Origin of the sequence: Mesorhizobium sp. (genome assembly GCF_965229135.1) — a bacterium.
Lineage (GTDB): Bacteria > Pseudomonadota > Alphaproteobacteria > Rhizobiales > Rhizobiaceae > Mesorhizobium.
Genome location: NZ_OZ245860.1, coordinates 3,746,044 through 3,856,582, shown reverse-complemented (window position 1 = coordinate 3,856,582; position 110,539 = coordinate 3,746,044). Strand labels below are relative to the sequence as shown.

General features: G+C 63.9%; 116 protein-coding genes and 1 tRNA gene (2 of these 117 running past the window's edge). 57 read left to right on the top strand and 60 right to left on the bottom strand.

What is annotated here, in order from left to right; all coding sequences use genetic code 11:
* From sucC to ACO07C_RS18275, 5 genes are all read right to left on the bottom strand, one after another.
* Positions 1-574 carry the 5' portion of an ADP-forming succinate--CoA ligase subunit beta gene (gene sucC / locus ACO07C_RS18295; RefSeq protein ID WP_421915558.1) on the bottom strand. Its footprint begins 620 nt before the window's first position, so the window shows 574 of its 1,194 coding nt (coding positions 1-574); the start codon lies at positions 572-574; the stop codon falls past the left edge of the window.
* A 15-nt stretch (positions 575-589) separates the two neighbouring features.
* Entirely contained in the window at positions 590-1,558 is a 969-nt protein-coding gene (gene mdh, locus ACO07C_RS18290; RefSeq protein WP_421915557.1) for a malate dehydrogenase, read from the bottom strand.
* Positions 1,559-1,970: 412 nt separating this feature from the next.
* Entirely contained in the window at positions 1,971-3,185 is a 1,215-nt protein-coding gene (zapE, locus tag ACO07C_RS18285) for a cell division protein ZapE (RefSeq protein ID WP_421915556.1), read from the bottom strand.
* An 84-nt stretch (positions 3,186-3,269) separates the two neighbouring features.
* Positions 3,270-3,812 (bottom strand): protease inhibitor Inh/omp19 family protein, encoded by a 543-nt coding sequence (locus ACO07C_RS18280; RefSeq protein WP_421915555.1) that lies wholly within the window; start codon positions 3,810-3,812, stop codon positions 3,270-3,272.
* 126 nt (positions 3,813-3,938) lie between these two features.
* On the bottom strand, positions 3,939-4,409 hold the full coding sequence (locus ACO07C_RS18275; protein WP_421915554.1) for a VOC family protein: 471 nt from the start codon (positions 4,407-4,409) through the stop codon (positions 3,939-3,941).
* A 131-nt stretch (positions 4,410-4,540) separates the two neighbouring features.
* On the opposite strand from ACO07C_RS18275, the gene ACO07C_RS18270 reads away from it, so the two are divergent.
* The 9 genes from ACO07C_RS18270 to ACO07C_RS18230 all read left to right on the top strand — a co-directional run bounded on the left by ACO07C_RS18270 (position 4,541) and on the right by ACO07C_RS18230 (position 12,721).
* Complete coding sequence (locus ACO07C_RS18270) at positions 4,541-5,560, top strand: MBL fold metallo-hydrolase (RefSeq protein ID WP_421915553.1); 1,020 nt, start codon at positions 4,541-4,543, stop codon at positions 5,558-5,560.
* Positions 5,561-5,626: 66 nt separating this feature from the next.
* Complete coding sequence (locus ACO07C_RS18265) at positions 5,627-6,193, top strand: hypothetical protein (RefSeq protein ID WP_421915551.1); 567 nt, start codon at positions 5,627-5,629, stop codon at positions 6,191-6,193.
* A gap of 145 nt (positions 6,194-6,338) precedes the next feature.
* Positions 6,339-6,500, top strand: coding sequence for a DUF1328 family protein (locus ACO07C_RS18260; RefSeq protein ID WP_027059387.1), 162 nt, complete (start codon positions 6,339-6,341; stop codon positions 6,498-6,500).
* A 72-nt stretch (positions 6,501-6,572) separates the two neighbouring features.
* On the top strand, positions 6,573-7,457 hold the full coding sequence (gene dapF / locus ACO07C_RS18255) for a diaminopimelate epimerase (RefSeq protein WP_421915549.1): 885 nt from the start codon (positions 6,573-6,575) through the stop codon (positions 7,455-7,457).
* Complete coding sequence (gene mtaB, locus ACO07C_RS18250) at positions 7,457-8,785, top strand: tRNA (N(6)-L-threonylcarbamoyladenosine(37)-C(2))-methylthiotransferase MtaB (protein WP_421915548.1); 1,329 nt, start codon at positions 7,457-7,459, stop codon at positions 8,783-8,785. The genes dapF and mtaB overlap by 1 nt, the downstream gene beginning before the upstream one ends.
* Before the next feature lie 439 nt (positions 8,786-9,224).
* Positions 9,225-10,751, top strand: coding sequence for a signal recognition particle-docking protein FtsY (gene ftsY, locus ACO07C_RS18245; RefSeq protein WP_421917561.1), 1,527 nt, complete (start codon positions 9,225-9,227; stop codon positions 10,749-10,751).
* 64 nt (positions 10,752-10,815) lie between these two features.
* Entirely contained in the window at positions 10,816-11,487 is a 672-nt protein-coding gene (locus ACO07C_RS18240) for a septation protein A (RefSeq protein WP_421915547.1), read from the top strand.
* Between the two features lie 25 nt (positions 11,488-11,512).
* A complete protein-coding gene (locus ACO07C_RS18235) occupies positions 11,513-12,133 on the top strand; it encodes a pyridoxamine 5'-phosphate oxidase family protein (RefSeq protein WP_421915546.1) in 621 nt (206 codons plus the stop codon).
* Positions 12,134-12,172: 39 nt separating this feature from the next.
* Positions 12,173-12,721, top strand: coding sequence for an NADPH-dependent FMN reductase (locus ACO07C_RS18230; protein WP_421915545.1), 549 nt, complete (start codon positions 12,173-12,175; stop codon positions 12,719-12,721).
* 185 nt (positions 12,722-12,906) lie between these two features.
* Here ACO07C_RS18230 and ACO07C_RS18225 read toward each other — a convergent pair whose 3' ends face one another.
* Together ACO07C_RS18225 and ACO07C_RS18220 are read right to left on the bottom strand one after the other, a co-directional pair.
* Positions 12,907-13,113: a tautomerase family protein gene (locus ACO07C_RS18225; RefSeq protein WP_421915544.1), complete on the bottom strand. Its 207-nt coding sequence runs from the start codon at positions 13,111-13,113 to the stop codon at positions 12,907-12,909.
* Between the two features lie 159 nt (positions 13,114-13,272).
* Positions 13,273-14,193 carry an SMP-30/gluconolactonase/LRE family protein gene (locus tag ACO07C_RS18220; RefSeq protein ID WP_421915543.1) on the bottom strand — a complete coding sequence of 307 codons (921 nt, stop codon included), beginning with the start codon at positions 14,191-14,193 and terminating at the stop codon, positions 13,273-13,275.
* A gap of 277 nt (positions 14,194-14,470) precedes the next feature.
* Between ACO07C_RS18220 and ACO07C_RS18215 the strand changes: the two genes are divergently transcribed.
* On the top strand, positions 14,471-14,638 hold the full coding sequence (locus tag ACO07C_RS18215) for a hypothetical protein (protein ID WP_137930382.1): 168 nt from the start codon (positions 14,471-14,473) through the stop codon (positions 14,636-14,638).
* A gap of 261 nt (positions 14,639-14,899) precedes the next feature.
* Here the strand turns inward: ACO07C_RS18215 and ACO07C_RS18210 are convergent, their stop codons facing one another.
* From ACO07C_RS18210 to ccmA, 4 genes are all read right to left on the bottom strand, one after another.
* Positions 14,900-15,478 (bottom strand): DsbE family thiol:disulfide interchange protein, encoded by a 579-nt coding sequence (locus ACO07C_RS18210; protein WP_421915542.1) that lies wholly within the window; start codon positions 15,476-15,478, stop codon positions 14,900-14,902.
* A complete protein-coding gene (ccmD, locus tag ACO07C_RS18205; RefSeq protein ID WP_421915541.1) occupies positions 15,475-15,648 on the bottom strand; it encodes a heme exporter protein CcmD in 174 nt (57 codons plus the stop codon). The genes ACO07C_RS18210 and ccmD overlap by 4 nt, the downstream gene beginning before the upstream one ends.
* 130 nt (positions 15,649-15,778) lie before the next feature.
* The gene (gene ccmB / locus ACO07C_RS18200; protein WP_421915540.1) at positions 15,779-16,444 is read right to left on the bottom strand and encodes a heme exporter protein CcmB; all 666 of its coding nucleotides are present in this window, start codon (positions 16,442-16,444) and stop codon (positions 15,779-15,781) included.
* Positions 16,444-17,106: a heme ABC exporter ATP-binding protein CcmA gene (gene ccmA, locus ACO07C_RS18195; RefSeq protein ID WP_421915539.1), complete on the bottom strand. Its 663-nt coding sequence runs from the start codon at positions 17,104-17,106 to the stop codon at positions 16,444-16,446. The genes ccmB and ccmA overlap by 1 nt, the downstream gene beginning before the upstream one ends.
* 283 nt (positions 17,107-17,389) lie before the next feature.
* On the opposite strand from ccmA, the gene acnA reads away from it, so the two are divergent.
* The 3 genes from acnA to ACO07C_RS18180 all read left to right on the top strand — a co-directional run bounded on the left by acnA (position 17,390) and on the right by ACO07C_RS18180 (position 22,330).
* A complete protein-coding gene (acnA, locus tag ACO07C_RS18190) occupies positions 17,390-20,080 on the top strand; it encodes an aconitate hydratase AcnA (RefSeq protein ID WP_421915538.1) in 2,691 nt (896 codons plus the stop codon).
* 525 nt (positions 20,081-20,605) lie between these two features.
* Positions 20,606-21,424: a DUF1223 domain-containing protein gene (locus ACO07C_RS18185; protein ID WP_421915537.1), complete on the top strand. Its 819-nt coding sequence runs from the start codon at positions 20,606-20,608 to the stop codon at positions 21,422-21,424.
* A 519-nt stretch (positions 21,425-21,943) separates the two neighbouring features.
* Positions 21,944-22,330 carry a DUF2794 domain-containing protein gene (locus tag ACO07C_RS18180; protein ID WP_421915536.1) on the top strand — a complete coding sequence of 129 codons (387 nt, stop codon included), beginning with the start codon at positions 21,944-21,946 and terminating at the stop codon, positions 22,328-22,330.
* A gap of 61 nt (positions 22,331-22,391) precedes the next feature.
* Here ACO07C_RS18180 and ACO07C_RS18175 read toward each other — a convergent pair whose 3' ends face one another.
* From ACO07C_RS18175 to ACO07C_RS18160, 4 genes are all read right to left on the bottom strand, one after another.
* The gene (locus ACO07C_RS18175; RefSeq protein ID WP_421915534.1) at positions 22,392-22,961 is read right to left on the bottom strand and encodes a GNAT family N-acetyltransferase; all 570 of its coding nucleotides are present in this window, start codon (positions 22,959-22,961) and stop codon (positions 22,392-22,394) included.
* A 118-nt stretch (positions 22,962-23,079) separates the two neighbouring features.
* Entirely contained in the window at positions 23,080-23,859 is a 780-nt protein-coding gene (locus ACO07C_RS18170; protein ID WP_421915533.1) for a Bax inhibitor-1/YccA family protein, read from the bottom strand.
* 229 nt (positions 23,860-24,088) lie between these two features.
* Positions 24,089-26,638: an ABC transporter permease gene (locus ACO07C_RS18165; protein ID WP_421915532.1), complete on the bottom strand. Its 2,550-nt coding sequence runs from the start codon at positions 26,636-26,638 to the stop codon at positions 24,089-24,091.
* Complete coding sequence (locus ACO07C_RS18160) at positions 26,638-27,333, bottom strand: ABC transporter ATP-binding protein (RefSeq protein ID WP_421915531.1); 696 nt, start codon at positions 27,331-27,333, stop codon at positions 26,638-26,640. The genes ACO07C_RS18165 and ACO07C_RS18160 overlap by 1 nt, the downstream gene beginning before the upstream one ends.
* A 98-nt stretch (positions 27,334-27,431) precedes the next feature.
* Here ACO07C_RS18160 and ACO07C_RS18155 point away from each other — a divergent pair, with 98 nt between their 5' ends.
* Together ACO07C_RS18155 and thpR are read left to right on the top strand one after the other, a co-directional pair.
* The gene (locus ACO07C_RS18155; RefSeq protein ID WP_421915530.1) at positions 27,432-28,076 is read left to right on the top strand and encodes an arylesterase; all 645 of its coding nucleotides are present in this window, start codon (positions 27,432-27,434) and stop codon (positions 28,074-28,076) included.
* Between the two features lie 138 nt (positions 28,077-28,214).
* A complete protein-coding gene (gene thpR, locus ACO07C_RS18150) occupies positions 28,215-28,811 on the top strand; it encodes an RNA 2',3'-cyclic phosphodiesterase (RefSeq protein ID WP_421915529.1) in 597 nt (198 codons plus the stop codon).
* On the opposite strand, the gene ACO07C_RS18145 is transcribed toward thpR, so the two are convergent.
* Complete coding sequence (locus ACO07C_RS18145; RefSeq protein WP_421915528.1) at positions 28,715-29,233, bottom strand: low molecular weight protein-tyrosine-phosphatase; 519 nt, start codon at positions 29,231-29,233, stop codon at positions 28,715-28,717. The two genes, thpR and ACO07C_RS18145, sit on opposite strands and share 97 nt — an antisense overlap.
* Before the next feature lie 54 nt (positions 29,234-29,287).
* Between ACO07C_RS18145 and ACO07C_RS18140 the strand changes: the two genes are divergently transcribed.
* From ACO07C_RS18140 to ACO07C_RS18130, 3 genes are all read left to right on the top strand, one after another.
* The gene (locus tag ACO07C_RS18140) at positions 29,288-29,584 is read left to right on the top strand and encodes a 4a-hydroxytetrahydrobiopterin dehydratase (protein WP_421915527.1); all 297 of its coding nucleotides are present in this window, start codon (positions 29,288-29,290) and stop codon (positions 29,582-29,584) included.
* 140 nt (positions 29,585-29,724) lie between these two features.
* The gene (locus tag ACO07C_RS18135) at positions 29,725-30,087 is read left to right on the top strand and encodes a YkvA family protein (protein ID WP_421915526.1); all 363 of its coding nucleotides are present in this window, start codon (positions 29,725-29,727) and stop codon (positions 30,085-30,087) included.
* A gap of 264 nt (positions 30,088-30,351) precedes the next feature.
* On the top strand, positions 30,352-30,855 hold the full coding sequence (locus tag ACO07C_RS18130; protein ID WP_421915525.1) for an invasion associated locus B family protein: 504 nt from the start codon (positions 30,352-30,354) through the stop codon (positions 30,853-30,855).
* Between the two features lie 98 nt (positions 30,856-30,953).
* Here ACO07C_RS18130 and ACO07C_RS18125 read toward each other — a convergent pair whose 3' ends face one another.
* From ACO07C_RS18125 to ACO07C_RS18115, 3 genes are all read right to left on the bottom strand, one after another.
* The gene (locus tag ACO07C_RS18125) at positions 30,954-32,306 is read right to left on the bottom strand and encodes a chloride channel protein (RefSeq protein ID WP_421915524.1); all 1,353 of its coding nucleotides are present in this window, start codon (positions 32,304-32,306) and stop codon (positions 30,954-30,956) included.
* 122 nt (positions 32,307-32,428) lie between these two features.
* On the bottom strand, positions 32,429-33,145 hold the full coding sequence (locus ACO07C_RS18120; RefSeq protein WP_421915523.1) for an anti-sigma factor: 717 nt from the start codon (positions 33,143-33,145) through the stop codon (positions 32,429-32,431).
* Positions 33,142-33,693, bottom strand: a complete 552-nt coding sequence (locus ACO07C_RS18115; RefSeq protein WP_421915522.1) for a sigma-70 family RNA polymerase sigma factor — start codon at positions 33,691-33,693, stop codon at positions 33,142-33,144. The genes ACO07C_RS18120 and ACO07C_RS18115 overlap by 4 nt, the downstream gene beginning before the upstream one ends.
* Positions 33,694-33,939: 246 nt before the next feature.
* Here ACO07C_RS18115 and ACO07C_RS18110 point away from each other — a divergent pair, with 246 nt between their 5' ends.
* The 5 genes from ACO07C_RS18110 to ACO07C_RS18090 all read left to right on the top strand — a co-directional run bounded on the left by ACO07C_RS18110 (position 33,940) and on the right by ACO07C_RS18090 (position 37,798).
* Positions 33,940-34,725: a DUF4394 domain-containing protein gene (locus ACO07C_RS18110; RefSeq protein ID WP_421915521.1), complete on the top strand. Its 786-nt coding sequence runs from the start codon at positions 33,940-33,942 to the stop codon at positions 34,723-34,725.
* 200 nt (positions 34,726-34,925) lie between these two features.
* Positions 34,926-36,161 (top strand): 23S rRNA (adenine(2503)-C(2))-methyltransferase RlmN, encoded by a 1,236-nt coding sequence (gene rlmN / locus ACO07C_RS18105; protein ID WP_421915520.1) that lies wholly within the window; start codon positions 34,926-34,928, stop codon positions 36,159-36,161.
* Complete coding sequence (locus ACO07C_RS18100; RefSeq protein ID WP_421915519.1) at positions 36,158-36,601, top strand: hypothetical protein; 444 nt, start codon at positions 36,158-36,160, stop codon at positions 36,599-36,601. The genes rlmN and ACO07C_RS18100 overlap by 4 nt, the downstream gene beginning before the upstream one ends.
* Positions 36,598-37,083 (top strand): hypothetical protein, encoded by a 486-nt coding sequence (locus ACO07C_RS18095; RefSeq protein WP_421915518.1) that lies wholly within the window; start codon positions 36,598-36,600, stop codon positions 37,081-37,083. Before ACO07C_RS18100 ends, ACO07C_RS18095 begins: the two co-directional genes overlap by 4 nt.
* A 31-nt stretch (positions 37,084-37,114) precedes the next feature.
* The gene (locus tag ACO07C_RS18090; RefSeq protein WP_421915517.1) at positions 37,115-37,798 is read left to right on the top strand and encodes a GNAT family N-acetyltransferase; all 684 of its coding nucleotides are present in this window, start codon (positions 37,115-37,117) and stop codon (positions 37,796-37,798) included.
* A gap of 15 nt (positions 37,799-37,813) precedes the next feature.
* Here ACO07C_RS18090 and ACO07C_RS18085 read toward each other — a convergent pair whose 3' ends face one another.
* From ACO07C_RS18085 to ACO07C_RS18075, 3 genes are all read right to left on the bottom strand, one after another.
* Positions 37,814-38,485: an outer membrane protein gene (locus tag ACO07C_RS18085; RefSeq protein ID WP_421915516.1), complete on the bottom strand. Its 672-nt coding sequence runs from the start codon at positions 38,483-38,485 to the stop codon at positions 37,814-37,816.
* A 97-nt stretch (positions 38,486-38,582) separates the two neighbouring features.
* Positions 38,583-39,224: a LysE family translocator gene (locus tag ACO07C_RS18080; RefSeq protein WP_421915515.1), complete on the bottom strand. Its 642-nt coding sequence runs from the start codon at positions 39,222-39,224 to the stop codon at positions 38,583-38,585.
* Positions 39,225-39,324: 100 nt separating this feature from the next.
* Positions 39,325-41,433, bottom strand: coding sequence for a putative bifunctional diguanylate cyclase/phosphodiesterase (locus tag ACO07C_RS18075; protein WP_421915514.1), 2,109 nt, complete (start codon positions 41,431-41,433; stop codon positions 39,325-39,327).
* Between the two features lie 307 nt (positions 41,434-41,740).
* On the opposite strand from ACO07C_RS18075, the gene ACO07C_RS18070 reads away from it, so the two are divergent.
* Complete coding sequence (locus tag ACO07C_RS18070; RefSeq protein ID WP_421915513.1) at positions 41,741-42,964, top strand: argininosuccinate synthase; 1,224 nt, start codon at positions 41,741-41,743, stop codon at positions 42,962-42,964.
* A 162-nt stretch (positions 42,965-43,126) separates the two neighbouring features.
* Positions 43,127-43,564: a hypothetical protein gene (locus ACO07C_RS18065; RefSeq protein WP_421915512.1), complete on the top strand. Its 438-nt coding sequence runs from the start codon at positions 43,127-43,129 to the stop codon at positions 43,562-43,564.
* Positions 43,565-43,668: 104 nt separating this feature from the next.
* On the opposite strand, the gene ACO07C_RS18060 is transcribed toward ACO07C_RS18065, so the two are convergent.
* Positions 43,669-44,466, bottom strand: coding sequence for a lytic murein transglycosylase (locus tag ACO07C_RS18060; RefSeq protein WP_421915511.1), 798 nt, complete (start codon positions 44,464-44,466; stop codon positions 43,669-43,671).
* 271 nt (positions 44,467-44,737) lie between these two features.
* Here ACO07C_RS18060 and ACO07C_RS18055 point away from each other — a divergent pair, with 271 nt between their 5' ends.
* From ACO07C_RS18055 to rpsP, 5 genes are all read left to right on the top strand, one after another.
* Positions 44,738-45,790 carry a zinc-binding metallopeptidase family protein gene (locus tag ACO07C_RS18055; RefSeq protein WP_421915510.1) on the top strand — a complete coding sequence of 351 codons (1,053 nt, stop codon included), beginning with the start codon at positions 44,738-44,740 and terminating at the stop codon, positions 45,788-45,790.
* 89 nt (positions 45,791-45,879) lie between these two features.
* Positions 45,880-46,848 carry a CPBP family intramembrane glutamic endopeptidase gene (locus tag ACO07C_RS18050; protein ID WP_421915509.1) on the top strand — a complete coding sequence of 323 codons (969 nt, stop codon included), beginning with the start codon at positions 45,880-45,882 and terminating at the stop codon, positions 46,846-46,848.
* A 279-nt stretch (positions 46,849-47,127) separates the two neighbouring features.
* Positions 47,128-48,720: a signal recognition particle protein gene (gene ffh, locus ACO07C_RS18045; protein WP_421915508.1), complete on the top strand. Its 1,593-nt coding sequence runs from the start codon at positions 47,128-47,130 to the stop codon at positions 48,718-48,720.
* A 7-nt stretch (positions 48,721-48,727) separates the two neighbouring features.
* Complete coding sequence (locus tag ACO07C_RS18040; protein WP_421915507.1) at positions 48,728-49,054, top strand: chorismate mutase; 327 nt, start codon at positions 48,728-48,730, stop codon at positions 49,052-49,054.
* A gap of 82 nt (positions 49,055-49,136) precedes the next feature.
* Positions 49,137-49,529 carry a 30S ribosomal protein S16 gene (gene rpsP / locus ACO07C_RS18035; RefSeq protein WP_421915506.1) on the top strand — a complete coding sequence of 131 codons (393 nt, stop codon included), beginning with the start codon at positions 49,137-49,139 and terminating at the stop codon, positions 49,527-49,529.
* Between the two features lie 68 nt (positions 49,530-49,597).
* Here the strand turns inward: rpsP and ACO07C_RS18030 are convergent, their stop codons facing one another.
* From ACO07C_RS18030 to ACO07C_RS18015, 4 genes are all read right to left on the bottom strand, one after another.
* A complete protein-coding gene (locus ACO07C_RS18030) occupies positions 49,598-49,861 on the bottom strand; it encodes a YMGG-like glycine zipper-containing protein (protein WP_421915505.1) in 264 nt (87 codons plus the stop codon).
* A gap of 202 nt (positions 49,862-50,063) precedes the next feature.
* Positions 50,064-50,591 carry an SRPBCC family protein gene (locus tag ACO07C_RS18025; protein WP_421915504.1) on the bottom strand — a complete coding sequence of 176 codons (528 nt, stop codon included), beginning with the start codon at positions 50,589-50,591 and terminating at the stop codon, positions 50,064-50,066.
* A 17-nt stretch (positions 50,592-50,608) separates the two neighbouring features.
* Positions 50,609-51,019: a DoxX family protein gene (locus ACO07C_RS18020; RefSeq protein ID WP_421915503.1), complete on the bottom strand. Its 411-nt coding sequence runs from the start codon at positions 51,017-51,019 to the stop codon at positions 50,609-50,611.
* A gap of 135 nt (positions 51,020-51,154) precedes the next feature.
* Positions 51,155-52,060: a bestrophin family protein gene (locus tag ACO07C_RS18015; RefSeq protein WP_421915502.1), complete on the bottom strand. Its 906-nt coding sequence runs from the start codon at positions 52,058-52,060 to the stop codon at positions 51,155-51,157.
* Between the two features lie 206 nt (positions 52,061-52,266).
* On the opposite strand from ACO07C_RS18015, the gene ACO07C_RS18010 reads away from it, so the two are divergent.
* A complete protein-coding gene (locus ACO07C_RS18010; RefSeq protein ID WP_421915501.1) occupies positions 52,267-52,674 on the top strand; it encodes an ACT domain-containing protein in 408 nt (135 codons plus the stop codon).
* Positions 52,675-52,681: 7 nt separating this feature from the next.
* Here ACO07C_RS18010 and ACO07C_RS18005 read toward each other — a convergent pair whose 3' ends face one another.
* Together ACO07C_RS18005 and ACO07C_RS18000 are read right to left on the bottom strand one after the other, a co-directional pair.
* Entirely contained in the window at positions 52,682-53,134 is a 453-nt protein-coding gene (locus ACO07C_RS18005) for a GNAT family N-acetyltransferase (protein WP_421915500.1), read from the bottom strand.
* A gap of 180 nt (positions 53,135-53,314) precedes the next feature.
* Positions 53,315-54,349, bottom strand: coding sequence for an aspartate-semialdehyde dehydrogenase (locus ACO07C_RS18000; RefSeq protein ID WP_421915499.1), 1,035 nt, complete (start codon positions 54,347-54,349; stop codon positions 53,315-53,317).
* 454 nt (positions 54,350-54,803) lie between these two features.
* Here ACO07C_RS18000 and ACO07C_RS17995 point away from each other — a divergent pair, with 454 nt between their 5' ends.
* Complete coding sequence (locus ACO07C_RS17995) at positions 54,804-56,675, top strand: DEAD/DEAH box helicase (protein ID WP_421915498.1); 1,872 nt, start codon at positions 54,804-54,806, stop codon at positions 56,673-56,675.
* Positions 56,676-56,706: 31 nt separating this feature from the next.
* Here the strand turns inward: ACO07C_RS17995 and ACO07C_RS17990 are convergent, their stop codons facing one another.
* Complete coding sequence (locus ACO07C_RS17990) at positions 56,707-58,068, bottom strand: glycosyltransferase (protein ID WP_421915497.1); 1,362 nt, start codon at positions 58,066-58,068, stop codon at positions 56,707-56,709.
* Between the two features lie 230 nt (positions 58,069-58,298).
* On the opposite strand from ACO07C_RS17990, the gene ACO07C_RS17985 reads away from it, so the two are divergent.
* Positions 58,299-58,727: a polyketide cyclase gene (locus tag ACO07C_RS17985; RefSeq protein ID WP_421915496.1), complete on the top strand. Its 429-nt coding sequence runs from the start codon at positions 58,299-58,301 to the stop codon at positions 58,725-58,727.
* Entirely contained in the window at positions 58,720-59,175 is a 456-nt protein-coding gene (locus tag ACO07C_RS17980) for a MarR family winged helix-turn-helix transcriptional regulator (protein WP_421915495.1), read from the top strand. Before ACO07C_RS17985 ends, ACO07C_RS17980 begins: the two co-directional genes overlap by 8 nt.
* A 10-nt stretch (positions 59,176-59,185) precedes the next feature.
* Here ACO07C_RS17980 and ACO07C_RS17975 read toward each other — a convergent pair whose 3' ends face one another.
* The 7 genes from ACO07C_RS17975 to leuD form a co-directional block, all read right to left on the bottom strand.
* Positions 59,186-59,542: a hypothetical protein gene (locus ACO07C_RS17975; RefSeq protein ID WP_421915494.1), complete on the bottom strand. Its 357-nt coding sequence runs from the start codon at positions 59,540-59,542 to the stop codon at positions 59,186-59,188.
* Positions 59,543-59,549: 7 nt separating this feature from the next.
* A complete protein-coding gene (leuB, locus tag ACO07C_RS17970; RefSeq protein ID WP_421915493.1) occupies positions 59,550-60,653 on the bottom strand; it encodes a 3-isopropylmalate dehydrogenase in 1,104 nt (367 codons plus the stop codon).
* 146 nt (positions 60,654-60,799) lie between these two features.
* Entirely contained in the window at positions 60,800-61,150 is a 351-nt protein-coding gene (locus tag ACO07C_RS17965) for a VOC family protein (protein ID WP_421915492.1), read from the bottom strand.
* A 10-nt stretch (positions 61,151-61,160) separates the two neighbouring features.
* Positions 61,161-61,544 carry a RidA family protein gene (locus ACO07C_RS17960; RefSeq protein ID WP_421915491.1) on the bottom strand — a complete coding sequence of 128 codons (384 nt, stop codon included), beginning with the start codon at positions 61,542-61,544 and terminating at the stop codon, positions 61,161-61,163.
* A 33-nt stretch (positions 61,545-61,577) separates the two neighbouring features.
* Positions 61,578-62,069 carry an ester cyclase gene (locus ACO07C_RS17955; RefSeq protein WP_421915490.1) on the bottom strand — a complete coding sequence of 164 codons (492 nt, stop codon included), beginning with the start codon at positions 62,067-62,069 and terminating at the stop codon, positions 61,578-61,580.
* A gap of 37 nt (positions 62,070-62,106) precedes the next feature.
* On the bottom strand, positions 62,107-63,006 hold the full coding sequence (locus tag ACO07C_RS17950; protein ID WP_421915489.1) for a hypothetical protein: 900 nt from the start codon (positions 63,004-63,006) through the stop codon (positions 62,107-62,109).
* A 68-nt stretch (positions 63,007-63,074) separates the two neighbouring features.
* On the bottom strand, positions 63,075-63,680 hold the full coding sequence (gene leuD / locus ACO07C_RS17945; protein ID WP_421915488.1) for a 3-isopropylmalate dehydratase small subunit: 606 nt from the start codon (positions 63,678-63,680) through the stop codon (positions 63,075-63,077).
* Positions 63,681-63,846: 166 nt separating this feature from the next.
* Here leuD and ACO07C_RS17940 point away from each other — a divergent pair, with 166 nt between their 5' ends.
* The 5 genes from ACO07C_RS17940 to ACO07C_RS17920 all read left to right on the top strand — a co-directional run bounded on the left by ACO07C_RS17940 (position 63,847) and on the right by ACO07C_RS17920 (position 66,456).
* Positions 63,847-64,272, top strand: a complete 426-nt coding sequence (locus ACO07C_RS17940; RefSeq protein ID WP_421915487.1) for a GNAT family N-acetyltransferase — start codon at positions 63,847-63,849, stop codon at positions 64,270-64,272.
* Positions 64,273-64,359: 87 nt separating this feature from the next.
* On the top strand, positions 64,360-64,674 hold the full coding sequence (locus ACO07C_RS17935; protein WP_421915486.1) for an ArsR/SmtB family transcription factor: 315 nt from the start codon (positions 64,360-64,362) through the stop codon (positions 64,672-64,674).
* Positions 64,671-65,117 (top strand): SRPBCC family protein, encoded by a 447-nt coding sequence (locus tag ACO07C_RS17930; RefSeq protein WP_421915485.1) that lies wholly within the window; start codon positions 64,671-64,673, stop codon positions 65,115-65,117. The genes ACO07C_RS17935 and ACO07C_RS17930 overlap by 4 nt, the downstream gene beginning before the upstream one ends.
* A gap of 41 nt (positions 65,118-65,158) precedes the next feature.
* A complete protein-coding gene (locus ACO07C_RS17925; protein WP_421915484.1) occupies positions 65,159-65,650 on the top strand; it encodes an SRPBCC family protein in 492 nt (163 codons plus the stop codon).
* Positions 65,651-65,724: 74 nt separating this feature from the next.
* Positions 65,725-66,456, top strand: a complete 732-nt coding sequence (locus tag ACO07C_RS17920; RefSeq protein WP_421915483.1) for a DUF72 domain-containing protein — start codon at positions 65,725-65,727, stop codon at positions 66,454-66,456.
* On the opposite strand, the gene ACO07C_RS17915 is transcribed toward ACO07C_RS17920, so the two are convergent.
* From ACO07C_RS17915 to ACO07C_RS17900, 4 genes are read right to left on the bottom strand one after another with little or no spacing between them, the layout of a single operon-like run.
* Positions 66,453-67,619, bottom strand: a complete 1,167-nt coding sequence (locus ACO07C_RS17915) for an NAD(P)/FAD-dependent oxidoreductase (protein WP_421915482.1) — start codon at positions 67,617-67,619, stop codon at positions 66,453-66,455. The genes ACO07C_RS17920 and ACO07C_RS17915 overlap by 4 nt on opposite strands.
* 37 nt (positions 67,620-67,656) lie before the next feature.
* A complete protein-coding gene (locus ACO07C_RS17910; protein WP_421915481.1) occupies positions 67,657-69,231 on the bottom strand; it encodes an ATP-binding protein in 1,575 nt (524 codons plus the stop codon).
* On the bottom strand, positions 69,222-69,914 hold the full coding sequence (locus ACO07C_RS17905) for a response regulator transcription factor (RefSeq protein ID WP_421915480.1): 693 nt from the start codon (positions 69,912-69,914) through the stop codon (positions 69,222-69,224). Before ACO07C_RS17905 ends, ACO07C_RS17910 begins: the two co-directional genes overlap by 10 nt.
* Positions 69,915-69,917: 3 nt before the next feature.
* Positions 69,918-71,465, bottom strand: a complete 1,548-nt coding sequence (locus ACO07C_RS17900) for a DUF4173 domain-containing protein (protein ID WP_421915479.1) — start codon at positions 71,463-71,465, stop codon at positions 69,918-69,920.
* 390 nt (positions 71,466-71,855) lie between these two features.
* Here ACO07C_RS17900 and ACO07C_RS17895 point away from each other — a divergent pair, with 390 nt between their 5' ends.
* Positions 71,856-72,752, top strand: coding sequence for an HpcH/HpaI aldolase/citrate lyase family protein (locus ACO07C_RS17895; RefSeq protein ID WP_421915478.1), 897 nt, complete (start codon positions 71,856-71,858; stop codon positions 72,750-72,752).
* A gap of 44 nt (positions 72,753-72,796) precedes the next feature.
* Entirely contained in the window at positions 72,797-73,003 is a 207-nt protein-coding gene (locus ACO07C_RS17890; protein WP_143972770.1) for a DUF1737 domain-containing protein, read from the top strand.
* 91 nt (positions 73,004-73,094) lie between these two features.
* On the opposite strand, the gene ACO07C_RS17885 is transcribed toward ACO07C_RS17890, so the two are convergent.
* Positions 73,095-73,517, bottom strand: a complete 423-nt coding sequence (locus tag ACO07C_RS17885; protein WP_421915477.1) for a metallopeptidase family protein — start codon at positions 73,515-73,517, stop codon at positions 73,095-73,097.
* A gap of 181 nt (positions 73,518-73,698) precedes the next feature.
* Here ACO07C_RS17885 and ACO07C_RS17880 point away from each other — a divergent pair, with 181 nt between their 5' ends.
* Genes ACO07C_RS17880 through ACO07C_RS17870 form a run of 3 tightly spaced genes read left to right on the top strand, consistent with a single transcriptional unit; the run spans position 73,699 to position 79,479 of the window.
* Entirely contained in the window at positions 73,699-74,745 is a 1,047-nt protein-coding gene (locus ACO07C_RS17880; protein WP_421917560.1) for an ImuA family protein, read from the top strand.
* On the top strand, positions 74,687-76,159 hold the full coding sequence (locus ACO07C_RS17875; protein WP_421915476.1) for a DUF6504 family protein: 1,473 nt from the start codon (positions 74,687-74,689) through the stop codon (positions 76,157-76,159). The genes ACO07C_RS17880 and ACO07C_RS17875 overlap by 59 nt, the downstream gene beginning before the upstream one ends.
* Positions 76,156-79,479 (top strand): error-prone DNA polymerase, encoded by a 3,324-nt coding sequence (locus ACO07C_RS17870; protein ID WP_421915475.1) that lies wholly within the window; start codon positions 76,156-76,158, stop codon positions 79,477-79,479. The genes ACO07C_RS17875 and ACO07C_RS17870 overlap by 4 nt, the downstream gene beginning before the upstream one ends.
* Positions 79,480-79,533: 54 nt before the next feature.
* Here the strand turns inward: ACO07C_RS17870 and ACO07C_RS17865 are convergent, their stop codons facing one another.
* The 4 genes from ACO07C_RS17865 to ACO07C_RS17850 form a co-directional block, all read right to left on the bottom strand.
* Complete coding sequence (locus tag ACO07C_RS17865) at positions 79,534-79,776, bottom strand: Trm112 family protein (protein WP_421915474.1); 243 nt, start codon at positions 79,774-79,776, stop codon at positions 79,534-79,536.
* Between the two features lie 61 nt (positions 79,777-79,837).
* On the bottom strand, positions 79,838-80,509 hold the full coding sequence (locus tag ACO07C_RS17860) for an LON peptidase substrate-binding domain-containing protein (protein ID WP_421915473.1): 672 nt from the start codon (positions 80,507-80,509) through the stop codon (positions 79,838-79,840).
* 193 nt (positions 80,510-80,702) lie between these two features.
* On the bottom strand, positions 80,703-81,698 hold the full coding sequence (gene trxA, locus ACO07C_RS17855) for a thioredoxin (RefSeq protein WP_421915472.1): 996 nt from the start codon (positions 81,696-81,698) through the stop codon (positions 80,703-80,705).
* Between the two features lie 119 nt (positions 81,699-81,817).
* Complete coding sequence (locus ACO07C_RS17850) at positions 81,818-82,315, bottom strand: prolyl-tRNA synthetase associated domain-containing protein (RefSeq protein ID WP_421915471.1); 498 nt, start codon at positions 82,313-82,315, stop codon at positions 81,818-81,820.
* A gap of 256 nt (positions 82,316-82,571) precedes the next feature.
* Between ACO07C_RS17850 and ACO07C_RS17845 the strand changes: the two genes are divergently transcribed.
* Positions 82,572-82,646: transfer RNA gene (locus ACO07C_RS17845), tRNA-Gly, on the top strand.
* A 79-nt stretch (positions 82,647-82,725) separates the two neighbouring features.
* Here ACO07C_RS17845 and ACO07C_RS17840 read toward each other — a convergent pair.
* A complete protein-coding gene (locus ACO07C_RS17840) occupies positions 82,726-84,087 on the bottom strand; it encodes a PLP-dependent aminotransferase family protein (RefSeq protein WP_421915470.1) in 1,362 nt (453 codons plus the stop codon).
* A 96-nt stretch (positions 84,088-84,183) separates the two neighbouring features.
* Here ACO07C_RS17840 and ACO07C_RS17835 point away from each other — a divergent pair, with 96 nt between their 5' ends.
* Genes ACO07C_RS17835 through ACO07C_RS17815 form a run of 5 tightly spaced genes read left to right on the top strand, consistent with a single transcriptional unit; the run spans position 84,184 to position 88,403 of the window.
* Positions 84,184-84,885 carry an aspartate/glutamate racemase family protein gene (locus ACO07C_RS17835; protein WP_421915469.1) on the top strand — a complete coding sequence of 234 codons (702 nt, stop codon included), beginning with the start codon at positions 84,184-84,186 and terminating at the stop codon, positions 84,883-84,885.
* 25 nt (positions 84,886-84,910) lie between these two features.
* A complete protein-coding gene (ehuB, locus tag ACO07C_RS17830) occupies positions 84,911-85,789 on the top strand; it encodes an ectoine/hydroxyectoine ABC transporter substrate-binding protein EhuB (RefSeq protein WP_421915468.1) in 879 nt (292 codons plus the stop codon).
* 38 nt (positions 85,790-85,827) lie between these two features.
* On the top strand, positions 85,828-86,472 hold the full coding sequence (gene ehuC / locus ACO07C_RS17825; protein ID WP_421915467.1) for an ectoine/hydroxyectoine ABC transporter permease subunit EhuC: 645 nt from the start codon (positions 85,828-85,830) through the stop codon (positions 86,470-86,472).
* Positions 86,462-87,115, top strand: a complete 654-nt coding sequence (ehuD, locus tag ACO07C_RS17820; RefSeq protein WP_421915466.1) for an ectoine/hydroxyectoine ABC transporter permease subunit EhuD — start codon at positions 86,462-86,464, stop codon at positions 87,113-87,115. Before ehuC ends, ehuD begins: the two co-directional genes overlap by 11 nt.
* A 43-nt stretch (positions 87,116-87,158) precedes the next feature.
* Positions 87,159-88,403, top strand: a complete 1,245-nt coding sequence (locus ACO07C_RS17815; protein ID WP_421915465.1) for a M24 family metallopeptidase — start codon at positions 87,159-87,161, stop codon at positions 88,401-88,403.
* A gap of 123 nt (positions 88,404-88,526) precedes the next feature.
* Here the strand turns inward: ACO07C_RS17815 and holA are convergent, their stop codons facing one another.
* The gene (gene holA, locus ACO07C_RS17810; RefSeq protein ID WP_421915464.1) at positions 88,527-89,570 is read right to left on the bottom strand and encodes a DNA polymerase III subunit delta; all 1,044 of its coding nucleotides are present in this window, start codon (positions 89,568-89,570) and stop codon (positions 88,527-88,529) included.
* Positions 89,571-89,823: 253 nt separating this feature from the next.
* On the opposite strand from holA, the gene ACO07C_RS17805 reads away from it, so the two are divergent.
* The 4 genes from ACO07C_RS17805 to lpdA all read left to right on the top strand — a co-directional run bounded on the left by ACO07C_RS17805 (position 89,824) and on the right by lpdA (position 95,063).
* Positions 89,824-91,056 (top strand): 3-methyl-2-oxobutanoate dehydrogenase (2-methylpropanoyl-transferring) subunit alpha, encoded by a 1,233-nt coding sequence (locus ACO07C_RS17805; protein WP_421915463.1) that lies wholly within the window; start codon positions 89,824-89,826, stop codon positions 91,054-91,056.
* A 3-nt stretch (positions 91,057-91,059) separates the two neighbouring features.
* The gene (locus ACO07C_RS17800) at positions 91,060-92,073 is read left to right on the top strand and encodes an alpha-ketoacid dehydrogenase subunit beta (RefSeq protein ID WP_421915462.1); all 1,014 of its coding nucleotides are present in this window, start codon (positions 91,060-91,062) and stop codon (positions 92,071-92,073) included.
* A gap of 17 nt (positions 92,074-92,090) precedes the next feature.
* Positions 92,091-93,407: a dihydrolipoamide acetyltransferase family protein gene (locus ACO07C_RS17795; RefSeq protein WP_421915461.1), complete on the top strand. Its 1,317-nt coding sequence runs from the start codon at positions 92,091-92,093 to the stop codon at positions 93,405-93,407.
* A gap of 246 nt (positions 93,408-93,653) precedes the next feature.
* Positions 93,654-95,063 carry a dihydrolipoyl dehydrogenase gene (lpdA, locus tag ACO07C_RS17790; RefSeq protein WP_421915460.1) on the top strand — a complete coding sequence of 470 codons (1,410 nt, stop codon included), beginning with the start codon at positions 93,654-93,656 and terminating at the stop codon, positions 95,061-95,063.
* A 172-nt stretch (positions 95,064-95,235) separates the two neighbouring features.
* Here lpdA and ACO07C_RS17785 read toward each other — a convergent pair whose 3' ends face one another.
* Positions 95,236-96,339, bottom strand: coding sequence for a saccharopine dehydrogenase C-terminal domain-containing protein (locus ACO07C_RS17785; protein WP_421915459.1), 1,104 nt, complete (start codon positions 96,337-96,339; stop codon positions 95,236-95,238).
* 181 nt (positions 96,340-96,520) lie between these two features.
* Here ACO07C_RS17785 and ACO07C_RS17780 point away from each other — a divergent pair, with 181 nt between their 5' ends.
* The 3 genes from ACO07C_RS17780 to ACO07C_RS17770 all read left to right on the top strand — a co-directional run bounded on the left by ACO07C_RS17780 (position 96,521) and on the right by ACO07C_RS17770 (position 100,105).
* Positions 96,521-96,949, top strand: a complete 429-nt coding sequence (locus ACO07C_RS17780) for an Lrp/AsnC family transcriptional regulator (RefSeq protein WP_421915458.1) — start codon at positions 96,521-96,523, stop codon at positions 96,947-96,949.
* 448 nt (positions 96,950-97,397) lie between these two features.
* On the top strand, positions 97,398-98,936 hold the full coding sequence (locus ACO07C_RS17775) for an ArnT family glycosyltransferase (protein ID WP_421915457.1): 1,539 nt from the start codon (positions 97,398-97,400) through the stop codon (positions 98,934-98,936).
* Positions 98,933-100,105 (top strand): glycosyltransferase, encoded by a 1,173-nt coding sequence (locus tag ACO07C_RS17770; protein ID WP_421915456.1) that lies wholly within the window; start codon positions 98,933-98,935, stop codon positions 100,103-100,105. Before ACO07C_RS17775 ends, ACO07C_RS17770 begins: the two co-directional genes overlap by 4 nt.
* Before the next feature lie 52 nt (positions 100,106-100,157).
* On the opposite strand, the gene ACO07C_RS17765 is transcribed toward ACO07C_RS17770, so the two are convergent.
* From ACO07C_RS17765 to ACO07C_RS17715, 11 genes are all read right to left on the bottom strand, one after another.
* Entirely contained in the window at positions 100,158-101,519 is a 1,362-nt protein-coding gene (locus ACO07C_RS17765; protein WP_421915455.1) for an ATP-binding protein, read from the bottom strand.
* On the bottom strand, positions 101,506-102,183 hold the full coding sequence (locus tag ACO07C_RS17760) for a winged helix-turn-helix domain-containing protein (protein WP_421915454.1): 678 nt from the start codon (positions 102,181-102,183) through the stop codon (positions 101,506-101,508). Before ACO07C_RS17760 ends, ACO07C_RS17765 begins: the two co-directional genes overlap by 14 nt.
* Before the next feature lie 133 nt (positions 102,184-102,316).
* Complete coding sequence (locus ACO07C_RS17755) at positions 102,317-103,099, bottom strand: hypothetical protein (protein ID WP_421915452.1); 783 nt, start codon at positions 103,097-103,099, stop codon at positions 102,317-102,319.
* A 186-nt stretch (positions 103,100-103,285) separates the two neighbouring features.
* Positions 103,286-103,504 (bottom strand): hypothetical protein, encoded by a 219-nt coding sequence (locus ACO07C_RS17750; protein ID WP_421915451.1) that lies wholly within the window; start codon positions 103,502-103,504, stop codon positions 103,286-103,288.
* A complete protein-coding gene (locus tag ACO07C_RS17745; RefSeq protein WP_421915450.1) occupies positions 103,501-104,256 on the bottom strand; it encodes a COG4280 domain-containing protein in 756 nt (251 codons plus the stop codon). The genes ACO07C_RS17750 and ACO07C_RS17745 overlap by 4 nt, the downstream gene beginning before the upstream one ends.
* 166 nt (positions 104,257-104,422) lie before the next feature.
* Positions 104,423-105,727 (bottom strand): NAD(P)/FAD-dependent oxidoreductase, encoded by a 1,305-nt coding sequence (locus tag ACO07C_RS17740; RefSeq protein ID WP_421915449.1) that lies wholly within the window; start codon positions 105,725-105,727, stop codon positions 104,423-104,425.
* 79 nt (positions 105,728-105,806) lie between these two features.
* Positions 105,807-106,859, bottom strand: coding sequence for an ABC transporter substrate-binding protein (locus tag ACO07C_RS17735; protein WP_421915448.1), 1,053 nt, complete (start codon positions 106,857-106,859; stop codon positions 105,807-105,809).
* Positions 106,852-107,958: an ABC transporter ATP-binding protein gene (locus tag ACO07C_RS17730; protein WP_421915447.1), complete on the bottom strand. Its 1,107-nt coding sequence runs from the start codon at positions 107,956-107,958 to the stop codon at positions 106,852-106,854. The genes ACO07C_RS17735 and ACO07C_RS17730 overlap by 8 nt, the downstream gene beginning before the upstream one ends.
* On the bottom strand, positions 107,955-108,755 hold the full coding sequence (locus ACO07C_RS17725; RefSeq protein ID WP_421915446.1) for an ABC transporter permease: 801 nt from the start codon (positions 108,753-108,755) through the stop codon (positions 107,955-107,957). Before ACO07C_RS17725 ends, ACO07C_RS17730 begins: the two co-directional genes overlap by 4 nt.
* A complete protein-coding gene (locus tag ACO07C_RS17720; protein WP_421917559.1) occupies positions 108,752-109,585 on the bottom strand; it encodes an ABC transporter permease in 834 nt (277 codons plus the stop codon). Before ACO07C_RS17720 ends, ACO07C_RS17725 begins: the two co-directional genes overlap by 4 nt.
* 44 nt (positions 109,586-109,629) lie before the next feature.
* Positions 109,630-110,539, bottom strand: partial view of an acyl-CoA dehydrogenase family protein gene (locus tag ACO07C_RS17715; protein WP_421915445.1) — the 3' portion only. The gene runs 260 nt beyond the window's last position; the window shows 910 of its 1,170 coding nt (coding positions 261-1,170); its start codon lies beyond the right edge, outside the window; it ends in the stop codon at positions 109,630-109,632.

Below are 110,539 nucleotides of genomic sequence, written 5' to 3'. Positions count from 1 at the left end.
GGAACAGCGCATCGCCATCCTTGGCCGCGTCGCCGTCGAGCTTCAGAGCGCCGTTGAGCGCCTTCACATCGGCTGATGTCACGCCCTTTTCCGGATCGATGGCGACGGTGATGATCTTTTCCGGCGTGTCATGCGCGACAGCCTCGATGTCCATGCCGCCTTCGGTGGAGACGACGAAGGCGACGCGGCCGACCGTGCGGTCGACCAGGATCGACAGATAGAGTTCGCGCTCGATGTCGGCGCCGTCCTCGATATAGAGGCGGTTGACCTGCTTGCCGGCTGGGCCGGTCTGCTTGGTGACGAGTGTGTGGCCAAGCATCTCGTTGGCGTTGGCGACGACTTCGGCCACGGACTTGGCCAGCCGAACGCCACCCTTGGCGTCCGGGCCGAGTTCAGTGAACTTGCCCTTGCCGCGGCCGCCGGCATGGATCTGGCTCTTCACCACATAGAGCGGGCCGGGCAGCGCCTTGGCGGCGGCTTCCGCCTCGCTCGCCTTGAACACCGGCACGCCTTCGGCCACCGGCGCCCCAAAGCTCTTCAGCAGCGCCTTGCCTTGATACTCATGGATGTTCATGGCTGGTGTCTCCGGTTACTTCGAGGCGAGGTGCGGTGCGATCTTGATGCAGGCCTCGGTCAGGCCCTGCACCGTCGCCACCGAACTGTCGAACATCTTCTGCTCGCTCTTGTTGAGGTCGATCTCGATGATGCGCTCGACGCCACCGGCGCCGATCACCACGGGAACGCCGACATAGGTGCCCTTGACGCCATACTGGCCGGAGAGATGCGCGGCGCAGGGCAGCACGCGCTTTTTGTCCTTGAGATAGGCTTCGGCCATCTGGATCGCGGAAGCCGCCGGCGCGTAGTAGGCCGAACCGGTCTTGAGCAGGCCGACGATCTCCGCGCCGCCGTCACGGGTGCGCTGCACGATCTGGTCGAGCTTTTCCTTCGAGGTCCAGCCCATCTTGACGAGGTCGGGCAGCGGAATGCCGGATACCGTCGAATAACGGATCATCGGCACCATGGAATCGCCGTGGCCGCCGAGCACGAAAGCGGTGACATCCTCGACCGAGACCTTGAATTCCTCGGCCAGGAAATAGCGGAAGCGCGCGCTGTCGAGCACGCCGGCCATGCCGACGACATGCGTCTTGGGCAGGCCGGAAAACTTCTGCAGCGCCCAGACCATGGCGTCGAGCGGATTGGTGATGCAGATGACGAAGGCCTTCGGCGCGTATTTCTTGAGGCCGGCGCCAACCTGCTCCATGACCTTGAGGTTGATGCCCAGCAGGTCGTCGCGGCTCATGCCAGGCTTGCGCGGCACGCCGGCGGTGACGATGCACACGTCCGCGCCCTCGATGCCGGCGTAATCGTTGACGCCGGTCAACCTGGAGTCGAAGCCATCGACCGGCGACGACTGCGCGATGTCCAGGCCCTTGCCCTGCGGAATGCCCTCGGCGATATCGAACAGCACCACGTCGCCGAGGTCCTTGAGGCCGATCATGTGGGCGAGCGTGCCGCCGATCATGCCAGAGCCGATGAGCGCTATCTTGTTGCGTGCCATGTCAGGATGTTTTCCCTTTGTCAGTTTGTCGTGACGGCGCCAACACGGCGTCGAGGAAGAGGCCGGAATGCGGCGGGGAACCGCGAATTTTCGCCGCACCCAATAGCTCCGGTGCATGAAAAATTCAAACGATTATTTCGGAGTGAGCATTTTCAATCGGTTAGATGGTTTGGGATTTACGTAAACGTCAAATTTTGTAAGCCGGCTTGTCACAGATTACACAACTAGGGCGACAATCAGAAGGCTTGAAGAGGCGATGACGCCCTTGTGATGCCGGTGGCGAACCATGTTCGCCCTGTCGCGCCAAGTCAGCTTTTCCGGCCAGTCCGAGGGAATTCCAGCGCGGTCCGCACCGCGTCCGCGGCGGCAAGGCCGACCAGCGCGCCGATCGCGCGGTCCCGCCTGCCGTCGATCACTGCGCGGCCTGGCCGGCGCGCGGCGCGTCGGATGTTTTCGCCACCTCGCTCTTCCGCCGCTCCGCCCAGTCCTCCAGCCAGTCGCGGCTCTGCATCTCGATCAGGCGCGACGCCGTGCGTTCGAACTCGAACACCTCGACGCCGCGCTTGGCGACATAAAGCTCTTGCGGCGGTGCCTCGGCGCTGACCACCAGCCGGACATGGTGATCGTAAAGCGTGTCGATCAACAGGATGAAGCGCTTGGCCTCGTTGCGCCTGCCTTCGCCCAGCACCGGAACGTGATCGATGAAGACGGTCGAGAAGCGCCCGGCAATCGCCAGGAAATCGCGTACGCCGAGCGGCTTTTCGCAAAGATCGGCGAAAGAAAACCGCGCCGCGTCTCCGGCGGCGGCCGGTACCGTCACTTGCCGGCCCTTGAGCGCCAGCGACGTCGCGGCCGTCGGCGCGCCGCGCGTCATCGTCCGCCAGGTCTCGTCGAGCATCCGGTCGGCCGCCGCATCGGCCGGCGTGACATAGACCGGTGTATGCGCAAGCTTTTCCAGCCGGTAATCCTTGTCGGTGTCGAGCGACAGCACCTGCGCGTGCCGTTCCAATATGGCGATGAAAGGCAGGAACAGCTGGCGGTTCAGGCCGTCGCGATAGAGATCGTCCGGCGCCACGTTTGAGGTGGCGACCAGCACCACGCCACTGGCGAACAACGCCGAGAACAGCCGCGACAGGATCATCGCGTCGGCAATGTCGGTGACCGAGAATTCGTCGAAGCACAGCACCCAGGCCTGCTCGGCAAGCGCCTTGGCGACGGGCGGGATCGGATCGTCCTCCTTGACCGTGCCATCCTTGCGCGCCTGCCGGTGCTTTTGGATGCGGTCCTGCACGTCGGCCATGAAGTCGTTGAAATGAACGCGGCGCTTGCGGCGTACCGGCACCAGTTCGAAGAACATGTCCATCAGCATGGTCTTGCCACGGCCGACGCCGCCATGGATGTAGAGCCCCTTGACGGCCTCATGCGTCTCGCGCTTGCGCGCGAAGAGCCAGCCCAGCGCGCTCGATTTGTGCGCCAGCCGCTTTGCCGAGATCTCGTCGGTCAGCCGGTCGAGCGCCGCGGCGATCCGCTCCTGGGCCGGATCGCGTTCGATGGCGCCGGTTTGCACCAGATGGTCGTAGCGCTGCCTGACGGTCGCATGGGTCTGGAGGCCGTCACGCAGATGCATCGGTCACGTCGTTTTTCTTGATGCAAGTCGTTGACCCAAAACCGGGGTGCCCTTTGGGTCGACATGCATCGGGAGAAATCAGGCTTACCTTGTAAGCGAGATCGGCTGGCCGTTGGAAGTCTGGCCATCGAATTTCGAGCCGCCCGAGGAATAGAGCCGCGCCAGCGTGCCGCCAGTGTCGTCATACAGCGTCAGCTGCTTGCCGGACACGTTCCACGACTTGATGCCGTCGATCGGCGCCGGGCAGTGCAACGGCCCGGCGCGGAAGCCGGCGCCGAACTTGGTCTGCGGCGTCGCGATCTTGCAGCTCTGGCCGGAAACGCTGGCATTCCAGACGCCGGCGACGCTTGCCGCGGTCAGATCGGCCGCCCCGGTGGGAGCCGAACCATCCGGCGGCAATGACGCCACCTGGGTGTTGCCTTGCGGTGCCGTCGGGAATTGCGACGGATCGGTCGTGCCCGGTGCCGCTGGCGGCGGCAGCTGGTTGGCGGTCACCTTGCCGGCGGGCGCCGCTTGCAGCGGCGCGGGCTGCTGGTCATCCATCGACGAGAACCGCGAGGTTGAGCAGCCGCTCGCGACAAGAGCGGCCAGTGATACGGCCACCAGACCGGTTTTCGAAAAGTTCATTCCAAACCTCCGTCGGATCGGCGGGGCTGCCGTCCGCGCAATGTCACCCCCACCAAGATGGAGAAGGTGGCGAAATTTCAACCCGATATGGTTAAAATACGGTTTGCGGTAACATCTGTTGCAAATTTATCCCAGTTGACGCAACGAGCTTCCCGCCTGGGCCAACGCCGCGCTCGGCACGAACACATAGCCATCCGGCCCGACAATATAGCACTCCCGCAGGCCGTGCGGCTTGTCGATCGCCCCCGCGAGCACGACATGGCCGTGATCCCGCGCCCTGGTCTCGACCGCATCGGGGTCGGCGCCATGGAGGCGCAGCTCCAGACCTGCTCCCCGCGTCTCGACCCCGGCGATGACGCCGGTCATCGGATTGTCGAGATAGCTGTGATCGGCATGCAGCATGAACAACGACCCCAGCAATTCGAGCGCGGCGAAATCCTCGTCGGCATAGATGATTCGCGCGCCGAGGACGTCGCGGCAGAAGGCTTCCATCGCAGGCATGTCAGTGACCAGTAGATTGACGCCGATGCCGCGCGGCAGCGAACGGCCGAAATCATCGGCCTCCATCCACGGTGCCTTCGTCCGCTTCATCGCCATGGTTCCATCCTCCCGATTGCGTGTACCCTAGTCGAGGCCATCGCCCTGCCCTTGGCATTCCGCCGCCAAATGCTTGCGCCAGCCGCCGCAGAGCCTATGTCTGGGAAACGAAACCAGCCGGAGCCGAAGAATTGGCCGCGAGAAAGAGAGCCGCTAACCGTTACTACAGCGGCCCTCCGAGCGACCATTTCGACGGCACGCTGTTCTTCAATCCCGACGGCAAACCGCCCGGCCGCTTCCTCGACCTGCTGAAATGGCAACTCAACGGCGAACGCTCGAAATGGCCGCCAGCCAGCCCGAGCCCGTTTCCGAGGGCAAAGCCGGTCCCGCGCATCGATGGTAGGGCGCTCCAGGTAACGATGGTCGGCCATTCGACACTGCTGATCCAGACGGCGGGCCTCAACATCCTCACCGACCCGGTCTGGTCCGAGCGCGCATCGCCGTTTTCCTTTGCCGGTCCCAAACGGTTCAACCCACCGGGTATCGCCTTCGAGAGCCTGCCGCCGATCGATCTCGTTCTGGTCAGCCACAATCATTACGATCATCTCGATCTCGCAACGCTGAAACGGCTGAAAGCAATGCACGACCCGCTTGTGGTGACCCCGCTCGGCAACGACACCATCATCGGGAGCGCCGTGCCCGGCATGCGGCTTTCCACGCATGACTGGGGCGGGAAAGTCGGCGTTGGACATGGCGTCGTCATTCATCTCGAGCCGGCCCACCACTGGTCGGCCCGGGGCGGGCGCGACAGGCGCATGGCCCTATGGGCGAGTTTCGTTCTGGAGACCCACGCTGGAAACATCTATTTCGCCGGCGACACCGGCTTTCATGACGGCATCAACTACCGGCTGATGGCGCAAAAGCACGGCGGCTTCCGCTTCGCCATCCTGCCGATCGGCGCCTACGAGCCGCGCTGGTTCATGGAGCCGCAACACCAGAACCCGCAGGAGGCCGTGCAAGGCATGAAACTGTGCAACGCGGCCTACGCCGCGGGCTGCCACTGGGGCACGTTCCAGCTCACCGACGAGCCCATCGACGAGCCGCCCGAGAAACTGAACCTGGCGCTCGACGACAACGGCATCCCGCGAGAACGCTTTCGCGCCTTGCGTCCGGGCGAAGTCTGGACCATCCCGGAGATCGAGCGGCGCTGAGCATTCGGCCGTTTACGCCGCCACGATTTTCGCCGATGGTCCGCGAAGCAGCAAAGGGGAATGCGGATGAAGTCGATCCTGGCGGTTCTGGTGGCGCTTTTGATCTCGGCACCGGCAGCCATGGCCGGCGACATCAGCGACCGCGCCACGGAGGCCGAAAAGCTGCTGCGATCCGGCGATGCCGCCGGTGCGCTGGAGAAATTCCGCGGCGCCGAGGACGCCCTGTGGCAGGCCATGCCGCTCGCCGTTCTCAACGTCAAGCAAGTCGATTCGGCCACCGGCTTCGGCATCTACAGCGAACGCGCCAATCATGTTTACAAGCCGGGCGAGAAGATCTTCCTGTACATGGAGCCGGCTGGGTATGGCTACGGCTCGGACGGGCTCGGCAACAGCCAGATCGCGCTTTCCGTCGACCTCACCTTGCTCTCGGACTCAGGCGAGAAGCTCGGCACTTTCGAGAAGATCGGCAGCGTCAAGGTCGCCTCCCGTTCGCACAACCGCGAACTGTTCTTCAAGCTTGACCTCTCCCTCGACGGCCTGCCGCCCGGCAAATACCGGTGCGACTTCGTCATGCATGACGACAATTCCAGCAAGACGGCACCCTTCATCACCGATATCGAGATCGCCGGCTAGAGGACTTCCTGGGGAACGGGTCCCCTCGTCGATGTTGAAGAAGCAGCCCGCCGAGACGCGGGGATTGGTCATCGCTGCCAGACGGAACCCAGGCGCCACATCAGCGTTTCAGTGCGGTTCCAGATATCTCTTGCGAGGCATTTCCATGATCAAGTGGATCATCATTCTTCTCATTGTCGCCGCCGCCGCCAGCCTGCTCGGCATGCCGGCGCTTGCCGGAGCCGCAGCCACCGGCGCGCGTGTCCTGATCGGCATCGTCCTGGTCATCTTCCTGCTCGTGGTGCTCGGCATCTTCGCGGTGACGTGAAAACGCTGCACACTGGTAATTCGCGCCCGTTTCCGCCATATAGCGCCAAACGGACACGGAATTTTCGGAGCGATGGCAAGCACTGCCCCTTTCGCCAAGATGAACGGTATCGGCAACGAGATCATCGTTGCCGATATGCGCGGTCGTGCCGATCGCGTGACGCCCGAGGCCGCCATTGCGCTCAATGCCGATCCCGCGACCAGGTTCGACCAGATCATGGCCATCCATGATGCCAGGGCACATGGCACCGACTTCTTCATCAACATCCTTAATTCCGATGGCTCGCGCGCGCAGGCGTGCGGCAATGGCATGCGTTGCGTGGTCCAGGCGCTCGCCGCCGACACCGGCCGCAAGACATTCACCTTCGAGACCGTGGCCGGCATACTCAACGCCCGGGAGCATGCCGACGGGCTGATATCCGTCGACATGGGAACGCCGCGCTTTGGCTGGCAGGACATCCCGCTGGCCGAGGAATTTCGCGACACCCGCATGATCGAGCTTCAGATCGGGCCGATCGACGCGCCCGTGCTGCATTCGCCATCGGTCGTCTCGATGGGCAATCCGCATGCCATCTTCTGGGTCGATCGCGATGTCTGGTCCTACGAACTCGACCGTTTCGGACCGCTGCTCGAGAACCATCCGATTTTCCCGGAGCGCGCCAACATCACCATCGCGCAGGTGACGTCGCCGGAGACCATGATCATCCGCACCTGGGAGCGCGGCGCCGGCCTGACGAAGGCTTGTGGTTCCGCCGCTTGCGCATCGGTCGTCGCCGCCGCCCGCACCAGGCGGACCGGACGCAGCGTCACCTTGAGGACGCCCGGCGGCGGTTCGCTGCATGTCGAGTGGCGCGAAGACGACCACGTCATCCTGACCGGCGCGGCCGAGTGGGAGTTTTCAGGCAGCTTCGATCCGTCGACCGGAGTTTGGGCCCGCGACACCGAAAGCGCCGCTTGATGTCCGCTCTCCCCAAGAGCCCCGTTTCCGAGGCCCCCCCTTCAAAGGGTATCGACGTGGTGACGTTTGGCTGCCGGCTGAACACCTATGAATCCGAGGTGATGCGTCGCGAGGCCGAAAGTGCGGGCCTTGGCGCGCTGGCCGGCGGCGCAGTGATCTTCAACACCTGTGCCGTCACCGGCGAGGCCGTGCGCCAGGCCAAGCAGGCGATCCGCAAGGCGCGTCGAGACAATCCGCAAGCCCGCATCATTGTCACCGGCTGCGCGGCGCAGACCGCGCCGCAGGATTTCACGGCCATGGACGAGGTTGACCTCGTCCTCGGCAATGAGGAAAAGCTGAAGGCCAATTCCTATCGCGCGCTGCCGGATTTCGGCGTCAACGACACCGAGAAGGCGCGCGTCAACGACATCTTTTCCGTGCGCGAGACGGCCGGCCACATGGTCGACGCGATCGAAGGCCGGGCGCGCGCCTTCGTCCAGGTGCAGAATGGCTGCGACCACCGCTGCACCTTCTGCATAATTCCCTATGGGCGCGGCAATTCCCGCTCGGTGCCAATGGGCGCCGTGGTCGAGCAGGTGAAACGGCTTGCCGGCAACGGCTATGCCGAAATCGTGCTGACCGGCGTCGACATGACCAGTTTCGGCGCCGACCTGCCGGGCGCGCCGAAACTCGGCAAGCTCGTGAAGACAATCCTCAAGCAGGTGCCCGATGTAAAGCGCTTGCGCCTGTCCTCCATCGATTCGATCGAGGCCGATGACGATCTGCTCGACGCCATCGCCACCGAGCCCCGGCTGATGCCGCATCTGCATCTGTCGCTGCAGTCGGGCGACGACATGATCCTCAAGCGCATGAAGCGCCGGCATTTGCGCGACCAGTCGATCCGCTTCTGCGAGGATGTGCGCAAATTGCGTCCCGGCATCGTCTTCGGCGCCGACATCATCGCCGGCTTCCCGACCGAGACCGACGCCATGTTCGAGAACTCGGAGAAAATCGTCGAGGAGTGTGGGCTGACCCATCTCCATGTCTTCCCGTTCAGCCCGCGCGAGGGCACGCCCGCCGCGCGCATGCCGCAGGTCCGCCGCGAGGTGGTCAAGCAACGCGCCGCCCGGCTGCGCGCGGCCGGTGAGGCCGCCTATCGCCGGCATCTCGCCGCGCTTGCCGGAACCCGCCAGTCGATCCTGATCGAGCGTGACGGCCTTGGCCGCACCGAGGGATTCACGCTTGCGGCGCTCGGCATAGGTGCGCCGGGCGAGATATTCGAAGCGGATATTACTGGCCACGATGGCGCCCGACTGATCGCAGCGCCGCTTGCCGCGCGCGCCGCCTGAGAACGCAAAAAGCATGGCTGGTTTTTTCAAGAAGATATTTTCGTTCGGCAAGAAAGAGGTTGTCGAGGAGCGGATCGACGAGACCGCGCCACTGCCGCCGATCAAATGGGAAGCGCTGGATGCCTTGAAGCCGGCGGCTGAACAGGTCGTTCCGGAATTCTTGAAGCGCGACGAGCCGCTGCCCGAGGCGGACGTTTCGACGACAGCTCCGACCGAGCCACCAACGGCACCGGAACCGGCGCCTATCGAGGAACCAGCACCTGAGCCCACTCCAATCGCCCCACCGGAGCCGGAACCTTTGGTTCCGTCCGAGCCGGAGGTCCAGCCCGAGCCTGCCCCGATCGAGGAACCGCGGCCGGTCGAGCCCGCGCCAAAGCCGCTGATTCCAGAAATACCCGTCGAACAGCCCAAGCCCCAGGAAAAGCCCGAGCGGCCGGTCGTGCCGGAGCGCATTCCCGAGCCTGCGCCACGCGAAATTCCTGCACCCCAACAGCCGGAAATCATACCGGACGAACCGGACTCCCAGCCGGCGGCTACGCCAATCGAAGTGCCGGCGCCGGTCGAGGCACCATCCGCAACCCCGACTGCAAAGCTTCCCTCGGACGTCGGTGCCGCCCCTCATCCGCATGCCGGAACCTTCTCCCCGTATAGGGACGGGGAGAAGGGCGCTGATCGTAACGCCGGCGCCCCTCTTTCTGACGTAGAAGAAAAAGTCTCGACGCTGACGCCCCCCTCTCCCCGTCCTTCACGGGGAGAGGGTAAGGGTGAGGGGCAGCGCGGGTTTGCGCAAGATTTGGCATCCCCCGTTGAAACTGCGCCAGCGATTGCGGCGCCCGAGGCGCCGCCAGCGGAAATCGCGCCTCCCATTCGCCAACCAGCGCCGGTTGAAGCACAGCCCATCATTGCCGAGATGGCACCGGAGCCGCAGCCGGTTACACCACCGGCCCCGCAACCTTTGCCCGAGTCGAAACCCGCCCCCGGCAAGGTGACAGTCACCAAGAAAGTCGAGCAGAAGGCCGAACCGCTGAAGGCGCCGGAGCCGGCGCCAAGACGCTCCTGGTTCCAGCGCATGCGGGACGGGCTTGCCCGCTCGTCGCGCGAGCTCACCGGAAACATCGCCGGCGTCTTCACCAAGCGCAAGCTGGACGAGGAGACGCTGCAAGACCTCGAAGATGTGCTGATCCGCGCCGATCTCGGCATGGAAACCGCGCTTCGCATTACCGATGCGCTGGCCTCCAGCCGCTACGGCAAGGACGTCTCCGACACCGACGTGCGCACCGTCATGGCCGCCGAGGTGGAAAAGGTGCTGACACATGTCGCCCGGCCGCTGGAGCTCGACCTCAACCACAAGCCGCATGTCATCCTCGTCGTCGGCGTCAACGGTACGGGCAAGACCACGACCATCGGCAAGCTGGCGGCGAAACTCACGGATGGCGGCCTGTCTGTGATGCTGGCGGCGGGCGATACGTTCCGTGCCGCCGCGATCGAACAGTTGAAGATCTGGGGCGAGCGGACGAAGTCGCCGGTCGTCTCGTCCAAGCTTGGCGCCGACGCCGCCGGTCTCGCCTATGATGCTTTCGAGAAGGCCAGGCAGGCCGGCTCCGACGTGCTGATCATCGATACCGCCGGCCGGCTGCAAAACAAGGTCGAGCTGATGGCCGAGCTCGAGAAGATCGTCCGCGTGCTGGGCAAGCTCGATCCGGAAGCGCCGCACACCGTGCTGCAGACGGTCGACGCCACCACGGGCCAGAACGCGCTCAACCAGGTCGAGATCTTCCGCAACATTGCCGGCGTCAACGGCCTGGTGATGACCAAGCTGGACGGCACGGCGCGCGGCGGTATCCTGGTGGCGATCGCGGCAAGGCACAAATTGCCGGTTTATTTCATCGGCGTCGGCGAACAGGTCGACGACCTCGAACCTTTCTCGGCAAGCGAATTCGCCCGGGCGATCGCTGGAGTGGCCTAACAACAAGCATATCCCGAAAAGTTGCAGGCTTTTTGGATCGGATCATGCGCAAGGAAGAACTTTCATGAACCCGCCCATCCTCGAACGCGACCCTTCCGACCCGCGGAAGCAAAAGAAGGAAGGCCTCAACCCGGTGCTCAAGCTCGTGCTGGAGCTCGGCCCGCTGATGGTCTTCTTCTTCGCCAATGCGCGCGGCGAATGGCTGCTGCAGAAGTTTCCCGCTCTCGCCGAACTCGGCGGCCCGATCTTCGTCGCCACCGGACTGTTCATGGCCGCCACCGCGATCGCGCTGATCGCCTCCTGGCTGCTGACCCACACGCTGCCGATCATGCCGATGGTGTCGGGCGTGGTTGTCCTGATCTTCGGCGCGCTGACGCTTTATCTGCAGGACGATATCTTCATCAAGATGAAGCCGACGATCGTCAACACGCTGTTTGGCGGCGTGTTGCTTGGCGGCCTGTTCTTCGGCAAATCGCTGCTTGGCTATGTCTTCGATTCGGCCTTCAGCCTCGATGCTGAAGGTTGGAAGAAACTGACGTTCCGCTGGGGGCTGTTTTTTCTATTCCTGGCTATTGTCAACGAAGTGGTGTGGCGCAATTTTTCCACCGATGCCTGGGTTACCTTCAAGGTCTGGGGGATCATGCCGATCACGCTTCTGTTCACCTTCAGCCAGATGCCGCTGATCCTGCGTCATTCGCTGGACGACAAGAACGGGGAGAAGGCCGGCAAGCAATAGAGCCGGCAGGCAAGAGGAGAGGGCCATGGAATTCGTCGCCACGCGCGAGGATCTGAGGACGATCTACAAGACGCCCCGGCCAACCGATGGCTCGATCCGCAAGGAACTGAAGGCGCTCGACGGCCATTGCCGCTCCTTCATCGGCAAGAGCCCGTTCGTGCTGATCGGTTCATCCGACGGCGCCGGCAATGCCGACGTGACGCCAAGGGGCGATCGGCCCGGTTTCGCCGCCATTCTCGACGACCGGACCATCGCCATTCCCGACCGGCCCGGCAACAACCGGCTGGATACGCTCGAGAACATCATCGCCAACCCTTCGGTCGGACTGCTCTTCCTTATTCCCGGCATGAACGAGACGCTGCGCGTCAATGGCGATGCCCGCATCACCATCGATTCAGCCTTGCGCGAAAGGCTTGCCGTCGACGGCAGGGAGCCGCAAAGCGTGATCGTGGTCACGGTCAAGGCCACCTACATGCATTGCGCCAAGGCCTTCATGCGCTCCGACCTTTGGAAGCCGGAAAGCTGGTACGACCGCGCGACGCTGCCCACGCTGGGTCAGATCCTGCGCGACCAGCTGGCGCTGTCGGATTCCGCCGAGGTCACCGATCGGTGGCTCGACGACGAATACAAGCAGACCATGTGGTAGGTTTTTGCCGACGCGATTCGTCAGAACTGGCTCCATATCTTGCTGAACATCCTCGCCATCTCCGGCAGCCTGCGGGCGGCCTCCACCAATTCGGCCCTGGTCGCGGCCCTGGCACGCAACGCGCCACCCGGCTGCCGCGTCACCATCTATGGCGGGCTCGGCCGCCTGCCGATCTTCAATCCCGACGACGAGGGCGAGCGGACACCGCGCGAAGCGTCCGAGCTGATCGACGCCGTCACAAGCGCCGATGGCGTCATCGTCTCATGCCCGGAATATGCGCATGGCGTGCCAGGTGGACTGAAGAACGCGCTCGACTGGCTGGTGTCGCGAGACGCCGCCATCGACAAGCCGGCCATGCTGGCGCACGCCTCGCCACGCTCGCTGTTTGCCCGCGCGGCGCTGGCCGAGGTCATGCGGACCATGTCGTTCGCGCTCCATGAAGGCGCGGCGCTGGAGATTGGGCTGTTGGGGAAGAAGCCGGTCGAGATGGAATTGATCCTGGTGGAGGAAGCGAACCAGCGCGCGATGCGGGAAGCCGTGCAGGGCTTCGTGGGCTTTATACGCGCAAACGCAGCTTCGACATCCTAGGGCGGAGCAAGGAGCGAAGCGACGCGGCGCAGACCCTAGGATCCATGCCGTGACGCTAAAACGTTGCAACGGTTACAGATTCTGCTCCACTGTGCTTGACGTTCGAGGTCGCGGCATGGATCCTCGGGTCAAACCCGAGGATGACGAAGGAAAGGGGGCGGCCGCACTGGAACGTCGCAGCCGCCCTACCGCTTCCGCAGCGTCTCCACATCGGTCTTGCCGACGAACCAGTCGCGCGCGTTGACCTCCTCGAAGACCACCCAGACGTCGTCATTGCCAAGTCCGGTGGCGTCCATGATGGCCGCCGTGACTTTCCTGGCGATGTCAGCCTTCTTGCCTGCGGGATCGGCGGCGATCACTTCCTTGACGATGCGGATATTGACGAAAGGCATGACTCTCTCCCTTTGAATTTTGCCGGCTGCCACCTGGATGCTGCTTCGAAATTCGTCCTGTCACGCGGCTAGGCGGGACAGGGAACCGTGGCGCGGCGGGCGCCACGGGCATGCGTATAAACGCCATCAAAAGCCGCCACAGAAGAGTGCCCAGCGGCCTCAATAGGTCTTGGCCCCGTTCACCATCAGGCGGACGCTGTAGAGCGACGTCGTGCCGGCGATATACAGGCAATTCATCTTGCTGCCGCCGAACACGCAATTGGCGGTGACCTCCGGCACCTTGACCTTGCCGATCAGCGTTCCGTCCGGATCGTAGCAATGGATGCCGTCGGCGGCACTTGTCCAGATGCGCCCCTGGTCATCCAGCCGGAAACCGTCGAACAGGCCGGCGGTGCAGTCAGCGAACACCTTGCCGCCCGAAACCTTCTTGCCGTGCTTGCCGACATTGAACACCCGCATATGCGCCGGATTGTCGGCGCCATGCGTGCGGCCGGTATCGACGACATAGAGCAGGCTCTCGTCCAGCGAGAAGGCGAGCCCGTTCGGCCTGACCATGTCGGTGATGACGGCTTCGATCTCACCCGTGCCGGGATCGATCCGGTAGACATGGCAAGCGCCGATTTCGCTCTCGGCCTTGTCCCCCTCATAATCGCTGTCGATGCCATAGCTTGGATCGGTGAACCAGATGGACCCGTCGGACTTCACCACGGCGTCGTTGGGCGAGTTCAGCCGTTTGCCCTTCCATTTGTCGGCGATGGTGGTGATGGACCCGTCATGCTCGGTGCGGCTGACGCGTCGGCCCGAATGCTCGCATGTGACCAACCGGCCCTGCCGGTCGACGGTGTTGCCGTTGGAATTGCCGGACGGCTGGCGGAACACGCTGACACTGCCGTCGGTCTCGTCATAGCGAAGCATGCGGTTGTTGGGAATGTCGGACCAGACCACATAACGGCCCGCCGCGAACCAAGCCGGACCTTCCGCCCACCGGCATCCGGTGAAGAGTTTTTCCACCTGCGCGGTTCCGTTGAACAGCCGCGCGAAGCGCGGGTCGAGAACTTCATAATAGTCTGCGGCCGCCATGCTTTTCCTCCCCGGCATCACGTGACGTCAGATCAAGCCAGCCAGCGATGGATATGGCAAGACAGGTATCCGCAATTTGTAAGACAAAACGGAAGGGAAGGGCGCGGCGGTGCGGCTGGCGCCGGTGATTAGGGCGCCGTTAACCCGCTATGCGCCCAGCGCAATGGTGCATTGCAACATCTTCTTTTTGCAACGCACCATTCCTATGTCATGCTGCGTATCGATCAAGGGAGGAACAACGGCCGCGAAAATGCGGTGCAATAAAGGGAACACACCCATGATCTTCAACGACCTGATGAACCGCGCTCGCACCAGCATCGCCAAGCGCAAGCACTACAACCGCCTCGTCGCCGAAATCGACAGCTTCTCCAGCCGCGATCTTGCCGACATGCGCGCCGACCGCAGCGAGATGCTGTACCAGATCCACAAGCAGATCTACGGCTGAGTATTCGGTCTACCTGTTACGTTCGTCATCCTTGGGCGTAGCTCCGCGAAGCGGAGCGAAGACCCAAGGATCCATGCCGTGATTTGCGAGCGCGGCGGCGGTGCAGAACTTGTTTTGCGACGATCCGTGATTTCGCGCTAACAACCGCGCGTTTCGGACTCCGGCATTTCTTGGCAAATGTCACGGCATGGATCCTAGGGTCTGCGCCGCGTCGCTTCGCTCCTTGCTTCGCCCTAGGATGACGAAGGCGAGAGGGTACTATCAGTTCGGCGCTGCAAGAGCCTTGTCGATCTGCGGCAACAGCAGCGTCTGCGCCGTCTCCGGCGTCAGCGGGCCGACATGCTTGTAGGCGATCTTGCCGTCCTTGCCGATGACGAAGGTTTCCGGCACGCCGTAGACGCCCCAGTCGATCGCCGTACGGCCGGCTTCGTCGACGCCGACGGCCTGGAACGGATTGCCGAGGTCGCCGAGGAAGCGGCGGGCGTTTTCCGGCCGGTCCTTGTAATTCAGCGCCGCCATGACGAAGCGCTTGTCCCGCGACAACGCCAGAAGCACGGGATGTTCTTCCCGGCATGGCGCGCACCAGGACGCGAAGACGTTGACCAGCGTCACCCGCCCCGCGAACTTGCTGGAATCGAGCCCCGGCAGATTGCTGCCTTCGAGCGGCGGCAGGTTTGTCCGTGGCGCCGGCAGGCCGATCAGCGCAGACGGCACTTCCGAAATGTCGCGGCCGGACAGCAACTGCGACAGAAACAGCCCGGCCAATCCAAGGAAAACCAGCAGCGGCAACAGCACGATCAGGCGTCGCCCACGCGCCGGCGTTTCCGTTTCCATGCTCATGATTTGACCGCCCCGGCCTTGTCGGAACGCCGCCGGATGCCGGCTGCTTCGAGTTCGGCGAGTTCGCGCTTGCGCGCCCGCTGGTCGATGAGGATCCAGCCGATCAGCCCAGCCAGGACCACGGCCGTGATGCCGTAGGCGGCGGTGACGTAAAGGGCGTGCGCGCTCATGCGGTCCGCTCCGCCAGGACTTTCAGCCCGATCATGCCGTTTCGTTCGATCATGCCTTCCCTTAGCCTCGCATTTTCGGCTTCGCAATCAGGCGCTGCGCCGCATGCCATGTCGTGGCCAGCAGGCGGCCTCAATCGCTTCCATGCCGCAGTGCCAGTGCGGCCGACACCGGCCCCAGCACGGCAAGAAACAGTGTCAGCGCGGCGAGAATGAGGAAGGGCTGCAGGAATGGATCGGGGTTGGCCGTCGCCCCGTAGCTCGCCGAGACCCCGAAGATCAGCACCGGAATGGTCAGCGGCAGCACCAGCACCGAGATCAGCAGCCCGCCGCGCGGCAACGCGACCGCGACCGCGGCGCCGGCAGCCCCGATAAAGGTAATGGCCGGCGTGCCGACCAGCAGCGTCAGCGCCGTCGCGCCTATTGCCACCGGCTCCATGTTCATGAACAGGCCTAGCAAGGGAGCCGCGGCCACCAGCGGCAACACGCTGCCCGCCCAGTGCGAAAGGCATTTCACCAGCACCGTCAGGGCCAGCATGTGCCGGTCATTGCCAAGAACCAGAAGATCGAGCGAACCGTCCTCGCGGTCGGCCTGGAACAGGCGGTCGAGGCCGAGCAGGCAAGAAAGCAGCGCCCCGATCCACAGGATCGCCGGGCCGATGCGGGCGAGCAGCTTCAGGTCGGGCCCGACACCGAACGGAATGGTGGCGATGACGGCAAGGAAGAAGATGACGCCCGTCAGCGCGCCGCCGCCGGCACGGATGTTGAGGCGGATGTCGCGTACGAAGAGCGACCACATTATAATTGGGTCCTGTGTTGAGGAAGGCGCTCTGCCGCGCCCCCCTCTGTCCTGCCGGACATCTCCCCCATCTTCAATTCCTGTGCCCTATCCAATCCCAGCGGCAGATGCGTCGCCGCGACGACGATCCCGCCCTCGCCGCGGTGCCTCGTCATCAGCCCCGCGAACCGCTCCTCCGAGGCCTTGTCCAGCCCGGCGGTCGGCTCATCGAGCAGCCACACCGGCCGGCGGCTGACCAAGAGTTTCGCGATGGCCGCTCGGCGCCGCTGCCCGGTCGAGAGATAACCGAACGGCAGATGGCCGATGCCGCCGATTCCAACCGTTTCGAGCGCCTCTTCGACGCCCAGAAAGCCCTCGCCCGAAAAATCGCGCCAGAACCGCAGGTTCTCCGCCACGCTCAATGCCGTCTTCATCGCGTTCTGATGACCGAGATAATGGCAGGCTGATGCGACCGAGGGGAATTCCTCACCGCCGCCTTCGAAGAATGCGCGACCTTCCGCCGCTGGCAGCAGCCCGGCGATGATTCGCAGCAGCGTCGACTTTCCCGAACCATTCGGCCCGGTGACGATAAGCGCCTGGCCGCGCTCCAGCGCAAACCCAATGCCGGAAAATACGGTCTCGCCGCCGCGCTCGCCGCCCAGATTTTCGGCGATCAGCCGCATCCCTGCCCGTCCCCAAAACGAAGCGGCACGGTCGCTGCCGCATCGCACAAATTTGCTTTCCAACTGTCTAGAACTATTCCAGGAAATTCTCTATATGCGGGTCATCCGTGCCAGCGGTCGGCGCGGGAACAGAATTAGCGCCGAACCAGCGCACGCGCCGCCTTGAACGGCTCGGGTTGCTTGGGAACGGACAGCGGAAATGGCCGTACCCGCACCTTTGCGCGTGATTGCATGCCATCGGCGTCCGTTCCCTTTCAGGCTGAACAGACAGGACGGATCGCACGTGTCAAAATCCCTCGACAGTTTCAATTGCCGCCGCACGCTCACCGCTGGTGGCACCGAGTATGGCTATTTCGACCTCATCGAGGCCGAGAAGAACGGCCTCACCGGCATCTCGCAGCTGCCCTATTCGATGAAGGTGCTGCTGGAAAACCTTCTGCGCAACGAGGACGGCCGTTCCGTCACCAAGGAATCGATCCAGGCGGTTGCCGGCTGGCTGACCGACAAGGGCACCGCCGGCGTCGAGATCGCCTACCGCCCGGCCCGCGTCCTGATGCAGGATTTCACTGGTGTCCCCGCCGTGGTTGATCTGGCCGCCATGCGCGACGCCATGGCTTCGCTCGGCGGCGACCCCCAGAAGATCAACCCGCTCGTCCCCGTCGACCTGGTCATCGACCATTCTGTCATCGTCGACGAGTTCGGCACGCCGATGGCCTTTGCCCGCAATGTCGAGCTCGAATACGAGCGCAACGAGGAACGCTACAAGTTCCTGAAATGGGGCCAGCAGGCGTTCCGCAACTTCCGCGTCGTGCCGCCCGGCACCGGCATCTGCCACCAAGTCAACCTCGAATATCTCGGCCAGGTCGTCTGGACCAACACCGAGGACGGCGAAACCACCGCCTATCCGGACACCTGCGTCGGCACCGATTCGCACACCACCATGATCAACGGCCTTGGCGTTCTGGGCTGGGGCGTCGGCGGCATCGAGGCCGAGGCCGCCATGCTCGGTCAGCCCGTGTCCATGCTGCTGCCCGAAGTCATCGGCTTCCGCCTGACGGGCAAGCTGAAGGAAGGCGTCACCGCCACAGACCTCGTGCTCACCGTCACGCAGATGCTGCGCAAGAAGGGCGTCGTCGGCAAATTCGTCGAGTTCTTTGGCCCTGGCCTGTCCAACATGACGCTGGCCGACCGCGCCACCATCGGCAACATGGCGCCCGAATATGGCGCCACCTGCGGCTTCTTCCCGGTCGACTCGGAAACCATCCGCTACCTGACCATGTCCGGTCGCGAGGAAAGCCGCATCGCACTGGTCGAGGCCTATTCCAAGGCTCAAGGCATGTGGCGCGAGGCAGGCTCCGCCGACCCGGTCTTCACCGATCTGCTCGAACTCGAGCTGGGCAGCGTCGTGCCGTCGATGGCAGGTCCCAAGCGTCCCGAGGGCCGCGTCGCGCTCGAAGGTATTCCGGCCGGCTTCGCCAAGGCGATGGAAACCGAATACAAGAAGGCGGCGGAAATCTCGAAGCGCTACGCCGTCGAAGGCACCGACCACGATCTCGGCCATGGCGACGTCGTCATCGCCGCCATCACCTCCTGCACAAACACGTCAAACCCCAGCGTGCTGATCGGCGCCGGCCTGCTTGCCCGCAACGCCAACCGCCTCGGCCTGAAGCAGAAGCCTTGGGTGAAAACCTCGCTGGCCCCCGGCAGCCAGGTCGTCGCCGAGTATCTTGAGAAATCCGGCCTGCAGAAGGAGCTCGACCAGATCGGCTTCAACCTGGTTGGCTTCGGTTGCACCACCTGCATCGGCAATTCCGGTCCGCTGCCGGCGCCGATCTCCAAGACCATCAACGACAAAGGCTTGATTGCTGCCGCGGTCTTGTCCGGCAACCGCAACTTCGAAGGCCGCGTTTCGCCCGACGTGCAGGCGAACTATCTGGCATCACCGCCGCTGGTCGTCGCGCATGCGCTGGCTGGAACCGTGACCAAGGACCTCACCACCGAGCCGCTCGGCGAGGACAAGAACGGCAACCCGGTGTACCTCAAGGATATCTGGCCGAGCTCGGCAGAGATCCAGGAGTTCATCGAGAAGAACGTCACCCGCGAGCTGTTCGCCCGCAAGTACGCCGACGTCTTCAAGGGCGACGAGCATTGGCAGAAGGTCCAGGCGCCGGAAGGCCAGACCTATGCCTGGGACGACAATTCGACCTATGTGCAGAACCCGCCCTATTTCGCCGGCATGACCACCGGTTTCGGCAAGATCGGCGACATCAAGGGTGCTCGCGTGCTCGGCCTGTTCGGTGACAAGATCACCACCGACCACATCTCGCCGGCGGGCTCGATCAAGGCGGCCTCGCCGGCAGGCAAGTACCTCACCGAACACGGCGTCGGCGTTGCCGACTTCAACCAGTACGGCACGCGGCGCGGCAATCACGAGGTGATGATGCGCGGTACCTTCGCCAACATCCGCATCCGCAACCACATGCTGGGCGAGAATGGCCGCGAGGGCGGCTACACCATCCACTACCCGTCGAAGGAAGAGGAATCGATCTACGACGCGGCCATGGAGTACAAGAAGGAAGGTGTGCCGCTGGTGATCTTCGCGGGCGTCGAATACGGCAACGGCTCGTCGCGCGACTGGGCGGCCAAGGGCACGAATCTTCTCGGTGTCCGCGCGGTCATCGCCCAATCCTTCGAGCGCATCCATCGCTCGAACCTGGTCGGCATGGGCGTGATCCCCTTCGTCTTCGAGGAAGGCACCTCGTGGGCCTCGCTGAACCTCAAGGGAGATGAACTGGTCGAGATCGACGGGCTGAGCACCATCAAGCCGCGCCAGACGATGACCGCCAGGATCACCTATGGCGACGGCACGGTGAAGAACGTGCCGATCATCTGCCGCATCGATACGCTGGATGAGCTCGACTACTTCAAGAACGGCGGCATCCTGCAATACGTGCTGCGCGACCTGGCCGCGTAAAGGCAGCAAGACGGCAACCAACAACAAGCCGCCGGAGCCAAAACTCTGGCGGTTTTTTTATGCCGGTCACGGGATGGTAAGTGCTGGCAGCGGACAGGCCGGCGTGCGGCCCGCATGAGCCAGACATCCGCCCGGATGTTGCTGCGATCACGCCTTGCTGAAGATCGTCGAATTGTGGAATCGTCGCCGCCGGCACCGGCGAGGATGTCGAGGCATGGGCTTCCACTCCGCGCCTCCACTGACAATAAAAGTCAGCTTCACCAATGCATTAACTGGCCGCGACCGCAATTGCGGCCGGGGCGGCCTCGCGCTAGAGACCGACTGCAACCAGAAGATATTTGCCGCATGCCGATCGCGGTCCGAATTGATTTTGAACCGGGAATGCACATCTCTCTCATTGTTTTTCGTGGACTAGCCGTGGCACAAAAATTTCACCGCAACGTGACTTCCCGTTGACTGTTGCTTCTGCCACATATTTCGCCAATCAGAACAAGGCCGGCGCCACCGGCGGGAATCGGAACGGTCATGGCATTTCGAAGACTATTGCGGCTAGCGGCCTTTGCGCTGGCGGTCTCGGTGTTTGCCGGATCGGCGTTTGCCGGCCAGGGTGACCGGCCCGGCAGAGCGCAGGGTGACAGACAGCAGGCCAGCACCCTTCCGCTCGACAAGCCACAGGCCGACAAGCCCTTGGGTGTGGTTGAGTTGTTCACCAGCCAGGGCTGCAGCTCCTGTCCGCCGGCCGACGAATTCTTCGCCGAGCTGGCCGCCAAGGAAGACATTGTCGCACTCGCCTACCACGTCGAGTACTGGGACTATCTTGGCTGGCAGGACACGTTGAGCCGCAAGGAAAATACCGAGCGGCAGTATGACTACATGCGCGCCTTCGGCAGCCGCTCCGTCTACACGCCCCAGGCCGTCATCAACGGCCGCGTCCATGTCAACGGTTCCAGCCGCAGCGAGGTCAACGGATCGCTCAACCGCCTGGAGAAGGCCGGCGAGGGCATGCGGGTCAGCGTCAAGGTCACCCGCACGAGCGATCGTGTGATGATCGACACCGGCGATGCGGGGGCGGGCCCCAGCGACGCCCATGTGATTATCGTCTATTTCGACCCTCCGCAGACGATCAAGATCGGCAAGGGCGAGAATGTCGGCCGCAAGATGACGTACTGGAATTCGGTCACAAGCATCCAGACCGCCGGAATGTGGCATGGCAAGGCGCAGCGCTACGAACTGCCAATGACCGAGATCTTAAAGAAGGGCGGCTGCGCGGTGCTGCTGCAATCTGTCGGCAAGGACGGCCTGCCTGGCCCCATACTGGGCGCGGCTTTTATCCATAAGCCATAGGTCCAACACACGCGGACATCCCGCAAATGGCGGCAGGTCATCGGCGGCCCGGACACGCTGGGCGACAATGCTTGGTGTGGACCGGTCCAAGTCCAGGCCAGGAAAAGCACCGCCCTCGACTTCAACGGAACGGAAGCAGACATGAAAAGACCGACGTCAGCTTGCTTCTGACGCCGGTCATTTAAGTTTTGGGATCGTCGCTCTCGATTTTTCCAAGGGAGAAACCGAGGTTGGTTCGATCCGACGCAGACCCGTGGGCGGGGGGCTTGGGGTTTACGAGCCGGTGCCGGACCGAACCGTCTCAGGCAACGCCGGTAAATTCGTCGGACATTGGGGCATGAGCGCGGATAAAAAAAGGCAGAAATGTGGCGAAGCATCACCAATTCCAACAGGGCGCGTTACAAAAGTGACTGGACGCTCCGGAAACCGCGCCCCACCGCCTCGCCTCGTCGGGTCTTGCAATTGCAGCGCGAAGGGGCCAACTTTGGTTGGCAAAGATTCATTTTGAGGGATCGAGGCATGACTGATGACAGCGGCGGGACGGGGGATGGGGACGCATCCGCAATACTGATCCCGCTCTACGAGGCACGACGAGAGCGCCTCGACCAGCCGGTACGGTTCGACCGGCGCGAACTCGATCAGATCCTGAGGCTGTACGGGCGCATGGTGGCCGCCAATGAGTGGCGCGACTACGCTATCGACCACCTGACCGACCGCGCCGTCTTTTCCGTGTTCCGCCGCGCCAGCGAAGTGCCGCTGTTCCAGATCGTCAAGGACCCGAAACTCGCCCGCAAGCAGGGCGCATTCGCCGTGATTGCCGCTGGCGGCCGCATCCTCAAGCGAGGGCAGGAGCTTGGCCGCGTACTTGGTGTCTTCGACGGCAAGCTGAAGCTGGTGCAGGCCTGAAGCACGATCCCGAGAAATTGGCGCCGGTTTTCGATCCGCAACTGCGCGGAAAATCCGCCCCTTACTGTTTCTGGCGGAATTTGCGCTCCGGCAGCGAGTCCGGATCCGGCGCGGCCAGCGTTCCGCCGTTCATTGCCAGTTGCATGAACACCGTGTCCAGCCAGCGCCCATGCTTGTAGCCGGAGCCCTCCAGCCGCCCCGAATGGCGAAAGCCGAGCTTTTCATGCAGGCGCACCGAAGCGCTGTCCGGGTGGCCGTCACCGATCACCGCGACGATCTGGCGAAACCCAGCCGCCCGCACCGCCTCGATCAGATGCCGCATCAGCGCCAGACCGACTCCCTGGCCCTTGGCCCCTGGTGAGACATAGACCGAATCCTCGACGATGAAGCGGTAGGCCGGACGCGGCCGGAAAGGCCCGGCATAGGCATAGCCCAGCACGGCGTCGCCATTTTCCGCCACCAGATAGGGAAAGCCGCCAGCCATCAAGCCATCGAACCGCGCGCCCATTTCGGATCTGGTGGGCGGCTCGAGTTCGTAGCTCGCCGTGCCGTGGATCACGGCATCAGCATAGATCTCGGTTATGGCACCGAGGTCGGCGGATGTCGCCGGCCGTATCGAAACACTGCTCATTCTTTATGCAAGCCTTTCGTATGCCTGCAATAACATCAAAAGCCGGCCCAAAAGAAAAGGGCGGCCGTTGGGCCGCCCTTTCCGAACTCACTGGTCCAGTCAGACCATGGTCTTCGCCTTAGCGGCGATCGCCCATGAACTGCAGCAGGAACATGAACAGGTTGATGAAGTCGAGATAGAGCCTCAATGCGCCCATGATGGCCTTCCGGCCGGCGACATCCGTGGCGTCACCCTCGTAGTACATCTCCTTGATGTTCTGCGTGTCGTAGGCGGTCAAGCCCGCGAACACCAGCACGCCGATCGCCGAGATGGCGAAGGTCAGCGCCGACGACTGCAGGAAGATATTGATCAGCGAGGCGATGATGATGCCGAACACGCCCATGATCAGGAACGAGCCCATGGCCGACAGGTCGCGCTTGGTCGTGTAGCCGAACAAGGACAGCGCGCCGAAGGCCGCGGCGGTGGCGAAGAATGTCTGCGAGATGCTGGCCGTGGTGTAGACCAGGAAGATCGACGACAGCGACAGGCCGACCAGCCCCGCATAGACCCAGAACGTCGTCTGCGCCGCCGAAACACTCATCGACTGGACGCGGAACGACAGGAAAAGCACGGCGGCCAGGGGCGCCAGCATCACCACCCAGCGCAGCGGCGACCCGAAGATCGCATAGCCGAAGGAGGTCAGCATCTCACCGCTTGGCAGCGTCGCCACGGCGGCGGCCGGATTGGTGGTCGTGGCCAGCATGATCGTGCCGACCGCGGCAAGACCGGTGATGAGGAGCCCGAGCCCCATCAGATTGTAGACCTTGATCATGTAGGCGCGCAGGCCCTGATCGATGCCTGCATCGACGCCGACGCCGGGCACGGCGCGCGTCTGATAGTTGCGAATGGGTTCAGCCATTGTAGTCCTCATATTGCTTCTGCCCCGTCGGGTGTCAGGTCCTTTCGGACCCCGGCTCCGCTGGCAGGGCTCCAGCATGCCTGTGGCGAAATATGATGGTTCTTGGTGTCAAGAACAAGTCCGTAACGGGAGTGTAATGCTTCGTGAGCCGCCCGCAATGCGGATTTTCGGCCTGTATAGGCTGATTATGACTCAAATTTAATCAAGCCGACGCCGCTTGCGGTGAAGATCAGAGGTTGCGCAGCACCGGGGCGGCCTTGTGGCCAAGCACCCGCCAGGTTCCGGCGAGGCCCATGCCGACCGTGATCACCAGCGAAAAGGCGATGGTCGCCACGGCCACGTCAGGCATGAAATGCGATGGCAGCGTCATGATCCTGGCAACGACGAACCAGGCGGCCACGCCGCCCGCCGCGAGTGCGAAGATCGCGGTGGCGAGCCCGATCAGCATGTATTCCAGCGAGAAAGCCGATATCAGCGTCCTGCGGGTCGCGCCCAGCGTCTTCAGCACCACCGCGTCATGCACTCGCGCCCGGTTGCCGGCGGCGAGCGCGCCAGCCAGCACCAGCACCGAAGCGATCAGCGCCACGCCTGCCGCGGCCCGGATCGCGGTGCCGAGCTGGCCGACCAGCCGGTTGACGACATCGAGCGCGTCCTTGACCCGCACCGTTGTTACCGCGGGGAAGGCGCGCGTGACGGCATTGAGAAGACGCGCGTCATCCGCCGTCGAGGCATTTTTATCGGTCAGCGCCGCCATCCAGCCATGGGGCGCCCCGGCGAATGTGTTGGGCGAGAAAACCATGACGAAATTGATGCCCATCGTCTCCCATTGGACCTGGCGGAAATTGGCGATCCTGGCCGTGACGTTGCGCCCGAGCACATTGACGGTGATGGTATCGCCCAGCTTCAACCCGATCTGCTTGCCTTCCTCGGCCGAGAAAGACACCAGCGGTTCGCCGGTATAATTGGCCGGCCACCACGTGCCCTCGGTCAGCGTGGTGTTCTCGGGTAGTTTTTCGTCATAGGTCAGGCCGCGATCGCCTTTCAGCACCCAGGCGCCTTCGGTGGGAACCTTCACCTTGTCGACATCGACGCCGTTGAGCGCCATCATCCGGCCGCGCAGCATCGGCACCTTGACCAAGGCACCGTTTGGCGCCTCCTTGCCGATCAGCGTCGAGAATGCGTCGACATCACTGCTCTGGATGTCGACGAAGAAGAAGTTCGGCGCCTTTTCCGGCAAGCTGCCGGAGATCTGCTGCCGTAGATTGCCGTCGATCAAGGCCAGCGTCACCAGCAGGGTCAGCCCAAGTCCCAGCGAAAGCACCACCGAGGGCGTCAAGGCGCCCGGACGATGGATATTACCAATGGCGAGCCGGAGCGCGACCGAGCGCACGCGAGGGCTTTTTCTTGCCGCCCACTGCACGAGTGAGCCGACAAGGCGCAGCACCAGGAAGGCAAAGATCGTGGCACCGACAAAGATCGAGGCAATGCGGCGGTCGCCGGAAAACAGAATGGCCAGCGCCGCCAGCAGCAGAGCGATGCCGACGGTTGCCGCAATATAGACAGGGCGCGGAAGGCCACGGCCCTCAAGCCCCATTTCACGAAACAGCGCGGTGGCCGGCACGTCGCGGGCGCGGCCGAGCGGGAGAAGCGCGAAGGCGAGCGTCACCAGCAGCCCGAACAGCGCCGCCATGCCTAGCGCACCGGGATAGAATCCGCCTTCGGCCGGCACCGGAATGACCGATTGCAGGGCGGCACTCGCCGCGAACGGCATCAGTGCGCCGAGCACCAGGCCGAGCACGATGCCAAGTGCCGCGATCATCAGGATCTGCACCAGATAGACGGTGAAGACGAAGCCGCCCGACGCGCCCAGGCTCTTGAACGTGGCGATGACGCCGCGCTTGCCGTCGAGATAGGCGCGCACCGCATTGGCCACGCCGACGCCGCCGACCACCAGCGCCGTCAGCCCGACCAGCGTCAGGAACTGCGAGAAGCGCTCGATGTTGGCGGACAAAGCGGGCGCGGCGTTGCCGCGCGTGCGGATCGACCATCCGGCTTCCGGAAAATCCCTGGCCGCCTGATCCTGAATGGCCTTGAGCCGCTGCTCGTCGGCGCCGGCGGGCAGCCGGATCTTGTAGGCATTTTCAACCAGGCTGCCCGGTTGGATCAGGCCGGTGGCGGCGAGGCCCTCCGTCGAGATCATCAGCCGTGGCGCGAAGCCGAAACCTTCCGACACCGCGTCCGGTTCAGTGACCAGTCTGGCCCGTAATTCGAAAACAGCGCTGCCAAGCTTCAGCCGATCGCCCAGCTTGACCTTCAGCCGTTCGAACAACACATCGGGCGCAGCCGCGCCGAAAGCGCCCGATTTTTCGCCGAACAGCTCCTGCTTCGACAGCGCCGGTTCGGTCTCCAGCGCACCGTAGAGCGGGTAGGCATCGTCAACCGCCTTGGCTTCGACCAGTGCCTGGTCGGAACCGTCCTCGAGCCGCGCCATCGAACGCATGCTGGCGCTGTGCGACACCGAGCCCAATCCATCAAGGAAGGCTCGCTCGGCCCCTGTCGCGTCGCGCTGGTTGATCTGGAAGGCCAGATCGCCGCCGAGCAAGGTCTGGCCCTGGTTGGCGACGCCGGCGGTGATCGCCCGCGCCACCGAATTGACGCCGCCGATCGCCGCGACGCCGAGCGCGATGCAGGCGAGGAAGATCAGGAAGCCGGACAGGCCGCCGCGCATTTCGCGAAGGGAGAACCGGATGGCGAGCTTCAGCGTCCGCGAAAACGGCATCACGCCGTCACCTTGGAGACGGCGGGCGCCTCGATCCGGCCGGAGCGCATCGAAACCTGGCGGGTGCAGCGCGCGGCGAGCGCCGGATCATGGGTGACCAGCACCAGCGTCATGCCACGCTCGGCCGCCTTGGCGAACAGCAGGTCGGCCACCTGTCGTCCCGTCGCCTGGTCGAGATTGCCGGTCGGCTCGTCGGCGATCAGGATGCGTGGCGACGGCGCCAGCGCCCGGGCGATCGCCACGCGCTGCTGCTCGCCGCCCGACAATTCGCCGGGATAGTGGGTGACGCGGTCGCTCAGGCCCACCGCCGCCAGTTCCCGCGCGGCAACACCGAACGGATCGGAATGACCAGCCAGTTCCAGTGGCACCGCGACATTTTCGAGCGCCGTCATGTTCGGAATGAGGTGGAACGACTGGAAGACGATGCCGATGTTTCGGCCACGAAACGATGCGATCTGGTCTTCGGTCTTGCCATTCAACAGTTCGCCGGCGATTCGTATCGTTCCCGAATCGACCCTTTCGAGACCGGCCAGAACCATCAGCAAGGTTGATTTGCCCGAACCTGATGGGCCGACGATGCCGGTCGCCTCGCCATCCAAGACATTGAGGCTGACACCCTTCAGCACATGGACGGAAGACGCGCCCTCGCCGAGCGTCAGCGATACGTCTTTCAGCGCGATGACGGCTTCTGTCAAAATCAAATCGTCCTATATGGGAGGGAGAAGGTCAAAGTCCGCCTGCGCCGAAAAAGACCTTCACCGAAGGAATTCCTTGGTCATATGGGGCCTGCCGCATGTCTTTCAAACACACAGTTGCCGCGGCCTTCATCCTTTTCCTCGGCATTTGCGGCGCCATTTCGTCGGCGCGCGCCGAGCCGTTCAGGATCGTCGGCTTCGGTGACAGCCTTATGGCGGGCTTTGGCCTCGGGCCGGACCAGGGCTTTACAGACAAGCTCGCCGCCGCCTTGCGCGCCAAGGGCCATGACGTGACGGTCGCCAATGCCGGTGTCTCCGGCGACACGACCAGCGGCGGCCTGGCGCGGCTCGACTGGTCCGTGCCCGACGGCACGCAACTGGTGATCCTGGAACTCGGCGCCAACGACATGCTGCGCGGCGTTTCCCCCGACATCACCCGCAAGAACCTGGACGACATGCTGGCCAGGCTGAAGCAGCGCAAGATCCCTGTGCTGCTGGCGGGCATGCGCGCCGCACCCAATCTCGGCCCAGACTACCAGGGCGCTTTCGACACAATCTTTCCGGACCTCGCCGCGAAATACGGCACGGCTCTCTACCCGTTCTTTCTCGATGGCGTCGCGGCCCAGCCTGCGCTCCAGCTCGAGGACGGCATGCACCCGAACGCACAAGGCGTCGACCAGATGGTCGAGCGTATTCTACCCACCGTTGAAAAGGCCATCGCCAGCGCTCAGGGCAAGTCCTGAAGCGCGGCGGCAGGCGACCATGGCAGCTTCCGCATGGGAAACTTTTTTGCGCGACCTGTGACCAACAAACATCTTGCTCCGCTTGAGTATCGATGATTCGCTAGGGGTACAGTTCGATTCGAGGAAGGGAGGCTTTTCATGCCGCGTCTTTTCACCGCCCTCGAAATTCCGCGTGACGCCGCTCTTTCGCTGTCCTTGCTGCGGGGCGGCCTGCCCGGAGCCCGCTGGATCGACGTTGAAAACTATCACATGACGCTGCGCTTCATCGGCGATATCGAAGGCCATGTCGCCGACGAGATCGCCAACGCGCTCGACCGTGTCCACCGCCCGTCCTTCTCTCTGAACCTGTCCGGCGTCGGCGCCTTCGGCCAGAAGAAGCCGCATGCGGTGTGGGCCGGCGTCTCCGCCTCGCACGATCTTGCAGCGCTTCAAGGCGAGATCGACCGCATCTGCCAGCGGCTAGGCATTCCCGCCGATCCGCGCAAGTTCATGCCGCATGTGACGCTCGCGCGGCTGCGCAATTCGAGCCCGCTCGACGTTGCCCAATATCTGTCGGCACGCGGCAACTTCTCGACGCTGCCGTTCCGTGTTGGTCGCTTCGTGCTGATGTCGTCGCGCGATTCGGTCGGCGGCGGCCCTTACATCGTCGAAGAGGCCTGGCCGCTGTCGGGCGTCGACAGCCGCGCTTCGAGCCGCGTCGCCAACGCTTCCGACGCCGTGCGGATCATGCGGTAGACGGAAGAAAACGCTTCCGGCCCGTCATAATAGGGGTCCGGCACATCGCGCGGCCGGCCTTCCGCCAGTTCCAGGAAAAGCTGGACGCGGTCGCGCATGGCCGCGGGCGCCAGCGCCTTGAGATCAGTGACATTCGACCGATCCATGCCGAGGACGAGGTCGGAACCGGAAAAGTCGTCCAGCGTCACCTTGCGCGCCTTCTGCCCGGAGATATCGACGCCGTGCAGCGCGGCAATCGCTATCGAGCGCCGGTCCGGCGCCTCGCCGGCATGCCAGCCGCCGGTTCCCGCCGAATCGATCAGCACGTTATGATCCAGGCCGCGCTCCGCCAGGACGGCGCGAAACACGCCCTCCGCCAAGGGTGAACGGCAGATATTTCCGAGACAGACAAAAAGAATAGACCCTATGGGCTTCGCGCTCATCGATCCAACGCTATCTATGTGACGACTTCATTCGAAATAGCATGGGAAACGAACATGGCGAGAGAGAAACTGGGCAAGGGCGCGATTGCCGAGGCCTTGGCCGGCCTTGAGGGCTGGACGCTGGCCACGGACGGCGGCTCCATCAAGCGCACCTTCACCTTCAAGAACTTCTCCGAGGCCTTCGCCTTCATGACCCGTGTCGCGTTGGCGGCGGAAAAGATGGACCATCACCCGGAATGGTTCAACGTCTACAAGACGGTCGACGTCACGCTGAACACACACGATGCCGGAGGCCTCACCGCGCTCGACTTCGAACTGGCAAGGAAGATGAACCGTTTTGTCGACGGTTGACTGCGATCCAGGGCCCGCCCGCGGTGGGCGGCGAATCGCAAATCTGCACAGGCATCTTGTAGCGGACTTGTGCTTTCACCACATTTTCCCCGGCAACCCATGCGGGAAACGAAACGCACGGGCACCGCAAGGAGAAACTGATGGCGCAAGAATCCGGTTTTGATTTCTTCGGCTTCCGCGACAAGCTGGGCGATGAGAACGAAGTGCGCGAGAAATTCTGGCGCACCGCCAAGAAGGCCGCGCGGCACATCCCGTTCATGGAGGATCTGGTCGCCGCCTATTACTGCGCCATGGACAAGAACACGCCGCTGCGCGCCAAGGGCATATTGGTCGCCGCGCTCGGCTATTTCGTGTTGCCGTTTGATCTCATCCCCGACTTCGTCTTCGGCATCGGCTTTACCGACGACATCGCCGTGCTGACCGCCGCGATCACCGCCGTCAGCGCCCACATCACGCCCGCTCACCGGCTCGCCGCCAAGCAGGCGATTGCCGACAACAGCTGACCGCGCGGCATCGTTGATCCTCTCACCCAGCGGCAACGGGGACAGTCAAACTCTTGCCGCTTTCGTGGCCTCCAACTCGAAACAGGGACATCGTGTTGGCCGCTTTCTCAGGCGGCGGCATGGAGACGGCGGCGGTTTACTGGGGTGAGGGTCCTTTTCTTGAGGAAAATTCACCGTTTGGTAACCCAGATTAAATCAAAATGAAGCGACGGGCAGGACGCCAAGCCGGCCTGCCTCCGCACCATTTGGAATACGGGAAAAACGATGCGCGGATTGATAGCTATAGTTTCAAGCGTGGTCCTGGTGGCCGTGACAGCGCCGGCGCTGGCGCAGTCGGCGACCAAGATCGGCCAGCACAATGCCTGGGGCACCTACAGCTACCAGGCGGCCGGCGGCAAGGTCTGCTACGTCCTGACGGTGCCGACCGACAAACAGCCGCCGACGCTCGATCATGGCGACATGTTCTTCTTCGTCAGCCAGCGTCCGGGGCAGCAGGTGTCCTACGAGCCGCAGTTCATCGCCGGCTACACCTTCCAGGAAGGCTCGAAAGCCACCGTCACCATCGACAAGAAGTCCTTCTCGATGTTCACGCGCGGCAAGTCGGCCTGGGTCGAGAACGCCGCCGAGGAACCGGTGCTGATCGCCGCGATGAAGACCGGCACCGACATGAAGGTGACGGCGAAGTCCGGCCGTGGCAATCCCACCTCCTATGTCTTCTCGCTGAAGGGCATTTCGGCGGCGCTGTCGTCGATCGCCAAGTGCAAGTAGGCGAGTGCAAGTAGGCGAAAGCCGGATTTCCGGTAAATGAATTGAAGGAGAGGCCGGGTCGCCAAGCCCGGCCTTTCTTGCGTTTCAGCGCCGGCGGATCACGCCTGGCCCGTTTCCGGGGCCGTCTCCGCCCGCCGCCGCCGGATGGCGTCGGCGATGAAGACGCGCGACAGGGCGTGGTAGAGCGGCTCGTGTGAGATCAACCGCGCCGTGCCGTAGCCAAGCATCGAGGCGCACATCAGCGCGATGACATTGTCATGGTTGCCGGTCATCTCCAGAATGATGACGAAGGCCGTCATGGGCGCCTGCACCACCCCCGCGAAATAGCCGGCCATGCCCAGCAGCGCCGCGATGCCGGTGCTGGTACCGAGGACCAGTCCGAGCGAGCTTCCGATGCCCGCGCCCACCGCCAGCGACGGCGCGAAGATGCCGCCGGGTATGCCGGAGATCATCGACAGCAAGCCCGCCAGCAGTTTCTCCGCGAAGAAGAACCAGGGCAGCGGCGTGCCCTCGACGGCGCTGCGGGCCTGCGCATAGCCGGTGCCGAATGTGAGGCCGCCGGAGGCAACCCCGATGGCCGCCACCAGCAATCCGCAGACGGCGGCAACGATCAGCGCGCGCTGTAGTGGCTGATGCGTGTGCCAGCGCCGGACCCGTCGTGTCACCTTCAGCGCCAGCAAGGAGAACAGCGCGCCGAAGCCGCCGCCGATGACGCCGCAGGCGATCACCAGCGGCCAGGCAGCGAACGAGATTGTCTCCTTCGAGACGCCGAAATAGGTGTAGTTGCCGACGAGCCCCAGCGAGGCGAGGCCGGCCAGGATCACCGCCGTCAGCACCAGGCCGTTGGTCCGCGCCTCATAGGTGCGGCCCATTTCCTCGATGGCGAAGACGATGCCGGCCAGCGGCGTGTTGAAGGCCGCCGCGATGCCGGCGGCCGAGCCGGCCAGAATCAGCCCGCGCGCCTGCGCCATTCCGCCCCAGCGCGCCACCTGCAGCATCAGCGACGCGCCGACCTGTACGGTCGGGCCCTCGCGGCCGATCGAAGCGCCGCAGAACAGGCCGACAATGGTCAGCACGATCTTGCCGACAATCAGCTTGAGCGAGAGGATATGGCTTCGGTCCTCGTCGTCGCGCAAATGCCGGGCGGCGATCGCCTGCGGAATGCCGCTGCCTTGCGAGCCCGGAAAGAACGCAAAGGCCAGCCAGGCGCACACGACAAAGCCGAGCGGCGTGATGGCGAGCGGCAGGAAGCTCCGCCAGCCGCCCTGATCGCCAATCACGACGTGAAACAGACTTTGCGCCTTGTCGGCCAGCACCGCGAACAGCACGCTGATAAGGCCGATCGCAATCGCACCCGCCCAGAATACCAGCCGCGGCTGCCAGACACGCCTCGAGACCCACATCGCGCGCGAACGCCGCAGCATGGGAAATTTTCGCGATGTTCCGGCCATGTCCGTCCTCGTGCGGGGAAGGACCCAGCCCTAGCACAGGGTCGACCGACGCGAAACCGGCCGCATCTTCTTGGCGGCACGGCCAAAAAGAGGCCATGAGCTCTCGGCCGCCATCCCGATTGCTAACGCGGCACTTTGGCGAACCCCTTGACCAGGATCGGGCCCGTCGGACGGCCCGTCGGCGATCCGCCCGGCTGTTCCAGCGTGATTTCGTAGAGCTGTTCCTCATGCGGCGCCGGCAGACCGTGGCCATCCAGCGTTGCGGTCCGCCAGCCATCGAGCAGACCGAGCGATGTCGGCCCGATCTCCTTGCTGGGCAGCGTCCATACTTGCATAGACCGATCGGCTGGCACCGAGAAATCCGACAGCGGCGTGACTCGGGCCGATGCATTGCCGAAATCCTCGACGAGCACGCGCGGCGCGCCTTTGTCGTCCACCAGAACGGCTATCACCTGGGGTTTCGGCGCGTCGAGAACCCTGTAGGCCAAACCCGTCGCCAGCAGGAGTGATGACGCTATCGCCGCATACGCTGCCCTTCTCCAGCCGGCCACGCGGTTGTCGTTGCCTGCCCTGGGAGACGGTCGACCGGCTTCATAGGCGGGGTCGGCGGGCCTTGCGTCAATGGCCGTATCGATCCGCGACCACAGGCCGGGCGACACCGGCCGGACGGGTCCGACCAGATCGAGTTCGAGAAAGCGATCGCGGCTCTGCGCGACGGCCGTGCGCAACGCGCTGTCTATCTCCATCTCGGCTTCGACCGCCGCGCTGTAGGCGGGCTCGAGCAGACCGACGACATAGGCGTCGGCGCGGTCAGCAATCGTCTCCTGGTCGCGGCTCATGCCATGCACTCCCGGAGCGACGCCAGGCCGCGCCTTACCCACGCCTTGGCCGTGCCAAGCGGCACCTTGAGGCGCCCGGCGATCTCGCCATGCGTGTATCCCGAAATATACGCCATCAGGACGCTCTGCCGCTTCTGCTCGTCGAGCCGCGCGAGGCATTGGCGAAGCCTGCTCTCCTGGTCGAGGCTGACCAGCGGATCGGCCTCGGCCCCATCCTGGTTTGCATCCTGCATGCGCTCCAGAGTCTCGGCGTCCGCGTGCTCCCATCGTTTCGCGTCGCGCAGCGCGTTCAAGGCGCGGTTGCGTACGATCGCATAGATCCATCCGCGCGCCGAGCCACGCTCGGGGGAGTACTGCGAGGCCTTGCTCCATATCTGGACGAAGGCATCCTGGACGACCTCCTCGGCATAATCGTGCCGCCGCAATATCCGGTGGGCGATCGTCACCAGGCGCGCCGCCTCGGTGTCGAAGATCAGCCGCAGCCCCGATCTGTCGCCCTGGGCGCATGCGGCCAGAGCCGTCGCCAGTGCTTGCTGTGAATCCGGCATCAGGGCTCCATTTATCTCTGCCGTTGGCTTAACGCACGCTTGCAAGCATGCCGCAATGTCTTGGGCGCGATCATCGGCCGTCCCGGTTTCGTACCTAGCATCCATGACCACGATACCCACCAGACCGGAGGATGGATGCAAAAAATCACGGTGGGGTGCATCCAGATCGTTCGCTCGCGTGTCATGCAATCGGAAGTGTCTGCGAAGCGCTTCCGATCATGGGTTCAAACCTTCGGAGAAAAGACGATGAAGTCCTTCAAGATTGCGATTTTGGCGTCCGGCTGCCTTGTAGCCGCCACTGTTGCGCAAGCCGCCCCCGCTCTCGGCCTCCATGGCGACAAGACGCTGGTGATGTTCGACACCGAAAAGCCCGCGGTTTCAAAGTCGATCGAGGTGACGGGCGTGGACAAGCTTGTGGGCATCGACTTCCGGCCGGGCACCAAGACAGTCGTGGGCGTCACGCCCGAAAGCACCATCGTTTCCATCGACCTGGAAACTGGCGCCGCGACACAGGTCGCGAAGATGGACAAGCCGCTCGAAATCGGCGGCGCGCCTGTGATCGTCGCCTTCAATCCGATGGCGGACAGGCTGCGCTTCATGTCGGGCGTCACGAACCATCGGGTCCACCCCGATACGGGCGCGGTGACCGTTGACGGTTCGCTCGCCTACGAGGACGGCGATATGCACAAGGGGGAGACGCCGAACATCGTTGCCTCGGCCTACACCAATTCCTTCGGCAAGCCTGAAACGACGGCGATGTACAACATCGATGCGACCACCGATGCCCTCGTCCAGCAGACGAAGCCGAACGACGGCACGTTGAAGTCGATCGGCAAGCTCGGCCTGGAAGCCAAGCCGGTCGCCTATGCCTTCGATATCCAGACGACAGCGGACGGCGCCAACACGGCCTGGCTCGCGGCAGGAAAGGCGCTTTACACCGTCAATCTCGAGACCGGCGCCGCAACGAAAGTCGGCGACATATCGGACCTGACGGCCGAGCTTCGCGACATCACCGTCCTGCCCGCGAGCTGAGGCCGTCGCAATGACGGGCGTCCGTGGGAAACCCGCTCCGGCGGGTTGATCACCGGCGCATCGGGATCCGGGACATGATGCGCGGCCCTGATCCCCGGCCGCCACCATGCGCATTGTCGGCCCGCCGGCGGGCATCCGCGCCCCGCCGGGGGTCACAATCTTGTTTGCGACACAACGAGGCTCCCTATATAAGCGCGGCCATGACCATATCTCTCGACCTTACCACGGAAGGCGCCCGTGACGCGCTGCGCGCCCGCGCCGCACAGCCCGAAAAGCCGACGCTGATCGGCCTGACCCGCGCTGAAATCGGCGAAGCCCTGGTTGCGTCGGGCATCGTGCCGGAGCGCCAGGCCAAGATGCGCGCGCAGCAGCTCTGGCACTGGATGTATGTGCGCGGCGTCTCCGACTTCGCCGGCATGTTCAACATCTCAAAGGATTTGCGCGCCGCGCTGGACAAGCATTTCACCGTCGCGAGGCCCGAGATCGTCGAGGAGCAGATCTCTTCCGACGGCACGCGGAAGTGGCTGTTCCGCTTTCCACCGCGCGGCGCCGGCCGGCCCGTGGAGATCGAGACCGTCTATATTCCGGAGGAAGGGCGTGGCACGCTCTGCATATCCTCGCAGGTCGGCTGCACGCTGACCTGCTCGTTCTGCCACACCGGCACGCAGAAGCTGGTGCGCAATCTGACCGCCGAGGAAATCCTCGCCCAGTTGCTCACCGCACGCGACCGGCTCGGCGATTTCCCCGACCGCGATACGCCCGACGGCGCCATCGTTCCGGCCGAGGGCCGCAAAGTCTCCAACATCGTCATGATGGGCATGGGCGAGCCGCTCTACAATTTCGAGGCGGTGAAGAAGGCGCTGCTGATCGCCTCCGACGGCGACGGCCTTTCCCTGTCGAAGCGCCGCATCACGCTCTCGACCTCCGGCGTCGTGCCCGAAATCTTCCGCACCGGCGAGGAGATCGGCGTCATGCTGGCGATCTCGCTGCACGCCACCAACGACGATCTGCGCGACCTCCTGGTGCCGATCAACAAGAAGTATCCGCTGAAGGAGCTGATCGCCGCCTGCCGCGCCTATCCCGGCCTGTCCAACGCCAAGCGCATCACCTTCGAATATGTGATGCTGAAGGACGTCAACGATTCCATCGAGGACGCCAAGGGGCTGATCAAGCTGCTCAAGGGCATTCCGGCCAAGATCAACCTGATCCCGTTCAACCCATGGCCCGGCACCAACTACCAATGCTCGGATTGGGAGACGATCGAGAAATTCGCTGATTACATCAACAATGCCGGCTATGCCTCGCCGATCCGCACCCCGCGCGGCCGCGATATCCTGGCCGCCTGCGGCCAGCTGAAGTCCGAGTCGGAACGCATGCGCAAGGTAGACCGGCTGGCGCTGGAAGCCATGATGATCGCAGGGCACGGCGAGGCGTGAATCGTCCCATCGTGAAGCGCCTGGCCGCGATAGCAGTCGCCTATGTCGCGGCCGCGCTGACCTCGATCCTCGTGCCTGTGCTGCTGATCGTTCTTCTGGAAGGGATCGAGGAAGGAAACTGGTCCATGGTTTTCCAGTTCGACTGGCTGGGTTCCTTCCCGCTTGCCGTGTTGACCGTGATGGTCTGCGCCCTGGTGATCGCCGCCCCGGCGATCCTGGTCGCCGAACGGTGGGGGCTTCGAAGGTGGTACTACTTCGCGGCCATGGGTGCCATCACGTCCACCGCGTTCGGTCTCTCGACCCCGCGCTCCGCGGGATGGATTGCCTTCAATCCGGTGTTTCTCGGCTTCCTGACGACAGCCGGCACCGCCGCCGGGTCGGTCTATTGGCTTTTGGCGGGGCGCAAGTCTGGCCAGCTCGCGCGCCGGGATTCGCGATGAACCGTCTCGTCGCATATCTCGTCCGCTTCGCCATCATCCTGTTCGGCTACGCCGTCGCCTCGCTTGCCGCCAGCGCCTTCCTCAACATCATTTTCCTCGCCTATCTCGGCTTTACACCCGAGCACGCGGCGCAGCCCGCGACGACGGCCTCGCTGATCTTCTCGATCCCCTTCGTTTCCCTGTTCGTCGCCTATTTCGCCTTCATGCCGGCCTGCATCGTCATCCTGGTCTCCGAAATTCTCGGCCGGCGCGACTGGCTGTTCTATGCGCTGGGCGGCGCGGTGATCGCGGCGATCTTCCTTGGCCTCGCTCACCAGAGCGGCGACAGCGACTTCGCGGTCGCCGACACCCAAGCCATCATGACGGTGATCGGTTGCGGCATGGTTGGCGGTATCTTCTACTGGCTGAGCGCTGGGCGCTGGGCAGGGAGCTGGCGGCGGGCGGGCGGGCGCACGCGATCGGATCTCGATCGGCGCCCTTGACCACGGCCCCTTGCTTTCGCATGAATGCAGCATGCCAAAAATGCCGCAGCATGGCGCACGCTCGCCTCTTTCGCCACTGGTCACGCCACTTGCCGCGCAGGGGCTGAAACCGGTTTTTGTCGACCGGTGGAGCGACAAGGTTCGCATCCGTACGCTCAAACCATCAGAGGTGACCACCGAGGTCGCGGAATGGCTGACCGAGCCGTCCGTCATGGAGGGCCTCAACGCGCCGCGGAAGGCGATGGGTCTCGAGGCCTTCCGCGCCTATGTCGCCAGCTTCGACAATTTGAAGCGCAACCTGATGACGATTTTGGGCCGGCCCGACGATGTGCCGCTTGGCCTTGCCGTGATGGAGGTCGATCTCAGGCACAGGCTGGGTGCTCTGCATCTGATCGTCGGCGACCCCGAGAACCGGGGCCGGAACATCGCCTTTGACGCGTCCGTCGTCTTGCTCCGGCACTTCTTCCGCGAGCGCAAGCTGGAAAAGATCACCTTCCAGCCTCTGGCGCGCAACAAAGCGGCCATCGCCGTGTGCGAACGGTCCGGCCTGCGGCTCGAGGGCACATTGCGATCACACCGCATCGACGGCCGCACCGGCAAGCGCCTTGACCAGATGCTCTATGCGCTGACGCTCGAAGAGTACGACGAGCGCACGAAAATGGTCGCCGCGTCAGGCGTGGCCCGCCCCTATGACGGACCCGGCGTTAGCGGTTGACGATCGGGCCCTGCGTCAGAAGCGGTACGCGATGCCGAATTTGACGGTGTCGAGAGATGGCTTGAACCGCGCCCCTGCCGTGCCGCCGGGGCCCGGATCGATCCCGTCGAATATGTAGTGGAGATACTCCGCCTTCAGCGACCACTTGTCGGCGAGCGCGTATTCCGCGCCGACGCCGAAGACGCCGCCGAACTTCACGCCGGAGAAATCCGAGCTCGAGCTCGACCCCAGGAACGGATAATCATAATTTGTCGCCTGAAAATGACCGGCCGCCACACCGCCCGTCGCATACGCAAGGAACCGATCCGACACCGCATAGCCGGCGCGCAAACGGGCCGTCGCTACCCAGTCGACGTCGTAGGTATAGGCCTCGCCCTTGCCGCCCGTGAAAGCAGCATTGTCTCCGAACTCGGTGTCGCCGACACCGACGAAGTCGAAATCCCCGACGACGCCGTAGACGACGCTACCGGACTGCCAATCATGGCCGGCATAGATGCCGCCAAGAAATCCGCTTTTGTGGTAGGTATCCTGAAACTTGGTCGTGTCGGCATCGAAGCCGACAGAGGAGCCGGCATAGCCACCCTCGACGCCGATATAGGAACCGGCCCAGTTGTAGCGCGCATCCTGCGCGCCGGCATCGGTGACGAGCGCCAAGACGGCGACCGACGCTAGAAATATGCTTTTCATTAGACCCCCGAAAACCCTCCTGGGTTGAATAGGGGTACCTCGCACGCGCCGCAATATCAAATGAGCAACAGTGCTAAATTAAACGTAGCGAAAAAAGCTATTTCGCCTGCGCCGTCAGTATCTTGAGGGCGAAAGCCGAGAACACGCCGGCGAACAGGTAATCGACAATCCGTGTCACGCGCGGGCTGGCCTTCATCGCCGCCGAGAATTTCTCCGCCGCCAGCACCATCGGAGCGGTCACCGGGATCGACAGCACGATGAACATCGCGCCGAGGAAGAACAGTTTTCCCGGCGCGTGCGGATCGTGCGCGGAGACGAATTGCGGCAGGAAGGTCATGAAGAACAGGATGATCTTCGGGTTGAGCAGGTTGACGCCAAGCCCCGCGGCCCAGCTGCGGAACAGCGAGATCCGCGGGCCTGTCTTCTTCTCCGGCGAAAAGGCCGAGCCCTTGGTGATCGCCTGCCACGCAAGGAAGACGAGATAGCCGGCGCCAAAGATCTTCAGCGCGAAAAAAGCCATCGGCGAAGCGACGATCAGCGCCGAGACGCCGACCACCACCAGCGTGGTGTGGACCAGCGTGCCGCAAAGCGCGCCGGCCATGGAGGCGAAGCCGGTGGCGCGGCCCTGGCTCAGCGTGCGCGAGACGAACAGCGTCATGTCCGGTCCCGGCGTGATCGCCAGGATCACGGTGGCGATGGCGAACTGGATCAGTGTCGTGGTGTCGGGAATGAAGGACATGGGGCAGCCCTGATTGCTCCGCGCAGCCATATACCAAGCCTTGCGCGGGCGCCAGAATGCTTCTTGGTCAAACGGATGTCGAACCTGGCGATGCTAAACGTCAGCGCCTCGAGACGAGCCTGGACGAGGCTTCGAGGATAAGCGGCATCGCTGTGGCCGATTGGCTTGCGATGGCCGCGATGGCGGGAACCTGTGGTGTGAGCTGGGACAGGATCTGGTCGATCGGCCGCGGCCGGCCAAGGAAATAGCCTTGCGCCTCGTTGCACCCCTCAACCTGCAGGATGCTCAGCTGGTCGTGGGTTTCAACGCCCTCGGCCAGCACGGGGATTTCCAGGCTGCGTCCAAGCGTCAGCACCGCGCGGACGATCGCTTTCGCTTGCGGGCTCCGCTCGACGTCGGCCATGAACGACCGGTCGAGCTTGATCTTGTCGAAAGGAAACGAGCGCAGCGTATCGAGCGACGAATAGCCGGTGCCGAAATCGTCGATTGCGATCGTCACGCCCAGCGCCTTGATCTGGCGCAGCACATGCAGGGTGCGGAACTTGTCGGCGACGATGGTCGATTCGGTAAGTTCCAGTTCAAGGCGCCTGGGCGAGAGGCCGGTTTCCACCAGTATGTGGTGAACCAGCTTGGCAAGATCGGCGTGCGCGAACTGCACCGGCGACAGGTTGACCGCGATCTTGTAGTCGCTGGCCCAAGAGGCCGCCTCGGCGCAGGCGGTGCGCAGCACCCACTCGCCGATCGCCAGGATGGATCCGTTTTCCTCGGCGATGGGGATGAATTCGGACGGCGCGATCATGCCGCGTTCGGGATGGGTCCAGCGCAGAAGCGCTTCGTAGCCGCAGATGGCGCCGGTCGAAACCGAGGTCTGCACCTGATAGTGAAGCGAAAGTTCGCCGCGCTCGATCGCAAGGCGAAGGTCGTTGGCGAGCGCGCGCCGCGCCCGCGCGGCCTCGTCCATGTTGGATTCATAGAAGCACACCGCCCGCGACACGTCGTTCTTGGCGCGGTACATGGCGAGGTCGGCATTGCTGACCAGCCTTTCGCGGTCGTCCCCATCGCGCGGATAGACGGCGACGCCGATGCTGGCGCCGGTGGCGATTTCGAAATCCTCGAGTTGCAGGGGTTCGAACAGCGACTTCTCCAGCCGCGACACGAGGCCCAGCAGATCGTTCTGGTCCTTGAACCGTTTGATCGCCGCGAACTCGTCGCCGCCGAGCCGGGCGACGAATTCGCCGTCTCCCGTCAGTTTCGCCAGCCGCCTGGCGACGATCTTGAGGGCCTGGTCGCCGGCGGCGTGCCCCCTCAGGTCGTTGATCTCCTTGAAGCGGTCGAGGTCGATGACGATGACGGCCGTCATCGTCTCCTCGTCCTCGCGTGCCCGCTCGATCTCGTCGTCGAGGCGGTCGTTGAAGCTGACGCGGTTGGCGAGCCCGGTGAGTGAATCGTTGAGCGCCAGGTGCTGCAGCCGCTCGAAACTCTCCAGGCGGCCGCGCTCGTCGATCAGGTGGCTGGCAAACCCGGTGGCGGCGACGATGAGACCGACGACGGCGACCGCCACGGCCATGGCTTCCAGTATGTCCGGATTTGTGCCGGACGTCATGAACGACAGTGGCGTCACCGAGACCGCCGCCATGCCGGTGAAATGGAGACCGACGATTGCCAGCACCAGCAGACCCATGGCCAGATAATGCGACCACACGAATGGCCGGCGCACGGCCTGGCCGATCGCCGCGGCTGAAAAGACCATGGATATGATCACCGACGCGGCCACATAGCCGGGATCCCACTCGACAATGCCGGCGACGTGATACGCCATCATGCCGGTATAGTGCATGGCGGAGATCGCGATGCCGACGACGCATCCCCCGAGCTCCGGGATGACACGGCTCAGCATTCCCGAAGCCAGGACAAAGCCGGCGCCCGCGCCGGCAATGGCGATGATCAGCGATATCATCGTCAGGAACGGGTCGAAGCTGATCGGCGCCTCGGGGCGATAGGCCAGCATGGCGATGAAATGCGTGCACCAGATCGACGAGCCCGCGGCGACGGCCGTCAGGAACAGCCAGCCTTTCATCTGCACATCGGCCGTCTTCCTGGCGCGGTCGAACAAACCGATCGTCACCCAGCACCCGGTGACGCAGGTGAGCGCCGCCAGCAGGACCAGCCACAGATTATGCTCGGTTGCGATACATGATATAACGCGCATCGAAGACGGCCTCACGCCCGGATCTCTTGCCGCGGTGACATACGCGAAATCTGTCTCGCCGCTGTCGCGGTACACTGCGGCTTTGCCTTTTCGAGTACCGGCAAGGCATGAAAACTTGATTAAACCATGCACGAAAACGCACCCTTTGGTTGCATTGGGTTGCCGATTCCCTCCTGAGGCTCCGGGCTGCGCGAATCCGGGGGCTCCGGCGATATCGCGCCTGCTTGCTCGCCTTGCCGTTCCTGCTAAAAGGCGCAGCGACAATCCGTGACGCCCCGCCGTGGCGTCCGCCATCGACGGAGCAGAAATGTCCAAGGGAAAAGACGTCAAGAAAGTCGTGCTCGCCTATTCGGGCGGTCTCGACACATCCATCATTCTGAAGTGGCTGCAGACCGAACTCGGCGCTGAAGTCGTAACCTTCACCGCCGACCTCGGCCAGGGGGGCGAGTTGGAGCCGGCCCGCCAGAAGGCAGAGATGATGGGCATCAAGGACATCCGCATCGTCGATGTCCGCGAGGAATTCGTTGCCGATTTCGTCTTTCCGATGTTTCGGGCCAACGCTGTCTATGAAGGCACATATCTGCTGGGCACCTCGATTGCCCGGCCATTGATATCGAAGCATCTTGTCGAGATCGCCAAGGAGACAGGCGCGGACGCGATCGCCCACGGCGCCACCGGCAAGGGCAACGACCAGGTGCGGTTCGAGCTTTCCGCCTATGCGCTGAACCCCGACATCAAGGTCATCGCGCCGTGGCGCGACTGGTCGTTCAAGTCGCGCACCGATCTGATCAACTTCGCTGAGCAGCACCAGATTCCCGTGGCGAAGGACAAGAGGGGCGACGCACCGTTCTCCGTCGACGCCAACCTCCTGCATTCGTCTTCCGAGGGCAAGGTTCTGGAAGACCCGTGGGGCGAGCCGCCGGAATTCGTGCACCAGCGCACCGTTTCGCCAATGGACGCGCCGGACGTCGTCACCGAGATCGAGATCGAGTTCCTGAAAGGCGATCCGATCGCCCTCAACGGCAAGAAACTGTCGCCCGCGACCATGCTGGCCGCCCTCAACGATCTCGGCCGCGACAATGGCATCGGCCGGCTCGACCTCGTCGAGAATCGCTTCGTCGGCATGAAGTCGCGCGGCGTCTACGAGACGCCCGGCGGCACCATCCTGATCGCGGCCCACCGCGCCATCGAATCGATCACGCTCGACCGGGGTGCCGCCCACCTCAAGGACGAGTTCATGCCGCGCTATGCGGAACTGATCTACAACGGCTTCTGGTTCTCGCCAGAGCGCCTGATGCTGCAGGCGATGATCGACAAGAGCCAGGAAGATGTCGAAGGCACGGTCCGGCTGAAGCTCTACAAGGGCAACGTCATCGTCACCGGCCGCAAGTCGAGGAAAACGCTCTATTCCGACGCGCTGGTCACGTTCGAGGACGACCGTGGCGCCTACGACCAGAAGGACGCCGCGGGCTTCATCCGCCTCAACGCGCTGCGGCTCAGGACACTTGCCGCGCGCAACCGCAAGGGCTGATGCCAGACAACGGCCCGCGCTGCCAATCCCAGGGAACCCGATGGAGACATCGGGTTTTTATTTATCATCTCTAATATAGCTGCATTGAAGCGCCTGTAGTCAGTCCCTGTTTGACCTTCCACCTCCTCCATTTTAAACTCATTCCCGGGTTGGGGGGTGACAGTGAAGAACAGCATTTCTCTTCTTCTTGCGATGATCGCCGTCTCGGCCGTGTGCCAGCCCTCATGGGCAGGCGCCAAGGGCCAGTCGACGACGGATGCTGGCGGATGCGTCGATGTTGTTCATGCGTGGAATATTACCGCCAAGCACGATATGGCTTTATTCATGGGCGTCCCGAAGGAGCGCATGCCGGCCCTGTTCTGCCAGCGTCTTGCCGAAGGCATTCGTAGCGGGCGGATCAGCTATTCCGACATAAACAACCTGCAGCTCGACCTGCCAACGGACATCTGGATGGTCCTCAAGGGCAAGCCAAAGCCGGCCAAGGTCACGCGAGCCCCGGCACCGCGTTCGCTCAAATTCCGTAATTGCAGTGGCGTTGACGGTTCCTTCCAGGTTCCCGTTTCCCAGAACTGTCCGTTAAGCGGCTGGGCGAATCATTGATGGGTTGGGTTGGGGCGAACCCGGTCGCGTCGGTTTTTGATGCAGCTCCATGAACAAAAAAGCCCGGCGCATGGCCGGGCTATTCTGTCGAACAGCGATTTCTATCAGTTGGCGTCGATCGCCGTGGCGATGCGGGCAATGGCCTGCTGGTAGACGCTCGCGTCATTCCAGCCGGCAATCGCGCCGATATTGGCCTGCGCGCTCGCACCCCTCTGCCAACCATGGGCCTTGAGGAAGTTGGCGGTGGACGCCAACGCAGTGGCCTTGTCGCGCAGGTTTCCGCTGCCCACCCCATACTTCAAGACATTTCCGGGCAGGAACTGCGTGTGCCCGATCTCGCCATGCGCGGCGCCGACCGACGAGGCGGTCAACGCTCCCCGATCAACCAGTTTCAGGGCAGCTATGGCATGCGGATGAAAGAACTCCGGACGGCGGCAATCATAGGCAAGCGTCAGAATGGCGGAGACCGTATTCTGGTTGCCCATGGCGGAACCGAAGCCGGTCTCCATGCCCCAGATCGCGAGCAGCACACCAGGCGACACGCCATAGGTACTCTCGATCTGACTGAACAGCGCCGCATTCGACTTCTTCAGCGCACGACCCTTGGAAATGATCGCGGCCCCGCCGCGGCGCTTCATGAAATCGTCCACCGAGCCGCTGAAAGCCTTGTGAATGCCCCGGTCGACGGAGATCGTCTTTGTCGCATAAGTGGCGCCCTCAAGAGCCGCCAGTCCCTTGGGGCCTACGCCCTCGGCCTTGGCCTCCGCGGCGAACTCCGGCTTCCAGGCGTCGAAGCCGGCGCCGGTCTTGCCACAACTGGCGGCCGCCTGGGCCCCCGTTGCCATCGCGAACACCGCCAAGGCGGCGGCCGCAAAAATCTTTCCCTTGGCAAGAAATGCCATCCCTGGTCTCCTGATTGACTGAGTCACGTCCCTGAAATCGAATTTGCCAGCGAAACGCTCGCTTGTCACGGTTAAGAAGTCGTTACGCGCCATTGGCGCCACGCCGGCGAATGCGAAAGCCCTCGCCTACGATCGAATATTTATTGTGGCAAGATGCATCGTTGCCTCAACCTGGGACAAAATGGCGTGATGGGATGTGGAACACTGGCTGACGCCGGGCGTTGGGGCGCGACATGTATTCCTTCCGCCGCGCCGCAGATGTGAGATATCGATGAAGCTTTTCGACTGCCCGCATTGCGGCCACCGCCTTTACTTCGAAAACGCCCGGTGCCTGAACTGCTCCAGCACGGTTCTCTATCATCCCGAGGACGCGCGCTTCGTGCTGTCGGGCGCGAATGGCGTTTTCCAATGCACCAATGCCCAGGAGTGCGCCTGCAACTGGATTGCCGAACCAGGACAGGCCTTTTGCCGCGCATGCGTGCTGAACCAGCTCATTCCCGATCTCTCCGTCGACGGCAATCGCCGCCGTTGGATCCGCGTCGAGGCGGCAAAGAAACGCGCCGTCTATTCGCTGCTCGCCTTCGGCCTGCCGGTCGCGCCCAAGCAGAACCCCGGTGACGAGATCGGCCTTGCCTTCGACCTGCTCGCCGATCCGATCGGCGGCGGTCCGGGCGGCGAGCGCATCCTGACCGGCCACGACAACGGGCTGATCACCCTCAATGTCGCGGAGGCCGACTCGGCCGAGCGTGAAAAGCGGCGCGTCGAGATGGGCGAGAACTACCGAACGCTGCTCGGCCATTTCCGCCATGAACTCGGCCACTACTACTGGGATCGCCTGATACGCGACGATCCGGAAAGGCTGGAAGCCTTCCGCGCCCTGTTCGGCGACGAACGGGCCGATTACGAACAGGCGCTGAAGACCCACTATGCCAATGGCGCGCCGCCCGACTGGCAACAGGAGCATATCTCGGCCTATGCCACGTCACACCCCTGGGAAGACTGGGCCGAGACCTGGGCGCACCACCTGCACATCACCGATACGCTCGAAATGGTGTATGCGCTGAACTTCCCGCTCGGCCGGCTGGAGACGGTGGACGCCGAAGCCCTGCCCCGGGGCGATACTGGTGGCGGGCTGCAGGCGGCACCCTCGGAACCGTCGGCCGCCGCCGAACCGTTCGAAAAGATCCTCGCCCGCTGGCTGGTGCTGTCCGAAGCCTCCAACTCGATCAACCGCTGCATGGGCTTGCCCGACCTTTACCCCTTCGTCATCTCGGACATCACGGCGCGCAAGCTCGGCTTCGTGCATGATTTGCTGACGCAGTGATTGGCCGTGGCCTGGAGATTGCGTGCGAAACGTCGATCCCGTAGACCGGCGCTGAGCATTCACTCCAACGCAACCGCCAGGAAAGCCGCGTGACGATCGATCCAGCCGCCTTCGAGCGCTACCGGCAATCTCCGAACAGATGGACCACCCTGCCGCGCCTGCTGTTCGGCACGGCGATCACCGTCGCGCTCTGGGTTGGCATGACCCTGGCCATATTGTTTGGCGGCACCTATTTCTACGTCATCTGGCAGGTATCGATCGGCGGCTCTCCGCTGGCTGGCGGGGCGATCCAGAATTTCCTCGCTTCACCCCAAGGCATCCTCACCGCTCTCGCCACCTTTTCCGGCATCTGGATTGGCCTCTGGATTGCCATGCGCTGGGTCCATGGCGAACCGCTCTCCGCGCTGGTCGGCGCCAGCCGCCGCGTCTCGCGATCTGCATTCCTCAAGGGGCTGGTGGCGGTGCTGATCACATCACTTCTGTCCGAAATCCTGCTCTATATGCTGCGGCCCGAGATCGCGCGGGGCACCATCAGCGTGTCGACATGGCTTTTGTTCCTGATCCCGATCGTTGCGCTGACCCTGCTGCAGACGTCGTCGGAAGAGGCCCTGTTTCGCGGTTATCTGCCGAGGGGCCTGGCCAACCGTTTCAGCAGCCCCTTCATCTGGGCGCTGGTGCCGGGGCTTCTGTTCACCTCGCTGCACTGGAGCTCGAGCTCATCGGCCGCCATCAATGCCTGCGTGCTGGCCTCGATCGCGGCCTTCGCGCTGCTTTTGACGCTTCTGGTCTATGCCACCGGCAATCTCAGCGCGGCTTTCGGCGCTCATCTCGGCAACAATCTGACCGGATTTCTGCTGATCTCGCATCAGGAGAGCTACAATTCCTTCGCTTTGTTCAATGCCAAGCCGCTGGAGGGCCCAGGCTGGACGACGCTGGATGCGGTCCTCATAGCGGGAATAGGCATCGTCTGCAGCCTGCTGACGATCCTGCTTCTGCTGCATCCGCGCTCACCGCTGAAGGTCGAGCCGAACGGGGCGCGGCCCGCCGAAAGCGCATGAGCCATGCCGCTTGCCGGCGCCACATCTGGCCCGGACCTTGACTCCGCGGCGGATTTCCTGTCTACAGCCTCCGAATTCCGCGACGAGTATACCTCCGAGCAAGCCGACCAGGACGCCGAAGCCTCTTTTGAGGCCAAGTGCTGTAAATCGATCCTGGAGGCCAACACCCGGCAGCGCTGAGCGCCCCCGGGTGCTTTTTGGTTTTGGCTTTTGCTTGGCGACTTGACGCGAACGCATTACCTCTCGGATCGAACCCGAACCGAGATTGAAGGAAGATCGATGTTTGAATCGCTTCAGGAGCGCCTTGGCTCCATCCTGAACGGCCTGACCGGCCGCGGCGCGCTGTCGGAGGCCGATGTCTCGGCGGCGCTGCGCGAGGTGCGCCGTGCGCTGCTCGAAGCCGACGTCGCGCTGGAAGTGGTGCGTTCCTTTACCGACAAGGTCCGCGAGAAGGCCGTCGGTGCCGCCGTGGTCAAGTCGATCAAGCCCGGCCAGATGGTCGTCAAGATCGTCCATGACGAGCTTGTCGAGATGCTGGGCGCCGAGGGCGTCGCCATCGACCTCAATGCCCCGGCGCCCGTCGTCATCATGATGGTCGGCCTGCAGGGTTCCGGCAAGACGACGACGTCGGCCAAGATCGCCAAGCGCCTTTCGGACCGTCAGAACAAGAAGGTTCTGATGGCCTCGCTCGACACGCGGCGCCCCGCCGCGCAGGAGCAGCTTCGCCAACTCGGCGAGCAGGTCAAGGTCGCCACGTTGCCGATCATTGATGGCCAGTCGCCCGTCGACATCGCCAGGCGCGCCGTTCAGGCCGCCAAGCTCGGCGGCCATGACGTCGTCATTCTCGACACCGCCGGCCGCACCCATATCGACGAGCCGCTGATGGTCGAGATGGCCGACATCAAGAAGGTGTCGAGCCCGCACGAAATCCTGTTGGTCGCCGACTCCCTGACCGGCCAGGACGCCGTCAACCTGGCCAAGAGCTTCGACGAGCGCGTCGGCATCACCGGCCTGGTGCTGACCCGCATGGATGGCGATGGCCGTGGCGGCGCGGCACTTTCGATGCGCGCCGTCACCGGCAAGCCGATCAAGCTGATCGGCACCGGCGAAAAGATGGACGGGCTTGAGGAGTTCCATCCCAAGCGTATCGCCGACCGCATCCTGGGCATGGGCGATATCGTCTCGCTCGTCGAAAAGGCCGCCGAAAACATCGACGCCGAGCAGGCGGCCGCGATGGCCAAGAAGATGCAGTCGGGCAAGTTCGACCTGAACGATCTCGCCGGCCAGCTTCAGCAGATGTCGAAGATGGGCGGCATGGGCGGCATCATGGGCATGATGCCCGGCATGGGCAAGATGAAGGACCAGATGGCCGCCGCCGGCCTCGACGACAAGATGTTCGGCCGCCAGCTCGCCATCATCTCGTCGATGACCAAGGCCGAGCGCGCCAACCCCGACCTTCTCAAGCACTCGCGCAAGAAGCGCATTGCCGCCGGTTCCGGCACGGACGCGGCCGAGATCAACAAGCTCTTGAAGATGCATCGCGGCATGGCCGACATGATGAAGGCGATGGGCGGCAAGGGCAAGGGCGGAGGCCTCATGCGCGGCATGATGGGCGGCCTCGCCTCCAAGATGGGCCTCGGCGGCATGATGCCCGGCGGCATGGGCGGCATGATGGGTGGCGGCATGCCCGACCTGTCGAAGATGGACCCCAAGCAGCTCGAAGCCCTGCAGAAGCAGGCGCAGGCGGCCGGCCTCGGCGGCATGAAGGGTCTTCCAGGCGCCGGTGGCCTGCCCGGCCTGCCCGGCGGCATGAAGCTTCCCGGCCTGCCCGGCCTTGGCGGCGGACTGCCCGGTCTTGGCAAGAAGAAGTGAGGACGCGATGAACGAAGAGAAGGACATGGCGAACGCACGCACCATCCTGGCCGACTACCGCGCCTCGATCGACAACATCGATGCGGCCCTCATCCATATGCTGGCCGAGCGCTTCCGCTGCACCAAGGCGGTGGGCGTTCTGAAGGCCGAGCATGGCCTGCCGCCGGCCGACCCGGCGCGCGAGCAACAGCAGATCACCCGCCTGCGCCAGCTGGCCAAGGACGCTCATCTCGATCCGGATTTCGCGGAGAAATTCCTCAACTTCGTCGTGCGCGAAGTGATCCGGCACCACGAACAGATCGCCGCTGCCAGCGGCGTGACGAAAACGGGCTGAAGCCGTGCATGTCGCATCCCGATGTGCACGAGACAAAAGCCTTAATGCAATCAACGAAATCAGAGCTTTTTAGGAGAAAACAATGGCACTGAAGATCAGACTGGCCCGTGCGGGCTCGAAGAAGCGTCCTTACTACCACGTCGTCGTCGCCGACGCCCGTTCGCCGCGCGACGGCCGCTTCATCGAAGCGATCGGCTCGTGGAACCCGCTGCTGCCGAAGGATGGCGAGCGCGTCAAGGTCGACGCCGACCGCGTCAAGCATTGGCTGTCGCATGGCGCGCAGCCGACCGACCGCGTTCTGCGCTTCCTTGATGAAGCCGGCATTGCCAAGCGCGATGTTCGCTCCAACCCGAAGAAGGCCGAGCCGGGCAAGAAGGCGCAGGAGCGCGCCGCCCTCCTGAAGAAGGCGCAGGAAGACGCCGCGGCCGCTGTGGCCGCCGCGGCTGCCGCCCCGGCCGAAGCCTCCGCCGAGTAATCAGCGTCCATGGCTACGAAAACGGCGGGCCAAGGCCCGCCGTTTTGCTTTATCCGATGATTGCCAGGTCAGTAACCGCGCGGGCAGTGCGCCACGCGAATGTTGCCATAACGGTCGCGATAGCGGCACTGGCCTGGTTCGGTTGCGCGCCCGATCAGTGCGCCGGCGACAGCGCCGACCGCACCGCCGATCACCGCGCCTTCAACCGGATTCCCGGCCACGGCGGCGCCAACCGCCGCACCGCCCAGGCCGCCAACGGCCGCGCCCTGTTCCGTCCGCGAGCAGGCCCCGAGCGGTACCAGCAAGGCCATCAAAAGCATCATTTTCTTCATTGTCATTCCTCTCCAGCGGGAAACAGCTCCACACGCCTAGCGCCAACAACGCACCAGTTGCGAATTCGATCCACGCGAAAAAGCAATCGCTTCGGTAAGTCCTTTTTCTACCCGGGCGGATCGCCATTTTCCCTGTCGAACGTGACGCCGGCCAGCCGGCGATGTCGGCATCTCCGGTTTCGCCGGGTTGGCTGTCATGCTTTTACTTCTCTGCCAGGCTCTTCAGATTGGCGAGGCCAGTCTCGAAATCCCTGCCGATCAATGTGTCGAAGTTCATGAACAGGCCCATCAGCTTGGCGATGAAGGGCCTTGTGCCGCGCATCGCCCAGGTAACGGCTGTGCTGTCTCCGGACTGCGCGAGCTTGAAGTCGACCATGTTGTTGGCCCTGAACGGTTTCTCGAAATCCAGCTTGAGCGACACCCGCGAAAACGGAATCGAATCGACGATCTCCATGCGGCCCTTGCCAGCCTTGCCGTTGCCTTCCCAGGCATAGGCAGCGCCCTTGCCGCTTTCGGCACCGGACAGCGCGCGCCTCATATTGGGATCGAGCTTTTCGTAGGGCGACCATGCGGGCCAGCGGCCAAAGTCGTTGATGAGCGGAAAGATCGTTTCCGGCGGGGCCTTGATGGTGGCCGAGCGGGTGGTGACAAAGTCGTTCGGCCGTGTCGCGGCATAGATGAGGATGGCGGCGATGATGACGGCCAGGATGATCAGGATGGTGCTGAACATTTTTCGTACCTTCTCGCCTATCGGCTGAACGGGATCAGCGCACGCACCCGGGGATCGCGCAGATACAGGCCGCCCCACACGATGACGCCGAGATAGACGCCGAACAGCGTGTGCGAAAACAGCGGACTGCCGATGCGCAAATGCGTGGCCACCGCTCCGCCCATATAGGCGGTGAGCAGGATCGCGCCGAGCACCGACGTGCGCGGCACCGCGTAAAGCACCGTCGAGACCAGGCCGACAACGCCAAGCAGCCGGGCGACATTGGCGTCGGCGGGCCAGCCGATCTGCGTCATGGTCTGGGTGACGACATCGAGCGGCGGCAGCTTGATGACGCCGTCGAAGATCATGAACAGCACGATGAGGCCGCTCAGCACGCGGCCGGTCCACAAGGCGCCTGACGAGACGGGCGCGGTTTCACGAATGGTCATTGGGTTGCCCTCCGATTGCTTCGAGCACTGGCCGTTTTCGCCAGGGTCACGCCAAGGACGTACGCCAGGCTTGCGATCCGACATGATGCGGATTCTTTTTGATACTTGACGGCGAAACGCCGGCGCGGATCTCGCTCAGGAGAAATAGAATTTCTCGGCCGGGATCATTTTTGGCGGCGTCTCGCCCAGTGCCTCGAACACCGAGATCTCGCAGACCCGGCACAGGCCATCGAGCGCAAGGTCGTTGGCTTCCGTCCCGAACGGATCCTCCAGTTCTTCCGAAAGCGCGTCGAGGCCAAAGAAGGTGTAGGCGATCAGCGCGGTGAACAGCGGGGTCGCCCAGCCGGCGGTCGAGATCAGCCCGATGGGCAGCAGCAGGCAGACGATGTAGGCCGTGCGATGCACCAGCAGCGTATAGGCAAAGGGCAAAGGCGTGCCGGCGATCCGCTCGCAGCCGGCCTGGATGGAGGTGATCGATGCCAGCCTTTCATCCAGGATACGAAAGCCGATCGAATCGAGCCCGCCAGTCCGGCGCTGCGCATTGGCGCGCCGGCCCATGCGCCTGACCATCTCGTCCGCCGGGTTGGCGAAGGCCGCGGCCGTCTCTGCCTCGGCATCGATGAAGGCGCCGGCGTCCTCGACACTATCGATCTTGCGCAATTGCCCGCGCAGGAAATGGCAGAAGGCAAGCGCCTCCATGAGCAACGCACGCTGTTCGGCCTGGTCGGGGATCAGGCTGGTCGTGGCACGCGCCAGGTTGCGGATCTCGAAGACCAGGGCGCCCCACAGCTTGCGCGCCTCCCACCAGCGATCGTAGGCGGCATTGTTGCGGAACGACAGATAGATGGACAATGTCACGCCGACCAAGCCGAAAGGCGTGATGTTGAAGACGCTGAAGTCGAGATGAAACTGCCGCGCCACGGCCATGATGACCACCGCATAGAAAGCGAAACCCAGGATCTGAGGCAGTATGCGCGGCACGACCGAACCGCGCATGACAAAGAACAGCTGCAGGAAAGTGGGCCGCGGGCGAACGATCATCGAGAGCCTTTCATGGACCGGCGCTGGTCCTGAACCACATCTATTGTGCGACGCGACAGCTGCGCAAGCTCAGCCGTCAACGACATGGCCATGTCGTCCGCGCAACGAACCGGACGGACTATCGCAGTGTATCCGGCGCCGATATTGGAAGGCATGACAGCCGCCACGCGGGCGGGCTGGGACACCTGCAACAGCCGAGGAAGACTATGACCGGCGAGACCGATCTGAAGAAACTTCTGGCGTCGATGACACCGGAATTGCTCTCCGGCACTTTTGTATTCGCCACGCTGGCGCCGGGCGTCCCTCAGCCGGAAGGCCTCAAGCCCATGATGCTGTTTCGCGAGCGCGAAGGCATCACGCTCATCCTTCGCGAAGAAGAAGCGCAGGCCGCCGGCCTGGAAGCCGCGTTCCGGTGCCGCATGGTGACGCTGAACATCCATTCATCGCTGGAAGCTGTCGGCTTCCTCGCCGCCATCACCACCCGTCTGGCCACCGCGGGCATGGGCGTCAACCCGGTCTCGGCCTTCTTCCACGACCACCTGTTTGTTCCGGCCGACCGCGCGGAGGAGGCGATGGAGTTGCTGCAGGGACTGGCGGCGGAAAGCCGGGGCTGAACAGGCGTCAGCTCCTGCGGACATAGAGGATATCGGGCAAGCCCTCCTCATTGGCGGTACCGTCGCCGAAGGATTCCGCACGGAAACCGTGACGTTCGTAGAAGCGCCGGGCGCCGTTGTTGGCTTGGAAACAATGGAGTGTCACCGCCGACAGGGACGCGGTCGCGTCCATCAGCAACCGGCTGCCAATGCCTTTGCCCGTCCAGGCCGGATCGAGATAAAGCTGCTCCACCCACTCACCGCTGACGGCGATGAAGCCGACAATGTCGTTGCCGGCTTCGGCGACCGTTACCCGCTGCCGTGGCAGCACGATGTCGCGGATGAAGGCGAGGTCCTCGGCCGGGGTGTGGATGACCGGCATCCAGTCGAACGACCCAAGCGCCGCCCGCATGATCTTCGCTATAGCACCTGCGTCCGGCTCAATTGCTGGACGCAGTGCGACTTTGGTGGGATCGCTCACGGTCGTTTCACATCAGACGCAGTGCCGCCCCTCATCCCCCTGCCGGGACCTTCTCCCCGTGAACGGGGAGAAGAAATGCCTCGGCCGAAGGCCGAGCCCGCGACCGCGGGCCGCCGGTCATCTGGCGCCCCCCCGCGGAGGGCCCGCCGCGGCAGCGGCGATACGGCCCGTGAGCGAAAACTAAGCCGCCTTCTTCTTCGGCTGGATCAGGCCACGCTCGACCAGCAGCTCGGCGATCTGCACCGCGTTCAGCGCTGCGCCCTTGCGCAGATTGTCGGAGACGATCCACATCGACAGGCCGTTGTCGATCGTCGAATCCTCGCGGATGCGCGAGATGAAGGTGGCGTCCTCGCCGGCCGATTCCAGCGGCGTGATGTAGCCGCCATCCTCGCGCTTGTCCAAGACCTGGCAGCCTGGAGCGTCGCGCAGGATGTCGCGCGCCTCATCGGCGGTGATCGGCTTCTCGAACTCGATGTTGACGGCCTCCGAATGGCCGATGAACACCGGCACGCGCACGCAGGTCGCCGTCAGCTTGATCTTGGGATCGAGCATCTTCTTGGTTTCGGCGACCATCTTCCACTCTTCCTTGGTGGAGCCGTCGTCGAGGAAGACGTCGATATGCGGAATGACGTTGAAGGCGATGCGCTTGGTGAACTTCTTGACCTCAACGCCATCGGCGACGAAGACCGCGCGGGTCTGGGTAAAGAGCTCGTCCATGCCTTCCTTGCCGGCGCCAGACACCGATTGGTAGGTGGCCACGACGACCCGCTTGATGGTTGCGAAGTCATGCAGCGGCTTCAGCGCCACGACCAGCTGTGCCGTCGAGCAGTTCGGGTTGGCGATGATGTTCTTGCGCGTGAACAGCGAGATCGCGTCCGGGTTCACTTCAGGCACGATCAGAGGCACGTCCTGGTCATAGCGGAAAGCCGACGAATTATCGATGACGACGCAGCCCTGCTTGCCGATCTTCGGCGACCATTCCTTCGAGACATTGCCGCCGGCCGACATGATGCAGATGTCGGTGTCGGAAAAATCATACTGGTCGAGCGCCTTGACCTTCAGCGTGCGATCGCCGAACGACACCTCGGTGCCCTGGCTGCGCCGCGAGGCGAGCGCCACCACTTCGTCCACCGGGAAGCCGCGCTCCTCCAGTATGTTGAGCATTTCCCGGCCCACATTGCCCGTGGCGCCTACGACTGCAACCTTGAAACCCATCGAAAATCTCCTGTCCCTCTCCGCTCGTTTTTGGAGAAACCCGCCGGCCGGTGCGGGTCTCGCCCCCGGGCCGGACCCGGGGAGAGGGCGAGCAGGCCAAGGGAGATCAGACCGTTTTAGTGGTCGTTTTGGCCGTGAGTTTGGTCGAAAGCAGGCAAACGCGCTTCGATTGCCCGCAAACCATGTCGCCATGGCCGGGGAAGTCGAATGCAAAAGGCGCCATTGGAAGGCCGCGCATCGAAGCTGTCCTGTTCGGAGCCGGCTTTTACGCGCTTTGCCAAAAGAGTCAATCGCGCCGAACGCAAGCTTTGCGCGCGCACCCTGTACAATGGCGGCCGCGCGAAGTAGGAACGGCGAAAGTGTTCTGGCTGGCGGTGCGTCTGGCCTCGGCATGCGCTCACGGATGGACGATCCATTGCCGGGCGCGCAGGCCCCCGAAATCCGAAAGACGAAGATGATCAAGGTTGATGGCATTGTCCCAGCGCTGGCAAAGGCGCTGGAAAAACGCGGCTATTCCGAGCTGACGCCAGTTCAGAAGGCTGTTCTGGCCCCTGAACTCGGACAAGCCGACGCGCTGGTTTCGGCGCAGACGGGCTCCGGCAAGACGGTGGCCTTCGGCCTTGCGCTGGCGCCCACCCTTCTCGACGGCGCGGAGCGTTTCTCGCAAGCCGCGGCACCCCTAGCCCTGGCCGTCGCGCCGACCCGCGAACTCGCACTGCAAGTGACGCGCGAGCTGGAATGGCTCTACGAGCTGACCGGCGCCACGGTGGCGTCCTGCGTCGGCGGCATGGACATGCGCGGCGAACGGCGCGTGCTGGAGCGCGGCGCCCATATCGTCGTCGGCACGCCCGGCCGCCTGCGCGACCACATCACGCGTCACTCGCTGGACATGTCGGCGCTCAAGGCCGTCGTCCTCGACGAAGCCGACGAGATGCTCGACCTCGGATTTCGCGAAGACCTGGAATTCATTCTCGACGCGGCCCCGGCCGAACGCCGTACGCTGATGTTCTCGGCCACCGTGCCGCGCTCCATCGCCACGCTGGCCCAGGGCTATCAGCGCAATGCCGTGCGCATTTCGGCCGCCGGCGAGGAAAAGCAGCATCTCGACATCGAATACAGGGCGCTGAGCGTCGCGCACCCGGATCGCGAGAACGCCATCATCAACGTGCTGCGCTACTATGAGGCCAAGAACGCGCTGGTGTTCTGCAACACGCGTGCCGCCGTCAACCATCTCACCGCGCGCTTCAACAACCGTAACTTCTCCGTGGTCGCGCTCTCGGGCGAACTCAGCCAGAACGAGCGCAGCCATGCGCTGCAGGCGATGCGCGACGGCCGCGCCAAGGTCTGCATCGCCACCGACGTTGCGGCGCGCGGCATCGACCTGCCGAATCTCGAGCTCGTCGTTCATGCCGACCTGCCGACCAATCCGGAAACGCTTCTGCATCGCAGCGGGCGAACCGGGCGGGCCGGACGCAAGGGCGTCAGCGCGCTGATCGTGCCCAACAGCGCGCGCAAGCGCACCGAACGTCTCCTGCAGAATGCCGGCCTCAAGGCGACATGGGCAAGCCCGCCTTCGGCCGACGACGTGCTGCGCCGCGACGACGAGCGCATCCTCGCCGATCCCACCTTCAGCGAGCCCTTGAAGGATGATGAGCGCGGTTTTGTCACCGAGCTTCTTGAACTGCACGGCGCCGAACAGGTGGCGGCGGCCTTCGTGCGGCTGTGTCGCGGCAGCCGCTCGGCGCCCGAGGATCTCATGGATGTCGCGCCCTTCACGCCTTCGCGTGAGAAGCCGGCAGGCGACCAGTTCGCGCGCCGCGATGAAGCGCCAGGCCGTCGCGAGGATTTCGGCGACAGCGTCTGGTTCTCGGTTTCGGTGGGTCGCAGGCAGAATGCCGAGCCGCGCTGGCTGATCCCGATGCTGTGCCGCACCGGCGGCATCAGCAAGCGCGAGATCGGCGCCATCAAGATGCAGCAGGAAGAAACCTTCGTGCAGATCGCCGCCGACTGGGCCGACCGGTTCCTGGCCGCGATCGGCCCCGATCGCAAGCTGCAGGACAACATCAGGGTCAAGCGGCTGGAAGGCACGCCCGACCTGTCGAGGGCCGGCTATCAGCCGCCACAGCCCGACAAGAAGCCGCATCGCGGCAAGCGACCGTTCGACCAGAACGCCCCAAGGCCGAAATTCGAGAAGCGCGCGCCTGCGGCCGACCACCGCCCCGCCGCCGCGAGCGAGACGACACCTTGGGCGAAGAAGCCGGGCAAGCCGAAATTCGACAAGGCCGGGCCGCCGAAGCACAAGAAGCCGAAGAAGCGGCCGGACTGACCGGCTTTCGTGATTTGCTGCCAACCCGCGGCTATTTCCGCTGAAGTCCCACGCTTGCCGCGGTCGCTTGCAGGCCGGCCTTGATGGTCGCCCAGCTGGCGGCCGAGGATGTCGGCCGGTGTTGCCGGGCGATACTGTCGGTCAGGGCGGCATGCCATGCCTTGTCCTCGGCCATCCTGCGGATCGCGGCGTACCAGCCTGCCTGATCGGTGGAATCGATCGCCGGCATCAGGCCTCCCGTCGCCTCGATCAAGGATGGCGTCGTCGACACGATGACGGGGACTCCAAAATCGAGACATTCCGAGGCGGCATAGCCCCAACCCTCGATGTGCGAGGGAAAGACGCCAAAGGACGCGGTGCGATAATGGCGGATGAGCTCATCGTCGCTGATCGGGCCGGTGAACACAATCGACCGGGAGAGCTCCGGATGCGACTTCAGATAGGCCGTCAGCTCTTCGATCATCCAGCCCCACCGCCCGACGCAGACCAGCTTCGGCAGTCTGACGCCCTCGTCCAGCGCCTGCTTCCAGATCCTGGCCAGCATGATGTGGTTCTTGCGCACTTCGATGGTCGAGCAATAGAGGACGAACGGCTCGTCGGCTTCGAGACGCGAGGTCATGTTGCGCCTGGAAGCCGCTTCGTGAAGCAGGGAAGGCATCGGAAAGCGATGAAGGCCGGCCAGGCTTATGCCTGCCCGGTCCATATGGCTGGTCAGCATCTCGCCGGCGGCACGCGATGTGCAGAATGCTGTCGCCCCGGATCGCACCAGTGATTCCAGATTGGGTCCGAAAGCCCGCTCAAGCTTGCCCTGCGACACGAGGTCGGGCCGTATCGTGGGGATGAGGTCGTGGCAGAGGAACGCGATCCTGTTGGTGGTGTTCGAGACAGGCGCCCTGTTGTCTCCGACGAGCACCTGGTGGCTGATCAGCACGGTCGAGAGTTCGACATCGATGGGTGGTGGCGGCGCGGCGCGTTTGGACCAGCCAAGACGCAGATGTGCCCGCCTGTACAGCCGATACGCGCGAAACAGCAGCCTGGCGGCGAGGGAACGCAGCCCCGTATCGCCATTGGTCGCCATGCGCGCGAGCTGGCGATCCGCCTCTCTCTTGGCCATCGGAAAATTCCGGATCGCCTCGAACGCCTGCCGCATCGCTGTCGCCGATCCCGCCCATCGCCTTGCACGAAATGGCGCGACGTCGTCGGCCGGCAGCCGTTGCTGCTCGAAAGGATAGAGCCTGCGGAAGCGCTGGTTCGAAAGGTTCAGCGCAACCACTTCGATATTGGGATCGGGGTCGGCAAACGCGGCCTTGATGAGAAAGTCCTCGATCCGCTGGATGCCGGCGAGCGCACCGCCCCCCCATGACAGCAAGCCCGTCGCATCGATCGCCAACATCGGAGATCTTGCGTCCTGTTCGTCTTTCCTCGCGGCGGTGGCACTCAAGTTCTCTACTGTCATTGCCTGCTTTGGACGATCCGGATGCATGGGTGCGTTATGCCAAACGCGAGAGAGGTGGGCAAACCGCTTTCTGGATGGCGCAAAAGATTCCGCTTGCAATTTGATCTGTGCACAGATAGTCTGTGCGCAGATTAAATCATCAATCACGCAGGAATGGAGCCAAGACAATGTGGAGCAACGAATTCACCGCCATTTCCCCCCTTCCGGCGCGCGCCATCTGGAACGCGCTCAAGGCATTGCACGAAGGCCGCCTCACCTATGAGGGATCCGACACATTCGTCCTGCACGGGCCGTTCGCGAAGGGTACCCGAGTCTCGGTGACGCCGGTCGGCCAGGACACGTTCGAATCGACCATCGTCGACCTCGTCGATAATGTGACCTACGCTGACGAGACCTCGTTTGGCGACGCGAAACTGCTGTTCCGGCATACGCTGACGCCTGTCGAAGATGGTACGCGGGTAACGCACCGGCTCGAGATCTCCGGCCCCTCGGCCGCCAAGGTCGGACCCGAACTCGGACCGCAGATCAGCGGCGATTTCGACGTCTCGATGGCCAGGCTGTTGGAGCAGGCGAAGGAGTTTGAGAACCTTGGCTGACAAGCAGGAACTGGACACCCGCTTCGAGGGACCGTCGGAGAGCCCCGGATTGTTGCTCTGGCGAACCACCATGCGTTGGCAGCGCGTCATGACGGCGGCACTGGCCCCGCTTGACCTGACACACGTCCAGTTCGTGCTGCTGGCCTCGGCGATGTGGCTGGGTCGCAATGGCGAGCCGCCCAACCAGGTGCAGCTCGCCGCCCAGGCGGGCACCGAAGTGAAGATGACGTCGGATGTCGTTGCCCGGCTCGAGGCCAAGGGATTGATCGCGCGGGAAACCGACCCGCACGATTCCCGGGCCAAGGTGATCCGCATCACCGCCGCCGGCGCGGCGGCCGCGCAGCGCGCCATCGTCGCCGTCGAGACCGCCGACGCGGCCTTTTTCGAACCGGTGGACGAAGCGCAACTCGTCGGCCTGCTGCGGCAGCTTGCCGGCGAGATCCGCTAAGGCCTGATGGCTAGGATTGATCGTGCTCGCTCAAAGCGATGCGTTCGACAATCTTGAAGTGCTTAGCCTTGCGACCGCGAAGGGACTTCTTATGGGTCTGGATCGTCCCAGTTCCGACAATCTCGAATTTTGATCCTTCACGGGCGACTTCGCATCCAACCACCCTATCGGGCCAAAGCCAGATCAAGAGACTCAGCTCATATTGATCAGGAGTGATCTCCAGTAGGTAGAGATCACTCCTTTCGACCTGATATCGTTCGCAGATGAACTGCAGCAATGGCGCGAAGTGCTGATCGCCGCGAAAGTCAACCTGACGTTCGTGCTCACCAAGAAAATCCCTTTCAATGGCGGCCCGCACCTCGCCCATGCATTTGTCAGCCGAGGAACCTGGCGATGATCGCGTCGCCCATCTCAACCGTGCCGACCTCGGTCATGCCCTCGGACAGGATGTCCTTGGTGCGCAAGCCCTGGTCGAGCACGGCGGCAATCGCGCTTTCCACGCGGTCGGCTTCCTCGACCATGCCGAACGAATAGCGCAGGCACATGGCGAAGGATGCGATCATGGCGATTGGATTGGCGATGCCCTTGCCGGCGATATCGGGCGCCGAGCCATGCACAGGCTCGTAAAGCGCCTTGCGCTTCTTGGTCTTGCCGTCCGGCGCGCCGAGCGAGGCCGACGGCAACATGCCGATCGAGCCGGTCAGCATGGCGGCGATGTCGGACAGCATGTCGCCGAACAGATTGTCGGTGACGATGACGTCGAACTGCTTTGGCCAGCGCACCAGCTGCATGCCGCCGGCGTCCGCCAGCATGTGGTCGAGCTTGACGTCGGCGTACCTTGCCTTGTGGGTCTGGGTGACGACCTCGTTCCACAACACGCCGGACTTCATGACGTTGCGCTTTTCCATCGAGGTGACGTGGTTCTTGCGCGTCCGCGCCAGCTCGAAGGCGACGCCCGAGATGCGCTCGATCTCGAACGTGTCGTAGACCTGCGTGTCGATGCCGCGCTTCTGGCCGTTGCCGAGATCGATGATCTGCTTGGGCTCGCCGAAATAGACGCCGCCGGTCAATTCGCGCACGATGAGGATGTCGAGGCCTTCGACCACCTCCTGCTTGAGCGAGGAGGATGCGGCCAGCGCCGGATAGCAGATGGCGGGGCGCAGATTGGCGAACAGCTCCATGTCCTTGCGCAGGCGCAGCAGGCCGGCTTCGGGGCGCACCTCATAAGGCACGGCATCCCATTTGGGGCCGCCGACCGCGCCGAACAGCACGGCGTCCGCCGCCATCGCCTTTTCCATGTCGGCATCGGAAATCGCCGCGCCATGCGCGTCATAGGCCGAGCCGCCGACCAGGCCCTCGTCGGTTACGAAGCCGCTGCCCAGCTTTTCATTCATGGCCGCGATCAGTTTCTTGACCTCGGCCATGGCCTCTGGGCCGATGCCGTCGCCGGGGAGCAGGAAAAGATGCTTCGTTGCCATGGAAAACCGTCCCAGAAAGATTGCGCTTCGATTTTGCACAACGTCAGGTGCGTCCAAGGAGGCGCGGCGCTGTGCGACCGCGGCCTTGCTAAACGCCCTGCGCCCAGCGCGCAAGCCTGCAGCTCAATAGCCAGGGCGAGAAGCCATCACCGATGCGAGAGAATGTTGACCAGCCGGCCCAGGGGATCGCGCACATAGAAGCGCCTGACGCCCCACGGCTCGTCGGCCGGTCCGTATTCGATGGCGAAGCCGGCCGCCTTCATGCCCTCAAGCGCTGCCTCGACATCATCGACCTCGATCGACAGGTCCGGCACCGGCGTGCCCGACCCGCCTTGCTCGGCGAAGCTGACTTGGACGCTCATGGTCTCGGTCGAACCATAGGTGGCGATCCAGCCATGGTCCATCAGCAGATCAAGGCCAAGCACGTCCTGGTAGAAACGCTTCGCCGCCGCGACATCTCGCGTCTCAATGTTGGCAATGATGCGCCGAACCTTCATGGCTTGACCGTCACGCCGTGCGCCGCAATGCCGTCACTTCGATCTCGATCTTCATTTCCGGCTTGTTGAGCTGGCAGACGATCATCGTCGCCGCCGGCCGGATGTCGCCGAAGGCCTCGCCGAGGATCGGGAACACGACGTCAACGAAAGCCTGGTCGGTGATGTAGTAGTGCGCCCGCACCACGTCGGCCATGTCGAAGCCGCCGTCCTTCAGCGCCTTGCCGATCGTCGCCAGGCAATTGCGCGTCTGCGCCTCGACCGTCTCCGGCATCGTCATGGTCGCATAGTCGTAGCCGGTCGTTCCGGACACGAAGCACCAGTCGCCCTGCACCACGGCGCGCGAATAGCCCGCGGTCTTTTCGAAAGGCGAACCGGTGGAGATCAGTCTGCGCATGGTGTCCTCGTATATTTTCTGCCGTCTTGACCGTCAGGCTCGCAGTTGCGCCAGGACGCCTGCGATATCGCCCATGCCCCAGTGCTCGACGATGAGACCATCCTGGACACGAAAAATGTCACATGAGGTAAAGCGCAGTGCGCGGCCGGTCGGCGCGACGCCAAAATAGACACCCTTGTGTGTGCCGCTGTAGACGAAGCTTGCCGCGACATGGTCCTTGTCGGCGACCACCGCTTCGATGGCGACCTTGAGGTCTGGCATCGCCGCGAGCCGCGCCTTGAAGAAGGCGACGCTTCCCTGTTTCGGGGTGACGTTCGCCGGCGGCGGTGCCGCTGCGCTCTGTTGGTGATTTACATAGCTGTCGGCGAACAGCGCGGCGAAGCCATCGATATCGCCCGCGCTCAGTGTCGCCGCGAATTGTTCGGCCAACGACCCGGGCGAGGGAGCCGATTGGGCCAGCGCCGGCGCGAGCAGGCCGCTGCCGAGAAGCAGCCCGGCTGCCGTTACCTGCCGCCGATTTTGCATCATGACCTCCGTCGGTAAATCGCGAACGAAACGCGGGTCAGTTCGCCGACCCGGATACCTTGTCCAGCGCTGCCTTGATGTCGGCCGGCCATGTCGTTACAGCGGGCCAGGCCTGGGGGTCGCCATTGTCGCCGCGCCGGGCGAAATAGAGCTTCTGGTTTGCCGGGTCGACCGCCATGAAGCCATCATTGCCGCCGCAGTCATGCGGCACGCAGCCCGTGGCGTAGAAGGCGCCGGAAGCAGTCTTTTCCGTGCCGCCGCCGACCAGCAGGCTGGTCGCCATCTCGGTCATGTCCTTGCCGAGCAGCGTCTGGGCCTGCTTGTAGACCGCCTCGTTGCGGAACGCGTCGATAATGTTGTCGTATTTCGACGGATCGACATCCTTCCACTGCGTGCCGGGTTCGGGCATGTAGGTGAGGTTGCCGGAGGTCGAAAGGCCGCCCTGCGGCGACCACTGCAAAGCCGGCTTCGAGTCTCCCGGCAGCAGATAGGGCACGAAGTAGATGGCGCTGTCGGAGATCGCGGCCGGCGGCGCGCCGCATTCGTCCTGCTCGACCTTGGTGCTCTGGATGGCGCCGCCTTCCGGCTTCCACACGATAACCTTTGCCGGCCCGCACTGGTTGCCGCCGTCGCCGACATCGAACAGCGCCACCTTGATGTCCGATATTATGGCGATCTTGTCGAAGGAAACATCGTAGTTGCTGGCCAGCGTCTGGCCGTCGAACGCAAGCACCTTCTCGCCATCCTGCTCAGGCTGCTTGATGGTCAGTTGGCCGCCTTCGAACGGGATAGGCGCCTGGCCCTGGTCGGAAGCACCCGTATTGTCCTGGCTTGCGGCCGGCGGGCTGGCCGCGGGTGCCGACTGTGCGAACGCCCCTGCCGCGGGCAGGACCATCAGCACCAATGCACTGGCGCCAGCGAGCAGCAAGCGTGTCATGGCAATCCTCCGTTCACCAGGCGCTAGACCGCCCGTTGGGGGCGGCCCTGTCGTTCAGCCCGCGTCTTTCAAGCCCAGGGGCGCAGTTCGGCGTTCCGCTTTTCGAACGATGTGATGGCGCCGGCCTTCTCCATGGTCAGGCCGATATCGTCGAGGCCATTGAGCATGCAGTGCCGCTTGAAGTCATCGAGGTCGAACTTCACCACGCCGCCATCCGGCCCATGGATTTCCTTGGCCTCGAGGTCCACCGAAAGCGTCGCGTTGGAGCCGCGCGAGGCGTCATCCATCAGCTTCTCCAGGTCCTCGGGGCTGACGGTGATCGGCAGCACGCCGTTCTTGAAGCAGTTGTTGTAGAAGATATCGGCGAACGAGGTCGAGATGACGCAACGGATGCCGAAATCGAGCAGCGCCCACGGCGCGTGCTCGCGCGACGAGCCGCAGCCGAAATTGTCGCCGGCGACCAGGATCTGCGCCTTGCGGTAGGCCGGTTTGTTGAGAACGAAATCAGGATTTTCCGAGCCGTCGTCATTGTAGCGCATTTCGGCGAACAGGCCGGTGCCGAGTCCGGTGCGCTTGATCGTCTTGAGATAATCCTTGGGGATGATCATGTCGGTGTCGACATTGATGATCGGCATCGGAGCGGCGACGCCGGTGAGCTTGGTGAACTTTTCCATGGCTTTTGCCCGTGTCTTCGTTGCAGGGGATTGCTGACGCACGGTTTACACAAAGCCGTGGGCAAATAAAAGGCGGCTGTTCCCGGCCGGGCTTGGTCCATGGCGATGCATATGAGAATGCAGAAACAGCTTCGAAATGGCCGTCCCCTGGTGCAGTCTGGCTGGCATGGCTGAACGTTCCCACGTCCTTTATGCAAGCGAGCCGACGCTCGACGCCGCCGAATTCCGCCGCGTGCTGATCGAATCCGGCCTCGGCGAGACACGCCCCATCGATGACGAGGCGCGCTTGAAGACAATGCTGTCGGGCGCCAATCTGGTGCTGACGGCGCGCCTCGATATCGCCGGCAAGCCGCTGGTCGGCGTTGCCCGCGGCATCACCGACTTTTCCTGGGTCTGCTATATCTCGGAACTTGCCGTGTCCGGCTCGGCACAAGGGCTTGGCATCGGCAAGGGCCTGCTGAACGAGGCGCGGCGGCAGCTTGGGCCGTCCGTCGCCATCAGCCTGCTCTCCGTACCCGACGCCGTCGGCTTCTACGAACGCATTGGCATGAAGCGCATGGCCGATGCCTTCTGGTTCAACCGGAAGCGCTGATTCATTCCTCACGAGTTCGTCGCCTTCCGACGTGAGAGCCATGTCGCTTGACATGCAACTAAATGGTTGCATATTAGAGCCATGAGCATGGATGCCGTCTTTCGCGCCCTGGCCGACCCGACACGCCGGCAATTGCTGGACAGCCTTTATGAACGGAACGGGCAGACGCTGAACGGGCTGTGCGAGCGGATGGACATGACGCGCCAGGCGGTGACCAAGCATCTGGCGATCCTCGAGGAGGCAAACCTCGTCGCCACCATCCGCAAGGGGCGCGAGAAGGAGCATTACCTCAACCCCGTTCCCATCAACGAGATCGCCGACCGCTGGATCGGCAAGTTCGAGCGGGGGCGGCTTGATGCCCTCGGCGATTTGAAGAGACGCCTCGAAAGGGAAGAGCCATGAGCAACGCCTTCGTCTATGTGACCTACATCCGCACCACGCCCGAAAAGCTCTGGAAAGCGCTGACCGAACCGGAGTTTCACCAGCAATATTTCCTCGGCGCCCGGATGCAGAGCGAATGGAAGAAGGGTTCGGCGTGGAAGATGGTCTATGCCGACGGCCGCGTCACAGACAGCGGCGAGATCCTCGAGGTCGATCCGCCAAGGCGTCTGGTCATCAAATGGCGCAACGAATTCATGCCGGAGGTGAAGGCCGACGGCTACACGCGCTGCACCTTCGTCATCGAGCAGGAAGGCGACATGATGAAGCTTGCGGTCACCCACGAGGCGGATGGTCCGCACAGACTCCTGGAGCATGTCGGCAAGGGCTGGCCGTTGGTGCTGTCGAGCCTCAAGAGCCTGCTGGAAACCGGCAAGGGCCTGTCGCGCCCGGCCTCGAAGGGTTGAACCCTCGTTCGATAACGAAACAATCTTCTCGGGAGGCATTCATGATGCATGGCCCCATCGTACAAAGCATGACCAATGGCGAGACCATCATGGCATCGGCCGAGATCGGCTCGACTCCCGAGCGCGTCTTCCGCGCACTGGTCACGGACGAGGTCGAGGAATGGTGGGGCTCCGCCGACACCTACCGGCTGGCCGGCTGGTCGGCCGATCTTCGTGTCGGCGGTCGCTGGGCTGTGACCGTCAAAACAGCCGACGGCGAGGACCTGCCCGCAAGTGGCGAGTTCCTCGACATAGAGACGCCACGCCGGATCGTGCAGACACGGGCGTATGAATGGGACCACCCGACCCTTGGCCGCAAGAAAACGACGGTAGCCTGGCTGTTGCAACCGATCGCCGGTGGCACGCGCCTCACCGTCTGCCATGGCGGCTTTGCCGGGCTGAGCGACGCGGCGGCCGAACATACGAAAGGGTGGGGACGGGTGCTGGCCTGGCTGCAAGCCTATGTCGACGCTGGAAGACTGGCGGCGGCCTAAGCCGCTGCTTCCTTCGTTTCGCTGCAAGCGTCGGCATGCCTTGACCTGACCTCCATGCTGTCCACATCCTGAGCATGGACACACGTCGATCTTTCATAGGCACGGCCGGCTGGGGGATCCCGGCGCGGCATAAGGAAGACTTCCCGCAATCCGGCTCGCATCTCGAGCGCTACGCCCTGCGGCTTCCTGTCGTGGAGATCGACACCTCCTTCTACAAGCCGCATCGCCGCGAGACCTATGAGCGCTGGAACGCCTCTGTACCCGAGCGTTTCCGCTTCGCGGTGAAAACGCCCAAGGCCGTGACACACGAACGCCGTCTGGTCGGCTGCGAGGATCTCGTCGAGGCATTTCTGCTCGAGGTCGGAGGTCTCGGTGCCAAGCTCGGCGTGCTGGTGGTGCAGTTGCCGCCGAGCCTGCGCCTCGATCCGGGCATCGCGGAGAGCTTCTTCCACATGTTTCGCGAAAGAACCGGCGCAAGGCTCGCCTGCGAACCACGCCATGCCAGCTGGTTCACGCCGGAAGCGGATGCGCTGCTGGCCGCTTGCGGCGTCGCGCGCATCGCCGCCGACCCCGCAACGGTCCCATCGGCGGCATTGCCGGGCGGCTGGCCCGGCCTTGCCTATTTCCGACTGCATGGCGCGCCGCGCACCTACTATTCCGACTACGAGGCCGAGGCTCTTGCGGCGATCCGGCAACATCTGGAAACCGCCGCTGCTTCAGGCGCGGAGGTCTGGTGCATTTTCGACAACACCGCCGAAGGCCATGCGCTTGGCAACGCCCTGGCGGTCGATGCGATGATTGCCTAGATCACGTTCAATTCCCGAAACGCCCTTCCTTCGGCCACGCGGCTGTAGCCGAACGCCGAGCAATCCACTGTGCGGTAGCCGCCATGCATGATCAACTCGGCCAGCGCCTTGCCGACGGCCGGCGCCTGCTGCAGCCCATGGCCGGAGAAGCCATTGGCGAAGATGAAATTGCCGACCTGCGGATGCGGCCCGACCACCGCGTTCTGGTCGAGCGTGTTGTAGTCATAATGCCCGGCCCAGGCGCGCGTCGCCTTGATCGCCTCGAAAGCGGGGATACGGGTTGCCAGGACCGGCCAGATCACCTCCTCGAACAGCGGCCAGTCGACGTCGAAATCCTTGGGGTCGGCCGGACCGTCGCCATCTTCGGGCTCGCCGCCGCCCGTGAGGTAAACCGAGCCTTCCGGGCGCAAATAGATGCCGGAGGGATCGACCAGCAGCGGCATGTCGGCATATTTCTCGCGCGCCTCGAAGACGAAGACGTTGCGCTTGCGCGGCTCGACCGGCAGCGGCAGCCCGGCAAATGCCGCGACCTTGCCGGCGTTCGGCCCGGCGGCGTTGATGACAATACCGGCCTCAAGTTTTTCGCCATTGTCGAGGCTGACGCTGGTGACACGGTCGCCTTGCCGCTCGATGCCGGTGACCGAAGCGGTGATGAAATCCACGTTCTTGCCGCGCAGCGCCTTGCGGAACAGCATCAGCATGGCATGCGCGTCGAACCAGCCTTCGCCGCTGCGGCCATACGCGCCGGCGGTGATGCCTTCGGCCGACAGCCAGGGGAATCGGCGCACCAGTTGGTCAGCGTCCTCCAGCACGATGTCGGCGCCTTCGGCGACCTGCGCGTCATGATTGGCCCTGAGGATCGGCAAGCCGTTCTCGCCGGCGAGGATGAGATAGCCGCCCTCGCGGAATCCGATGTCGGCGTCGTCGCCGAATTCCTCCTTCAGCCGCCGGAACAGTTTCAGCGTGAATTGCGACAGCCGGATGTTTTCGGGAATCGAGAATTGCTGGCGGATCGAGGCCATGGACAATGTCGTTGCCGCGTGCGCGAATTGCGGATCGCGCTCGATCAGCGCGATCGAGCCTGAAAACCCCTCCTCGCGCAGGTAATAGGCGACCGAGGAACCGACGATGGCCCCGCCGATGATGACGATGTCGTAGCGCACTTCTATGCCCTTTCCGATTCGAGCCGCCGATAGGGAGTTACGCGGCAGGCAGGATGATCTCGAAGCGCGTGCCGCGCTCGGAGTCAACCAGCCTTATCGTGCCATCATGCGCTTTCAGAAGGGCCAGCACGATGCCTAGACCCATGCCGGTACCGCCGGATTCGCGGCGCGTGGTGAAGAACGGCTCGAAGATTCGCGCCCGGTTGCTGGGCGAAATGCCGGCGCCGTCATCATCGATCAGGATGCGCGCCTTGCCGTCGATGCTCGTCGTGGTGATCGAAACCAGTGTCGCCCCATGCCTGGCCGAATTGTCGATGAGATTGCCAAGCACGATGGCCGCGTTCTCGGTGGACATGCGCAGGCCGATATCCCCGCCGGCCTCGACGCGAACCGCCAACCTGTCGTCGACGGGGAGCGCCGCATTCACCGAGGTGCTTTCGCCACTGGGCGCGCGGTTTTCGGCGCGCGCCAGCTCGAGCAGCCGCCGGACCAGCAGGTTGAGCCGCCCCGCATCGGTGACGATGTTGTTGGAAAAGCGCCGCAGCTCGGCCTCGTCCATTGTCGAGCCGGAATCACGCAGCAGCTCGGCCGCGCCCTGGATTGCCGTCAGCGGCGATTTGAGCTCGTGCGAGACGTGCGTGGCGAAAGTCTGGATACTGTCGGACCGCGCCTGCAGTTTTTCGGCCATGTCGAGGAAGGCCGCGGACAGCTCCGCCATCTCGCGCGTACCGTGGTGGTCGAGCGGCCTGATCGCGTCGCGCTCGCCGGCGGCGATGCGCTGGGTGCGATCGATCAACGCATAGATCGGCCGGCTGACGGTGCGCAGGAACACCAGGCCGATCAGCAGAGTGCCGCCGAGGATGGCGATCGCCGCCGCCGTCACCTTGCCGCGCTCGCCATAGAGATGCTTGACGATGTTGTTGGGCGTCCGCGACGCATAGACCACGCCGGCGACATGGCCGTCGACGACCGCAGGCATGGCGACGAAGACACGCACCCTGGTGCCACGGCTGACCGAATAGAGCGGCGGTGTCGGCTGGTCGGGAATGCGCAGCCTGAGTTCGCTGGCATAGCGGCCGGCGAGCGCTTCCCGCACCTCCGGCACCTCGGCCAGCGACTGCCCGACCTCATCACGGCCGGCGATGACCACGCCCCTTGGGTCGAGCAGCCGGAAGCCGGCAAGCGTGGTTTTCTGCGTGGCGTCGAGAACGCCGGACAGGCGAGCGCCGATCGCCGCGAAGGCGGGATCGGCGGTAGCTGCCTGCCCCGCGGGACGGGTCGGCAGGACAGCATCGGAGGCCAGGTCGAGGCTGGGCTCGATCGGCAGGTAGGGATAGTTGACATTGCCTGGGCCGGCGGGCGCGGGCGCGCCGAGCCGGTCGGCGGGAATGCCGGCCTCGCGCACGTCCCGAGCATAGATGGCGGCAATGACGGCACCTTGCGCGATCAGCTCGGCTTCGGTCTGGCGGATCAGCTGGTTCTCGTAGAGGCGGAAGAAGAACAGGCCGACCAGCGGCAAGGCCATCACCAGGATCAGGATGGCGACGACGACCGTGGCGAGGCGAGGCCGCCATTTGCGGCCAATCCATTTTTGACTGGTCGTCAGTTGCATCGGCCGAGCCGGAAGCCGACGCCATGCACGGTCTCGATGACATCCGCGCAACCCGCCGCCGCCAGCTTGGCGCGGATGTTGCGGATATGGCTGTCGACGGTGCGGTCGGCGACATGGATATTGCCGGCATAGGCATTGGCCATCACCATGTCGCGGTCGAGCACATGGGTGGGCCGCGCCATGAACCCCTTGAGGATCGAGAATTCCATGGCCGTGAGGGCCAGCGGCTGGCCGTCGAAGCTGGCGGCATGGCTGGCCGGCGCCAAGGCGAGCTTGCCATGCGCGAACTGCCTGTCATCCGTCTGTTCGGGCGACGCCGGGCGGGCGCGCCGCAGGATGACGTTGACGCGGGCGACAAGCTCGCGCGGACTGAACGGTTTCGTCACATAGTCGTCGCCGCCCATTTCCAGCCCGAGGATGCGGTCGATCTCCTCGTCGCGCGCCGACAGGAACAGCACCGGCACATCGGATCGCTGCCGCAGCCGCCGGCAGACCTCCAGCCCGTCCATTTCCGGCATGCCGATGTCGAGTACGATGAGATCGGGCGCGCGCCGTTCTACCGCCTGCAGGGCGGCGGCGCCATCGGACACCCCTTGCGTGTTCATGCCAGCCTTTTCCAGCGCGAAGCAGATCACTTCGCGGATATGCGGATCGTCGTCGGCAACGAGAATGTGATGCGGCATGAATCAACGGCCCCGCAGGTAAGGTTCGGAAACGTCAGTAACACGAGCCTGGGCTCTCCTGTCGAGATAGGCAAGCAGCCGCCAGTCGCGAAAGCTCCAGACCCGCCAGTTCTGCTGCAGGATACGATACGAGCCCTTGGCGCTTTCATGCTCTACGAAAAGTTCGCTGAAGACCCGATCATCGGCGGCAACCGTGCGCCTCTGATGATCGAGGAAGCGATCAAGGGCCGAAAACGCGCCAGGGCCGAGCGCACGTAGATACCAGGTGTCGAGTGGGATGCCCTGGCCGCTCATTTCGAGGGAATGGTCGGCATTGTAGTTGGCGATCATTGCTGCGAAGTTGATGAAACAGCAGGCATAAAGCGTCGCCGATAACGTCAGAAGATTGGCGGACAGAAGCCACGCATTGGGTTTGCCAAGCGCGATGCGGGCGATGATGAGGGCGAGACCGGCGGCCACCAGCCCCATCCAGACGAAGGCAGCGACACGCCAGTAGGTCAGCGAATAGACGCCGATATAGAGGTCGAGCCGCAGGATCGACGAGATGACCAGTACGATGTTCTGCGCCACCCAGACATAGACCAGCCGGCGAATGACCGGATCGGCGGATGTCGCGCCGCCGGGCCGCAGCGCCGCCAGCACGAAGCCGGCGGCGAGCAGCGCGGTGACGATCAGCGGATAGGCGCCGCGATGCGCATAGGCGGCATAGGTCAGCCCGTCCGGCAGCGCGATGCCGCCCCACAGATAGGCGGCATCGAGCACGGTCTGCACGGCGAACAGGACGTTGAAGACGATCAGCGCACGCAGGATGGCGGCTTTGCCGAACACCTCGACGACGCGCCTGTCCGGATTGGTCGCCGGCTGAACATCGGCAACGTCGTGCCTCAGGCGTGCGATGCGGCGCGGAAATCGCGGCAGGCGCGGCCGCAGGTAGACCCAGACGCCGGCAAGCATGAACAGCCAGAAGGCGATCCGCCCGAGTTCGATGAGGTCGAGCAGCTTCACGAGATCGATTAGCGACAGCCAGTATTCGATGATGGGATTGGCGGCGCCGAACAGAGCAAGAAAGATGGCGCCAAGCGTCAGCGGCATCACCCAGACGGCAACAGCCGCAAAGCGCATGCGGCGCCGGCCGATCCGTCGCGCCGCCTTTCGCCAGCGAAGAAAATCGCGGATGAACCGAAATGGCGCGGCCAGCAGGAGCAGCATGATCTGGCCGGCGATCCCGGAGATCCGGTCGCGCAATCGGCCGGCCAGCGAAAGCGCGAAGATGGCCATGGCGACAAGCGCGATCGAGACGGACAAGAGGCTGACATTTTCGCCAAGCGGCAGCAGCGCGACGAACAGGGCGACGGGCTTCAGCCAGAGCCTGCCGTCGCTGAAGGCGGCGGGATGCACGGCCACGACTCCCGCGGCGATCAGGACGGCGAACAGGAACACCGTGATGCCGGCGGGCTGGCCGTAGAACAGGAAATCCGCCAGCGCGACCAGCAGGACGGCGACACCGAAACGGCTGCAATAGCTTGGAACGGCAGTGAAGAACGATGTCATGACCGGGCTTTCCTGAATTCGGCCGGCCGGATGCTCGGCTGGCTCTTGTGGGCAAAAGAAATGAGGATTGCCGCCGGGTTCGCGCGTGGCGCATCGCCGAGCCACCAGCCGTCATCGCGGAGCCGGGAGGGCAGGGACCAGCGGGTTTTTCGTATCTCTTGCATGCCACCTGTCTCGCAGGTCGACATGCAGGCGGTTGGGCGGATCCGAGGAGGTTTTCGTGAGTTTTATGCAGTTTTCGTGCAGGACAATCGCTTGAGATCGAATTCGCCAGCCCCTCACCTGCCTGCCGGGCAAGGAGGGGCGGCGCGAGCCTTGGTGATTGGTGGTCTATCTCAGTTACAAGTCGCACGGCTTGCCTCGACCGGCCCCAGGCGGCATAGATCGGGCATGACAACCGACCCTTACCGCCCGCGCCGTTCGGTGCTCTACGTTCCGGCGTCGAACGACAAGGCGCTGGCCAAGATCGCGCGGCTGTCCTGTGACGCCGTCATCATCGATCTGGAAGACGGTATTGCACCGGCCGATAAGGCTTCCGCCCGCGAAAAGCTGGCGGGAATCTTCGCCAATCGCCCCGTTGCCAACCGCTTTGGCCGGCGCTGCGAGATGATCGTGCGCATCAATGCGCTCGCCAGCGAACGAGGCATGGATGATTTGCTGGCCGCGGCAAGCTGCCAACCCGATGGCATCCTTTTGCCCAAGGTCGTCACGCCACGCGACATTCTGGAAGCCGGCGACGCGCTCGACGACAATCTGGTTGCCGACGATGTGAAATTATGGGCGATGATCGAGACCCCGAAGGCCATGCTCAACATCGGCGCGATCGCCGAACTCGGGCGCGACCCGGCCTCACGGCTGGCTTGTTTCGTTGCCGGAACGAATGACCTGGTGAAAGACACCGGCGTGCTGGCGACGCCCGACCGGCGCTATCTCGTGCCTTGGCTGCTGCAGATGGTTCTGGCGGCGCGCGCCGGCGGCCTCGACGTGCTCGATGGCGTCTTCAACGATTTTCGCGACCTCGACGCTTTCGGTCGCGAATGCACGGAAGCCGCCGCGATGGGTTTCGACGGCAAGACCCTCATCCATCCCACCCAGATCGAGGCCGCGAACAACTCGTTCGCGCCGTCGCCCGACGCCGTGGCCGAGGCGCGAACGGTGAAGGACGCCTTCGCGCTGCCGGAAAATGCCGGCAAGGGTGTGATTGCGCTGAATGGAAAAATGGTCGAGCGGCTGCATCTGTCGCAGGCTGAAAAACTGCTGGCGAAGGCAGCCGCCATCGGCGCATGATGGGGCCCGATGCACGTGCTACTCATCACGACAGGACTTGACGGATGAAACTCTACCGCTTTCTGACCGGCCCGGACGATGCCAGCTTCTGCCACAAGGTAACGGCGGCTCTGAACAAGGGCTGGCACCTGTTCGGCTCGCCGACCTATGCCTATGACAAGAAAGCCAAGGCCATGCGCTGCGGCCAGGCCGTGGTCAAGGATGTCGACGGCCAGGAATACGGGCCGGATACCAAGCTAAGCGACTGGTAGGCTCGCAAGGCGCCTGTCCTTCTCTCGTCATCCTGGGGCATAAGCAGTCGCGAAGCGACGTCGCGGAGACCCTGGATGACGAAGGTGGACGCTACTCAGACGCCTCTTCGATCTTCTCCATGTCATCATCCGACAGGCCGAAATGGTGGCCGATCTCGTGGATCAGCACATGGGTGACGATGTCGCCCAACGTTTCCTCGTTCTCGGACCAGTAGTCGAGAATGGCGCGTCGATAGAGCGTGATGCGGTTCGGTCCCTCGCCGGTCTGCGGATTCCAGCGCTCGGCGATGCCGCGTCCCTCGAACAGGCCGAGCAGGTCGAAGGGCGTTTCCAACGACAGATCGTCCATGATCTCGTCGGTCGGGAATTCGGCGATCTGGATGACGATCTCGCCGGTCAGCTTGCGGAAATCGTCCGGCAGATGGGCATAGGCCTCGAGCGCCAGGAACTCCATCTCCTCCATGGAAGGCGAAAGTTCGTCGTGCCAGGTGCGGGTCTTGTAGATGCGGGCCATGCTTTTTCCTTTGAACCCGGCATATAGGCTTTCGGACCGGTCGAGGCAAATGCCGGACGGTCGATCCTCCCGCGAGCAGCCGGACAGGAATAAATTCCCCATGAGTCTGCTTGACTCTTCGGATGCCCTCTGGAATCTATAAGAACATAACAGGAACAATTGTGAGTGGAAGCTGACCGTGATGGCGATGACCGCCGTGGCGCGGGAAACTGTTTTTGCCCTGCGCCGCCAGATCGCGAAGATCGAGGGAACGCTGCCCGAGCGCCTGGAGGCGCCGGCTGGCACGCCTGATGACGCCCATGCTTCGCTCGGCGCCGATGTCACCTTTGTCCGCCGAGGTGTCGCCGTGTCCGCGCCGGATGCGTTTCTGCGAACCGGCGCCGCGCGGCTCGACGCCGCGCTGAGCGGTGGCCTGCCGAGAGCCGCCCTGAACGAGATCCATGGCACGGAAACCCGGGATGCGGGAGCCGTCGCCGGCTTCGCCTTGTCGCTCATCAGCCTGATGCTCAAGCAGGGGCCGCGACTGCCCGTGCTGTGGGTCGGCACATCGGAGATTTTCCACGAGGCCGGCTTTCCCTATGCCAGGGGGTTGCATTCGCTCTTCGGCATAGAGCCGGAACAGCTGCTGTTTTCCGAGGCGCCAAAACTGGTCGATGCGCTGTGGGTTGCCGAGGAGGCAGCCCGGATGACCGCGCTCGCCGCCGTCATCCTCGAAATCCGCGGCAATCCGCAACGGCTGGATCTCACCGCGACGCGCCGGCTGCACGCCCGGGCGCGGAGTGCCGGCCGGCCGGTGTTCCTGCTGCGGCAGGCCGCCGAGCCCGAACCGACGGCCGCACCCGTTCGCCTCATCCTGACGCCGACGCCCGCCGCGGCGCGCGAAACCATAGCCGGACCGCTTGCCGGTTCGATCGGCCGCCCGGCCTTCACCATCACCATCGGCAAGAGCCGCACGGCCTTGCCCGGACAATTCACACTGGAGTGGAATCCCGATGAACACAGCTTCGAGGAAAGACGGCCCCAGAAAGGACGGAAAGAGAAAGGATGGGCAGAGAATCCTGTCCCTGTGGTTCCCGCATCTCGCCGCGGAAAGGATCCTGCGGCAACGGCTGGGTCGGTCCTGGCGTTCCCGGCCGTCGGATCATCCGACGCCATCTCATCCACCGCTCGTGATCAGCCATCGCCAGGGGAACGCGCAGCGCATCGCGGCCCTCGACGAGCGGGCTGAAGCGCTCAACCTGAAGCGCGGCATGGGCATGGCCGACGCGCGCGCCATGCATCCCTCGATCGACATCGTCGAGGCCGATCCGGAAGCTGACCGGCGCCTGCTCGAAGGCCTTGCCGACTGGTGTGACCGCTACACGCCATTGGTGGCGCTGGACAGCAGCGATGGCCTTTTCCTCGACGTCACCGGCTGCACGCATCTTTTCGGCGGCGAACGCGCGATGCTGGACGACATCCTGTCGCGCTTCTTCCATCAGGGTTTCGATGTCCGTGCCGGACTTGCCGCCACCCCAGGGGCGGCCTGGGCGGCGGCACGGTTTTCGGGCGACCGCATCGTCGCTGGCGGCGGGGAGGAGGAACTGCTCGCTCCCTTGCCGCTGGCCGCGCTGCGCATCGAACCGGCGACCCGCGACAGCCTGGAAAGTGTGGGCCTGCGCACGGCCGGCGCCGTCATGGCGGCGCCGCGTGCGCCGCTCGCGCGCCGCTTTGGCGCCTCCCTGCTCTTGCGCCTCGACCAGGCGCTTGGCCGTATCGACGAGGCGGTGTCGCCGCGCCTTCCCGTCGCGCCGCTTTCGGTCGAACGCCATCTGGCCGAGCCGGTCACCCTGACCGAGGAGATCGAACGGCTTGTGGGCATGCTGGCGACGACCTTGAAGGCCGATCTCGAACGCCGCGGTGAAGGCGCCAGGACGCTGGCACTGCTGCTCTTTCGCGTCGACGGCGCCGTCAGCCGCATCGCACTCGGCACCTCGCGGCCGATGCGCGAACCCATGCTGATCCAGAAATTGTTCCATGAAAGGCTGACTGCGCTCGAGCAGGATATCGATGCCGGCTATGGCTTCGATCTCGTGCGGCTTTCCGTGCTGTCGGCCGCCGCTTTCGACGTGCAGCAGGCCGATCTGGCTGGCGAGGCAAGCGATGACGGAGCCGATATCTCTCTGTTCGCCGACCGTATCCGCGCCCGTCTCGGCGATGGCGCGGTTCTCCAACCAGTCGCCGTCGAAAGCCACCTGCCCGAACGCGCCGTCGCCACGATCCCCTTCACCGAAGCGCCACGACGGACCACGCCGCCGAAGAGGCCGGACAGGCAGGCGCCCAGGACCATCTTTCCGCCGGAACGGCCGATCCGGCTGTTCCGTGCGCCCGAACCGATAGAGGTGCCGGCGACCGAAATGCCCGAGGGGCCGCCGCTGAATTTCCGCTGGCGGCGCGCGCTCTACCGCGTCACGCGCGCCGAAGGCCCGGAGCGCATCGCCGCCGAATGGTGGCATGATGCATCGAGCGACGCGGCCGCATCGACCCGTGATTATTTCCGCATCGAGGATGCCGATGGCCGCCGCTACTGGCTCTACCGGCAAGGCCTTTATGGCGGCTCCCAAGCGCCGCCGCGCTGGTTCATGCATGGGGTGTTCGCATGAACGCGCTGACAGCGACCCCCTATGTCGAGTTCGGCATCCAGTCGAATTTCTCCTTCCTGCGCGGCGCCTCCAAGCCGGAGGAGCTGGTGGTCGTGGCCAAGCTTCTGGGATTCTCCGCGATCGGGCTCGCCGACCGCAACACGGTGGCTGGCGTCGTGCGCGCCTGGCAGCAGGCCAAGGTCGAAGGGCTTGCCTACCATCCCGGCTGCCGGCTGGTCTTTGGCGACGGCACGCCGGACATTCTCGCCTATCCCAGGGATCGCAAGGGCTGGGGGCACCTGTGCCGCATGCTGACGCAAGCCAATCTTCGCGACGAAAATGAAAAAGGCGCGACCCTCCTGCAACGCGGCGACCTGCTCGAATGGGGTGACCTCATGTCCCTGGCGGTCCTGCCTGATCTGACGGCGGGCGCGCAGGACAGTCTCCCTTTGCTTCGCCAGCTCAAGGATCGCTTCGGCACGAGCCTGCGGCTTGGCGTTTCACCTTGCTATGCGGGCAATGACCGTTTCCGGATCGAGCAGGCAGCGGCGATGGCGGAGATTGCCGGCATTCCGCTGATGGCGACCAACGACGTTCTCTACCACACGGCGGACCGGCGCCCGTTGCAGGATGTGCTGACCGCGATCCGCCTCAACACGCCCGTCGCCGAGGTGGGGCTGGAACTGGCCGCCAATGCCGAGCGCCACCTGAAACCGCCAATGGAGATGGCCCGGCTTTTCCGGCGCCATCCGCAGGCGTTGGCAGAGACCTTGCGGTTCGCGCGGGAGCTGACCTTCTCGCTCAGTGACCTCCAGTACAACTACCCGGACGAACCGACGGAATCGGGCCTCGGGCCACAGGCAGAGCTGGAAAGGCTGGCACGGGAGGGAGCGGTCAACCGCTATCCGGCAGGCGTGCCTGAATCGGTGACCAGGCGCATCGAGGAAGAGCTCGCTATGATCGAGCGCCTGAACTACGCCCGTTACTTCCTGACCGTCCACGACATCGTCAAGTTCGCCCGCAGCCAGGACATTCTCTGCCAGGGACGCGGTTCCGCCGCCAATTCCGTCGTCTGCTTCTGCATCGGCATCACCGAAGTGGGGCCGGAAAGAATCAATTCGCTTTTCGAACGTTTCATTTCCGAGGAAAGGAACGAGCCACCGGACATCGATGTCGATTTCGAGCATGAGAAGCGTGAAACCGTCATCAAGTACATCTACGAGAAATACAGCGGCAAGCGCACGGCGCTGGCTGCCGCCGTCATCAGCTATCGCGGCCGTTCGGCGCTGCGCGAAGTGTCGAAGGCAATGGGCCTGTCCGAGGATGTCAGGGGGTCTTTGTCTGGCTCGATCTGGGGTTGGTCGACCTCGGAGCTTGGCGAAAAGGAAGCCCGTGCCGGCGGCCTCGACCGGGCCGATCCCGTAGCGCGGCACATGATCGAACGCGCCAACGAGATCATGGGCTTTCCCCGCCATCTGTCGCAGCATGTCGGCGGCTTCGTCATCACCAGGGACCGGCTCGACGAGATCGTGCCCATCGTCAAGACGGCGATGGACCAGCGCAAGATGGTCGAATGGGACAAGGACGATCTCGACGCGGTGAAGATCCTCAAGGTCGACGTGCTGGCACTTGGCATGCTGACTTGCCTGAAGCGCGCCTTCAATCTGCTTGAGGATCACTATCCTGATGCGCGAGACAAATATGGCCGGCCCTATGTGCTGGCCACGCTCCCCCCGGAAGACAAGCACGTCTACGACATGATCTGCCGCGCCGATACGCTCGGCGTCTTCCAGATCGAATCCCGCGCCCAGATGTCGATGCTGCCGCGTCTCAGGCCACGCGAATTCTATGATCTCGTCATCGAGGTGGCGATCGTACGGCCGGGTCCGATCCAGGGCGACATGGTGCACCCCTATCTGCGTCGCCGGCAGAAGAAGGAAAAGGCCGAATACCCCAAGCCGGAGCTGGAAGAGATCCTCGGCAAGACGCTCGGCGTTCCCCTGTTCCAGGAGCAGGCGATGAAGATCGCCATCGTTGCCGGTGGCTTCAGGCCTGGCGAGGCCGATGAACTGCGCCGCGCCATGGCCACCTTCAAACGCACCGGCACCATCGGCAATTACCGCCAGCGCATGGTCGACGGCATGGTCTCACGCGGCTACGAGAAGGATTTCGCCGAGCGCTGTTTCAAGCAGATCGAGGGCTTTGGCGAATACGGCTTTCCCGAAAGCCATGCCGCGTCCTTCGCCCTGCTCGTCTATGCCTCCTGCTGGTTCAAGACCTTCTATCCCGACGTGTTCTGCGCCGCGATCCTGAACTCGCAGCCTATGGGATTCTACCAGCCGGCCCAACTGGTGCGCGACGCCAGCGACCACGGCGTCGAGATCCGTGACGTCGACGTCAATTTCTCCATCTGGGACTGCACCCTGGAAAAGGCGCCGTTCGATCGGTCTCGCATCCTTCCGCGCCATGCCGAAATGCGAGGTGTTATCGAGACCAGCCATGCGCTTCGGCTCGGCTTTCGGCAGATCAAGGGTCTGTCGAAGGACCGCATGGAGGCTTTCGTCACACGACGCGGTTCAGGCTACGAATCCGTCCGTGATGTCTGGCTGCGCTCCGGCCTCGACGTCGACGAGATCGAGCGACTGGCGCAGGCCGACGCCTTCCGTTCCATCGGCCTTGACCGCCGCGAGGCGCTATGGGCGGTGCGCGCGCTCGACCGCAAGAGTGCCGCCGAGACCCTGCCGCTGTTCGACCAGCCGTCAATCCGCCTGCGCGAGTTGGAGCCCGAGACGAAGCTGCCAAGGATGCCGCTCGGCGAGCATGTCATCCATGACTACCGCTCGCTTGGCCTGTCGCTGAAGGCGCATCCGGTGGCCTTCCTGCGCGAGCGGCTCGACCGGACCGGCGTCACGCCCAATGCGAACCTCCCATCAGTACGCGACGGCAGGCGCGTCTCGGTCGCCGGCCTCGTACTGGTGCGGCAGCGCCCCGGCAAGGGCAATGCGATCTTCCTGACGCTGGAAGACGACAAGGCCGTCGCCAATGTCATTTTCTGGGAGAGGACCTTTACGCGCTTTCGACCCATCGTCATGGGCGCGCGGTTCGTGAAGGTCACCGGGAAATTGCAGTCGGAGTCCGGAGTGATCCATATCGTCGCCGAGAAGATCGAGGATCTGACACCCTGGCTGACCGTGCTTCTGGAGAAGGTCGGCACCGCCGGGCAGGTAGGCCCGGATCGCTCAACCTCGCCGGCGTCACGCAACACGCCGATCCCGCACGATCTCGCAACGCTGTCCGAAGAGGCGGAAAGCGTCATGCCCAAGGGCCGGAATTTTCAGTAGGAGGGCCCATTCATCGTCCACGGCAACTTCCACGCCATGACGATGCCTGAAACGTCAGGACGGTCCACTCGAGCGCGGCGGCGACAGCACGTCCTCCGCCGAAAGCACCCGCGCTTCCGAGGGCAGCATGATCGGGATGCCGTCGCGCACCGGATAGGCGATCTTGGCGACCCTCGAGACCAACTCGCCACGCTCCGGATCCCAGGTCAGGGGTCCCTTTGTCAGCGGACAGGCCAGCAATTCCAGCATCCTGGGATCGACATTGGCCTTCTTACCGTCACGTCCGTCCGCCGCCATCTGTCTCTCTTTATCGGTCAACCGCGGGCCCAGGGTAACCCAGCCTGGATATAGGCACATGCTATTGCAGGCTCGAGCCGAAATCCTCATTCTCGCGCGCCAGCGCCATTTCGGTGATGGCGATCAGCGTCTCGGCGCGCGTCTTCAGGTCGGGCGCCTCAAGCAGCGCCTGTTTTTCGGCCGGCCCATAGGGCGCCATCATCGACAGCGCGTTGACCAGCATGGCATTTTCGGCGCGGCTGACGCTTTCCCAGTCGGCTTCCAGGTCATTGGCCTGCAGATAGGCCCGAAACGCCTTGAGCAGCGCCGGCCGGTCCACCTCCGTCGCCGCCGGATCGTCGCCGAGGTCGGTGAGGAAGGGCGCAATCCGGCACTGGCGAAACGGCGTCTTCACGGCAAGTTCGTGCGCGATCCGGAACCGGCACACGCCCTGCAGCGAAATGAGGTAGCGGCCATCGCCGCTCTCGGCCATGGAAATGATGCGCCCGGCACAGCCGACATTGCAGAGCTCCGGCTCGCCGTCTTCGCGCAAGGCGCCGTCCAGGCTCGGCTGTATGATGCCTATCAGCCGCGGCCCGGCGATGGCCTCGTCGACCATCTGCAGATAGCGCGGCTCGAATATGTTGAGCGGTATGCGGCCACCCGGCAGCAAGAGCGCCCCTGTGAGCGGAAAGATCGGGATCGTTGACGGCAAATCCGTACCGAGCCGGTAATGCGCGTTTCCCGCTTGCACCACTATCCTCCGCTTGCTTCCCCAGAAGCCGCCAAATCCAAAATTTCGCCGATCGCTACCGGAAAGGCGCTGGCTGTTCACCTGGCTGTTCACAATGAACAGAACACCGATCAGTCAGACCCGATCCGGCTTCTAATCTGGCGCGCCCGGCGCCGGGCGCAAGGCCACCGGGCAAAAACAACCGTAAACCGGCTCAGGAAAACAGCAGGGACGACAATTTGCGCCTTGCCGCCAGCGTCGCCTCATCGGTCATGCCCCAGGCCTCGAAGAACTGCAGCAATTGGGTCTTGGCGCCATCGTCGTTCCAGCCGCGATCCGCCTTGATGATCGCCAGCAGATTGTCGGCCGCCGCCGTGCGATCTCCATGGGCATTCTGGATCATGGCGAGGTCGAACCGCGCTTGATGGTCCCCGGGATTGTCCGCAAGACGCCGCTCGAATTCAGCCGGATTGCCAAGCGAGGCCGCCTGCGCCGCAAGCGCCATCTTGGCACGCAGGGCGGCAAGTGCCGGCGCGTCCTTCTTGGCCTCCGGCGCTGTCGCCAGCAATGACTCGGCACCCTCGATGTCGCCGGCCTCGAAGAGCAGATCGCCCAGGCCGGCGATCGCCTCGATCGTGTCCGGCGCCTGCGCCAGGATGGCGTCATAAATGTCGGCCGCTGTCTGCGCGTCTCCGGCGGTGCGGGCCTCGGCGGCCGCGGCCAGGGCGTCGGCCACTTGCGGCGCGCCATTGCCCTTGCCGCCGACCTTGTTGATGAATTCGTTGATCTGGCTCTCGGGAATGGCGCCCATGAAGCCGTCGACAGGCTGGCCGTCCTTGAAGGCGATGACCGCTGGGATCGACTGGATGCCGAGCTGGCCGGCGATCGACGGATGGTCGTCGATGTTCATCTTGACCAGCTTGACCTTGCCGCCGGCGGCCTTGACCGCCTTTTCCAGTTGGGGCGTCAGCTGCTTGCAGGGGCCGCACCAGGGTGCCCAGAAATCGACCAGCACCGGCTGGCGGCGCGATTCCTGGATGACATCGGCCGCGAACGCCGCTGTCGTCGTGTCCTTGATGACGGCGGCCGGCGGTGCGTCGCCAAGCACGACCTTGGCGCGGGGAGCCTCGGCTCCGCCATACTGAACGGTGGTGGAATACTGGCCGCCGCTGCTGCCAAATGGACCACCAAACTGATTGTTGTCACTCATCTCGTCACCCTTTCGGTCGCGCCACCGGCCAATGGATCGGCGCAACGTCCCTCACTGGAAGCCAGTTTTTCCGCCGTCCCGGTTTTCCACCACCCGGGTTTTCCACCACCATGTGGCGATCACGCCGAGACTTTCAAGATAGCAGCATCATGTCCTGTTGCCTTGACGAATTTGAGAAGGTCGTCAGCGCCAATCGATGTCGTCGCCTCATTGGTCAGCGGATGCGCGTTGATGACCGAATGCGCCATCAACTCCTCATCGAGGACGAGTTTCACCCTGTGGCCGGTGTCGTTGATCACACCAAACACAGTCACCGCCCCCGGCATGACGCCGAGCAGTTCCATCAGCATCTCCGGCTTGCCGAAGGACACTTTTCCCGATGCGCCGATCAGATGATGGATCTGCTTGAGGTCGACCACCGCATCCTCGCCGACGGTGACAAGAAAGAAATTGTCCTTCTTGTCCTTCAGGAACAGGTTCTTGGTGTGGCCGCCGGCGATCTCGCCGCGCAGCGCCTGCGAATCAGCGACCGTGAACAGGGGCGGATGGCGAATCGTCGAAACGGCGATGCCAAGTTCGGCGAGGAAGGCAAAAAGCTCGGCTTCGGTCTTCGGCATCGTTCCGCTTCCATGTCACGGTTTTATCAACAGCGGCGCATGGTCTGCTCCAGGCGCATGCGCTACCGCCGTTTACGGCCAATGAGGCTGTCGAGACAAGACCGTTAGCCAGCGGCGCTGCGATTGCGCCCGGGCGAGACCACGCGGGAGCCTGTTTGCCAGGTTTGCACAGGCTGAAAAAGCATGCGATTTCCCTGTTGCAATCGCCGCGCTCTTCAGCCATATAGGCCCGGCTTGCGGCGGAAACGTCGTGTGAGCGGGTGTAGCTCAGGGGTAGAGCACAACCTTGCCAAGGTTGGGGTCGAGCGTTCGAATCGCTTCACCCGCTCCAGTTTCCTCCGGGAAACCAAGTGTCGAAAAGCCGCGGTCCGCCGCGGCTTTTTCGTTTCTGGGGCCAACATTCCAGTTTCTCATCCTCCTCGCAGCACCGTCCTGCAAACCGTCAGGGCCGACTGAAGCGCGGTTTCGCTGTCGACGGTGCACAGGCTGAGGCGCGCGATGGTCTGCCGGCCGCCGGGGTCCGCCGACATTTCGGAACTGGGCAGGACCGCAACGCCCTGTTGCAGCATGTGGGCGCTGAACTGTTCGGCGCGCCAGGGTTCGGGCAGTTTCAAAAGCAGATGCAAGGCCGCGTCATGCGTGACGATGTCGAATTCGCCCAGCATCCGCCGGGCGATATCCTGCCGTCGCCGCGTCACCGCCCGCTGCCGCTCGCAGAGCCTGCCGGCGGTGCCGTCTAGTATCCAGTTCGCCGCGATCTGGCCAAGCAGGGGTGAGGTCATCCAGGTCGACACCCGGATGGCGTTCAGCGCGTCGGCCCGCAGCGAGGCCGGCATCAGCAGGAAACCGATGCGCAGGCCGGGTGCCACGGATTTTGACAGGCTGGTGCAGAAGCAGGTGCGTTCCGGCGCCATCGCGGCCAGTGGTACGGGCCGGTCCGGCTGCCGCAGAAGCGGCCCGTAGACATCGTCCTCGATGAGGATGAAGCCGAAGCGCCGGGCGATCTCGACGATCTGCTTACGCCGTTCCACGGGCATGATCGCCAGGGTCGGGTTCTGCAGGTTGGGCACCACGACCAGCGCGCGCGGACGTTCGCGCTTCACCATGCCTTCCAGCGCATCCGGGCGCAGGCCGCCGGCGTCGAGCGGAACCGCGCCGATGCGCAGGCCCAGGGCGCGGCAGGCGCCGATGATGGCGGGCGAGGTCAGCTCTTCCAGCAGCACGAGATCGCCGGGGCGCGCCACGGCCAGCAGCGACACGAACACGCCGTGGATGGCGCCCGACGTGATGAGAAGCCGCTCCGGCGCGGTCTCGACGCCCAGATTTCTCACCCAGGCGGCACCCCCTGCCAGATGGCTGGGGTGCGCGCTGTTGGGATGATAGCGCAGCAGATCGGCCGAATAGGGCAGGGAGCCAAGCGTTTCGAATGCAAGCCGAAGCTCATCGTTCGAGGCCGAGGGAAACGGAAAGTTCGAGCTCATGTCGAGCGCATCGACACCGCCCGATTTCGGCCACGGCATGCGTTCGGGCACCGAGAGCATGCGCACGAAGGTTCCCCGGCCGACCTCGCCGGCCACGATCCCCATCTCGGCGGCAAGATCATAGGCTTTCGAAACCGTGGAGAGGTTCATACCCAGTCGCGCCGCGAGAGCCCGGCGCGGCGGCAGCCTGGTTCCCGGCAACAGAGTTCCCGATCGCGCCGCCTCCGCGATCGCATGGGCCAGGGCGACATATTTGGGGCCGGAAGCCGCAGGAATTTCTGGTGTCCACATTGAGCGCCACACAATTTGGTGAGGAGTCACTCAATCATTATCATTGTCTGGTAGGTTGGAGAACCTTTACGTTCCGATGACGAAAAGGAGATGGGAATGCGTAGGCTTGGCCTGATTGGCGGAATGAGTTGGCAGAGCACGGCCATCTACTATCGCCATCTGAACACCATCGCGCACGAGCGATTGGGCGGCCTGCATTCGGCTGACATCATCCTGCGCTCGCTGGATTTCGCCGATATCGCGGAAAAGCAGCACAAGGACGATTGGGACGGCGCGGCCGAAATGCTGGTCGCGGCCGCGCGCGACCTGGAACGCGGAGGCGCGGAGGCTCTGGTGCTGTGCACCAACACGATGCATCTTCTGGCCGACCGCATCGAGGCCGCGTGTTCCATTCCGCTGATCCACATCGCCGATGCCACGGCCGATGCGATCAGGCGGACGCACTCCACCGCACCGGCGCTGCTCGCCACCCGTTTCACCATGGAACGCGCCTTCTATCGCGAGCGGCTCATCGAGAAGCAGGGCATCGCCACCATCGTCCCCGACGAGGCTGGCCGGGCGACCGTGCACAGGATAATCTACGAGGAACTCTGCGAGGGTGTTGTCACCGCCAGCTCCAAACAGGCATATCTCGACGAAGTGACGCGTTTGCAGGCTCGCGGCGCCGATGGCGTGATCCTCGGATGCACCGAGATCACCATGCTGATCGGGCAGGACGATTTCGATATCCCGGTTTTCGATACGACCTGGATCCACGCCAAGGCGGCGATGGATTTCGCGCTGGGCGAGAAGAGTTGAACAACATCAGAAAGGAATACGTACGATGAAAAGCGGATTGAGCAGGCTGAGCTACGGGTTCCTGGCGGCCGCACTGTGGACCGTGGCCCCGACGACGCAGGCGCTCTCGGCGACGGCATTCGAGACGGCCAAGCAGACGGGCACCGTCACCGTCGGCCTCGCCAACGAAAAACCCTACGCCTATATCGAAACCGACGGCAAGGTCACCGGCGCCATCGTCGAGGTGCTGCGCGCCGCGCTCGAGCCGCTGGGCATCACCAAGATCGAAGCCAACGTCAACGAATTCTCGGCGCTGGTTCCCGGCGTCATGGCCGGCCGCTTCGACATCATCGGCGCCGGCATGTATGTCACGCCCAAGCGCTGCGAAAGCATCGCCTTCACCAATCCGCTGACGCAGATCGCAACGGTGCTGGCCACCCATGCCGGCAACCCCGGCAACATCCATTCGCTCGACGACATCGCCAAGTCGTCGACCCTGAAGGTGGGCAGCCAGCTCGGCACCGCGCAGGTGGACGATCTGCACCGCGCCGGCATACCCGATGACCGGATCGTGCTGTTCTCGCGCGATACCGAGGGCTTCTCCGGGCTGCAGGCCGGGCGCGTCGACGCCATCTACTATCCGGCGCTCGAAATCAGCGAACTGATCGCCAAGTCCGGCGCCAAGGATGTCGAGCGCGTCGAGCCGTTCACCATTGCCAAGGGAACGGACGGCAAGCCCTTGCTCAACTTCCAGTCGCTTGGCCTGCGCAAGGAAGACACCGATTTTATCGAGGCGCTCAACAAGCAGATCGCCGCCTTGCGCGCTTCGGGCAAGCTCGCCGAAATCCTCAAGCCGTTCGGCTTCAGCGCACAGGACTTGCCTGCTGACGGCGTCACCGCCGCCGGCATCTGCTCGGGCTCGTAACACCGGTGACGGACAGCTTCGCCAGGCTGGCCGAACTCATGCCCCTTCTGTTGCAAGGGGCATGGGCGACCTTGCGGATATCGGCCATGTCGCTGGTCGCGGCCATGGCCGTCGCCTTCCTAGTCGGCATGGCCCGGCTGTCTGGCCTGCGGCCGCTGCGCATCGGCGCCGTCATCTTCGTCGAGTTCTTCCGCGGCACCTCGCTCCTGGTGCAGCTGTTCTTCCTCTATTTCATCCTGCCGCTCTACCATGTCCGGCTCGGCGCCGAGACGACCGCGGTGCTCGGGATCGGCCTCAATCTCGGCGCCTACGGCTCGGAGATCGTCCGCTCGGCCATTGCCAGCATCGGCATCGGCCAGTACGAGGCGGCACGCAGCCTGTCGCTGCCCCGCTGGATCACCTTCTCGAAGATCATTTTCCCGCAGGCGATGCTGATCATGCTGCCGAGCTTCGGCAACCTTGCCATCGAGATCGTCAAGGCCACCGCGCTCGTCTCGCTCATCACCATCACCGAACTGACCCAGACCGGCCACAATCTGATCAACGCCACCGGCGACACATCGCTGGTCTGGCTGATCATCCTGGTGATGTATCTCGTCATAAACACGCCGTTGAACCTTCTCGTGGCCTGGGCGGAAAGACGCGCCGGCCGCTTCAAGCAGGGGAAATCGCGTGTCGTTTGATTTCGGCTTCGCGCTCAGCATCCTGCCGGTTCTCCTGCAAGGCGCCGTCCTGACAATATTGGCGACCATCGGCGGGTTTGCAGGCGCGCTGGTTGGCGGCGCCGTCGTCGCGACCATGCAGCGCTCCGACATCAAGGCGCTGCGTCTCCTGGCGATCGGCTTCGTCTATGTGATCCGCAACACGCCGCTGCTGGTGCAGCTCTATTTCGTCTTCTACGTGCTGCCGTCCTTCGGCATCACCATCGGCGCGCTTTCGGCCGGCATTCTCGGCCTCTCCCTGCATTATTCCGCCTTCATCGCCGAAGTCTATCGCGCCGGCATCGGCGCCGTGCCCGTGGGCCAGTTCGAGGCCGCCGATGCGCTTGGCCTCGGCACCATCCAGAAATGGGCGCTGGTCATCGCGCCACAGGCGCTCAAGCCGATCCTCCCGGTGCTGGGAAACTATTTGATCGGCATGTTCAAGGAGACGCCGATCCTGGCGACCATCACCGTCATCGAACTGTTTGGCGCAGCGCAGGATGTGGCGGGCAAAACCTATCGCTACAATGAACCCTATACGCTGGTGGCGCTGATCTTCCTCGCCATCAGTATCCCCTGTTCGCTGCTCGTCAGGCGGCTGGATAGCACCCGCAAGGGTGGGTAGAGGCATGAAGACCGTCGCGTCGGCGGCGTCGGAAAGGAACACCATGACAGGCTTTGTGGACCGTGAACGCGCAACCCGGCTGATGGAGCGCGCAGGGATCGAGGCGCTGGTGCTTTGCGAGCCCGAGGCCTTTCAATATGCCACCGGAACATGGATCGGCGCGGCCGGTCTGTTTCGGCGGGCAGGGGCGGGATTCGTCGTCATTCCCAGGACAGGCGATCTGCCGATCGGCGTGGTCGCCGCCGATTTCTACGCCGCGCAACTGCGGGCGGCATCCCCGGACGCTGTCGTCCACACCCACCCGATCTGGATCGAAGCAGCGCCTTTCGAGGCCTCGACATCCGGGCATTCGCTGGGAGAGCGCATCGAGGCCGGGCTGATCTCGCTTGGTCGCGGGCCGGACTTTTTCCGGCCCGGCACGTTCGAGCTGGCCAACTCGGCCGTTCAGCTCAAGCGCATCCTCGGCGAATTCGGGCTCGACCGGGCGACGATCGGCATTGATCTGGATTTCGTGTCCGCCACCGATTTTTCCGCGCTGCAGGCGATGTTGCCGGACTGCTTGATGGTCAACGGCTCGCCGGTCCTCGACAGGCTGCGCGCCATCAAGTCACAGCGAGAAATCGACCTTCTCCAGCAAGGTATCGTGCTGTCCGAGGCTGGCCTGGTAAGACTGCGGGAACGCGCCGCGCCCGGTATGCGCCAGTCGGACCTCATTGCCCTCTACCGTGAAGGCGTCGCTGGCGCGGCGGCGGGGTCATCCCTCCAGGCGTCGACGGCGGAGTATGTCACGCTCGGTGCCCGCGCCAAGAACGCCGACGCGGTCGCCGAGACCGGCGATCCGCTGAAGTGCGACATGGTCTGCACGGTCGCCGGCTACGCCGCCGACATGTCGCGCAACTTCGTCTTCGGTCCGCCTTCCGCCGACCAGGCCGAATTGCACGCCATCGCCGAACGGGCCTTCGAGGACGGGCTGGCGCAGCTGATGCCCGGCAAGCCGATCTCGGGCGTGCATCGCGCCGCCACCGAAAGCCTTGCGCGGCAAGGGCTGCGTTCCTACCGCCGTGGTCATTTCGGCCACGGCGTCGGCCAGTCGGTATTTTCCGAGCAATGGCCGTACATCGCCGCCGACTGCGATGCCGGGATCGAGGCCGGCATGGTGCTGGCCTACGAAATCCCCCTCTACATCGATGGCCTCGCCAGCTTCAACCTCGAGGACCAGTTTCTGATCACGGCGGACGGCCCGGTCTCGATGAACCGGCTGCCGAGGCGGCTGGAGGTTATCGGGTAGCAAGTCCACTCAGTTTCGGCTCATTTCTCCCTATTCACGGGGATAAATACTGGCAGGGCAATGAAGGGGCGGCGCTGACGTCGCCCGTCCTCCCAGCACAATGCCGGTGATATCCCGCGAAGCCTATCGCTGCGCCAGCCGGCTGCTCTCAATCGCTATGCCCAGCAGTGCCTGGCGCGCCAGCGCTATCGCAAGATCGGGACGCCGGCGGGTCTGCAGAACAGCTGTCTGCAGGCGGCCCAAAGCCCGGCCCAAGGCATCGCTGTTCCAGCGCTCGAGCGCCTTTTCCACCAGCTTTCGGCGCGCGAAGAAGACCGGCGGGCGGGCCGCGGCGACGACCGACCCCGCGTTGCGTCCGCTTGAATCCATCTGGCCGCGCATGGCCTGGATCGACTGCAATTGCCGCATCGCCGATGAGAGCACCAGAAAGGGGTGTCCGCCGGACTGACAATGGCGGGTGAAGGCACTGTCGAAGTCGCCGATCTTGCCTTCGAGCAGCGCATCGACCGCGTCGTCGAAGGAAAGACCGGAGACGTCGCCCGACGTCGCCTTGACGTCATCAATGCCGATCTCCTTCTGGCCGTTCGCGTAAAGCACGAGCTTCTCGATCTCGCCACGCGAAGCCAGCCGGTCGCCACCGAGATTGCGGCGCAGCGCCTGCCGGGCTTCGAGCGTCATCGACATGCCCGCCTTCTGCAACTCGCCGTCGATCACGGTATCGATGTCCCTGGCTTCGTCGGCGTAGCAAGGCAAGGCCATGGCATTGTCGGCCGCCTCGACGACAGAGCGCAACCCGACGCCTTTCTTGAGATCACCGGCCTCGATCAGGATGATGGCGTCTCGCGGTGGCTCGGCGGTGAGCGCCTTGACGTCCTCGGCAAGCGCTTTCTGTCCCGTGGCATTGCGCACCCAGAGCAGGCGCCGGTCCGAAAACATCGGCACGGTCCGGGCTTCGTCGAGCAGGCGGCCCTGGTCCTGGTCGACTTCGGACCCCTCCAGCCTGACCACCGAGAAAGGATCATCGAGCGGCAGGCCGGTATTGGCGGCGAAAGCCTTGGCGCGCTCGGCGACCAGCCCGCGATCTGGGCCATAGAGCAGGACAATCGAAATGCGCGAGTCCGGGCGCGCCAGCCATGAATCGACCTCGAATGCTTTCTTCTGTGCCATCCCGGCTGACTAGCACGTGGCGAGCGCGGGGTGAACAAAGTCGATTGCGCAAAGTGACGTCCATGGGCTGCGTTGCACCTTCACCTGGCGCGACCTACCTGAATTGCATGCTGTTGCGGCGGATCAGGCAAATCATTCGCCAAATTGCGCGCGGGCTCGGAAGTTAGACAAGAAATTTCGCCGACATATCGTCATGTTGCCTGCGGCGCGGATGTGCGAATATCCCGCCGGGCAACCTTGGAGGAGAAAGGTCATGGCCGACGCTGGACTATTGCGGTTTCATGTTCCGGAACCGGAAGTCCGGCCGGGCGGGACGCCCGACTTTTCCAATGTGACCATCCCCAAGGCCGGTTCGGTGCCGCGCCCCGAGATCGACGTCGATCCGCGCACCATACGCGACATGGCCTTCTCGATCATCCGCGTGTTGAACCGCGGCGGCGAAGCGGTCGGTCCCTGGGCGGGATTGCTTTCCCAGGATGAGCTGCTGGCGGGCTTGCGCCATATGATGACGTTGCGCACCTTCGACGCGCGCATGCAGATGGCGCAGCGGCAGGGCAAGACGTCATTCTACATGCAGCATCTGGGCGAGGAGGCGGTGAGCTGCGCCTTCCGCAAGGCGCTCGCCCCCGGCGACATGAATTTCCCCACCTACCGGCAGGCCGGCCTGCTGATAGCGGACGGCTATCCGATGGTCACCATGATGAACCAGATCTATTCCAACGAGGCCGACCCGCTGAAGGGGCGGCAGCTGCCGATCATGTATTCGTCGAAGGAGCATGGCTTCTTCTCGATCTCCGGCAATCTGGCGACGCAATATATCCAGGCTGTCGGCTGGGCGATGGCCTCGGCGATCTCGAACGATTCCAAGATCGCCGCCGCGTGGATCGGCGACGGCTCGACCGCCGAGTCCGATTTCCATTCGGCGCTCGTGTTCGCCTCCACCTACAAGGCGCCGGTCGTGCTCAATGTCGTCAACAACCAGTGGGCGATCTCGACCTTTCAGGGGATCGCGCGCGGCGGCTCGGGCACTTTCGCGGCGCGCGGCCTCGGCTTCGGCATTCCGTCGCTGCGCGTCGACGGCAACGACTATCTCGCCGTTCATGCGGTGGCTAAATGGGCTGCCGAGCGAGCCCGCGGCAATCTCGGGCCGACACTCATAGAATATGTCACCTATCGCGCCGGCGCGCATTCGAGCTCGGACGATCCCTCGGCCTACCGGCCGAAAACCGAATCCGACGCCTGGCCGCTCGGCGACCCCATCGTCAGGCTGAAGAACCATCTCATCCTGCAAGGTGCGTGGTCGGATGAGCGTCACGCACAGGCCGAGGCGGAAATCCTCGACGAGGTGATCACCGCGCAGAAGGAAGCCGAAAGCCACGGCACGCTGCATGCCGGCGGCAAGCCATCGACGCGCGACATGTTCGAAGGCCTCTATGCCGAGATGCCGCCGCATCTCAGACGCCAGCGCCAGCAGGCAGGGGTCTGAACCATGCCGAGACGGACCATGATCGAGGCGATCCGCGACGCCATGGATGTGTCGATGGAGCGCGACAACAAGGTCGTCGTGTTCGGCGAGGATGTCGGCTTCTTCGGCGGCGTCTTCCGTTGCACGCAGGGGCTTCAGGCGAAGTATGGCAAGAGCCGGTGCTTCGACGCGCCGATCAATGAATCCGGCATTGTCGGCTCGGCCATCGGCATGGCCGCCTATGGATTGAAGCCGTGCGTGGAAATTCAGTTTGCCGACTACATGTACCCGGCCTACGACCAGTTGACCCAGGAAGCGGCCCGGCTGCGCTATCGTTCGAACGGCGATTTCACCTGCCCGATCGTGGTTCGGATGCCGACCGGCGGCGGCATTTTCGGCGGCCAGACCCATAGCCAGAGCCCGGAGGCGCTGTTCACCCACGTGTCCGGGCTGAAGACCGTGGTGCCGTCCAATCCGCATGACGCCAAGGGCCTGCTGATCGCGGCGATCGAGGATCCCGATCCGGTGATCTTCCTTGAGCCGAAGCGGCTCTACAACGGTCCCTTCGACGGCCATCACGACCGGCCGGTGACGCCATGGTCGAAGCATGAGCTTGGCGAGGTCGCCGATGGCCACTACACCGTACCGCTCGGCAAGGCCGCGATCCGTCGGGCTGGCTCCGCCGTCACCGTGCTGGCCTACGGCACCATGGTCTATGTCGCGCAGGCGGCGGTCGAGGAGACCGGCATCGATGCCGAGATCATCGACCTGAGGACGCTACTGCCGCTCGACCTCGACACCATCGTGGCCTCGGTCAAGAAGACCGGGCGCTGCGTGATCGTGCATGAAGCCACGCTGACGTCCGGCTTCGGGGCCGAGCTGTCGGCGCTGGTGCAGGAAAACTGCTTCTACCATCTGGAGGCACCGGTGGCGCGTGTCGCCGGCTGGGACACGCCCTATCCGCATGCCCAGGAGTGGGACTATTTTCCCGGTCCCGCCCGCGTCGGGCGTGCCCTCATTGAAACACTGGAAGCGTAGAGTGGGGGAGGCCTGAGATGGGCGAACACATCATCAAGCTGCCCGATGTCGGTGAAGGCGTCGCCGAGGCCGAGCTCGTCGAATGGCATGTGAAGGTCGGCGACATCGTCCGGGAGGACACCATGCTTGCCGCTGTCATGACCGACAAGGCGACGGTCGAAATCCCGTCACCCGTCGATGGCGAAATCCTGTGGCTTGGCGCCGAGATCGGCGACACGGTGGCGATCGGCTCTCCCATCGTGCGGCTGAAGGTGGCGGGCGATGGCAATGTGAAGTCGCGGGCCGGCGAAGTGGAGGCCGTGGCCGCCGAACCTCCAGCGAAACTTCCGACGCCAAAGCCCGACGCTGTCGCACCACCGGCCAAGACCTCGCCAAAGGTCGACACGGCAGGGGCGAAGCCTGTCGCGGCCGTATCGAAAAGCCCCCAGCAGCCGTCAGTCTCGGGCGCGCCGCGCGCGGAAAGCGAGAAGCCGCTGGCATCGCCGGCCGTTCGTTTGCGAGCGAAGGAGGCCGGTATCGATCTCAGGCAGGTTGCGGGAACCGGCCCCGCTGGGCGCATAGGTCACGAGGACATCGAGGCTTTCCTGACACGCGGGCCGCGGCAGGCCGCGAAGACATCCGGCCTCGCCCGCAATGACGCGATAGAGGACATCAAGGTGGTCGGACTCCGGCGCAAGATCGCCGAGAAGATGACGCTGTCCAAGTCGCGCATCCCGCACATCACCTATGTCGAGGAGATCGACGTCACCGCGCTGGAGGATCTGCGCGCCGCGCTCAACAAGGAAAAGCGCGCCGATCGACCCAAGCTGACGCTGCTGCCGTTCCTGATGCGGGCGATGGTCAAGGCGATCGCCGACCAGCCCAGCCTAAATTCGCTGTTCGACGACGAGGCCGGCATCATCCATCAGCATGGCGGCATCCATATCGGCATCGCCGCGCAGACCCCCTCGGGTCTGGTGGTGCCCGTCGTCAAGCATGCCGAGGCCCGCGACATCTGGGACTGCGGCGCCGAGGTCATCAGGTTGGCCGAGGCGGCCAAGTCCGGAACTGCGACACGTGACGAGTTGTCGGGATCGACCATCACCATCACCTCGCTCGGCGCCATGGGCGGCGTGGCGACCACGCCGGTGATCAATCATCCGGAAGTGGCGATCATCGGTGTCAACAAGATGATGGTGCGGCCGTTGTGGGACGGCACTCGGTTCATTCCGCGAAAGATGATGAACCTGTCCTCCAGCTTCGACCATCGCGTCATCGACGGCTGGGACGCCGCCGTGTTCATCCAGCGCATCAAGACGCTGCTGGAAACGCCAGCGCTGATCTTCGTGGATTGACGGGGATGCCATGGGTCCTCAGCGTGCTCCCCACCTTAAGCGCCGCGCCGCCCCTCATTGCCCTGCCGGGCATTTCTCCCCGTATAGTGACGGGGAGAAAGACGCTGTCGTTGATGATTTCGCCAATTACCAACGTAGCGGAATAGCCGCCGAGATCGCTGCCGGGGCCGGCAGGCGGATGAGGGGCAGCGCGGGGCTGCATCGGATAGTGTCACAGGCGATTGACCCCAAGAAGAGCGTGCCAAGATGAAGGAAATCTCCTGCAAGCTGCTCGTCATCGGCGCCGGTCCAGGCGGCTATGTCTGCGCCATCCGCGCCGGCCAGCTCGGCGTCGACACGGTGATCGTCGAGGCCGGCAAGCCTGGCGGCACCTGTCTCAATGTCGGCTGCATTCCGTCGAAAGCGCTGATCCATGCCGCCGAGGAGTTCGAGAAGGTGTCGCACATGGCCGGCGGCAAGAGCCCGCTCGGCATTTCGATCGCTTCGGCCACGCTCGATCTAGCCAGGACGATCGCCTGGAAGGACGGCATTGTTAGCCGGTTGAATAGCGGCGTCTCCGGTCTGCTCAAGAAGGCCAAGGTCAAGATCGTCCAGGGCTGGGCGACGTTTCGCGACGGCAAGACCGTTGAGGTCGAGACCGAGACCGGCGTGCAGGTGATCCGCGCCGAAACGATCGTCATCGCCACCGGATCGGCGCCGGTCGAGCTGCCCTTCCTGCCCTTCGGCGGGTCGGTCATTTCGTCCACCGAAGCGCTGGCGCTGAGCGCAGTGCCAAAGAAGCTCGCGGTGGTCGGTGGCGGCTATATCGGCCTGGAACTCGGCGTCGCCTTCGCGAAAATGGGTGCCAAGGTGACCGTCGTCGAGGCCCTGCCGCGCGTACTGGCACAGTATGACGCGGAGTTGACCCGGCCCGTCGTCAAGCGACTGGCCGAACTCGGCGTCGAGGTGATGACGGGCGCAAAGGCCAAGGGGCTGTCGACCCAGGGACAGGCGGGCAAGGGTGACGCGCTACTGGTCGAAACATCGGACGGCAAGAACGTCAAGGTCGCGGCCGACAAGATCCTGGTAACGGTCGGGCGCAAGCCGGTGACCGAAGGCTGGGGGCTCGACCAGATCGATCTCAACATGGCCGGGAAATTCATCCGCATCGACGACCAATGCCGCACCTCGATGCGCGGCATCTTCGCCATTGGCGATGTCACCGGCGAGCCGATGCTGGCGCACCGGGCGATGGCGCAAGGCGAAATGATTGCCGAGATCGTCGCCGGCCACAAGCGCAACTGGGACAAGCGGGCTATCCCGGCCGTGTGTTTCACAGACCCGGAGTTGCTGACGGCGGGCCTGTCGCCGGAAGAGGCCAGGGCGCTGGGCGAGGTCAAGATCGGCATGTTCCCCTTCGCCGCCAATGGCCGGGCGATGACGAAGCTTGGAGAGGATGGTTTTGTCAGGGTTGTCGCGCGCGCCGACAATCATCTGGTGCTGGGCATCCAGGCGGTCGGCCAGGGCGTGTCGGAGCTGTCGGCGGCTTTTGGTCTGGCGCTGGAGATGGGTGCGCGGCTGGAAGACATTGCCGGCACCATCCACGCGCACCCGACGCAAGGCGAAGGGTTCCAGGAAGCGGCGCTGAAGGCGCTTGGGCACGCGCTGCATATTTGAGGCGGCGCCCCCGTGATCTCCCCCCTTGAGGGGAGATGGCCGGCAGGCCAGAAGGGGTCGGCTCGACTGGATGCGACCTCCTTGCAGCGAACAGGGGCTGGCGCTTCACGCGCGGCGACCCCCTCTGTCGCCTTCGGCGACATCTCCCCCTCGAGGGGTGAGACCAGGCGCCTCAGCTCGCCAGCCGCGTCACCATCTCGTGCTGCGCGTAGGCGCGGCCGAAGCGGTTGGCGAGGAAGGCATCCAGCGCGATGTCTTCCTGCCTGACGAAGCCGGTCGCCGGCAGGCTACCGTCCGCCAGCATGTCGAGCACGGCGCAGATGCCGGACGCCGTGGTGATCTGGATGGCGCTGCGCACCGTCTGGCCGACGCGCCTCGAGTAAATCTTGTTGGCGTAGGTTTCCTGCAGCAGGCGGCCGTTCTTGCGGCCCGACACGGTGACGAAGACGATGACCACGTCCTGCAGCGTTGCCGGCAGGGAGCTTTCAAAAATGTCCTTCAGCACGTCGCGGCGGTGACGCAGGCCGAGATCGTTGAGCAGCGCCTTCATGATCGCGGCGTGGCCGGGATAGCGGATGGTACGGTAGTTCAGGGTGCGCACCTTGCCCTTCAGCGTCTCGGCCAGCGTGCCCAGCCCGCCGGAGGTGTTGAACGCTTCATAGGTGACGCCGTCGAGCGAGAACTCCTCGCGCTCTTCCAGCGGCGGAACTTCGACCAGTTCGCCTTCGACAATGGCCTCGCAGGGTTCGCAATATTCGTTGATGACGCCGTCGGTGCTCCAGGTCAGATTGTAGTTCAGCGCATTGGACGGGTATTGCGGCAGGGCGCCAACGCGCATGCGCACGCTTTCCAGCGTGTCGAAACGGCTGGCGAGGTCGTTGGCGACGATCGAGATGAAGCCTGGCGCCAGTCCGCATTGCGGAATGAAGGCGCTCTTGCCCGAGCGTGCCAGTTCCTTGACCCGCCTGGTGCTGACGACGTCCTCCGTCAGGTCGAGATAGTGCACGCCGGCACTTGCCGCCGCCTCGGCGATGCGCGTCGTCAGATGGAAGGGGGCGGCGCTGAGCACCGCGAATTTGCCGGCGAGCGCCGCTTCGAGAACGCCGGGCGCCTCGATGTCGAGCTCGAGCGTCGCGACGGTCGCCGGCAGTTCCGCGGAGCCAAGCTGGGCCGCCGAGCGATCGACTAGGGTGACATGATAGTCGCCGGTCTCGGCGAGCATCTCGGCGATGGTCGAACCGATCTTACCGGCGCCTACGACAACAATTTTGTTCATGATCGATCCCTCGCTCGAATGTTGATTTGATACTTTTGTTTCAGGCAATGCCGTTGTCCCAAAAACGCTGCGCGCCTTTGGGTGACATGGCCGAGGATCGCAGCTTGCCTGTCGAAAGGAAGCGTGGAATTGTTCGAATCGAAACTCAATTCCATTCAATACGCCAAAAGGTTTCGTCGAAATGCTCAGTGACGCGGAACAGGCCCTGCTTTCCCTGCTGCGCGAGAACGCGCGGGCATCGACGGCTGACCTGGCGCGCCGCCTCGGCGTGTCGCGCACGACAGTGCAGAGCCGGATCGAGCGGCTTGAGCAGCGCGGCGTCATCAGCGGTTATGGCGTGCGGCTGGCACCGGATTGCGAGCAAGGCCTGGTGCGCGCGCATGTACTGCTTACCGTGACGCCCAAGCTCGCCGACAAGGTGGTGCGCAGCCTGCGCTCCCTGGCGGCGGTTCGGACCCTTCATTCCGTCAGCGGCAATTTCGACATGATCGTCATCGTCGCGGCACCCTCGATCAAGGACCTGGATTCGCTTCTCGACCAGATCGGCGCCATGGAAGGGGTAGAGCGGACGTCGTCGTCGATCATCCTGTCGACGCGCATCGATCGCTGATCATCGCCGGATCGGCCGGATCGCGTGCGATAGGCTTCTTACCGATTTGTAAGAATTCAGCAAATTGCCAGTATGTTTGACAGGATATATCCACGGTCGATCTGCAGCAGCGTATTGACGCTACCGTCGAAGATACCACTGACAAATATAAGCCACAAATTTCATACACTGTTATCTCTCAGGAATTGCATATGCCGCGCGGCAGTCACATAATTGCGTCAAGTAAAGGCATATGGATCACTACATCCGCTATGCTTTTTACTATTTTTTTCCTGCTAATTGTCATTTCAGGGAATTGTTCCGCGCCTGATGGGCGCTGGCAGATGCTGTGGATCTGGTAGAAGCGATGCGGCCCGGCTCCCCGGAACTGGCGGCATTCGGCGGATCGCCTGCCATTGCCGGGTGGTTCTCCAGGGCCGGTGCTCCATCAGCCGCCCCAGCCTTCCGGATGATTCTTCTGGTCGGGGCATTCCTGGTCTTGCGGATAGCCCTTGCGGCGGTCATCCCGTTGTCGATCGACGAGGCCTATGCGGTGGTGGTGTCGCGCAGTCACTCGCTGTCCTATTTCGATCATCCTCCGCTCGGCTTTGCGCTCGGCCGGCTGATGGCGGACATAACGGGGTGTGAATGCCGGCTGTTTGTCCGGCTTCCCTATGTGCTGCTTGGTTCGTTATCGGCGCTGCTGCTCTTCGACCTGAGCCGTCAGGCCTATGGCGCGGTGGCCGCGTTCTGGGCGGTGGCGTGGTACACGGTTGCGCCCTTCTTCCTCATTTCGGCCGGCCATTTCGTGGTGCCGGACGGCCCGTTGAATTTCTTCCTGCTGGCGAGTGCCTGGGCCGTCGCGCCGATGCTGCTTGGCAAGGCGCCGCCCCATGCGCTTCTGCGATGGAGCGTCGCGGGCGTGGCGCTCGGCCTCGCCCTGATGTCGAAATACCAGGCGGGCCTCTTCTGCGTTTCCGCGTTGCTTATCCTCGTGTCGACAAAGCCTGGGCGGGCCGAACTTGCCACGCCAGGTCCATGGGTCGCTGGCGTCATCGCACTGCTCGGTCTGCTTCCGGTCGTGCTGTGGAACATGAACCATGAATGGGTGTCCTTCGCGTTCCAGTCCGGGCGAGGCCTCGCGACCGAAGGCCATCTACTGCATCCAGGAAATCTCGCTATCACCTTGGTCGGCCAGGCGGCCTATGTGTGGCCAGTCGTATGGATCGTGGCGATCGTATGCATATGGAAGGGGGTCAGCACCGGCTCGTCGGTCGCCGATCGCTTCTTCGCACTGATTGCCGTGCTTCCGGTGGTTTTCTTCGACATGGCCGCGCTGTTCAGCGCCCATTCCCTGCCGCATTGGTCGATGAGCGGGTTCCTGTTCGCCTTTCCTCTCGTTGGCCAGTGGTGCGGCCGCTTCGCCGAACGCAAGCCCGGATTGCTGCGGGTGTCATTTGCCACGGCGGCGATCGTCGTTCCGCTTCTGGCCGTGGGATTTGCGTTGCAGACGACGACCGGCGCCTTCACCCGCCCCTTCCATGAACGGGCAACGAAGTTCGACATCAACTGGCAACTCGTCGACTGGTCGGAGCTGACCAATGACACCGAGAGCAGCGACCTCAGCGGCGCCGACGCCTATGTCGTCGCCGCGGACTGGATGCAGGGTGCCAGGATTGCCCATGCACTCGGGCCGAACGTTCCAATCGAGGTGCTCCCCGGCGATCCCCGCCACTTTCAGTTCATGGATGACAAACGCCTGGACGTCCGCGGCAAGGGCTTCTTCGTCGGAGCCCTCAACTTCGGCAAGGAAGCCGAGCGGGAACAAGAATACCGCAACAGCCTGGGCAAGCTTTTCGTCGTGGATGGTCCTGCCCGGCATGTCACCCAGAGCGTTGCTGGCTTCCCGATATTCGAGATCCTGATCCTGCCGATCAGGCGAGCCAACCCCTTGCAGCCAACGATTCAGGATAGTGCTGCGTCTCCAGACAGCAGGCCTTTGCCATGAACCAGACAGTCATATCCCGGTTGGCGGACAACTCCGGCGAGACGCGACCCGAGCCGGAGCCCGTGGTTGCGGCGAACCAGAACAGGGGCGTGGAACTGACCGTTGTCGTACCCACCTTGAACGAGCGCGCCAATGTCGAGTTGATGGTCACCCGGCTACACGACGCGTTGCGGGGAATCGAATGGGAAGTCGTTTTCGTCGATGACGATTCGAAAGACGGAACGATCGCGGCGGTTCGCGACATAGCCGCCCACAACTCACGCGTTCGCGGCATCAGGCGCATCGGCCGTCGCGGCCTCGCCGGCGCCTGCCTTGAAGGCGCTCTTTCGAGTTCGGCGCCCATCATCGCCGTCATGGACGGTGATCTGCAGCATGACGAGAAATGCCTTGCCGGCATGCTGGGGATCATGCGCGGCGGCGGGACCGATATGGTCATCGCCAGCCGGTACGAGACATCGAAAGGGGCCGGCGGCGGCCTGACGAGGCTGCGCTCGAGCGGCAGCAGGCTGGCAACGCACCTTGCACGGCTGCTCCTGAAGGCGCCGATCAATGACCCGATGAGCGGGTTCTTCATGCTGCGCCGTGAGATCGTCGAAGCGGTTGCGCCCAAGCTGTCGCAGCAGGGGTTCAAGATCCTGCTGGACATCGTCGCGTCTTCGCCGAAGCCCCTGCGTATCCGCGAGATCCCCTATGTGTTCGGCGCTCGCCTGCACGGGCAGAGCAAGCTCGATTCCATGGTCGTGGCCGAATATCTGGGCTTGTTGATCGCCAAGGCATCGGGCGACCTGATTTCGACGCGATTCCTTGCGTTCGGCCTGGTCGGTTCACTGGGCGTCCTGGTTCACCTGTTCGTCCTGCACGCCCTGTTGCCGGACGGTCTGCCCTTCGCCATGGCCCAGACCATCGCCATGTTCACGGCAATGGCGTTCAACTACACGCTGAACAATGCCTTTACCTACCGCGACAAGCGCCGGCGCGGCTGGCGCTTCCTGACCGGCTTCGTCATGTTCGCGGCGCTCTGCAGTTTCGGGGTCGTTGCGGGCGTTGGCGTGTCGTCGCTGCTTTACACCAGTTCGTCGCGCTGGTGGGTGGCGGGCCTCGCCGCCGCCGCCGTCGGCTCGGCCTGGAACTACATCACCAATTCCGCCATTACCTGGCGGACGCGATAAAGCGGTTCATCGGGGAACGTCGAATCGCGCCGGCTCCTGCCGCAACCGCCTCTCAGCTCCTGGCTCTCGGGAAACTCACGGTTATAGCCAGGCCTGGATCGCAATCCTGAAGGGCAACGGTCGCGCCATGCAGATCGGCTATGGCCCGCACCAGGCTCAGGCCGAGGCCGCTGCCTGGCGTGGTCCGGCTGATGTCGAGCCTGTAGAGACGTTGAAACACCTTCTCGCGCTCTTCGGTCGGAATTCCGGGCCCGTTGTCACTGACTTTGGCGAGAACGTGATCGGCTTCCATAGTGACTGACAGCTTGATGACCGTGCCTTCAGGGCAATGCCGTAACGCGTTCTCGACCAGGTTCGCGAACAGCTGCGTCAGCAGTTCGCGATCGCCATGGATCTGGCTTCCCGCCTGAAGCGCGGTTACCGACAGGGACTTGCCGTCATCCTCCGCGACGTCGGCGTAGATCTCGGCGATGGTTTCCACCACGGCGCCGAGATCAAGATCGGTAAAGCGCGCCTTGCGCGCGCCGGCCTCGATCTGCGCGATGCGCAGCAGGGCGTCGAAGGTCTCGTTGATCTGCACGGCTTCGACCCGGGCTTCCGCGAGATCGTCCGAGACCTCCTGGCCAAAAGTGGTTTTCTGCGAAGCGACGTCGAGGATCATCTGGAGACGGTTCAACGGCGTCTTCAGGTCGTGGGCGATGTTCGCGCTGACGTGCCTCATCCCGTCGACCAGCGCCGACAATCTTTCGAGCGCGTCGTTGACCTGGCCGGAGACGACATCAATGTCGTCGCCATTTCCGATCAGCGGGATGCGTGCGTCGAGTTTTCCGTGCGAAACGTCGACCATGGTCGCCGCGATGCCGTCGAGCCGACGCTGGACGCGCGACGCCAGCAGGGCGCCGCCAGTCACCGCAAGGCCGGTGATGATGAGCGTTCCCCAGCCGAAACTCATCAACACGATCCGCTCCAGTTCCCTGGTTTCGGAAAGGCTGAAGGCCACGGTCAGGTAGTTCCCGCCGACCGTACCCGAGTAGGCCCGATATCCGGCATTCGAACGCATCCCGGGCGTTGCGACATTGAACATGGAGAACCCGTCGGGCAGGCCCGCTATGGTGAAGTTCCCGGCGATGTGATTGCCCTCGGGCCCCGTGAGGGAAAAGATCTGCTCGTTGACCGAGCCCACCTTGGAATGGCTTTCCACGGCCAGGATCAGATCTTCCAGACCATCGTCGGCATAGGCCGACGCGACGACCGAGTAAGTCTGCAGAATGGTTTCGTCCAGCCGATCGGCAAGGTCAGCACTCATCAACTGGTAGACGATGGCGCTCGACAGCACGAAGGCAAGCACGAACAGGAATGCGAATGTGAGCGCGAGCCTGAACGGTGTGCTGCGAAGCAGGCTAAACCGGTGCATGCAGGCTGTAGCCGGTGTTGCGGACCGTGTGGATAAGCGGGATTTCGAACGGCTTGTCGATCTTGGTTCGCAGCCGGCTGATATGGGTCTCGACCACGCTGGTCTTGGGGTCGAAATGGAAATCCCAGACACGTTCCAGCAGCATGGTGCGGGTTATCACCCGTCCCTCGCCGCGCATCAGGACCTCCAGCAGGCTGAATTCCCGCGGTTGAAGGTCGATCGTGTGACCCTGCCGTGTGACGCGGCGCATGATCAGGTCCATCTCCAGGTCGGCCACTCGCAAGGTGGTCTTCTGCTCCTGCGCCGCCGGCCGGCGGCCAAGCGCGTTGATGCGGGCGAGCAGTTCGGAAAAGGCGAATGGCTTGACCAGATAATCGTCGCCGCCCGCCTCCAGGCCTTCGACGCGGTCGTCGACGCCACCGATCGATGTCAGGAAGATCGCCGGCGTGCGCACGCCGGCGGCGCGCACCGCCTTGATCATGGACAAGCCGTCAAGCCCGGGGATCATGCGGTCGGCAATGATCACGTCATAGGCTCCGCGCGTCGCGGCGAAGAGGGCGTCATGGCCGTTGCGCAAGAGATCGCAGACATGACCGGCCTCGGTCAGGCCTCGCATCACATAGTCGGCCGTTCGCGGGTCGTCCTCAACAAGAAGAAGGCGCATGGTTGTTCCGGTCTGTTACCGAGGCTTGTCGCGGCCATATGCTAGCATCGGCGATCACCGGTTCCTAGGATATCCGGCGCGCCTTGCCCGCCGGTGAGTTCGCGCATGATCATTCTGGATCATGCCGCTCGGATCAAAGCAGGATCTCCCCGATTTCCTCGTCGTCCTTTTTCATCGTCATGTAGAGGACGAGGGCTAGAATGCAGCCAAGGAACACCAGGCTGGTAAAGGTCGTCCCCAGACCCAGGCCGCCATATTCGGCCGGCTGCGAGAGAAGATCCCCGAACGAGGCGCCAAGTGGCCGGGTCAGGATGTAGGCGAGCCAGAAGGCGAGGACGCCGTTGATCTTCAGGGCGTAGTAGGCGAAGGCAATGAGCGCGATGACGCCGCCGAATAGGAGGCCAGTCGTCAGGTAGCCGGTGTCGAAGCTTTCCGCGACCAGATCGCCCGCGGCGGTCCCCAGCGAGAATGTGAAGAGGATCGCCAGCCAGTAGAAGATTTCGCGTCTCGTCGTGTGGATGGTGTGGATCGACAGCGTTCCTTCGCTGGCGTACCAGACCGAGAATGTCATCGCGAGCAGGACGCTGAACGCGATCGTCGTGGTCTGCAACCGCACGCCGAAATTGTCGACGAGATTGTCGGTGATCAGGGTGCCAACGACGCTGACGAGCACGACTGTCAGCCAGTAGGCCCAGGGTGTGTAGCGCTTCTGTCCGAACTGAAGGACGAGCGCGACGATCAGGACGCCGGCCATGATCAGCGATGTGACCGTCAGGCCGAGACCAAGATTGATGGCGAGATAGTCCGCCGCCGTTTCGCCCATGGTCACAGCCATGAGCTTGATCAGCCAGAAGTCGACGCTGACATCGGGAACCCGGTTGAGAACTGGTGCGATGCGTTGGGTAAGCAAGAGCATGGCCAGAGTCCCGTATCCTAGGATGAGCGGGCTTGCCTGCCCATGACCTTTGCCCGCGGTCCCGGCGAGGACAAATTCCTGCCGGCATCAACACGATAGGGAGCTGAAATCACCCCTGTCTTTCCGGGGGCTTACAGTTTCGTAAAGATGGACATGGAATGGCGAAGGCTGGGGACGAGTGCTTGCCTATCGCCGTTGTGCCGCGCGGTGGACGCTATGGATCAGGATGGCAAGGCAGCCCACGAGAAGGAGTATGCCGCCAGGCAGGGGCGGCAGCGCCAGAAATCTGACCGCCGCGGTCACTGCCCCGATCAGGATCAGCGCCAGCAGCGCCAGCAGCGCCAGATTGCCGTCGTCGATGAACATGCCGACGATCTCGCGCACGACAAGGCGCACGATGGTCATCGGGCCAGCCCTCCCGCGGAGGCAGGATAGGTGCGGCGCAGCCAGTGCACGATCGCCCAGGACGCCAGCGCAAGGATGGCGAAGATCACCAGAAGGGCAAGGTCGGCGCCCGGCCAGTCGGCACCTATGCCTTCGCCGGTCCAGAAGATGCCGAAGCTGGTCAGCATCAGGCCGACCACGAATTTCAGCGTGTTCTCCGGCACGCGGGCCAGGGGACGGTGCGCGGCCAGACCGATCAACAGCACCAGCACCAATGCCGCCAATGCGCCGAGGCTGGCGTAGAGCGTCTGCCCATGCGCGGCCCCGACGGCGATGACGATGAAGACGACTTCGATGCCCTCGAGCAGCACGGCCTTGAACGCCGCCAGTCCAGCCAGATAGTTGGCCCGCCGATCGTCCGCCTGCTGGCGCAGAAGGGCGGTCTCCTTGGAGAAGGCCGCTTCCTCGTCATGCAGCGCGATGACGCCGACGCCGCGCAGTATGGCCTTGCGCAGCCACCGCATCCCGAACAGGATCAGCAGGACACCGACCACGAACTGCAGGGTGGTGATGGGAACGAGCGCCAGCAGCGGTCCGAACGCCAGCACCAGGGCGGCCAGGACCGCCAGGGCCAGCGCCGAACCGGTGAATGCCGGGCCCCATCCCCGCGTCAGGCCGACGGCCAGGACGATGGTGAATGCCTCGACCACCTCGACGAACGATGCGAGGAAGGCAGCGCTTATGGTTGAAACCATGGGTGCGAAGCCGGCCATGACTCTTTTCCCGAGAACGTTGACGCCTGTCTCTATCATGAATGCGAGCCTGGCGCCCGCCGCCAAATACTTACGGATCGGTATGGCGATGCAAGTCAAATGCGAGATCGGCGCCATTCCTTAGCCGGGTAATCAACCGGCCATCCGCCAGTCAGTTCATGGAAAATCAAACACGGCCCAGACCGTCCAGCACCCGGTAATACTGGCTGACGGCGAAGACCCCTACCTTGCGCAGGGCATGCAGCGCGTAGGGGTCCGGCATGGTCACCGGGAATGGCAGGTCGGCCGGTGCGGTTCCGGTCGCAAGGCTGGACAAGAGCTTGCCGATGGCCGTGCATGTTGCCACGCCGCGACCGTTGCAGCCGAGTGCCGTCAACAGGCCGGGGGCCAGGACATGGATGTGGGGCATCGTATCCTTGGTGATGGCCACCTTGCCGCTCCAGACAAAGTCGACCGGCGCATCGGCGGCCTGCGGAAAGGTGCGGGCAAGCGCCGCCTTTAATGGCGCGGCGTCCTGCATCGTCGGGTTGTCGTCGACAGGAGAGCGGCCGCCCATGATCAGCCGGCCTTCGTGGTCGAGGCGGAAATAGAGCAGCAGCCGGCGCGTGTCGGCGACACCCTGGCCGCCCGGCAGGATGGTGTCGCGCACCGCCGGCGGCAGTGGCTGCGTGGCGATCTGGAAGCTGGTGACGGGAATGACGGTCTGGCGCAGCCCGGGCCAGAGATCTCCGGTATAGGCGTTGGTCGCCAGGATCACGTGGCGCGCGCGGACGCTGCGCTGGCCCAGATCCAAGACCCATTCCTTGCTCGCGGACTTCACCCCGAGCACCGGCGTATTCGCCAGGATGGTCGCGCCTTGCGACATCGCGGCGGCCGCCAGCCCGCGCGCATAGCTGAGCGGCTGCAGCACGCCGCCGCGCGGATCGAACCAGCCGCCATGATAGGCATCGGGTGACGAGCCGGTGAGCGCCGCCATCGCGTTGCGATCGAGCAGGCGGGCCCCGACACCACGCGCATGCCACTGGCGAAAGCGCGGCGTCACGATCTCCTCGAAGCCCCTGACGCCATGCGCGCCCTGGATCCAGCCGCTGCGTCTGGCGTGACAGTCGATGGCGTATTTTTCGATGATGTCGAAGACCAGGTCGGCGGCACCGCCGATCGTCCCGGCGATGGCGGCGCCCAGCGCGGCTCCGAACTTGGCCTCGAGCTTCTCGGGATCGTGCTTCAGCCCGGCGATGATCTGGCCGCCATTGCGTCCCGAGGCGCCCCAGCCGGGCTCGCTGGCTTCGACCACGACCACCTTCTGGCCGGCCTGCGACAGGTGCAGCGCGGCGCTGAGACCGGTATAGCCCGCGCCGACGATGGCGACGTCGGCGGTGATGTCACCCTTTGCCTGGGAATATCGCGGCGCAGGACTCGCGGTCGCCGCCCAGAGACTGGCGGGCAGGGCGAAGGGACCGGCGGCGGGCATGTGTTGCTCTCCCTGGGCGCATTGGCAGGAAAACGCTCCGGCAAACGATGTGCCGGAGCGTCGGGGATGTCGTTTCAGGTCATTGCAGCATCAGCTGGTTCCACTTTTCCTCATAGGCGACCGAGTATTTGTCGGCCTCGCCTTCATTGAGGATCAGCATGTCCTTGATGTTGTCGGGCGACATGACGAGGATTTTCTTCGTCTCGGCATCCGCTCCGGCCGTCGCGGTGCTGAGCACGGGACCATAGGTCTTGAGGGCCAGCAGTTTAGCTTGCTGCGGCTCGGCCAACGCGAAGTTGATCGCTTCATGCGCCAGCTCGACATTGGGCGATCCCTTTGGGATGACCCACCAGTTGGCCCAGGCGATGCCGTCCTTGTAGGTGAAGCCGACGGGCGCGCCTTCGGCCTCGGCGGCGAGCACGCGGCCGCTCCAGGCCGAGGACAGAGCCAGCTCGCCCGACGACAGCAGTTGCGGCGGCTGCGCGCCGCTGCCCCACCAGACTGTGACGTGCGGCTTCAGTTCCTTGATCTTCGCCATGGCCATGTCGGCCTTTTCGGTCGTGTAGGGAAACACTTCCGATGGCTTCAGGCCGGAGGCCAGGAGCGCGGCTTCGTAGTTGTAGTAGAAGAAGCGATAGAGGCCGCGCGGGCCAGGGAAGCGCTTCACGTCCCAGAAATCGGCCCAGGATTGCGGACCGGCATCCGGAAATGCCGTCTTCGACCAGGCGATGACCGTGGCGCCCGTGGAGGTGGCGATGCCGTTCGGCGCGATCCAGCCTTTTTCGAGCGCGGCGGCATTGGGTATCTTCGACACGTCGATCGGCTCGAGAAAGCCGTCATTGCCACCTTGCCAGACGGTGCGGCCGCCGACATCGACGAGGTCCCACTCGACCGCCTTGGCCTGGACCATGGCCTTGATCTTGGCTGTCTCGGTCGGCGAGGTGTTGATGACCTCGATGCCCTTCAACTGGCCGAAGGGATCGATGAACGCCGACTTTTCCGCATTCGACAACGCGCCGCCCCAGGAGGTGAAGGTGAAGGGCCGGCCGGCCGCTTTGGCCAGCTTGGGAAGACCCGTCGCGCCGGCCAGCAGGCCGCCCGCTGCCGTCAGAAGGAAAGTACGCCTATGCATCAGCTTTCTCCGTTTTGGTGGGTTTGGGTTGGGTATGAGGGACGGCGCGGACATTGCCCGGTTTCCACGATACATGGACCTTGGCGCCGGCCTGCAATGTCCGGTCGGTGATCTGGCGGGCGGCGAGCGTCTGGCCGCTCTCCAAGCGAAGCGTGAGCTGTGTGAGTTCGCCAAGGTAGATCACCTCGACGATCTCGGCGGCTACGCCATCGCCGCCCTGGCCAAGCTCGACATGCTCCGGCCGGATCAGCAGCCGCGCCGGCTCGCCGGGCATGGTGCCGGGCGCGGCGTCGACCGCAAACGTCCTTCGAAACGCTTCGACATCCACGGAGGCCTGGCCGCCCGAGGCCGATAGAACGCGCACAGGCAACAGATTGGACTCGCCGATGAAGCCCGCGACGAAGGCGTTGACGGGGCGATCGTAGAGATCGTCGACCGTTCCCAATTGCTGGATGCGGCCGCTGTCCATCACCGCGATGCGGTCGGACAGCACAAGCGCTTCTTCCTGGTCGTGGGTGACATAGATGGTGGTGCGTCCGAGGCGCTGGTGAAGCCGGCGCAGTTCGAGCTGAACGGAGCGGCGAAGCTGCTTGTCGAGCGCGCCAAGCGGCTCGTCCATCAAAAGCACGTCCGGTTCGATGACCAACGCGCGGGCCAGCGCCACGCGCTGCTGCTGTCCGCCCGACAGTTGCTGGATCGGCCGGTCGGCGAAGCCGTCGAGCCGCATCAGGGCGAGAATTTCCGCGACACGCCGGGCAATGTCCGGCTTCGGCAGGCGGCGCACGCTCAGGCCATAGGCGACATTCTCGCCAACGCTCATGTGCGGAAACAGCGCATAGTTCTGGAACACCATGCCGATGTTGCGGTGGCGGGCCGGCGTGTGCGTCACGTCGCGCTCGCCGATGCGGATTTCGCCAGCCGTCGGTTCGATATAGCCGGCGGTCAGATTGAGCAGCGTCGTCTTGCCCGAACCGGAGGGGCCAAGCAGCGTCAGGAACTCGCCGGCATTCACGTCGAGGTTCGTCGGCTCCAGCGCCTTGAAGCTTCCATAGTTCTTCGACAGGCCGGCAAGCCGCAGCGGCAGTCCCGATTGAGTCACAGTGTCCGGCCTCCGGTCTTGCTGCTGACGATCTGCGCCACGGCGAACAGCACGATCGCCAGCGCGATCATCACGGTCGCGGCGACGGCGATGACCGGCGTGAATTCCAGCCGGATCGATTCCCAGATCTTCACCGGCAGCGTCTTCGAGGAATAGCCGGCCATGAACACGGCGACGATCACCTCGTCGAAGGAGGTGATGAAGGAGAAGATGGCGCCGCCGACAATGCCGGGCACGATGTTGGGCAAGGTGACCGTGCGAAAGATAGTCCATGGTCCGGCGCCGAGGCCGGCGGCCGCCTTCAGCCAGTTGCCGTCGACGGCGCGCAGGGCGATGCCGACATTGATGACCACGAAAGGCAGCGCCAGCAGCGCATGGCCGAGGCTCATGCCCAGGATGGTGCCGCTCAGTCCGACATCGAGCGCGCTGCGGTAGAGTGCCACGGCGGTGACGATCACCGGCACGATCATCGGCGCCAGGAACAGGCCGGTGACGAAGGTTCGCAGACGACCGTCGATGCGGCGCAGCCCGATCGCCGCAAGCGTTCCAAGCACCACCGCGATCACCGTCGCCAGCGTCGCGACCTCGACGCTGTTGAACAGGGAACTGCGCCATTCCGGATCGGCGAGGAAACGCTCGTACCAGACGCCGGACCATGCGCGCGGCGGCAGATAGATGAAGCTCGCCTTGTTGAAGGAGGCGGGGATCACGGCCAGGATCGGCAGCACCAGGAAGGCCAGGACCAGGCTGGCGCCGGCATTGGCGGCGATGCGCAGCGAAAGCGGCAGCCTGTTCATCGCGCGAAGAACCCTTTCTCCATCGGCAGCAGCCTTGCGGTCAGCCCCATCAGGACGAGCACGATCGCCAGCAGCGCCATCGAGCCGGCGGCGGCGAGCGACCAGGCGAGGCGGTCGTTGACGAAGCTGGCGATCAGCATGGACAGCGTGATGGCATTCGAGCCGCCCAGCAGTGCCGGGGTAATGAAGAAACCGAGCGACAGCAGGAAGACGAAGGTCGCGCCGCCGGCGAGGCCGGGCAGGCAGAGCGGAAAGTAGATGCGGCGGAAGGTGTCGAGCAGACCGGCGCCGAGCCCGTCGCTGGCCAACAGCAGCCGGCGGTCGATGCGGATCATCGCGCCATAGAGCGGCAGGATCATGTAGGGCAGGAGAATGTGGATCATGCCGACCAGCACGCCGACATTGTTGAAGAGCAGCGCAAGCGGCGCGTCGGTGAGACCCGTGCTCATCAGCAGCCGGTTGATCGGCCCGTTGCGTTCGAGCAGCATCATCCAGGCGAAGGTCCGTACCAGAACCGATATCCAGAAGGGAAACAGCACGCCGTAAAGCGCCACCGCGAACCAGGCACCCTTGAGGCGCGACAGCACATAGGCGACCGGCCAGGCCAGCAATGCGCAAAGCGCGGTCACGATGACGGCCACGACCAAGGTATTCCACATCACCTGCCGGTAGACGCCGCTTTCGGCGAGCACGCCGAAAGTCGCGAAGGGGCCGGCGGGATCGGTGAATGCCAGCGAGAAGAGCCGCGCCAGCGGCACCACGAACAGCAGCGCCAGCACGGCCAGGGCCGGGCCAAGCAGGCATGCCGTTTCGAGATGCCGGCGCGACATCAAGACAGCTGCTCCTTTCGATTCCCGTGGTGCGCTGGCATGGGTCAGGCAACCTCGCTGAAGATGCCGATACCGCGTTTGCGGATCTGGCCGGCGACGACCACCCGCTGGATTTCCGACGTGCCTTCCCAGATGCGGTCGACGCGGATGTCACGGTAGAGGCGCTCGACCGGGTTTTCACGCATGTAACCGCGTCCGCCCAGGACCTGCAACGCCTTGTCGATGACGCGGCCGGCGGTCTCCGAACAGTATAGTTTCAGCGCGCTGGCATGGGCGTGAACGCGCTTGCGGTCGAGCCCCTGATCGATCTCCCAGGCAACGCGGTACAGCATCGACTTGGCGGCGAAGATCTCGACCGCCATGTCCGCCAGCATGAACTCCACCCCCTGGAAGTCGCGGATCGGCCGGTCGAACTGGTGGCGGGTCGTGGCGTAGTCATTGGCGATCTCGGCGGCCCGGGTCGCCGCGCCCACGGCATGCGAGGCGATCTGCAGCCGGGCCTCGACGAACCAGTCCTTGGTCAACTCAAGACCCTGGCCGATGCAGCCAAGCATCCTGTCCTCGCCGACCGGCGTGTCCTCAAAGCGAAGCTCGGCATGGTCGAAGGCGAAATTATGCATGAACTTCGGCGAGCGCAGATGCACCATGTTCGTGGCCGGCTTGTCGACGAGAAACAGCGTCGGCTTGTCGGGATCGTCATCGACATGGGCGTGGACGATGATGAAGTCCGAGGCGTTGTAGGAGGTGACGAACCACTTTTCGCCGCTCAGGAGCCACTCCCCGTTCTTCAGCACGGCGCGGGTCTTCACCCGGCGCGGGTCGGAACCGGCCTCGGGCTCGGTGATGGCGAAGGCGCCACGGCGATGGCCTTCGATCGAGGGTACCAGATAGTCCCGCTTCTGCGCGGACGTGCCGAACTTCAGGCTGACAGGCGGGCGCCAGACACAGCTCCAC

Excerpts from the sequence above, each read along its gene's own strand:
- ACO07C_RS17780 (WP_421915458.1), top strand. The coding sequence starts at position 96,521 with ATGCTCAGTGACGCGGAACAGGCCCTGCTTTCCCTGCTGCGCGAGAAC.
- ACO07C_RS17900 (WP_421915479.1), bottom strand. The coding sequence starts at position 71,465 with ATGACATCGTTCTTCACTGCCGTTCCAAGCTATTGCAGCCGTTTCGGT.
- ACO07C_RS17950 (WP_421915489.1), bottom strand. The coding sequence starts at position 63,006 with ATGACACGCTTGCTGCTCGCTGGCGCCAGTGCATTGGTGCTGATGGTC.
- ccmA (WP_421915539.1), bottom strand. The coding sequence starts at position 17,106 with ATGCGGCTGATCGCCGAAAATCTGGGCGGCGAGCGCGGCGGCGAGACC.
- ACO07C_RS18000 (WP_421915499.1), bottom strand. The coding sequence starts at position 54,349 with ATGGGTTTCAAGGTTGCAGTCGTAGGCGCCACGGGCAATGTGGGCCGG.
- ACO07C_RS18110 (WP_421915521.1), top strand. The coding sequence starts at position 33,940 with ATGAAGTCCTTCAAGATTGCGATTTTGGCGTCCGGCTGCCTTGTAGCC.
- ccmD (WP_421915541.1), bottom strand. The coding sequence starts at position 15,648 with ATGAGCGCGCACGCCCTTTACGTCACCGCCGCCTACGGCATCACGGCC.
- ACO07C_RS18040 (WP_421915507.1), top strand. The coding sequence starts at position 48,728 with ATGAACGAAGAGAAGGACATGGCGAACGCACGCACCATCCTGGCCGAC.
- ACO07C_RS18275 (WP_421915554.1), bottom strand. The coding sequence starts at position 4,409 with ATGGCGATGAAGCGGACGAAGGCACCGTGGATGGAGGCCGATGATTTC.
- ACO07C_RS17815 (WP_421915465.1), top strand. The coding sequence starts at position 87,159 with ATGACAGGCTTTGTGGACCGTGAACGCGCAACCCGGCTGATGGAGCGC.
- ACO07C_RS17965 (WP_421915492.1), bottom strand. The coding sequence starts at position 61,150 with ATGAAGGTTCGGCGCATCATTGCCAACATTGAGACGCGAGATGTCGCG.
- ACO07C_RS17955 (WP_421915490.1), bottom strand. The coding sequence starts at position 62,069 with ATGCAAAATCGGCGGCAGGTAACGGCAGCCGGGCTGCTTCTCGGCAGC.
- ehuC (WP_421915467.1), top strand. The coding sequence starts at position 85,828 with ATGCCCCTTCTGTTGCAAGGGGCATGGGCGACCTTGCGGATATCGGCC.
- mtaB (WP_421915548.1), top strand. The coding sequence starts at position 7,457 with ATGTCCGCTCTCCCCAAGAGCCCCGTTTCCGAGGCCCCCCCTTCAAAG.
- ACO07C_RS17885 (WP_421915477.1), bottom strand. The coding sequence starts at position 73,517 with ATGGCCCGCATCTACAAGACCCGCACCTGGCACGACGAACTTTCGCCT.
- leuB (WP_421915493.1), bottom strand. The coding sequence starts at position 60,653 with ATGGCAACGAAGCATCTTTTCCTGCTCCCCGGCGACGGCATCGGCCCA.
- ACO07C_RS18175 (WP_421915534.1), bottom strand. The coding sequence starts at position 22,961 with ATGAGCAGTGTTTCGATACGGCCGGCGACATCCGCCGACCTCGGTGCC.
- lpdA (WP_421915460.1), top strand. The coding sequence starts at position 93,654 with ATGAAGGAAATCTCCTGCAAGCTGCTCGTCATCGGCGCCGGTCCAGGC.
- ACO07C_RS17755 (WP_421915452.1), bottom strand. The coding sequence starts at position 103,099 with ATGCTCTTGCTTACCCAACGCATCGCACCAGTTCTCAACCGGGTTCCC.
- ACO07C_RS18280 (WP_421915555.1), bottom strand. The coding sequence starts at position 3,812 with ATGAACTTTTCGAAAACCGGTCTGGTGGCCGTATCACTGGCCGCTCTT.
- ACO07C_RS18130 (WP_421915525.1), top strand. The coding sequence starts at position 30,352 with ATGCGCGGATTGATAGCTATAGTTTCAAGCGTGGTCCTGGTGGCCGTG.
- ACO07C_RS17800 (WP_421915462.1), top strand. The coding sequence starts at position 91,060 with ATGCCGAGACGGACCATGATCGAGGCGATCCGCGACGCCATGGATGTG.
- ACO07C_RS18220 (WP_421915543.1), bottom strand. The coding sequence starts at position 14,193 with ATGGCGGCCGCAGACTATTATGAAGTTCTCGACCCGCGCTTCGCGCGG.
- ACO07C_RS17870 (WP_421915475.1), top strand. The coding sequence starts at position 76,156 with ATGAACGCGCTGACAGCGACCCCCTATGTCGAGTTCGGCATCCAGTCG.
- ACO07C_RS17775 (WP_421915457.1), top strand. The coding sequence starts at position 97,398 with ATGATTCTTCTGGTCGGGGCATTCCTGGTCTTGCGGATAGCCCTTGCG.
- ACO07C_RS17940 (WP_421915487.1), top strand. The coding sequence starts at position 63,847 with ATGGCTGAACGTTCCCACGTCCTTTATGCAAGCGAGCCGACGCTCGAC.
- ACO07C_RS17910 (WP_421915481.1), bottom strand. The coding sequence starts at position 69,231 with ATGCAACTGACGACCAGTCAAAAATGGATTGGCCGCAAATGGCGGCCT.
- ACO07C_RS18170 (WP_421915533.1), bottom strand. The coding sequence starts at position 23,859 with ATGGCTGAACCCATTCGCAACTATCAGACGCGCGCCGTGCCCGGCGTC.
- ACO07C_RS17935 (WP_421915486.1), top strand. The coding sequence starts at position 64,360 with ATGGATGCCGTCTTTCGCGCCCTGGCCGACCCGACACGCCGGCAATTG.
- ACO07C_RS18015 (WP_421915502.1), bottom strand. The coding sequence starts at position 52,060 with ATGATCGTTCGCCCGCGGCCCACTTTCCTGCAGCTGTTCTTTGTCATG.
- ffh (WP_421915508.1), top strand. The coding sequence starts at position 47,128 with ATGTTTGAATCGCTTCAGGAGCGCCTTGGCTCCATCCTGAACGGCCTG.
- ACO07C_RS18145 (WP_421915528.1), bottom strand. The coding sequence starts at position 29,233 with ATGAGCGCGAAGCCCATAGGGTCTATTCTTTTTGTCTGTCTCGGAAAT.
- ACO07C_RS18260 (WP_027059387.1), top strand. The coding sequence starts at position 6,339 with ATGATCAAGTGGATCATCATTCTTCTCATTGTCGCCGCCGCCGCCAGC.
- ACO07C_RS17920 (WP_421915483.1), top strand. The coding sequence starts at position 65,725 with ATGGACACACGTCGATCTTTCATAGGCACGGCCGGCTGGGGGATCCCG.
- rlmN (WP_421915520.1), top strand. The coding sequence starts at position 34,926 with ATGACCATATCTCTCGACCTTACCACGGAAGGCGCCCGTGACGCGCTG.
- rpsP (WP_421915506.1), top strand. The coding sequence starts at position 49,137 with ATGGCACTGAAGATCAGACTGGCCCGTGCGGGCTCGAAGAAGCGTCCT.
- ACO07C_RS17725 (WP_421915446.1), bottom strand. The coding sequence starts at position 108,755 with ATGAACAGGCTGCCGCTTTCGCTGCGCATCGCCGCCAATGCCGGCGCC.
- ACO07C_RS18165 (WP_421915532.1), bottom strand. The coding sequence starts at position 26,638 with ATGCCGTTTTCGCGGACGCTGAAGCTCGCCATCCGGTTCTCCCTTCGC.
- ACO07C_RS18140 (WP_421915527.1), top strand. The coding sequence starts at position 29,288 with ATGGCGAGAGAGAAACTGGGCAAGGGCGCGATTGCCGAGGCCTTGGCC.
- ACO07C_RS18095 (WP_421915518.1), top strand. The coding sequence starts at position 36,598 with ATGAACCGTCTCGTCGCATATCTCGTCCGCTTCGCCATCATCCTGTTC.
- ACO07C_RS18020 (WP_421915503.1), bottom strand. The coding sequence starts at position 51,019 with ATGACCATTCGTGAAACCGCGCCCGTCTCGTCAGGCGCCTTGTGGACC.
- mdh (WP_421915557.1), bottom strand. The coding sequence starts at position 1,558 with ATGGCACGCAACAAGATAGCGCTCATCGGCTCTGGCATGATCGGCGGC.
- ACO07C_RS17960 (WP_421915491.1), bottom strand. The coding sequence starts at position 61,544 with ATGCGCAGACTGATCTCCACCGGTTCGCCTTTCGAAAAGACCGCGGGC.
- zapE (WP_421915556.1), bottom strand. The coding sequence starts at position 3,185 with ATGCATCTGCGTGACGGCCTCCAGACCCATGCGACCGTCAGGCAGCGC.
- trxA (WP_421915472.1), bottom strand. The coding sequence starts at position 81,698 with ATGAGTGACAACAATCAGTTTGGTGGTCCATTTGGCAGCAGCGGCGGC.
- ACO07C_RS17720 (WP_421917559.1), bottom strand. The coding sequence starts at position 109,585 with ATGTCGCGCCGGCATCTCGAAACGGCATGCCTGCTTGGCCCGGCCCTG.
- ACO07C_RS18080 (WP_421915515.1), bottom strand. The coding sequence starts at position 39,224 with ATGTCCTTCATTCCCGACACCACGACACTGATCCAGTTCGCCATCGCC.
- dapF (WP_421915549.1), top strand. The coding sequence starts at position 6,573 with ATGGCAAGCACTGCCCCTTTCGCCAAGATGAACGGTATCGGCAACGAG.
- leuD (WP_421915488.1), bottom strand. The coding sequence starts at position 63,680 with ATGGAAAAGTTCACCAAGCTCACCGGCGTCGCCGCTCCGATGCCGATC.
- ccmB (WP_421915540.1), bottom strand. The coding sequence starts at position 16,444 with ATGTGGTCGCTCTTCGTACGCGACATCCGCCTCAACATCCGTGCCGGC.
- ACO07C_RS17745 (WP_421915450.1), bottom strand. The coding sequence starts at position 104,256 with ATGGCCGGCTTCGCACCCATGGTTTCAACCATAAGCGCTGCCTTCCTC.
- ACO07C_RS17905 (WP_421915480.1), bottom strand. The coding sequence starts at position 69,914 with ATGCCGCATCACATTCTCGTTGCCGACGACGATCCGCATATCCGCGAA.
- ACO07C_RS18235 (WP_421915546.1), top strand. The coding sequence starts at position 11,513 with ATGGAATTCGTCGCCACGCGCGAGGATCTGAGGACGATCTACAAGACG.
- thpR (WP_421915529.1), top strand. The coding sequence starts at position 28,215 with ATGCCGCGTCTTTTCACCGCCCTCGAAATTCCGCGTGACGCCGCTCTT.
- ACO07C_RS17770 (WP_421915456.1), top strand. The coding sequence starts at position 98,933 with ATGAACCAGACAGTCATATCCCGGTTGGCGGACAACTCCGGCGAGACG.
- ACO07C_RS17925 (WP_421915484.1), top strand. The coding sequence starts at position 65,159 with ATGATGCATGGCCCCATCGTACAAAGCATGACCAATGGCGAGACCATC.
- ACO07C_RS17930 (WP_421915485.1), top strand. The coding sequence starts at position 64,671 with ATGAGCAACGCCTTCGTCTATGTGACCTACATCCGCACCACGCCCGAA.
- ACO07C_RS18055 (WP_421915510.1), top strand. The coding sequence starts at position 44,738 with ATGAAGCTTTTCGACTGCCCGCATTGCGGCCACCGCCTTTACTTCGAA.
- ACO07C_RS18090 (WP_421915517.1), top strand. The coding sequence starts at position 37,115 with ATGCCAAAAATGCCGCAGCATGGCGCACGCTCGCCTCTTTCGCCACTG.
- ACO07C_RS17740 (WP_421915449.1), bottom strand. The coding sequence starts at position 105,727 with ATGCCCGCCGCCGGTCCCTTCGCCCTGCCCGCCAGTCTCTGGGCGGCG.
- ACO07C_RS17760 (WP_421915454.1), bottom strand. The coding sequence starts at position 102,183 with ATGCGCCTTCTTCTTGTTGAGGACGACCCGCGAACGGCCGACTATGTG.
- ACO07C_RS17765 (WP_421915455.1), bottom strand. The coding sequence starts at position 101,519 with ATGCACCGGTTTAGCCTGCTTCGCAGCACACCGTTCAGGCTCGCGCTC.
- ACO07C_RS17785 (WP_421915459.1), bottom strand. The coding sequence starts at position 96,339 with ATGAACAAAATTGTTGTCGTAGGCGCCGGTAAGATCGGTTCGACCATC.
- ACO07C_RS18025 (WP_421915504.1), bottom strand. The coding sequence starts at position 50,591 with ATGTTCAGCACCATCCTGATCATCCTGGCCGTCATCATCGCCGCCATC.
- ACO07C_RS17795 (WP_421915461.1), top strand. The coding sequence starts at position 92,091 with ATGGGCGAACACATCATCAAGCTGCCCGATGTCGGTGAAGGCGTCGCC.
- ACO07C_RS17880 (WP_421917560.1), top strand. The coding sequence starts at position 73,699 with ATGGCGATGACCGCCGTGGCGCGGGAAACTGTTTTTGCCCTGCGCCGC.
- ACO07C_RS18225 (WP_421915544.1), bottom strand. The coding sequence starts at position 13,113 with ATGCCTTTCGTCAATATCCGCATCGTCAAGGAAGTGATCGCCGCCGAT.
- ACO07C_RS17995 (WP_421915498.1), top strand. The coding sequence starts at position 54,804 with ATGATCAAGGTTGATGGCATTGTCCCAGCGCTGGCAAAGGCGCTGGAA.
- ACO07C_RS18185 (WP_421915537.1), top strand. The coding sequence starts at position 20,606 with ATGGCATTTCGAAGACTATTGCGGCTAGCGGCCTTTGCGCTGGCGGTC.
- ACO07C_RS17890 (WP_143972770.1), top strand. The coding sequence starts at position 72,797 with ATGAAACTCTACCGCTTTCTGACCGGCCCGGACGATGCCAGCTTCTGC.
- ehuB (WP_421915468.1), top strand. The coding sequence starts at position 84,911 with ATGAAAAGCGGATTGAGCAGGCTGAGCTACGGGTTCCTGGCGGCCGCA.
- ACO07C_RS18265 (WP_421915551.1), top strand. The coding sequence starts at position 5,627 with ATGAAGTCGATCCTGGCGGTTCTGGTGGCGCTTTTGATCTCGGCACCG.
- ACO07C_RS18210 (WP_421915542.1), bottom strand. The coding sequence starts at position 15,478 with ATGAGCATGGAAACGGAAACGCCGGCGCGTGGGCGACGCCTGATCGTG.
- ACO07C_RS18010 (WP_421915501.1), top strand. The coding sequence starts at position 52,267 with ATGACCGGCGAGACCGATCTGAAGAAACTTCTGGCGTCGATGACACCG.
- ACO07C_RS18030 (WP_421915505.1), bottom strand. The coding sequence starts at position 49,861 with ATGAAGAAAATGATGCTTTTGATGGCCTTGCTGGTACCGCTCGGGGCC.
- ACO07C_RS17850 (WP_421915471.1), bottom strand. The coding sequence starts at position 82,315 with ATGCCGAAGACCGAAGCCGAGCTTTTTGCCTTCCTCGCCGAACTTGGC.
- ACO07C_RS17975 (WP_421915494.1), bottom strand. The coding sequence starts at position 59,542 with ATGGGCGAGGTGCGGGCCGCCATTGAAAGGGATTTTCTTGGTGAGCAC.
- ACO07C_RS17865 (WP_421915474.1), bottom strand. The coding sequence starts at position 79,776 with ATGGCGGCGGACGGACGTGACGGTAAGAAGGCCAATGTCGATCCCAGG.
- ACO07C_RS18075 (WP_421915514.1), bottom strand. The coding sequence starts at position 41,433 with ATGCGCGTTATATCATGTATCGCAACCGAGCATAATCTGTGGCTGGTC.
- ACO07C_RS17990 (WP_421915497.1), bottom strand. The coding sequence starts at position 58,068 with ATGTTGGCGATCGATGCGACGGGCTTGCTGTCATGGGGGGGCGGTGCG.
- ACO07C_RS18135 (WP_421915526.1), top strand. The coding sequence starts at position 29,725 with ATGGCGCAAGAATCCGGTTTTGATTTCTTCGGCTTCCGCGACAAGCTG.
- ACO07C_RS18240 (WP_421915547.1), top strand. The coding sequence starts at position 10,816 with ATGAACCCGCCCATCCTCGAACGCGACCCTTCCGACCCGCGGAAGCAA.
- ACO07C_RS18115 (WP_421915522.1), bottom strand. The coding sequence starts at position 33,693 with ATGCCGGATTCACAGCAAGCACTGGCGACGGCTCTGGCCGCATGCGCC.
- ACO07C_RS17750 (WP_421915451.1), bottom strand. The coding sequence starts at position 103,504 with ATGACCATCGTGCGCCTTGTCGTGCGCGAGATCGTCGGCATGTTCATC.
- ACO07C_RS17735 (WP_421915448.1), bottom strand. The coding sequence starts at position 106,859 with ATGCATAGGCGTACTTTCCTTCTGACGGCAGCGGGCGGCCTGCTGGCC.
- ACO07C_RS18180 (WP_421915536.1), top strand. The coding sequence starts at position 21,944 with ATGACTGATGACAGCGGCGGGACGGGGGATGGGGACGCATCCGCAATA.
- ACO07C_RS17805 (WP_421915463.1), top strand. The coding sequence starts at position 89,824 with ATGGCCGACGCTGGACTATTGCGGTTTCATGTTCCGGAACCGGAAGTC.
- ACO07C_RS18125 (WP_421915524.1), bottom strand. The coding sequence starts at position 32,306 with ATGGCCGGAACATCGCGAAAATTTCCCATGCTGCGGCGTTCGCGCGCG.
- ACO07C_RS17985 (WP_421915496.1), top strand. The coding sequence starts at position 58,299 with ATGTGGAGCAACGAATTCACCGCCATTTCCCCCCTTCCGGCGCGCGCC.
- ACO07C_RS18060 (WP_421915511.1), bottom strand. The coding sequence starts at position 44,466 with ATGGCATTTCTTGCCAAGGGAAAGATTTTTGCGGCCGCCGCCTTGGCG.
- ACO07C_RS17895 (WP_421915478.1), top strand. The coding sequence starts at position 71,856 with ATGACAACCGACCCTTACCGCCCGCGCCGTTCGGTGCTCTACGTTCCG.
- holA (WP_421915464.1), bottom strand. The coding sequence starts at position 89,570 with ATGGCACAGAAGAAAGCATTCGAGGTCGATTCATGGCTGGCGCGCCCG.
- ACO07C_RS18085 (WP_421915516.1), bottom strand. The coding sequence starts at position 38,485 with ATGAAAAGCATATTTCTAGCGTCGGTCGCCGTCTTGGCGCTCGTCACC.
- ACO07C_RS17835 (WP_421915469.1), top strand. The coding sequence starts at position 84,184 with ATGCGTAGGCTTGGCCTGATTGGCGGAATGAGTTGGCAGAGCACGGCC.
- ACO07C_RS17840 (WP_421915470.1), bottom strand. The coding sequence starts at position 84,087 with ATGTGGACACCAGAAATTCCTGCGGCTTCCGGCCCCAAATATGTCGCC.
- ACO07C_RS18155 (WP_421915530.1), top strand. The coding sequence starts at position 27,432 with ATGTCTTTCAAACACACAGTTGCCGCGGCCTTCATCCTTTTCCTCGGC.
- ACO07C_RS18120 (WP_421915523.1), bottom strand. The coding sequence starts at position 33,145 with ATGAGCCGCGACCAGGAGACGATTGCTGACCGCGCCGACGCCTATGTC.
- ACO07C_RS18215 (WP_137930382.1), top strand. The coding sequence starts at position 14,471 with ATGATCTTCAACGACCTGATGAACCGCGCTCGCACCAGCATCGCCAAG.
- ACO07C_RS18070 (WP_421915513.1), top strand. The coding sequence starts at position 41,741 with ATGTCCAAGGGAAAAGACGTCAAGAAAGTCGTGCTCGCCTATTCGGGC.